Here is a 109,336-nt window from a genome sequence, read left to right as displayed (position 1 = left end):
CATGATTTCGGCGACGTCGGCGAGCGACCGAGCAGGATTTTCCCACATGTGCCACGCCCCGAAGGGGCCCGCTGAGTCTACTTTGTAAAGGGCGCAGGCCGGTGCGCGGCGGCAGGAGGTCAGGCGTCCGCCGCCGTACAAGGAGGCCGGTGAGTCCGCAGGGCGGTGAGCAGCTCCGCGAAGGCGGCGGACCCCGGGGTGACCGGCGCGAAATGCCCGACTCCCGGAAGCTCGTGAAGCTCTGCCCCGGACGCGGCGCTGTAGGCGCGGGACAGCTCGATCGTAACGTCCGGATCGATCGTCCCGTGCAGGACGGTCACCGGCACCGTGGCCGGCAGCAGCCGCGCCGGGTCCGCCTCCGGCAGCCGGGCACGAACCTGCTCCTCGCCGCCGAGCAGCTCGGCGACCGCGCCGTGGCTCAGTCCCAGCCGGTGCGCGCGGTCCAGGTCCGCGACCGGTGCCACGGCGACCACCGCGCGCACCGATCCCGCGCCGTCCCGCGCCCACCGGCTGCGGCTCGGCAGCCGGGCGCGGTGCGCTGCCCACAGGGCCAGGTGCCCGCCCGCCGAATGGCCCAGCAGCACGTGGTCGGCGCCCTCCCAGGCGGTGTCCGCCACCGTCGCCACGTCGTCGAAGGTGCCGGGCCACCCGCCGCCGTCGCCGACCCGGCGGTACTCGGCCAGCGCCACCGCCGTTCCGTGCCGCGCCAACGCGGCGGCCAGCGGGGACAGGTGGGCGCGGTCGAACGCCGCCCGCCAGAACCCGCCGTGCAGCGCCGTGACCCGCGCGGCGGCGGCGCCGTCCGGCAGGTAGAAGTCCACCACCTGCGCCGGATGCGGCCCGTACCGGACGGTCCGGTCGGGGGGTTCGGGCGGCAGTGCCAGCAGGGCGGTCTCCTCGGCCGCAGCCGCTGACGGCGTCATCGCGTCACCTCGCCTCTCGCTCCGCGCAGGACCTCGATCATCTCCTGGACGCGCCCCGGGACGAAGCAGCCGCCCGGACGGCTCGGCGCCGCGAGGTCCGATCGCCGGCCCGTCAGGCGCGCATGTTGGCGCCGCCGTCGATGGCCCACACCTGGCCGTTGATCCATTCGGCGTCGTCGGACAGCAGGAAGGCCACGACCGCGGCCAGGTCGCCGGGGCGGCCCAGCCGGGTGGTGGGTACGTGCTCCAGGAACATCTTCTGGAGCTGGACGTCGTTCTGCGCCTCCTGGGTCTCGCCCATGACCAGGCCGGGCATCACGCCGTTGCAGCGCACGCCCTTGGGGCCGAAGCGCCCGGCGATGTGACGGGTGAGCGCGTTGACCGCCGACTTCGACGCCCCGTAGGCGGGGCGCTTGCGGTCGCTGGCGCTGACCGCGGCGCCGGAGGAGCAGTTGACGATGGGGCCGCCGCCGTTGTCCAGCAGGTGCGGCAGGACGGCGCGGGCCGTACGGACATAGCCCAGGACGTTGACGTCCAGAGTGCGTTCCCACACGTCCAGGTCGGTGTCGAGCAGGGACTTGTCGCGCCCGAGGGTGCCGGGCGACAGGTCCGCGCCGACGTTGAACAGGCCGTGCACGGTGCCGAACTCCTCGACGGTCTTTTCGGCCATCGCGTTGACGGAGTCCTCGTCGGCGAGGTCGAAGTGCACCGCGATGGCCGAACCGCCGGCCTCGGTGATCTTGGCGGTGGTGGCCTGCGCGCCGGCGAGGTTGATGTCGCCGACGACGACCTTGGCGCCTTCCTCCGCGAGCCTGATCGCGGTTGCCGCGCCGATGCCGGTCGCCCCGCCGGCCACGATGATCGCCTTCTCCTTCAAGCCACGCATTGTCCGCTCCGATCGATTCGCGATGTGGGCCGGTGGCACGGATCGACGGACGCCTGCCATCCGGTCAGTCAAAACGTACACATGTGTACGTTTCTCTCAGTCGCTAAACGTACAATCATGTACGGTTCGTGGCAAGTTAGGGTTGGACCGTGCATGAAGGTGGGTGTCAGTGACACGGAAGGACGCCGTCCGCAACCGGGACCGGCTGCTCGCGGCGGCCCGGCGGATGTTCGCCGAACACGGCCACGACGTCGCACTGGAGGAGATCGCGCGGGCCGCCGGGGTGAGCCGCACCACGATCTACCGCAACTTCGCCACCCGCGAGGAGCTCGCGGCCACGGTCTTCGCCGACAACGTCGCCCAGATCGAGCACCATGCCGCCGGACTGCGCGACGAACCCGACGGCGCGGTCAAGCTGTTCGACTTCGTCCTGGACATGCAGCTGGACAACCGCGGCCTGGCCCAGGTCCTGTCCAGCACCGACCTGCAATGGTTCATCGATCATGCCCGCCGCATCGCGGCCTGCTTCGAGCCTCTCCTCGATGCCGGCCGCGCGGCCGGCATCGTCCATCCCGTCGTCGACGTCGACGACCTGATGCTCGCCATCTCCATGGGGGAGAGCGCCGTCACCGCCGACGACGCCGCCCGGCGCGACAACCGTCACAAGCGTGTACGGGAGATGCTGCACCGCGCCCTTTTCACCTTCCGATGAACAGGGCCGTCACGGCCGGCAGAGGGTTACGGGCACACCGGCTGATGGTTCCCTGATGGGTAGCCGGCCTCCAGCCACGTGCACATCCGCCAGTTCAGCTGCCACAGCCGCGGCCGGTCGGTCGTGTAGAGGGCGTACGTCTCGGCGAAGAACTCCTTGTTGGACGTCTCCCCGTACGTGGTGAACGGCTTGAAGCCGACCTGGGCGGCGTACCGGGCGAACCGGAGCAGGATGAGACCCGGCTCGGCCAGCGCGTGAATGAGCGTGTCGCGGGTCAGCAGCACCCCGGTGAGCTGTGTGACCTTGCCGTCGACGGAGACCGCGGCGTCCAGCCGCTGGGCTGCGGCCAGCACGGGCTGCGCCGCGGCAGTGGCCGCTCTCCTGGCCTCCGCGTACGTCTTCAGCAGCTGTTGCGTTTGGGAATCCGGCGGGATGTCCGTTCTGAACGCCTGCCAGCAGGCGTGCGCCGCGGTGGCGAAGGCGTCGTTGGCCTCGGTGTACTTGCTGTAGGCGATGGTCCACTCGTTGAACGCGGTGGCGCCGGCGCCGGTGGTCACCAGAGAGCGCAGTCGTCCGTCGAGCGAGGTGTAGGCGGCTCGCGGCTTGCCGTCGGAGAGCTCCAGCAGCTCCCGGCGGGCCCGCTCGTGGGGGCACAGGGTGACCACGTGGCCGAGCTCGTGCAGCATGGTCGCGTCGCCACCGGAGCCGCTGTCGCCCGGCCCGCCGCACGCCATCCGCGTCATGGTTGCGAAGATGACGTCGTAGTGGTGCACGTGCGGCGTCGGTTCGGCGATCAGGGCGTCGAAGGCGCCGCCGTCGCCGGTGTGGGTGGCGGCGCCGTGGTAGCGGTCCGCCGTGTCGCCCGACGCGGAGTCGCGGATCAGCGAGACCGCCTTCAGCGCCTCGACGTCGCGTGCCGGGACGCGGTCGTAGACGGAGGCGAGCCGGCCGAGCTCCTCGACGCTCCATTTGCGTTCGGGACGTGCATCGGTCACCGGCCGGTCGCCCACTCCGGCGAGTCCGAACCTGGTCTTGAGCGCGCCTTTCCGCTGCTCCACGGAGTTCGCTCCGGCGAGCCAGGCGGGCAGCGGCCGGTCGGCTCCGTCGCCCAGCCGCTCGGCGCGCACGCACCCGTCTGGGCCGGTGATCAGCTCGTAGCGGGCGAACCCGCGGGGCACGGGGATCGTCACCGGCCAGACGGCGCCCCTCAGGTCGAGGGGCTTGCCCGCGGACTCCATTCCGGCGGCTTGCATGATGGCGTACTCGACGGCGTCGCGCTCGTGGGCGGGCACGAAGGTGAGGTCGGTCGTATACCCCTCGTCCCGGATGAGGCGGGCCGTGCCCTCGTACGTGCCGGGCAGCACATACTCGGGCGGCGCGAACCGGTAGAGCTTGAGATCCGGCCCGTTGTCGCCATCGAGCAGCACGTGGACCGCGCGGCGCAGAAGCACCGGGAACGGGTCCTTCCCGTGCAGGTCGGCGTCGGTGAGCGCGCGCAACCCGAGGGTCGCCTCGCGCGGGGGCCGGATGGTGACGAAGCAGCGGCGAAGCCCGGCGAGTATGCGGTCGCGGCGCGGCTCGTCCTTGAGGCCCATCGCGGGCCATCTCGCGATCAACGCGCGCAGGTACTTGCCGAAGGCGTCCTCCCAGGCGGTCCCCAGTTCGTCGGCGCCCATCCTGCCGAAGAGCGCACCGGCGAGCTGCGCCGACGTGACCGGGCTCAGCTCCGGCCACAGGCAGAGGAACTCGGCGAAGGCGACGGCGTCCTTGTCCTTGTCGTAGGCCGTGCACCCGCGGTCGAGAATCCCGGCGAGGGTCTTGAGCTGCTTCAGCCGGGTGGGCTGGTCAGTGGTGGCGTCGGTCTTCTCGACCTCTTGCAGGGCGGCGAGTGCCTGGCGCGAAACGGACGTGGGCTGCATGGACGGTCCCCCCTCGCTTGGAACGCTCCCACGACGGTAACCGCTCACCTTCCGATCCCCCAGGCACTGACCGGATGTGGACACGCCGGCGGCGCGACGCGACCGGCCGGCTCAGATGCCCATCATCGCGAGGCGGCGGGAAGGGCGGTGCCGCCGCCAGGCGACGACCAGGAAGGCGATCAGCCCGAAAACGGGCAGGGCGCAAAGGGTCCAGCTCAACGCCAGCGGGGGGCCGGGCTGCTCGAGGACGGTGACGTTGCCGAGAGTGCCCGTTCCCTCCCCCTTCGGACCGTTGACGGTGAAGGTGAGGCTCCACTGCCCGGCCGTGGGCAACGACCGGATGTCCAGGCCCCAGACGGACCGTTCGCGCGGGTGGCGGGACAGCGGGCTCACCTTGCGCATGCCCGGCTTCATACCCGGGCCGGTCATGCTGAGGGTGCCGGATTTGCCGCTCAGCCCTCCGTCGGGGGCGAAGGTGAAGTCCAGCGACTGCATGGCCCGCAGCGGCCACGTCGAGAAGCCCACGGTCAGGCCGTACGGGCCGGCCTGCACCCGCTCGGTGTGCACGACCTCGACCGGCGCGTACGCCTGCTCGGGCTCGGCGGGCGCGTACGCCTGTGCGGACGGCGCCGAGAGCAGGACCGCGGCGCCCGTCACGCACCCGGCGAGGAACATTCGTAGACGCATCGGATCAGCGGCCTTCCTGGTCGGCGGCGGCGGTGTTGAGGTGCAGCAGGACGGCGAAGCGGGCGGCGAGGTAGCCGGCCAGGGCACCGAACGCCAGCCCGAGGATCACGTCGGTCAGCACCGCGGTCGCGGACGTGACAGGCCGGTCCATCGGCCCTCCTGCCGCCCCGCCGCGGAGCAGCGACGTCTGCAGGAGCATGGACAGGCTCACCACCGCGCCCGCGGCGGCGCCGATGAGCTGGGGCAGCCGGCGGACCGGCCAACCGCGCCCGCGCCCCAGCCGGAGCAGCACCTCGATCACCAGGGCCGCCGCGAGCATGAACATCGGTATGCCGGCGGCGAGCTCAGGGGGGACGTCCCTGAGGTTGTCCCGCAGGGGCAGCCCCACGTAGCCCGCGTAGACCCTCGCGGCCCACGGCGAGAACCACCAGAGGAAGAGCTGCATGACGCCGAGGACGGCCGCGATGGACAGGGCCACCCGCCGCTGGCGCAGGGTGATCGCTCCCATGAGGACGAAGCAGACGGTGAAGAAGACGGTGCCCGCGAGCTCGGGGTCGATGGGCAGGCCCAGCCCGTTGAAGGCGTTGGTGGTGACGGGGGTGAACGTCATCAGCACGGGGATGCTGACGACCAGCCCGGCCCGTCCCCAGCGCCGTGCGCGGGCGGCGGCGAAGACGATGACGCTGCCGACCATGGTCAGGCTGATGGAGATGAACAGGGCGACGTGCGGCGGTGAGTTCAGCACGGCGTCGAAGCCGTACAGGGAGTGCCACCACAGGTCCAGCAGCCCGTACAGCAGGAACAGCGCGCCGCCGGTCCCGGCGACAAGGTATCCCAGGGGCGCGGTGAAGGTGCCGCCGAGGACTCGGATCGGGCTGCCGCCGGCGGTGGGGTCGGCGGGACGTCCGGCCCGCTGGGCGAAGGTGGCGCGCAGCACCATCACCAGGGCGGCGATGCCGGCGATGGCGCTGCCGGAGTACAGGATCAGGTGGGGGAGGGTGAAGAAGGTGTCCGGGCCGACGTCGACGTGCCATTGCACGTCCCAGCCGACGCCGATCAGCGACAGCAGGGTGCCGGCCAGCACGGCGTACGCGCCGGCCGCGTCGGTCGAGCGGGGCCGTGCCGGGGGGCCGGGCGGGCGGCCGGTCAGCGCAGCGGGAACGGGGTCCATCGGGCGTGCCTTTCTGGGGTGTGATCAGCGGGGGACGGTGAGCGGGAAGACGAGCCGGTCGCGGCGGCCGTCGCCGTCGATGGCGACCAGGAGCTCCCAGCGGCCGGGCATCATCAGCGGGAGGCCCGCCACGTGGTAGCGGTCGTCCGAGGTCGGTACGGCGGTGAAGCCGGGTACCGCGTGGCCCGCGGTGGGCAGCACCGCGGAGACCGTGACGTCCGGCGGCGACGTGCCGGTCGCCGCACGGTCGCGCGGCACGAGCCGGACGTCGACCGCGGTGGTGCCGGTCACGGGCGCGGAGATCGTGAGGATCACCACCTCGTGGGCGGTGCCGCCCGTGAGCGTCACGGAGCCGTGCGGGGCGGAGCCGGACGCGGGCTGTGTCGTGCCCGACCACGGCGCCCACATGGCATGGACCGACAGCGCGGTGAGCAGGGTCGCCACCAGGATCACCGCGGCGACCAGGGATCGACGGCTCACGGGTTCCTCTCCGAGGCGCCGGTGACCTGGAGCAGGTACGGGACGGTCAGGATGGTGTTGTCGCGCTCGGCCTGGATCCAGATCCGGTAGTGGCCGGCGGCCGGGAAGGTGTAGACGAAGGAGACGTCGGGGCCGTAGGCGGCGACGGTCTCGTCGGCGGTGCTGTCGCCGTTGACGGAGTTCAGACCGCTCATCGAACCCGTGTGGGCCATGCCCTCCATGCCGGACATGTCGTGGGTGCCGTCCGGCAGCGCGCCCATGGAGTGGGCGTGGGCCCACACCTGGGCGCCCTGCGTCGCCGTCCCCACCGCCGCCTCAGGCGAGAGCGGACCGACGACGACCAGGTGCCCGACCATGCCGAGCCACGGCTGCAGGGTCGCCGTCTCTCCCACGCGGGCGGTGAGCACGGAGGCCTTGCCCGCCACCAGCGACGACGCCGTCAGCCGCACGTCGACGCCGGCCACGGTCCGCACACCGGTCCCCGCCTCCGCCGGCGCGTCACCGGACGTGGTCCGCGCGCCGGTTCCCGCCTGTGCCGGAGCGTCGCCGGACGTGGTCCGCGCGCCGGAGCCGGGCGCCGCGTCGATGCCGGTGGCGGAGCGGAGCTGCTGGACGCCGCCACCCCGGCGGGCGAACTCGGCGGAGACCGCGTAATGACCGGCCTCCGGCAGGGCCAGCGGGACCTCGAACTCCCCGGCACCGGTCCTTATGGGGTGCAGGTGCCACAGCCGGCCCGAGGGGCCGATGACCAGCAGGTGCAGCAGCGCCCCGTCGTGGACGACGACGTCGTCCAGAGGCAGGCCGGTGGACGCGTCGGACAGGGCCAGCCGCAGCTCGGCGACCTCGCCCGCGCGGTCCGTGGACGACGACAGCAGCAGCGTGGCCGGCGGGCGCGAGTAGTCGCCGGTCTGCCGCCCGACGTAGGCGTACGGATCGTTGACGCCGTCGACCGTGGCGTCGACCTGCTCACCTTGGGACGGAGGCAGCGGCAGCCCGGACGACAGGAGCGCGCCGGTGACGGCCACCGTCAGACAGGCGACCAGCCCGCCCGCCGGCACCAGCGTCCACCAGCCGCGGCGCACGCGTACGGCGACCAGGACGGTGACGAGAACCAGAACCCCGGCGCCGCTGAAGCCCACGTAGGCCGCGGTCTCCGCCGGTGAGGTGGTCTGCTTCGGCACGACGAAGGGAATCTTCGCGGTCCGCCGCCCGTCGCCGAGCGCCAGCTCCCACGGGCCGACCTGGGTGACGTTCAGCACCGCGGAGAAGGTCCCCGGCCGGCTGCCCAAGGTGATCACGGCGGTGTCGACGGTGGTGCCCGACGCCGACGCGGCGGGCGTGGAGGTGGAGACCCCGGTGGGTACCACCGCCAGCGTGAGCCGGCCGGCGGCCGTGCCCGTACGGGTGATCACGTCCACGTGCAGAGGTCCTGGCACACCGGTGATCCGGCGCAGGACGACGGTCAGCTCCCGGTCGCCGAGCGTCTGCGCGACATGCACGTCGCCGCCGGCGGTGGAGTCCGCCTCGGCCGCGGGGCCCAGGACGAACAGCAGAGCCACGGCGCTCAGCAGGACGGCGAGTCCGGCACCGGTGCGGCGTCGGGGAGAAGGAGCCGTCCTGTCGTGCTCCGGCGTCGTACGAGCGGCGGTGTCGTTCATCGTGCGGGCAGCCTAGGGAGGGCCGCCCGCCGCTGTCGTCACGGCGCCAGGGGACGCGGGTCCCCCGAGCGGGGGACTCGGCCACGGCCGTGAGCAGGCATCATGGTACGTCATGGCCGCCCGCCCAGATGACGCGGCCGCTGGAGCGAAGGACGGAAGGGGCGCCGGTGCCCGACCGGGAAGAACGTGACGGGCGCGGAGCCGGGCCCGGCCGCGTCCGCGACGTCAGCGGGTCGCTGAGGCGCCAGGCGATCGCGATCGCCGCGGTCACCCTGGTGATCGACTGCCTCTCCTTCGCCCTCTACACCAGCTCCTTCTCCTATCCGGCGGGCCTGCGCTGGGCCATGCTGGGGGCGATCGTCGTGGTGGACGCCGGCCTGGCCAGCACACCGCGCCTGTCGGGAGTGGTGGCCGTCGCCCAGGTGGCCGTCACGGTGTCGGGCGCGGTGCTGCACCCCGGGTCCGGCCCGCTGCCGTTGCTGAACAGCGTGGGCCTGCTGATCTCCGCGTACCGGGCCGGCGCCTGGCTGGGCCGGTGGCCGGCGGCGGTGTCCCTGCTCTGTCTGGCGGCGGGGATCGTCGCGAGACGGGTCCTCGGCGGGCCGCCCGTCAGGCCGGAGCGGATCCTGCTCGACGCCGTGGCCGACGCGCTGCTGCCCTGGCTCGTCGGGCGGTACACCACCGCGCGGCGCGCGCACATCGCCGAACTGGAACAGCGCTCCGAGCGGGAACAGGCCGAGGCGCGGGAGGCCCTGACCGCGGCGATCGCGGAAGAGCGCAGCAGCATCGCCCGGGACCTGCACGACGTGATCTCCCACCACGTGAGCGCCATCGGCGTCCACGCCGGCGTAGCCCGGTTACGGGCCTCGACGGGGCCGGCCGCCCCGGACCTGACGAACTCGCTGACCGCCGTGGAGACCTCCAGCCGGGCGGCCATGCTCGACCTGCGGCGCCTGCTGGACGTCCTGCACGGCAACCCGTCGGGGGAGGACAGCCAGCCCGGCCTGGACAACCTCCCAGAGCTGCTCGACGCCGTCCGCGCCGTCGGCCTGCGGGCGCGGGTGACCGTCCACGGCAGCTCGTCCCCGCTGCCGGAGTCCCTGGACATCGCCGTGTACCGGGTGGTGCAGGAGATGCTCACCAACGCCCTGCGGCACGGCGCCGGGGGCGTCGCGGAGGTCGAGTTGCGTTACGACCGATCCAGCCTCACCGTGACCGCCTCCAATCCGCTCGCCGCGGAGACCCGTGCCCGGCCGGACTCACCGCATCGCGGGCTGCAGGGGATCCGCAGCCGTGCCACCATGTTCAACGGCTCCACCAGTTACGGGCCCGCCCCCGACGGCCGAGCCTGGATCACCACCGTGACCTTCCCCCTGGACCCCTCATGACCTTGCGCGTTCTGATCGCCGACGACCACGCCATGTTCCGCTCCGGTCTGCGCGCGGTCCTGGACACCCAGCCCGACCTCGCCTGCGTGGGGGAGGCGTCGGACGGGCAGAGCGCGCTGAGCGAGGTGCTGCGTTTGCGTCCCGACGTCGCGATCATCGACATCCGCATGCCCCGGCTCGACGGCCTGCGCGCCACGGAGACGATCCTCGCCGACCCGGCCAACACCACCAAGGTGATCCTGCTGACCACCTATGACCACGACACGTACGTGCACCGCGCCCTGCGGGCGGGGGCCAGCGGGTTCCTGCTGAAGAGCCTGCCGCCGGAGGAGCTGATCGCGGCCGTCCGGGTGGCCGCCCGCGGCGACGCCCTCATCGATCCCTCGGTGACCCGGCGCCTCAGCGCCCGCCTGGCCGACGGGATCGCCCCGCCCGCCACCCCGGCCGGCCTGGATCTCCTCACCACGCGGGAACGGGAGGTGCTGCTGTTGCTGGCCGGAGCACACAGCAACGCCGAGATCGCCGATCGTCTCGGCATCGGTGACGAGACCGTCAAGACCCACGTCTCGCGCATCCTGACCAAGCTGAATCTGCGGGACCGCGTCCAGGCGGTCTCCTACGCCCACCTTCACGGCCTCATCAGGCCGGCCCGGTAGGGGCGCCCGTCATTTGTGCGGGCGCGCGGATCGGGCTTCGGCCTGGGGGGTCTGCTGGGCCAGGATGCCGGTCGCGCGGTCCAGGAGATCGCAGAACGCGGCGTGCTCGGCGGGTGTGAAGGCGTCGGTGAGGGCGCGTTCGAGCACGATCACCTCCTGGTAGGCGCGGTCGAGCACCTCCTGGCCCTGGTCGGTCAGCGAGGTGACGAGGACCTTGGCGTGCAGGGGCGAGGTCTCGCGGGCGACGAGCCGCTTGTTCTGCAGGCCGGTCAGGACGGAGGCCATGGTCTGCTGGGTGACTCCGCAGGCGCGGGCCAGTTGCGCGCCGGACATGCCCCCTTCTCGCGACAGCGTGAGGAGCACGGTGTACTGCGTCATGGTGAGGCCGTAGCCGCGCAGGACCGCCTCGTGGTGGGTCATCAGCGCCTGCTCGGTGCGCCGGATGCGCGTGCACAGGTACTCCTCGGCCGGGATCTCACTCACGACGTCCTCCATATTCACAGCTTCCTGAGTTGACTCAGGTAGCTGATACTCGTATGGTCTCGGTATCAGGATACTGATTCAACTCAGGGAGCAGTGACTATGAAGGCCGTTGTCCTCGACGCCGATGACCAGTTCCGCCTCGCCGACCTGGAGGCGCCCACCCCGGGCGCCGGCGAGGTCGCGATCGGTGTGCAGTACGCCGGGATCCAGTGGGGTGACGTGCTGGTCCGCGACGGGCACTTCCCGACGCCACGGCCTTTCGTGCCCGGGTTCGAGGCGGCCGGGCGCGTCGTCGCGGTCGGCGAGGGCGTCGACGAGAGCCGCATCGGCCGGCAGGTGATCGCGCTGACCGGCGCCGGCGCCTACGCCGAGGTGGTGACGGCGCCCGCCGCGCTCACCTTCGACACCGACGGCGTGGACCCGCGCCTGGCCGCCGGGTTCGGCTGGGTCACCCCCACCGCGTACGATCTGGTCAACACCGTCACCCGGGTGCGGCCCGGCGAGAGCGTCCTCATCCACGCGGCGGCCGGTGGCGTCGGCAGCCTGGCCGTCCAGTTCGCCAGGGCCGCCGGCGCCGGACGGATCGCGGGCGTCGTCGGCGACGCCGACCAGGCCGACTACGCCGCCAAGTTCGGCTACGACCTGCTGGTCTCGCGCGCGGAGTTCCCCGACGCCCTGGCCGCCGAGTCGTTCGACGTGATCCTGGACCCGATCGGCGGGCCGACGCGCCTGGCCAGCCTGCAGCGTGTCGCGCCGCACGGCCGCCTGGCGATCTACGGCAACATCGCCACCTTCGAGCCCGTCGAGCTCAACGCCAACGACCTGCTGATGAGCGGCATCTCCGTACTGACCTACAACAGCAACCTGCTCAGCCAGACCCACCCCGACCGCCTGGCGGACAGCGCCCGGCAGGCCCTGCGGATGATGGCGTCCGGGCAGGTCGCCCCGGACATCACCGCCGAATACGAGATGGCCGATCTCGGCAAGGCCATCGACCGCCTGGCCAACGGCGGAACGCACGGCAAGAGCATCGTCCGCATCTCTTGATCGCGATCGAGAAACGTCTGGCATTTCTCCTTGCAGAAATGAATTATCCCCGAAGTCATAGCGGGGTGTGAATCCCCAGCTTTAGGGATGCCGGGCCTTTCTTGCGGCCTTTTGTCGTGGAGCTGTCAGGAAGTCAAAAGCCTTCAAGAAAAGGCCTCCATGCCGCAAGGAGTATGACGATGTCGAAGTTGTACGCGTCATGGCAGCACGGGTTCACGGCGGTGGCCGAGAACCCGGGCACGAGCGCACTGCGTCAGGGATTCGGCGTAACCTTCTCGCTTCCGGCGAACGGCGGCGACTGGATCCACCTGGCCATCCCCACCCCGGTCATCGTCGAAGACCGTCGGGCCACCCTGGACAGGGTGATGATCCTCTTCCACGCCCGGGAGACCAGCGCGCTCCTCGCGGTGCACGTGTGGGACGGCCCGGACCGCATCATGGTCAAGGAGGGCCTCCGGATCGGAGGTGAGCACGCGCACGGCCTGAGCGCGAACAACACCTTTCCCGTAGGCCACGACGGCATCGGCTGGGGGTGCGGGATCTCGCTGTTCTTCACCGCCGGTCAGAACGACAGCCACGTCTACATCGCCGGTTTCGGCGGGGACTTCTCGCACAACATCTGACCGGACCCGAGCTCCTCGGCGGGATCACCCCCCGCCGAGGAGCACCTCTTCATAGCGTCGCCGGCGCGCGCAGAGCCTTATTCGTGGGGCAGCAGATAACGCCACGAGAATGCAATGTGCTCGCCGGTCGACCTGCGATAGACGTGCCAGGATCCGTCACCTGGTATCAACCGGGCGATCGTGTGCGCCTTGTTGCCCTTGTAGTCCTTGTTTCCCGAGCCCGACTGCGTCTCGGGTGGCAGGGGGACGCCCTCCGGCAAGGGTTTGGCGGGTGTCGCGGGAACCGTGACGTGCTCGCTGGACAGTCGTACCCGGTCGGTGGAGTAGTTCCCGCCCTGTGTGGTCACGCGGTCGGCCAGGCGGGCGAGGCGGTCGCGGGCGGTGACGAGCGCGGCGTCGTAGCCGGCTGCGGCATGTTCCAGCGATGGCACGTGCACCTCGCGCATCCCGCTGCCGCTGTCGACGCCGAGGACCGTGGTGGGCACGTCATAGATCCTCGGCGATCCCGGTCGGGGCGAGGCGGTGGCGGGTTGCCCTGCCAGGTCATGATTGAGGGCTTCGACCAGGGTTTTGACCTCGGCAGGTGGAAGGCGCAGCTCGTGCGCGGCGTCGGCGATGGCCCGGCCGTCGGCGTAGACCGCCAGCATCGGAGGGCGCACGGCTGCGAGGCCGGGGGCCTTCAAACCACCCACCCGCAGCCATTCGGCGACAAGGCGCTGCGCGGGTCCGGCTGAGGCCGGCTCGGGGACTGGCCGGCCAGTCTGCTCCAGCCTCGGCACTGTCCCGGTGCTGCTACACGCCGCAAGCATCAACACGAGGGCGACGACCCAACTCCACCTCATGTCCCTAAAACGATCAGCTTCGCCGCGCGGTTCAGACGTGGTGTCACGACGCCGTACCGGTCGCATTGCGTCCGTTACGCCAGCGTCGTCCCGTTGGGGAGTCGATGCCGACGATCCGGCACGCCTCCTTTTCGATCAAGGGAAAGGACGGCGGCCGGTGGATCACGTCCCGGCGTGCCGGCTCGGCGGCACCGTGAACGCGGACGACCCGGTCCGGCCGCCGGGGAACGGATCAGGCGGTCGCCTCGCCGGTGGAAGGACGGCGCGGATCGCCGGCCCGCAGGAGTTTGCCGAGGTCGAAGGTGACCCTGACGCGGGTGATGCGACCGTTCTCGATGTGCAGCCAGCTGGCCACGGGGAACGGTTCGGCGGCATCGCGGGGGTGCAGGTCGAACCACGTCATGACGTCGTCGCCGTCGACCCACCGCTTGAGGAGGACGAGCTTGCCGGTGATGGCGAAGATCCGGCCCAGAGAGGCCCGGTACTGCGCGGCGCCGTCGATCCGGCCCAGGGGCCCGTTGACGCGGACGTCGGGTGCGAGCACGTCGTCCAGCCGGGACGGCTCGTTGGCCTGCCAGGCGTCGAAGTAGGCGTCGGCGACGGCCACGGTCGTGTTCATGGTGTGCCTGTCCTTGCTGCGAAGAGGGCGGCATGGCCGCCGGTCGGCTCGCTTCCGGTGCTGGTCATGAACGGGGCCTTCAGGCGGCGACCCGCTGCGGGGCGCGAAGCGGCGCGAGGGCTTTGCTCCACGCGATGACCTGGTCGAGCATGGTGTCGAAGGCCGGAAGGTTGTAGTCGCCCGGCTTGAAGTGCCGATAGTCCTCGAACTCGGTCGCGAACGACAGGACGACCTGAGCGCGGACGTCGGCCATCATCAGCTCCCCGGCCATCACCCGCAGGTGCTCCACCGCGCGGACCCCGCCATGGGCGCCGTACGAGATGAACCCGATGGCCTTGTTGTTCCATTCGGCGAACAGATAGTCCATCGCGTTCTTCAGCACGCCGGTGGTGCTGTGGTTGTACTCCGGGGTGATGACGACGAACCCGTCGAAGGAGGCCACCTTCTCGGCCCAGAGGCGGGTGTGCTCGTTCTGGTACTGCCCGAGCGACGGCGGCATCCCCTCATCGAGGTGCGGCAGCGGGAAGTCGCGCAGGTCGACGAGCTCGAACTCGGCGTCCTCACGCTTGGAGGCCAGCTCGAACGCCCAGTGCGCCACCTGCTCACCGTTGCGGTTCGGACGGGTGCTTCCCAGGATCATGCCGATGCGGGTCATGGTTTGCCTCTCCTGACAACTCGAAGGGCGGCCCTTGGCCACCAATGTTCATGAAGCGTACTGTACGTGGCATTAACTATATGCGCCGTGTACGATAGCGCTGTGACCGAAACGGGGCAAGTTGGCAGAGGCGACGGCGCTGGGGAATGGCCGACCTCGCACTACTGCTTCGAGGTGGAGAAGGCGGCGCTGACCGGGCTCATGGACCGGGCCGAGCGGCGCGGGCTCGCGCGGCGATCATCGGCGCGCGCCCTGCAGGTGCCCCGACCGGCGAAGACCACCGAACGGCACCCGCCCTTCACGCCGAGGTGAGGGCGGAGCCCGGCCGTCTCACCGAGCCACTCGCCGACGACGATCGCGAGCACTTCCGGGGCGACGATGGCCGGGATCATCGCCGACATCGCCTCCGCCCGCGCGGTTCAGGTGCGCCCCGCTTGAGAATCGCATCCAGTGAAGAGCTGAACGGCCCTCCCGTTCCAACGCTTCCTGAACTTCGGTGGCGAACGGGATGTCCGCCTTCCGGACGCCGGCCGGGGTCGTCCCGCGCCGAAACCGGGCGGGACGACCCCGGCTGACCGGAGCTCAAAGGGAGAAGAAGTCGCGTAGCGCGGTGGTGAGGCGGCCGATGTCGTTCCGGTCGTTGTAGGGAGCCAGGCCGACGCGCAGCCCGCCCTCGTCGCCGAGCCCCATCCAGCGGGACGCTTCGATCGCGTAATAGTTGCTGACCGTCGTGTTGATCTTCCGATCGGCGAGGAAGTCGCGTACGGCGGTGGCCGGGTGTCCCTCGAAGGTGAGCAGCAGCGTGGGGGTACGGCTGGCGGCGCGCGAGTGCGAGATCACCTGCGGCAGGCCGTCCAGCTCCGCCTCCACGCTCTCGCGCAGGCCGTCCTCGTACCTCTCGACGGCGGCCATGGACGCGAGCAGCCGCTCACGCCGGGAACCGGTGCCGGGCAGGATGCCGGCGAGGAAGTCGACGGCCGCGGTCGTCCCGGCGAGCAGTTCGTACGGCAGCGTGCCGAGCTCGAATCGCTCCGGCACCACGTCGGTGGCCGGGAGCAGCTTGTCCGGCCGCAGCGACTCGAGCGTCTCGGGCGCGGCGGCCACCACACCGAGGTGCGGGCCGAGGAACTTGTACGGCGAGCAGGCATAGAAGTCGGCGCCGAGCGCGGCCACGTCGACCGGAACGTGCGCGCTGTAGTGCACGCCGTCGACGTAGAGAAGAGCGCCGCGGGCGTGCGCGAGCCGGGAGATCTCGGCGACCGGCGGGCGGGTGCCGATCAGGTTGGAGGCGGCGGTGATCGCGACCAGCCGGGTGCGGTCCGACAGCACCGCCTCGACCGCGTCGAGGGTGACCTCTCCCGACTTGGGCTCGAAGTCGATCCAGCGCACCGTGGCGCCCGCCGATTCGGCGGCGATCACCCACGGCCGGATGTTGGAGTCGTGGTCCAGCCGCGACACGACGATCTCGTCGCCCGGCCGCCAGTCCTTGGCCAGGGTACGCGCGAAGTCGAAGGTCAGCTGGGTCATGCTGCGGCCGAACACGATGCCGCGCGGGTCGCCGCCGACGAAGTCGGCCATCGCCGCGCGGGCGGCGAGCGTCACCTCGTCGGCGAACCTCTCGGCCTCGGTGACCAGGCCGCGGTTGGCGATGGCGGCGGTGAGCGTGCCGTGTACGGCGTCGGCGACGGCAGTGGGCGTCTGCGAGCCGCCGGGACCGTCGAAGTGCGCCGCCCCCTGAGTCAGGGCGGGGAAGTGCGCGCGAAGGGCCTGAACGTCCGCGGCCTGAAGGGTGTGGGTCATGTCGGGTTCATTTCTGGATGGAGGAGCGGGGAGATCAGCGGAGGGTGTCGGCGCCGGCCTGGAAGAAGTAGGCCACGGTCTGGGCGCCCGGATCGACCACGCCGACGGCGCGTTCGCCGACGTAGCTGGCCCGGCCCCGGCGGGCACGGATCGCGGCGGTCGCTTCGGCGCCGGCGGCGGCGGCCCGTGCGGCCGCGGTCAGTAGGTCGTCCAGCGAGGCGTCGCCGGCCTCGGCGAGCGCGTCGCGGGCCGGCTGCAGGGCGTCGACCAGCGTCTTGTCCCCGGGCTCTGCCGACCCGACCCGCTGGATGGCGGCCAGCCCACCCGCCACGCGGTCGGCGAGCGAGCGGCCCGCCTCGGAAAGGTGGAGGAAGAGCAGCCCGAACAGCGGGCCGCTGGTGCCGCCGATCTCGTCCAGGAACCCCTCGGCGAGGGCGCGGAATTCGGCCTCCCCGCTTCCCTGGGCGGTCCGCTCGGCGTGCTTGCGGTAGAGTGCCACCCCGGCAGCGATGTTGGTGCCGAAGTCGCCGTCGCCGGCGGCCTGGTCAAGGGCGTTCAGCGCGGCCTCCTGCTCGGCCACGCGGGCGGCGAAGGCCAGGATCCAGCGGCGTGAGTGCGCACCGTCGATCACCGCGGTCATCGGGATCATCCTTTCGGTCGATGAAGTGGATTCGTCAGCGGGTTTCTGATGATTCACGCGGGGCCGGCCGCGGCGTCCCACAGCGCGGTGGTGCGCTCGTCCAGCTCCGCGAGCGTGAGGGAGAAGCCCGACATGTCCAGGGCGGTGACGTACGGCCCCACCAGGTTGCGGCTCACGGTGTGCCCGAGGTCCGCCAGGTGCCCGGCGACCAGGCCGAAGATGCCGAAGAGTTCGAGCTCGGTGGTGGCGCCGAGCCCGTTGACGAACAGCAGCAGCGGCGCGCCCGGCGCCGGCCTGACCGCGTTGATCAACTCGCCCGTCATCCGTGCGAGCAGGTCGGTGAGCTGGGGGGCGCCGATGGTCTCGCCCGACCGCTCGCCGTGGATGCCGACGCCGTACTCCAGCTCGCCGTCGGCCAGTTCGGCGTGCACGGTGCCGGTCCGCACCCCGGTGTGGAACCGGTTGGCGACCGCGACGCTGCGGGTGCGGTCCAGGAACGCCCGGCCGAGCGAGCGCAGCTCCTCAAGGCCGGCGCCCTGGTCGGCGGCCGCGCCGAGGATCTTCTCGACCAGTACGGTGGCGCCGGTGCCGCGCCGGCCGAGCAGGATCTCCGGGTCGTCGGTGGCCAGGTCGTCGTCCACCACCAGCTCGGCGCAGGCGATGCCGTCCATGGCGAGGCGCTCGCGGGCGATGCCGAAGTTGATGATGTCGCCGGTGTAGTTCTTCACGATGTGCAGCACACCGGCCTCCTTGGCCGCCGCGCGTGACGCTTCGTAGATCTGCCGGTTGTGCGGCGAGGCGAAGATCTCACCGGGGACGGCGGCGTCCAGCAGGCCGCGGCCGACCAGACCGCCGTGCATCGGCTCGTGGCCGGAGCCGCCGCCGGAGACCAGGCCGACCCGGCGTCTCCGGTCCGGGTCGATGGCGAGCAGGTAGCGCGGGTCCGTGCTCAGCCGTACCGTGCCGGCCCGGGCGGCGGCCAGGCCCCGCAGGCCGTCTGGCACCAGATCGTCGGCCGAACGCATGAAGTAGGGGGCCATCGCAGCTCCGTTCATCTTGAAAGGCAACTGGCATTCCACATGCCACGTGCCAGATGCTAGATTCTCAGCCCGGTGGTCGTCCACCCTCCCCTCATCCACCCCCGAGTGCCCAGGAAGAGGCCACTCATGAAGTCAGTGAACCTGCGCGGCATCATCTCCACGGTCGTCACCCCCTTCGACGACAACGACCAGGTCGACTACGACCTCCTGCGTTCCGACGTCCGGTACCTGCTCGACTCCGGTGTGCACGGCATCTGCGCGTGCGGCAGCACCGGTGAGGGGCAGACGTTGTCGGCCGAGGAGAGCGCGGAGATCTGCCGGGTCGTCGTCGACGAGGTGGCCGGCGCCGTGCCGGTGGTCGGCGGCATCATCCGCAACTCCACCGCCGAGGTGCTCACCTACGCGCGTGCGCTCAAGGCGGCCGGCGTCGACGCGCTGCAGATCACCCCGGTGCACTACGTCTTCGCGCCGTCCGACGACCAGACCGTCGACTACTACCGCACCATCGGCACCGAGATCGGACTGCCGATCGTCGTCTACAACGTGGTGCCGTGGGCGCTGGTCCGCACGCCGGTGCTGCGCCGGCTGATCGAGATCCCCGAGGTCGTGGCGATCAAGCAATCGGGCGGCGACATGCACCTGCTCGCCGACATCCTGGCGTTCTACCGTGACGACATCACCGTGCTGGCCGCGCTCGACGACCTGCACTATCCGGCGTTCGCGCTGGGCGCGCACGGAGCGCTGGCCGCAATCCCCACCGTCACGCCCAAGCTCAGCGTCGAGCTGTGGGACGCGGTGCAGGCCGGCGACCACAAGCGGGCCCGCGAGCTGCACGAGGCCATCCTGCGGGTGTGGCGTGAGCTCGACGGCCCCGACCTGCCCGAGCGGCTGAAGGCGGCGCTGAACCTGCAGGGCCGCAAGGTCGGCAGGCCGCGGCACCCGTTCACCCCCGCCGCACCGGAGACCGTCGAGCGGATCAGGACGGTCCTGGACGCGGCCGGACTCCTGACTTGAAATCTGGCATGCCAGAAGGGAGGATGCGGCAATGGCCGCTGTCAAGCCCCCCAAGGCGCTAAAAGAGCCCAAGACCGTCCGCTTCTTGACCGGCGGCGCCTCCGCGGGCGGGATCGTGGTCGACAAGCTGCCGGACCAGCTCTATCTGGTGCTGCAGCAGCGCATCGTGCACGGCGAGATGCGGCCTGGCGAGCGGATCGACATCCAGGCGCTGATCGACGAGTTCGGCATCTCCAAGACTCCCGTGCGCGACGCGCTCAACCGCCTCGAGTACGACGGCCTGGTCCGCAGCAAGCAGCGCTCCGGCACCTATGTGGTCACCCCGACCATCGATGACGTGACGGAGTTCTGTCAGCTGCGCAAGGCCGTGGAATGGATCTGCACCGGGCTCGCCACCGAGACGATGCCCGAGTCGGTGCTGCGCGATCTGCGCGATGAGATCGTCGAGGCCGAGAAGGCCACCAGGAAGGGCGACCTGCAGCCCTTCCTGGACAGCGACTTCCGGCTGCACCGCACGATCATCGCGTGGGCCGGCAACGAGCGGCTGATGCGCGTCCGGCTGTCCGTGGAGCCTTTCCTGAAGTGGATCCAGGTGCTCGGCGCCACCGGCATCGACCGGGCGGCGCTGTCCACCAAGCGGCACCTGGAGATCATCGACGCGATGCTCGACCGCGACGCCGAGGCCGCCAGCGCGTATGCGGCCCTGCACGTCGACGAGGTCGAGACCGCGACCAAGGAAGACCTTCCCAAGGTCCTCGGCGCGCGCTGACCGTCGCCCGTCGATCACGGCCGGGTCGGGGCTTCCGGCCGGCCGCTCTGCCTGCCTGCGCGAATACGTCCGGAGCCGTGGTGCTCCCGCTCGTGCGGAAAACCGCATTCCCTCCCTGGACATGCGTCGCCGGCCGGGTCTAGCATCTGGCCCTAAATATCTGGCATGCCAGATACGCATACCCCTCTCCCCATCCCTCGCCCCCTACGCCCGGAGACCCAGATGAAGAAAACCTGGCAGTTCGCCACTCTGGCCGCCGCGGCCTGTCTCGGCCTGTCCGCGTGCAGCGGTGGTACCGCAGGCGCCGGTGCGAGTTCGCAGGTGGGCGCCGAGAGCGGCCCGCAGGACGTGACCGCGCCGATCGTCAAGGCCGTCACCAAGGACGACAAGCTCGCCGGGCAGGTCGCCGGCCTGCAGGGCAAGCCGATCGTGGTCGGGGCCAACCTGCAGACCCCGCCGAACGGCTTCCTCGCCGCGGACGCCCGCACGCCGATCGGCTTCGAGATCGACCTGATCACCGCGATCAACAAGAAGCTGGGCCTGGAGACCCAGGTCCAGAACCTGCCGTTCGACACACTGATCACCAGCCTGCAGAGCAAGCGGGTCAGCATGACCATCTCGTCGATGAACGACAACGCGACCCGGCAGGAGAAGATCGACTTCGTCGACTACTTCAACTCCGGCATCACGCTGATGGTCAAGAAGGGCAACCCGTCGGGCATCAAGAGCCCCGAGGATCTGTGCGGCAAGAAGGCCAGCACCGCCCCTGGCTCCTCGCAGGAGGAGTGGATGGAGAAGGTCGGCCCGACGATGTGCCAGGCCAAGGGCAAGCCGCCGATCCAGATCGTCACCAGCAACCTGGACCAGCAGCGGCTCAACGACCTGAAGTCCGGGCGCAACGACACCGAGGTCAACGACCTCCCGTACGTGAGCTACGCGACCACGAACGCCGGCAAGGGCCAGGACTTCGAGGCCGTCCCCGGCAAGCCGATCCTCGCCACGCCGTACGGCATCGGCTTCCACAAGGAGACGCCCGAGCTGCGTGACGCGGTCCGCGACGCGTTGCAGGGACTGATCGACGACGGCACCTACGGCAAGATCCTCAAGGCCTGGAACGTTTCGAACGGGGCGATCGTGAAGACGGTCGTCAACGGCGGGAAGTAACCCCATGTCCACACAAACCACCGCCCGCCTCGGCGCCGCCGGCCCGGACATGCGCAAGCGCAGCCACCCGCTGCGCTGGGTGGCCGGAGTCCTGATCGTCGCCGTGGTCGCCGGGATCGTCTACGCCATGGCCCAGGCGAAGATCATCTGGCCGGACGTCGCGAACTACATCGTCTCGCCTAACATGCTCCAGGCGGTCTGGAAGACGGTGCTGCTCGCGGTGGTCTCCCAGGTCATCGCGGTCGTGCTGGGTGTGATCGTGGCCGTGTTGCGCATCTCGGCGAATCCGGTGGCGAGGAACGCGGCCTGGGTCTACATCTGGCTGTTCCGCGGCGTGCCGGTGCTGCTGCAGATCCTCATCTGGTACAACCTGTCGATGGTCGTGGACCGGATCACGATCCCCAGCCCGTTCGGCGGCGTGCTCTTCACCAGCACCACGAACGATCTGATGACGCCCTTCATGGCGGCGCTGCTCGGCCTGGCGCTGAACGAGTCGGCCTACATGGCGGAGATCATCCGCAGCGGCATCAAGAGCGTCGACCACGGCCAGATCGAGGCGGCCGGCGCGCTCGGCATGTCACCGGCCCGCACCATGTGCAAGGTCGTACTGCCCCAGGCGATGCGGGTCATCATCCCGCCGACCGGCAACGACTTCATCAACATGCTGAAGACCACGTCGCTCGCCTCGGTCATCACCTACGAGGAGCTGCTGCGGGCCGCGCAGAACATCTCCAGCCGAAACCTCCAGGTCATGGAGACGCTGTTCGCCGCGGGCTTCTGGTACATGGTCGTGGTCAGCGTCACCAGCGTCGGCCAGTATTACCTGGAGCGGGCGTACGACGTGTCGGCGCCGGGCGCGAGGTCGGCGCGCGCCTCGATCCTGCGCACGATCCTGCGGCCCCCGATGAAGAGGTCCAAGGCATGAGCAGCGAACCGATCATCAAGGCCGTCGGCGTGCGCAAGTCGTTCGGCCCGCTCGAAGTCCTGTCCGGCATCGACCTGGAGGTGAGCCGCGGCGAGGTGGTGTGCCTGCTGGGGGCCTCCGGCGCCGGCAAGAGCACATTCCTGCGCGCGATCAACCGGCTGGAGACCATCGACGACGGCCAGATCTGGGTGGAGGACCAGCTCATCGGGTACGAGCCGCGCGGCGGCCACTTCCGGGAGATGACCCCCAAGCAGGTCGCCAGGCAGCGCGTGCCGATCGGCATGGTGTTCCAGCGGTTCAACCTGTTCGCTCACCTGACCGTCATGCAGAACATCATCGAGGCGCCGCGCGGCGTGCTCGGCCGCCCGAAGGCCGAGGCGAGGCAGCGTGCCGCCGAGCTGCTCAACAGCGTCGGCCTGTCCGACAAGGCGGGCCACTACCCGGCGCAGCTGTCCGGCGGGCAGCAGCAGCGGGTGGCGATCGCCCGCGCGCTGGCCATGGACCCCAAGGTGATGCTGTTCGACGAGCCGACCTCGGCGCTGGACCCCGAACTGGTCGGCGAGGTGCTCAAGGTGATGACCGACCTCGCCAGGGGCGGCATGACCATGGTCGTCGTGACCCACGAGATGGGGTTCGCCCGCCAGGCGGCCGACAGGGTCGTGTTCATGCACCAGGGGACCATCGTCGAGTCGGCTCCGCCGGAGGAGTTCTTCGACCATCCCCGGCACGAGCGCACCAAGCAGTTCCTCCGCAGCATCCACTGACCGCCGTACGCGGTCCTCCAGGAAAGAGCCAAGCATGCGCGCTGCCCCCGCCGTCGCAGGCATGAAGCACAACGGCATCCGTACGATCATGGATCTGGCGATGTCCGGCAACCGCCCCGACCTGATCCGGCTGGAGATCGGCGAGCCCGGCTTCCCGACGCCCGCGCACGTGGTGCGCGCGGCCGACGAGGCCGCGGCGGCGGGGCGGACCAAGTACACGGCCAACGCCGGGATCCCCGAGCTGCGGGCGGCGCTCAGCGACAAGATCAAGCGGGTCAACGGGTTCGACGCCCGGCCCGAGGACATCGTGGTCACGGCCGGCGGGGTGCAGGCGCTGTTCGCCACGCTCACCGCGCTGGTCGAGCCGGGCGACGACGTCCTGATCCCGGACCCGGCCTGGCCCAACTACATCGCGTTCGGGAAGATCCTCGGTGCCTCGACCACGGCGTACTCGCTGGCGCCCGAGACCGGATTCATGCCCGACCTCGCCGAGCTGGAACGGCTCGTGACGCCGCGCACCAAGGTGCTCATGCTGAACTCGCCGTCCAACCCCGTGGGGTCGGTGTTCCCCGCTGAGGTCCTGGCCGAGCTGATCGCCTTCGCCGAGCGGAACGACCTGTGGATCGTCTCCGACGAGTGCTACGACCAGGTCGTGTTCGACGACACCTTCGCCTCCACGGCCGCCGTCGGCGGCGCGGACCGGACGATCTCGGTGTTCACGTTCTCCAAGACGTACGCGATGACCGGTTGGCGCATCGGCTACCTGGCGGCGCCGCCGTCGCTCGCGGAGGTCATCACGCGGCTGCAGGAGCCGATGGTCTCCTGCATCAGCACGCCGGGCCAGTACGCGGCACTGGCGGCGCTCACCGGGCCGCAGGACGAGCAGCGTGCGATGGTCGAGACCTATCGGTCCAACCGCGACCTCGCCGTCGCGGAGTTCGCCGCCCACGGCTTCGACGTCTACCAGCCGCAGGGAGCCTTCTACCTGTGGATGCGTACCGGCAACCGGGAGCTCGACGGCATGGAGATCGCCAAGCGGCTGATCACCGACCACGGCGTCGCGGTCGGCCCCGGGCCCGCCTTCGGTGAGCGTTCGGGGGAGTACATCCGTCTGTCGCTCGCGGCCTCCGCCGGCGACCTGCGCGAAGGCATCCGCCGCATCTGCGCCAGCGGCCTGCTCCAGCCCACCCGCACCTGAGACCGCGTCGGCGGCCGGGCGTCGTCCCTCAGACGCTTTCCCCCAGGCGCGGCAGCCGCGTCGGCCGGTGGGCACCACGGCGGCGGCGCTCGTGGCCATAGCCCGTTGCCGTGCCCGGAAGGCGCGGGATGAGGTCAGCAGGTGCCCTGAAGGGGCGACGTGCCGCACGTTGTGATGATCGCGGCCAACGTGCTGCGGAGATGTTCGCGGTCGTCGGGTGCGAGCTGCGAGGTGAGCTGACCCAGCTCCGAGCTCACCTCTGAATGGAAGGCGATCGCCGCCTGGCGGCCGGTGTCGGTCAGCGTCACCTGCACCGCGCGCCGGTCACCGGGTACGGATGATCGCTGCGCGAGGCCGCGGCGCTCGGCACGGTTCATGAGACCGGTGAGGGCGGCCTTCTCCACGCCGAAGTAACGGGCGAGCTCGGCCATGCCTCTGGGGCCGTCGAGCAGGACGCACAGGAGCTTGGCCTGGACGGGCGTCAGATCGTGGCGCTCGGAGATGCGTCCGTAGACGCCCTGCACCAGGCTGGTGAGCTGGACCAGCCCGGTGGCGACGTCAATGTCCGCGCCGTCGAAGCCGGTGTGCCGTCCATCGGGCGCGCATCCCTGCCCAACTGCCGCCGTCATGGCCGCGATCGCTTGCGCCGTCTCATCCACCCCACTACGGTACAGTACGCATATAGTTAATGAAGCATACAGTGTGCGGCATGAACTATTGTGGCGGTGTGCCGATCGTCGCGTGAGAAGGAAGGCCCGAGGTGTCTTTCAGCGAAGAAGAGATCGCCTATCTGCGGTCCCAGCGGCTGGGCCGGATCGCCACCGTCTCGGGCGACGGCCAGCCGGACGTGGTGCCGGTGGGGTTCGAGTTCGACGGGACGTACGTGTACGTGGGCGGGATCGACCCGGACAGGACCCGGAAGTTCCGCAACGTGCGGGACGGGAACACCAAGATCGCGATCGTCGTCGACGACCTGCCGTCGGCCGATCCGTGGACGCCGCGCTACCTGCGGATCTACGGCGACGCCGAACTCGTCGAACGGCAGGGCCGGTTCGGGCCCGCGTCCTACATGCGGATCACCCCCACGGTGTCGTGGAGCTTCAACCTGGAAGGGCTGCCGTTCAGCCACGACCGCGAGGTCCACGTCCAGCGCACCGTCCACCAGACCGAACCCGGCCAGGACACCTAGCCAGGCCATTCCCGCCGGGCCGGGTCGGCCCTGCCCGTGGCAGTGTCGCGAGCGGGCCGCGTGGCATGAGCGATCGCGTTCTCCGGTGCTCCGTGTGCGTCCGTCACCGGATCGCCGGGCGTCGTGCTGCTCGGCGAGCCGGTGGCTGCGGGATCATCACACGTCTGTGATGCGGATCCCCGCGTGCGCGCCATAGCGTCGGTTGATCGCGATCAGGTTGGCCGTCAGCGCCTCCACCTGGTGGGCGTTGCGCAACCGCCCGCCGTACACGCCGCGCATGCCCGGCACCGCGTCGGCCAGGGCGCGTACGAGGTCGGTGGCCTCGCGATCGTCGCCGAGCACGAGCACGTCGGTGTGCAGCTCGGGAGTCGACAGCTCGGCGAGCCGCACGGCCGACACGTGGTGGAAGGCGGCCGTCACCCGGGACCTCGGCAGCAGCTTCGCCGCCTGCTGCGCGGCACTGCCGTCCTCGACGGGGAGCGCGAACGGGCCCTGCTTGTCGAAGCCGAGCGGGTTCACGCAGTCGATGACGATCTTGCCGGCGAGCTCGTCCCGAAGAGAGGTCAGCAGCTCGCCGTGGCCCTCCCACGGCACCGCGACGAGCACGAGGTCCGCGGTGGCGGCCGTGCCCTGGTTGTCCATGCCGGTCACGCCGTCGCCCAGCTCGGCGGCGGCCGCCACGGCACGCTCAACGCTCCGCGAGCCGATGATCACCTTGATGCCGGCCTTCGCCCAGCGCAGCGCGAGACCCTTCCCCTGCGGGCCGGTGCCCCCGAGCACGCCCACCTTCAGGCCTGTCACGTCGGTCATCGTTTCCTCCTGTAGTGAACTGGTCATCTCGCTCATCCGCCGCAGCTCGCCGACCGTGCCCGCCGGGGTGCGCAGGTACTTCGCGCCGAACGTCAAGGTCGCGTTCAGGCCCGACAGGCCATGCTCATCGACGGACTCCACGCCGGTGTCGGCCGGCGCCGCCGGGATCCGCTCGTCCTCGCAGACCACGAGAACCCGCCGCAGCCCGCCGGCCTGGGCGGCCGCCGTCACGGTGTGCAGCGGCGGTGCCAGTACGAGACCGGCGCTGCCGTCCCCGGCTCGACGCGACGTCCGGCGAACGGTCGGCTCGCCGCCCCTTGTGATCGCGCGGTCATGTCGTCGTCGGTGAAAAAGCTCATGGATCTCCCCGGCAAGCGGCACTGTGCGAATATAGTTAATGACATGTACTGTATGCGTCGATAACGATGGTAGCCGCGAGGTGCCGTCCTCGGTACAGGGCCGGCCGTTGCCCGGCTGGCGGTCACCGTTCCTTCGAACACGAGCACACCCATGGAGGAAGTCACATGAGTTTCGATACGCGTTCCGGGACCCGCGGCGCTCGTCAGCCCTCGTCGGGGTGGGCGTTCCGCTGGTTCAACAAGATGATGGCCAAGCGGATCCGCCGTAAGGGCGGCGGAAAGTTCCAGGGCTTCAACGCCCTGGTCCTGACGACCGTCGGTGCCAAGAGCGGGCTGGAGCGGACGAATCCGGTCGGCTGGTTCCCCGGCAAGGACGGCAGCTGGCTGATCGTCGCGTCGGCGGCCGGGGCGGCCGGGAACCCGGCGTGGTACTACAACCTCGCCGCTCATCCCGACAAGGTCCAGATCGAGTTCGACGGCCGCAAGATGGCCGTGGTCGCCGAGCAGCTGCATGGGGTGGAGCGGGCGGACGCCTGGCAGCGGATCATCGCTGCCGCGCCCCGTTTCGGCCAGTACCAGGTGAAGACCGACCGGGAGCTGCCGATCATCCGCCTGGTGCCCCGATCCGGCCAAGACGCTGTGTGAATGGTCTGATCAGGCAGCCCGCGACGGAAGGCGCTGTCGTCCGGCTCGCGGCACGATGGTGCCCGGCCGTACGCCCCGGGTCGTACACCGCCGGGCCGTACCGCCCAGCCGTACGCCGCCGGACCGTACCGCCCAACTGTACGCCGCCAGGCCGTACCGCTCAGCCGTACGCCTCCGGGCTGCTCGGGCCGGAGCCGCCGTCCGCAACCGGACGCTCCAGCCCGGGCGTTTCACCGGCTGACCAACCTGCCTGGATGGCGCGCGTCGGTCAGCGCCCGTCGCGTTCGGTGAGCCGGTCGCAGGGAGGGTTCGGTTCGTCCGGGGCGCAGCTGATCAGGAGTTGAGTGTTGTGCGCAACGTGGTCGCGGATCAGCACGGCGTCGAGGGCGGCGGCGGCGGTGAGGGCGGCGGCGGCGGTGAGAACGGCGGCGGCGAGGGCGCGGTGTTCGGCGGGCAGGTCGCGGTCGGGTTTGTCGCCGACGGGCACCGACCATCGAAGGCACGGCTCGGCCTCGCAGCACCAGCGACTCGATCCTCGCGTGCGCCCGGGTGAGATCGGCACCGCCGTCGTTCCCGCGTCCGAGGACCTGGCCACGTTGATGAGCGGCGCGCACAAGGCAGGATGAGCGCGTCACTCCGGCAACGTGACGGCGGAAACTCTCAAACCGCTCTCTCGGCCTGCGTCGTCACGGGCCGTCCACCCGCGAATCGGTAGCTCTCCCGCACAAGGTCCCACACCACGGCGAGTTCTTCGCCGTCCTTCGGCCCGTAGACCATGACCCAGGTTTCGAAGCCCATCCCCAGCGCGACAACCGGATGGGACTCGGCCCACCCCGCTGCCCTGGCCTCCGCGGCGCGCTGCGGCGGCAGGGCGAGGTGGAGGCTGCCGCTGCCGTCGCCATGCAGGTGGGCGAACTCGGTGCCCACCATGAACGCCATGCGCGGACCCGTGGCGAGCGCGGGATCCAGGTGCAGCGCCCGCGATCTCGGGTCCGAAACGCCGCTTCGGCCGGCCCGTACCCCGGGCAGGCTGGTCATCAGTCGCCACAGTTCGTCCTGCAGCGGCTGGGGTGCGGGCTGGTCGAGCTGGATGTGCGGCGTGGCCGGCGTGGTACGGGGACGTGGCCCCAGACGTTGAGGTATCTTCACGGACCTCACGTTAGTATCGCAAAGATACTAGTTACCAAGTGGAAACCAGGTGGAAGTGAAACAGCTGACATCCGACCCATGCCCGTTCGGACCGGTTGTGGACCTGGTCTTCGCCCGATGGACGTCACACGTGCTCTGGGTTCTGGCGCAGCAGGGCCGGCTTCGGTTCACCGAGCTGCGTACGCACCTGCCCGGGATCACGCCCAAAGTGCTCACCGAACGGCTCCGCAGGCTGGAGCGTGACGGCTTCGTGGTGCGGAGTTACCACGCGGAGATGCCTCCACGGGTCGAATACGAGATCACCGACCTCGCGCGGACCCTCATCCCAGCGTTCCGCGTGCTCGCCGACTGGTCGGACAACCACCTCGGCGAGGTGCACGCCGCCCAGCGCCGCTTCGACAACCAGCAGTAGCCGCCCTCGCGCCCGATGGGTGGAGCGGGGATGGGGTTGGTGCTCGATCTCGGCGGAGATGGTGTCCAGCAGGGCGGCGGTGATCTCGCTGAGCGCGTCAGGCGTGGCCTGCCCGTAGTTTCGGCGCACCACGACCGGAGGGTCCGGAGTGCACCGGCGGCAGTTCCCGGTGTTTAACGATCGTCCGGCCGGAAAACGAGTCGAGAGCCCGTGTACCTTCCCATCCCCGGCCCGCGGGCTCGGAGAGCGATGAACTTCGAGCTGCGCTGCCCCATCAGCCCCGACCTGGGCTACATCCGCGACCTGGTGCGCATCCACGGCGAGCACCACGGACTGACCGGCGAGCAGTCGGACGACCTGGCGTTGGCGGTCAACGAGGCCGTCACCAACGTCCTCGACCACGGCGGCCGGGCCGGCCTGATCACCGCGCGCGGCCACGACCACGGCGTCGTCGTGGAGATCCTCGACACCGGCGGCCGGCTGACCCTGGAGCAGCTGGCCGCCGCCACGGTGGATCCGACCGGCTCGCGCGGGTTCGGCCTGTGGGTGATCCAGCGCCTGTGCGACGAGGTCACCCTGGAGCACACCGGCCTGGGCTCGCTGCTGAGCCTGCACTTCCGCGTCCGTCCCGCCGACGTGATCCCGCTCGGGCTCCGTGACGGGCTCCGTGACGGGCGCGGACGCGGCATCCAAGACGGCCGATCCGCCGTCCACACGGCCTGAAGCAATTTACCTTCTAAACAGGTAGGAAATATTGACTTATTGAAGATCGCGGCATAGCGTCGTGGGCATGAGCCGGGGATTCCTCCTGACCAGGCGCTCCCACGTGGATTTCGGCCACGTCACCAGCGCGCAGTGTCGTTGATCACAGACCTGTGCCGCGCCGAGTACCAGGGCCGCCGCCCGGCCCGTCCCGACACCTGAACCTCGGAGGACCTGTGTCCGTCTCCACGCAGCCGCGGGCGTACGCGAGCCCGGTCGACCACGTCCGGTACGGCCACTACGGTCCCGGCCGCCTGCACCTCTCGCCGGACTGGAACCGCCCGATCTACCCCTTCCAGGGGCGGATCACCGCCGACGGCTCCAGCGGGTTCCGCGCCGAGCCCGGCCGCTATCACCTGTACGTCGCCTGGGTCTGCCCCTACGCCCACCGCGCCGCGATCGTCCGCAAGCTCAAGGGGCTGGAGGACGTCGTCTCCCTGTCGTACGTCGACGACGAGCGCGACGGCCGGGGCTGGGCGTTCAGGGAGCGCCGGGGCCCCGACCCGATCAACGGCTTCACCCTGCTGGAGCAGGCCTACGAGGCGACCGAGAAGGGGTACGGCGGCCACATCTCGGTCCCCGTGCTGTGGGACCGGCGGACCGGCACGATCGTCAGCAACAACTTCCCCGACATCACGATCGACCTGGCCACCCGGTTCGAGCGGTGGGCCGGCAGCTCGGCCGACCTCTATCCGGACGCGCTGCGCCCGGAGATCAACAAGCTGAACGGGTGGATCTACCACGACGTCAACACCGGCGTCTCCCGCGTGGCCCGCGCCACCAAGGAGGACGACCGCGAGCAGGAGCGCCACCGGGTGGTCGCGGCGCTGGAACGGCTGGACGAGCGCCTGGCCGAGCGGCGTTTCCTGGCCGGGGACACGATCACCGAGGCGGACGTGCGGCTGTGGGTGACGCTGGCCAGGTTCGACGCCGAGTACAACCGGGGGCACCTCATCAGCGAGCGGGAGCTGAGCGACTTCGAGCACCTGTGGCCGTATGCCCGCGACCTCTACCGGCACCCGGCCTTCCGGGAGACGACCGAAGGGCTGCCCGCCACCTGGGACGCCCCGCACGGGCGGGGCTGACAACGCACCCGGAGCCGGCCCGTCCGGCGCCCCCGCTGGGTCGCGTGACCCCGCGCTGATCAGAAGAGAAAGAGCATGAGCACCCTACGCGAGTACCTGTCACACAAGCGCACCGCCCTGCTGGCCCGCCGGGAGGCGCCCGCCGCCGGACCGGTCCCGCTGCACGCCACCGTCACCGCGGAGGGCCGCAGCGGGATCCGGCGCATCAGGATCAGGGACTTCCAGATCATCAGCGACAGCGGCCCCGACTTCGCCGGCTACGACCTCGGCCCCACCTCGCCCGAGCTCCAGGCCGGCGTGCTCGGCAGCTGCGTCACCCACATCTTCCTCATCAAGGCGGCCGAGCTGGCGGTGCCGATCGACTCGCTCGACGTGGACGTACGCGCCGAATACGACCCCCGGGCCCAGCAGCCGGACGACAGCGGCGTCCCGGTCTACCCGCACAACTTCCGCTACGAGGTGCTGATCGACTCGCCCGCCACCGACGAGGAGCTGGCCAGGCTGCACGCCGAGGTGGAGCGGGTGTGCCCGATACTCAACCTGATCCGCAACCCGCAGCCGGTCAGCGGAACGGTGGTCCGGACCCGGGCGGGAGCGCCGCTGGTCTGACGATCGCCCTAATCCCCGGGCCGCCAGCCGAGCTCGGGGCCGAGCCCGGTGGCGAGGTCGGTGAGGATCTGCACGTAGTCCTCATGATCGAAGGTGAACGGCAGCGCGAACGCGACCTCGTCGATCTCCCGGAAGGCGGCATGGTCGTGGAGCCGCTCGGCGATCTCCGCGGAGCTGCCGACGAGGTCCGGCGCGAACATCAGCCGCGCCGGTCCCTGGGGGGTGGCGGTCCGGGGCAGGCGCTGGTCGGCGTACTCCTGGTACTTGGCCCGCTGCTGTGCCGAGGCCGTGTCGGTGGGGATGACGACCAGGCCCTGCGAGACGCGGGCGCGGTCGCCGGCGGGGTGGTGCGCGCGGAACTCCCGTACGTGGGAGAGCTGGATCTCGGCGAAGTCCTCGGACTTCTCCGCCTTCACGACGCTGCTGGTCAGGAAGTTCATGGCGTGCTCGCCGGCCCACCGCGCCGAGCTCAGGCTGCCGCCGCCGTACCACATGCGCTCGCCGAGGCCGGGGGAGTGGGGCTGGACCCGGTCGGAGAAGACCTCGAAACCCTCGGTCCCCTGGAAGCCGGTGGCCGGCTCGCCCCGTACGAAGTCCAGCAGCCGTCGCACGCGTTCGTAGCTGAAGTCCTCGAGGTCGCCGGTGCCGGGGTAGAGCGCGTCCTTGACCTGGTCGTAGTGGAAGGGCGGGCCGACGCTGACGCCCGGATTGAGGCGTCCCCCGGACAGGACGTCCACTGTGGCCAGGTCTTCGGCGAGGCGCAGCGGGTTCTCCCAGCCCAGGGGGATGACCGCGGTGCCCAGCTCGATGCGGCTGGTGCGCTGGGAGGCCGCCGCCAGGACGGTGAGCGGGGAGGAGATGCCGTACTGCAGATGGCGGTGGCGCACCCACGCGCTGTCGAAACCCAGCTGCTCGCCGAGTGCGATGATCTCGAGCGTCGACTCGTGGCCCCGGCGCGGGTCGGCCTCGTCGAACAGCCCGATCGTCAAGAAGCCCAGCTTACGCAGCGGCATGGACGTCCCTTCCTAATCCAGCATTCCATCCCAAGATAGCGGGGAATGGCCGGACACCGGTCCGCGCCTACTGGCAAACAACCATTTGCTCTCAGGTCTCCAGACCGGTGAGCACCCCGTCGGTGAGGACCTCGGCGATCTGCTCGGCGGTGAGCTCGCCGGTCGGGGAGAACCACTCCGTGGCAGAGTTGAGCATGCCGATGATGGCCAGCACCGTCACCCGCGCGCTCTTGACCGCCCTGAACTCGCCCGCCTCGATGCCCTCGTCGATGATCTGCGAGAAGAGGGCCTCGTACCGGCGGCGCAGCTTGACGACGCGGCGCCTGCCGGTGGAGGAGAGGTAGGTCCATTGGTGGAAGGCGACGCGGGTCTGCTGCAGGGAGTCGGCGAGCACGGCCAGGTGCGCGTTGATCGCGCCGCGCAGGCGCTCCGGCGCGGTCTGGTCCGACTCCACCACCGGCTCGATCGCGTCCAGGTAACGCTGGATGCCGTTCTCCACGATGCGCTGGAGCAGGTCCTCTTTCTTGCTGATGTGGACGTAGAGGCTGCCCGGCAGGAGCCCGACGGCGTCGCTGATGTCCCGCATGCCCACCACCGGGTAGGTCTTCTCGCCGAAGAGCTTGATCGCCGCCTCTTCGATGAGCTCCGGCGACACAGGCCCGCTTCTCTTGGCCTGTCTTTCCTTCCGCGTCGTCAACCGTCCTCCCATGTTCGGTTAACAACTGATTGTACGGCTCCCACGTGTCAGCGGTTGAACCGCGCCCGCCTGCGTTCGAGGAAGGCGTCGACGCCCTCGGCCAGATCGGGGCCGTCGTGCAGGGCGGAGACCGCCCAGTAGCTGTTGCTCATCGAGGTGGCGAGGTCGACCTGCCAGGTCGAGCGCAGGGCGTGCTTGGTGGCCTCCAGCGCCCGCCACGGTTTGGCCGCGATGCGGGCTCCCAGCTCCACGGCGGCGGGGATCAGCTCCTCCGGCTCGACGACCCGGTTGACCAGGCCGATCTCCAGAGCTCGCCGCGCGTCGATGAGCTCGCCGGTCAGGGCCAGCTCGGCGGCCAGGCCGGAGCCGACGAGCCGGGGGAGGAACCACGACCCGCCGTTTCCCGGAGGCAGGCCCAGGTTGATGTACGTCTCGCCGAGCTTGGCCGCCGTGGAGCAGATCCGGATGTCGCAGGCGAGCGCGAAGTCCAGGCCGCCCGCGGTGGCGCCCCCGTTGATGGCGGCGATGGCCGGCAGCCTGGACGCGACGAGGCGCTGGGTCATCGGGAACAGCACGCGCGCGTTATAGGGCTCCCGGGTGACCGGGAAGACCTCGTCCAGGTACGCGCGCATGGCCTTGAGGTCGGCCCCGGCGGAGAACTGCCGCCCCGCTCCGGTGATCACCAGGCAGCGGACCGCCGTGTCGCCTTCGAGGTCGGTGAGGGCGGTGAGCAGGTCCGCGGCCATCTCCGGGACGACCCCGTTGCCCCGGTCCGGCCGGTTCAGGGTCAGCAGGGCGACCCCGTCGGCCGCCCGCTCGTAATAGAGCGTCTCCAGCTCGGTGGCCGCCAACTCATCCCGCCTTCACGAGGATGCTGGCGACGCACGCCGCGTACGCGCCCGCGAGCCAGCCGCCCGCGTTGACGGCCATGCCGACCCGGGCGCCCGTGACCTGCCTGCGCCCGGCCCGGCCGGTGAGCTGGTCGTAGATCTCCACCAGCTGCGCGCAGCCGGTGGCGCCGATCGGGTGGCCCCGGCTCATCAGCCCGCCGCTCACGTTGACGGGCAGCCGGCCGCCGAGCGCGGTGGCGCCGGACCGTACGAGCAGGTGCCCCTCGCCCGGGGCGCACAGCCCGATCTCGGCGTACTGGAGGATCTCGGCGGGCGCCGCCGCGTCGTGCAGTTCGAGCACGTCGAGGTCGTCGATCCCCAGGCCCGCGTCCTCGAACGCGGCGGCCGCGGCCGTCGCGACCGGCTGGGAGCCCTGGCCGCGCCCGGCGGCCAGGCGCGTCGCCCGGATCTCGCACCCGCCGATGCCGGAGCGGCGGGCGTAGTCCTCCGAGCACAGCACCAGCGCGGCGGCGCCATCGGTGGTGGGCGAGCACATGGGCAGGGTCAGCGGGTCGACGACCATCCGGCCGTGCAGGACCTCCTCGATCGTCTGCGGCGTCCGGTACTGGGCGAGCGGGTTGAGGGCGGCGTGCCCGCGGTTCTTCACCGCGACGGCCGCGAAGTCCTCGATGACGGCGTCGTACTCGGCGAGATAGCGCCTGGCCTCCTCCGCGTAGACGTTCACGAACACCGAGTTCGAGGCCGGTTTGTCCGGTTCGGGGCGGGAGGACGCGTCGACGTCGGTGGCTCCCCGCAACGCATCGAACGTCCGGGACTTGTCCTCGTGCGACAGCTTCTCGACCCCGATGACGATCGCGAGGTCGCACCGGCCCGCCAGCACCGCCTCGAACGCCAGGGCCGCGGCCGAGCTGCTGGAGGCGCAGGCGTTCTCCACGTTCACCAGCGGCACGCCGGCCAGACCCGTGGACTGCAACGCGACCTGGCCGCGGATCATCTCCTGCCCGGACACCAGCCCGGCCGCGGCGTTGGCCAGGAACACCCGTTGCACCTCGGACGCGGTCACACCGGCGTCCTTGAGCGCCAGCTCCGTGACGGCCTCGACCATCATCCGCTCGCTGCGCCGTACGTCCCGCCCGAAGGGGATCATGCCGACGCCGGCGATCAGCACTTTGCTCACCGGTGCACCGCCGCGAACCACGGCACCGGCCGCCGGGCGATCTCGTCCTGGGACGCCGGCCGGAAGCGCACCCGCGCGTCGCAGCCGTAGGCGCCCCATCCGCCGTCCTCGTCCGGCCACAGCCGGCCCAGCACCTGCACGCCCTCGGCGAGCTTGACGACCCCGAGCGCGTACGGGGTCTCCGACTCGAAGCCGGCCGGCGCCCCGAACCGGGTCACCGCGAAGCTGTGCAGCACTCCCGTGCCGGACGCCCGCACCCATCCGAGATCGGCCTCATAGCAGAAGGGGCAGCGATGGCGTGGGTACATGTTGTCGCGACCGCAGCCGTTGCAGTGCTGAATGACCAGCTCACCGCGGCCGAGCGCGTCATAGTAGGGACGGGTGAGCGGCTCCATGCCCGGATCGCTCATCGTGTCACCCCTTTCAGCAGGAGCACCTGGCTGTCCATGTAGGTCCCGCCCGAGCCGCCGCAGACCGCCCGCTCCGCGCCGGCCACCTGCCGCTCCGGCCCCGCCCTGCCCAGTAGCTGGCGAACGGCCTCGGCCAGCAACGCCGTGCCGCCGCCGACACCGGTGTGGCCCGCGGAGAGCAGGCCGCCGTTGGTGTTGACGGGCAGCCGGCCGCCGGGGGAGTGGTCGCCCGCGGCGAACGTCCTGGCCGCCTCGCCGGGCTTGGCCAGCCCGAGGCCCTCCATCGCGATGGTGAGCACGGCGGGATAGGAGTCGTACACCTCGGCGAGGTCGGCGTCGTCCGGCCCCCAGCCCGCCTGCTCGTACGCCTCCGCCGCGGCCTTCGGCCAGCCGAGCACGGCGAGGTCGCGCTCCTGGCCGATGCTGTAGTGGGACACGCAGCCGCCGGATCCGGCGATGCGCACCCACCGGTCGTGCGAGCGCCGCGCCAGGGCGGCGCTCGTCAGCACGAAGCCGACCGCGCCGTCGGCCAGCATCGGGCACTCCAGCGCGTGCAGCGGATCGGAGACCATCTTGGACGCGAGGACCTGCTCGACCGTCAGCGGCCTGTCCCTGTACATCGCGTTCGGGTTGAGCCTGGCCCACTTGCGCAGCGCGACGCACACCGACGCCATCTGGGCGGCGGTGGAGCCGCTCGCGGCCAGGTAGCGGTTGGTGATGAGCGCGCCGACCGCGTTGAACGACAGCCCGGACGGCTTCTCCCACTCGCGGGGGATGCCGTTCGCGGTGAGCATGTCGATCATCTCGTTGACCGGCGCCGAGCCCCATTTCTCCGCCTGGAGGACCAGGATGTTGCGGGCGTGCCCGCTCGCGATCAGCCCGGCGGCGGTGCGCATCGTGTTGTCGCTCGTCGACCCGCCCGAATGGATCATGTAGCTCGCCTTGGCGCGGCCGCTCAGCCCCAGCTCTTCGACCACGCGGGAGAACACCAGGTCGGCCTGGTCGGCCGGGGAGTGCAGGCAGGGGATGAGCAGGATGGTGTCGATGTCGGCCATCGACACGCCCGCGTCCCGCACCGCCGCCACGGCGACGTCGACCAGCGAGCCCATGAACGGCCGGTCCGGGTAGCGGCCCGACGGCAGCTCGCCGACGCCGATGAACGCGGCCTCGTCAGCGTCACTCACCAGGATCTCCCTTTTCTGGGGGGCAGGGCTCTCCCAGGCCGGCCTCTCGCAGGCCGGGCTCTCCGGGGCCGGGCTCTCCGCGCCGCGCGAGCAGCACCATGCGGAAGCGCATGACCTCCTCGTCCTTCTGGTTCAGGACCGTGTAGTCGAGCCGGAGCACGCCGTACTTGGGCTTGCCGCCCTCGGCCGCGGCGACCTCGACCCGCACGCGGATGGTGTCGCCGGGGAACACCGGCGCCAGCGCTCGCATGTTCTGGCATTCGAGGAACGCCACGATCGCGTCTCCGAGGAACCCCGACAGGGCGACCTGGCCCACGGCCAGGCTGAAGGTGAGCGGGCCGTGGGCGATCCGGCCGCCGAAGCGGGTGCCGCGGCCGTACTCCTCGTCGACGTGGAGGGGGTAGTGATCCCCGGTGAGGCCGGCGAACGCGGAGATGTCCGAGATGTCGACCGTCCGGCCTGGGGAGAGGACGGTGTCGCCGACGGAGAAGTCCTCGAAGTGGCGCCGGAGCCGGTTGAAGGTGGCGGTCACAGGCTCAACGCCGCCAGTGCCTCGTGCGCCAGCCCGTACCCGAGCTGGTCGTGGATGAGCCGCTTGATCTCGCGGGTGAGCACCGCGCGCGCGTACCGGCGGGCCAGCTCGGGTTTCGCGGCGATGCCGGCGGCGAGTTCGCGGGCCCGGGCGAGCACCTGGCCGGCGGGGACGACCTCGTTCACCACGCCGTAGTCCAGGGCCTGCCGGGCGTTCAGCTCCTGGCCGGTCAGCAGGAAGTAGCGGCCGCGGGTCGAGCCCAGCACATGGGTCCAGGCGAGGTGGGCGCCGTCGCCGGGCACGATGCCGGACGGGAAGTGCGGGCCGTCCTTGAACCTGACCGTGTCCGCCGCGACGATGATGTCGGACAGGATCGCGATCTCGGGGTGGATCAGTGCGGGCCCGTTGATCGCGGCCACGACCGGCACCTCGATGTTCATCAGGTTCGTGAGCAGCCGCTGGCCCTCGAACATGATGTGCGCCCAGTCGGCGGCGGTGCCGAGGTTGAAGCTGGAGAAGTCGATCTCCGCGCAGAAGGCGTCGCCCGCGCCGGTCAGCAGCACGACCTTGTTCTCCGGGTCGCAGGCGATGTCGGTGAACGCGTACGCGAGCTCGTCGTGCGCCTGGCTGGTCCACACGAGACTGCCGCCGTCGGTGTGCACGGTTACCTGGAGAACGCCGTCCTCGCGTTCGAGACGGACGTTCTCATACCTCTTGGAGTACTCGTCGAGCGACGGATTGATCCTGGCCATTGGGGGCACCCTCCGCCAAAAACAAACAGTTGTTTCAGGACACGGTAACAGCAAGGACGGCGTTCGCCAACACCGCGGGGACGAACGGCGTGAACCGCCGGACGCGCAGCCGCCAGCCCTCCGGCGTGGGCGCGAACTCGTCGTCGTAGCGGCCGAAGGTCGCCAGCCGCAGGTCGGTGTCGCCCACGACCAGGGCGAGCGCGTACGCCTGCCCCACGGCGCCCGTCCCGGTCGCCACGATGAGGATGTTGCTGACGAGGTGCCGCATTCCGGGCGCACGCCCGGCCGTCGCCCGGACGAGCGCGGCGAGGCCGTCCCTGCCGGCGACGGGGGCGGCGCCCTCGCGCTCGAAGACGCCGTCCTCGGTGAACAGCGCCGCGAGCTCGTCGGCCCGGCCCTCGTCGAAGGCATGGGAGTACCGCGCGTAGAGGTCGGTGATCTCCTGCCGTTGTTCGCAGGTGAGCCGGGGCGTCGTCGATGTCATGTCCGCGCCTGTCTGGAAGCCGAGCGGAGGGCGAGCCGTCCGCGGAGGAAGTCGCGTGGCGCGTTGACGGCGAAGACCCCGGTCAGCAGGTCGCCCTCGGTGTAGTGGACGACGAACCTCCCGCTGTCGAAGTCGCCGGACACGACCGTCGCCGTCGCCGTCGGGGGAGCCTCGCCGGCGAACTGGAGCCGCAGGTCCGCCTGGTCGGACCAGAAGAACCCGTCCTCGCCTAGGTCGGGGGGCGGCACGCCGAGGAGCGCCGCGGCGACCTGGGCCGCGCCGTCGGACGCGGCGGTCCAGTGGCCCGCCGGGCGGCACCGTCCCGCCGCGTGCCGGCAGACGACGTCCCCCGCCCCGAAGACGTCCGCGGCCGAGGTGCGCCCGCTCCCGTCGCAGACCAGGCCGTGGTGGGTCTCGAGCCCGGCGCCGGCCAGCCAGGCGGTGTCGCGGACGACTCCGACGCCGACGACCACGACGTCCGCCTCGACGACCGTGCCGTCGTCGAGGAACAGGACCTGCGCGTCGGGCCGCTCCTCGCTCCTGCCGACCGTGGTGCCGCAGCGGAACTCCAGGCCGCGTTCGGCGTGCCGGCGTCGTAGCCAGTCCGCCGGCCCGGCGCCGATGATCGGCGCCATCGGCTGCGCGGCGGCCTCAACGACGGTGACGCGGCAGCCCCGCAGCCGGGCCGCGCAGGCCACCTCCAGGCCGATGAACCCGGCGCCGATCACGGCCACCCGCGCGCCGCCGGTGAGCGCGCCGGCCAGCCGCCGGGAGTCCGCGGCGGTCCGCAGGTAGTGCACCCTGCGGGATTCCGGCAGGCTCGGGAGCCGGCGCGGCCGGGCGCCGGTGGCGACGACCAGCCGGTCGTAGCCGATCTCGCCGCCGTCGGCGAGCGTCAGCGTCCGGGTACGCGGGTCCAGGCCGACGGCCGCGCGGCCGAGCACGAGCTCGATGTCCTGGCGGGCGTACTCGTCCGGGGCGGCCAGGCGGAGGTCATCGGCGCCGCGCGTGCCGAGCAGGTACTCCTTGGACAGCGGCGGCCGGTCGTAGGGTTCGGCGGACTCCTCGGACACGAGGGTGACGCGGCCGCGGTGGCCGAGGTCGCGCAGGGCCTGCGCGGTCCGGACCGCGGCGAGGCCACCCCCGGCGATGACGACGTGCGGGCCGCTCACGTGCGGATCGCTCACGTGTGGGCCGCTCACCTGCGAGCCGCTCACGTGTGGGCCGCTCACGTGTGGGCCGCCGGGGTGACCGCCACCGGGGCGCGGAGTTCGAGCACCGCGCGCTCGGCGAGCTGGAACTTCTGGACCCGCCCGGTGACCGTGGTCGGCAGTTCCTCCGCCTCGGCGAACAGGACCGAGGCCGGCACCTTGAAGCGCGCGAGCCGCTGCTTGCAGAAGGCGATGAGCTCCTCAGGGTCGGGTGGTTCCGCGGTCGCCGCGACGATCCACGCGCAGCCCACCTCGCCCATGCGCTCGTGCGGGATGCCCACCACGTGCGCGGCGAGCACGGCGGGGTGCTCGGCGAGCACCGCCTCGACCTCGCCCGGGATGACGAGCTCGCCGCCGCACCGGTAGGACTCCTTGCGGCGCCCGGTGAGCACCAGGTAGCCCCGCTCGTCGAACCGGCCGAGGTCGCCGGTGCGCAACCAGCCGTCGGCGGTGAACGCTGCGGCAGTCTCCTCCGGCATGTCGTAGTAGCCCTCGGTCACCAGCGGCCCCCGCACCACCAGCTCACCGATCTCGCCGAGGGGCAGCTCGGCACCGGTGTCCGGGTCGATGACGCGGTAGACGCCGAGCGCGCCGCCGAGGTCCGGCTCGCCGGCCACGCCGGCCGGCTTGACGCACCCGTTGGTCCCCAGCAGCCGGTCGAGCGGGTCGCCGGGCCGCGTGCACAGGGTGGACGCGGTCGTCTCGGTCTGCCCGTACGCGGTGAACAGCTCGTCGACGCCCAGCACGTCCAGCATCTCCTGCCACATGGCCGGGTGGTGGGCCGCGCCCGAGGAGAACATCGTGGTGAGCGAGCTCAGGTCGTAGCCGCCGGAGCGCGCCCTGTCCAGCACGACCGAGGTCATCGCGGGCACGCAGATCAGCTCGTCGATCCGGTGCGCCGACACGTCCCCGAGCATCCGGTCGGCGTCGAACACCGTATGGGGGCAGATCGCGCCCCCGACGAACAGCGCGGCGAGGGTGGCCTCGACGTAGCCGAAGACGTGGTAGATCGGCAGGGCGAACAGGATGCGCCGCCCGTCCTGGAAGGCACGGGTGTACGCGCTGGCGTACGCGGTCCGCAGGACGGCGTCGTGCCGCAGCAGCACCCCCTTGGCCTTCCCGGTCGTGCCGGAGGTGTAGAGCAGGTCGGAGTCGGCGTACGGGTCGGCGGCCGAGGTGCGCCGCAGCACCGCCTCGTCCGGCACGGACGCGCCCAGGGCGACGAGGTCCGCCAGGGAACTCCCGCGAGCGGGCGGGCCCTCCGTGCCCATGACGAAGACCGCCCGCAGCCGGGGCAGGTCCGCGCCGCCGCCGGCGAGCTCCCAGCCGGGCGCGATCCGGTCGAGCGCGTCGAGGTAGTCGAGGTCCCGGAACCGGTCCATCGTGATCAGCACGGTGGAGTCCGACTGGCTCAGCACGTAACGCAGCTCCTCGTGGCGCAGCAGGAAGTTGATCGACACCGACACCGCCCCGACGCGGGCCACCGCGTACTTGAGCGCGACGGCCTCCGGGAAGTTCGCCAGGTCGACGGCCACGTGGTCGCCGGGCTCCACGCCGGCCGCGATCAGCCCGGCGGCCAGCCGGATCGTCCGGTCCCGCAGCTCGGCGTACGTGTAGCCGCGCTCGCCGAGGATCGCGGGCCGGTCGGGGAACGCGGCCGCGGTCACGTCGAGCTGCTGGGCGGTCGTGCGCGGCACCCACACCGGATGCCGGGCCTCGAGCGCCTCTCGTCGTGCGGCGGGGGAAACGCTGCTCATCCCTGTCGCGCCGTCCTTTCCATCACCGTCGGTGCAACGAGTCGGCCGATCTCGGCCGCGGAGAGGCCGGCTTCGGCGAGGACCTCTTCGGTGTGCGCGCCCAGCGCCGGGGGCTGGCGCATCGCGCACCGGGCGTGCTCGTCGATGGGCAGCCGGATCTGCTTCAGCCCTGGTATCCGCCCGTCGAGGGCATCCCGGACGATGCCCCGCTCGGCGGTCACGGGGTGGGCCAGCGCGGCGGCGAGGTCGTTGACCGGCCCCGCCGGCACGCCCGCCGCCGTGATGAGCTCCAGCCAGTGCTCAGAACCCGCCGTGCGGAGCCGCCTTTCCACGATCTCGCCCAGCGCGGACCGGTTCGCGACGCGGTCCGCCACCGTGCGGAACCGGTCGTCGCTCACGAGGTGGCCGAGTTCGAGCGCGGCGCACAGCCGCGCGAACAACCGGTCGGTCGCGGCCGCGACCATGATCGACCCGTCGGCCGTGCGGAACGCCTCGTACGGCGCGGTGCTCGGCGCGGCGGAGCCCAGCCGGCCGGGGAACGCGCCGGTGGCCAGGTAACCCATGATCTGGTGGGACAGCAGGAAGAACCCGCTGTCCACCAGGCTCGCGCGCAGGTGCGCGGCGTGACCGTCGGCGCGCCGGGCGAGCGCGGCCTGGATCGAGACGGTGGCCCACAGCCCGGTCGAGATGTCCACGATCGAGGGTGCCGCTCTGGCCGGGCCCCCGCCCTCCTCGCCGGTCATCGCCATGATGCCGGTGAACGCCTGGATGAGGGCGTCGTAGCCGGGCCGGTCGTGACCGAGCGGACGCTCGCCGAAGGCGCTCACCGAACAGTGCACCACGCTCGGGCTCACCTGACGGAAGTGCTCGAACCCGAGCCCCAGCCGGTCCGCCACGCCCGGGCGGAAGGACTCCACGACGACGTCGACGTCGCGGGCCACGCGCAGCACCGCCGCACGGCCCTCCGGCGTCCGGAGGTCGAGGGCGACGCTGCGCTTGTTCCTGTTCATGGCGAGGAAGACCGTGCTCTCGCCGTCCCACCGGGGCGGAAGGTCCCTGGTGGCCTCGCCGGTGTACGGGCGCTCGACCTTGACCACGTCGGCGCCGAGGTCGCCGAGGATCATGCACGCCAGCGGGCCCGCGATGTTCTCGCTGAGATCCAGGACACGAAGGTCGTGGTAGGTGCGTTCAAGGGTCACGGTGCGGCTCCGGGACAGTGAGGTGACCGCCAGTGCTCGTGCCTCACCATAGACGATCGCGCTGTGAAAACAAACACTTGTTATGCGCGGAGGTCCGGGGCTAGCGTGGAGGCCACGGCCCGCGCGCCGCGGGCATGACCGCGTGAGACGACAGGCGAAGGGGCCGAGGATGGACTTCCGGTTCACCGAAGAACAGCAGTTGTGGAGCGATACGCTGCACACCTTCATGGAGCGCGAGGTAGGCCGGGAGTACATCCGCAAGCACGACGAGTCCCGCGAGTTCCCGGACGAGGCGTACCGGAAGATCGCCGACCGCGGCTGGCTCGGCCTGCTGATCCCCGAGGAGTACGGCGGTCTGGACGCCGACCCGGTCATGTACGCGATCTTCTGCGAGGCCATCGCGAAGTACAGCCTCGACTTCGCCGCGGCGGTGATGACCTCGATGTTCACCGCGACCAACATCGCCAACCACGGCACCGGGGAGCAGCGGGAGGCGTACCTGCCGGGGTTCCTGCAGGGCCGCACGAAGTTCAGCATCTCCATCACCGAGCCGGGCGCCGGGTCGGATGCCGCGGGCCTGCAGACGAAGGCGGTCCTGGACGGCGCCGAGTGGGTGCTCAACGGCAACAAGGTCTTCTGCTCCGGGGCCCACCTCCCGGACACGGTCATCACCGTGCTGGCCAGGACCGGCCCGGACAAGCACAAGGGCCTGAGCCTCATCCTGGTGCCGAACACGGCGCCGGGCGTGGACATCCGGAAGCTGAACACGATCGTCCGCCGCAGCCTGGGCACCACCGAGATCTTCCTGACCGACGTCCGCGTGCCGAGGGAGAACATCATCGGCGAGCCGGGCACCGGGTGGGCCTACATCGGCGAGCACCTGGAGTACGAGCGGCTGAGCCTGGCGGCGTCCTACGTCGGCAACGCGCGTACCGCGCTGGACGACACCATCCGGTACACCAAGGACCGGACCCAGTTCGGCCGGCCGCTGTCCTCCTTCCAGGTGCTCAAGCATCGGATGGCGGAGAACGAGTGCGAGGTCGAGGCGGCGCGGCTGCTGGTCTACAACGCGGCGACGAAGATGGCCCGCGGCGAGCGCGCGCTCAAGGAGGTGTCGATGGCGAAGGTGTTCGCCGCCGACACCGCGTTCAAGACCTCGTTCAACGGCATGCAGGCCCTGGGGGGATACGCCCAGCTGCCCGAGTACGACATGGAGCGCTATTTCCGCGAGGCCAAGCACGCCATGGTCGGCGGCGGCGCCAACGAGATCCAGCGCGGCATCATCGCCAAGGAGATGGGCCTGTAGCCGGGGCGGGTGCCACCCGCCCCGGCTACTCGGCGAACGTGATGGAGTCGGTCGGGCAGTCGTAGGCTGCCCGCCGCAACCCGTCCAGCTCGCCCGGCCCGACGTCGTCGCGCCTGAGCACGACGAGCCCCTCCTCGTCGAGGTCGAAGACCGGCGCCAGGGCGAGCACGCAGTTGCCGTACCCCTGACAGGTCGAGCGGTCCACCTTGATCGTGGTCATCGTGGCGCTCCCTCTCCGAGGCGTTTCGCGATCTCCTCGTGGAAGGAGGTCAGCCGGCTCTCTGCCGTGTTGAACATGTTCCGGGTGAAGCCCAGCGAGCCGATCACGGTGGCGAAGTCGTCGATGACCACGGAGTCCTCCGCGAGCACTTCGAGGAACTGGTCCCAGTCCCGCTGGTTGTGGCGCTCCCACTTCTCCGCCGGCATGCCGTCCGGCGGCGGGCCGACCACCTCGTACGCGCACAGCAGCGTCTCGCCGACCGAGACCGGCCACGCGCTCCACATCTGCAGGTGGGTGGGGAAGCAACTGAAGATCGTGTTGGGGAACGCCAGGTAGTGGCACAGGTGCGAGGCGCGGTGGTCGCCGTTGTGGAGCGCCTTGTCGGTGAACCCGCGGATCGGCACGGTCATCCAGGTGTGCGGCGGCGCGATCCGGAGAACGGCGTCCCGCCACATGACGAGCCCGGCGAGCGTGTCCCTGTGCGTGAAGGGCACGTGCCAGGTCTCGTTGAACGCGTCGACGACGACCTTCCAGTTGGCCTTGAGCAGCACGGACGTGCGGAATTTGGTGGTGAATCCGGCCAGCCCGTATCCGGCGAGCTCGTCGCCGATCTCGCCCAGGTACTCGCTCAGTGGTGGCACGTCATCGGAGAAGCAGAGCCAGATCCACCCGCCCCACTCCTCGTTCCGGACCGCGGGCGCGCGCAGGCCGTCCAGTTCGGCCGCGTCGAAACTGCCGCGCAGCGGCACGCTGCCGACCACGCCGTCCAGCCCGTACACGAAGCCGTGCCACGGGCAGGTGAAGCGGGCGTTGCCGCAGTTGCCCGAGCCGTTCACCAGCCGGGCGCCACGGTGCTGGCACACGTTGTGCCAGGAGCTGACCGTGCCGTCGGGGAGCCTGGTGATCACGACCGACTGCCCGAGCTGGTCCCAGACGACGTAGTCGCGCGGGCTGGCCACGTCCGACGAGGGATGCACGGGGAACCACGCGTGGTGGAAGATCTCGGTGAGCTCGCGCCGGTAGCGGTCGGGGTCGGTGTAGACGGACTTGCCGAGCAGGCTCGGCGGCAAGGGATACTGCTTCTCGGCTGGAGTCAGCTCGGTGCCCGATCTCGTCTGAGTCATAGGTGCCCACTCCTCCGTAACAAACAAGCATTTGTTTTAAGCTAGCTCTGGCCGTCCGGAGTGTCAATGAGCTCGTCGCGCAGCCGTCGCTTGAGCACCTTGCCGTAGGCGTTGCGGGGCAGCTCGTCCACCCACACGACCCGTTTGGGAACGCGGTAGCCGGCGAGCCTCCCGCGGCAGTCCGCGATGATCTCCTTCTCGTCGCGCGGAGTGCCGTCGGCGACGAGCACGGCGGTCACCGCCTCGCCCCAGACGCGGTGCGGCAGCCCGACGACGGCCGCCTCGCGCACGCCGGGCAGCGCGAGCAGGACCTCCTCGACCTCCCGCGCGTAGACGTTGGAGCCGCCGGTGACGATCATGTCCTTCTTGCGGTCCACCAGGAAGAGGTAGCCCTCTTCGTCCAGGTAGCCGACATCGCCGGTGTGCAGCCAGCCGTCCCGCAGCGCCGCGGCCGTGGCCTCGGGCCGGTTCCAGTAGCCCGCCATCGTCTGCGGGGCCCGGGCCAGGATCTCCCCGGGCTCGCCGGCGGGCAGCGGCGTGCCGTCGTCCGCGGCGACGCGGAGCTCGACGCCGGGCAGGACTCTGCCCGCCGAGCGCACCAGAGGCAGGCCGGGGTCGGTGAGCGCGCGGCGGTGGTCCTCCTGGTCGAGCACTGTGACGAACATGGGCGACTCCATCTGCGCGAACGACTGGACGACGCGCCCGCCGAACGCCGCGGTCGCCTCGCGCAACGTCAACGGGTCGATGGGGGAGCCCGCGTAGTACAGGCGGCGGAAGGCCGGCGGGGCCGTGAAACCGGCGGGCACGGCGTCCAGCAGCATCCTGATCATCGACGGGACGACGAACATCCCGGTGACGCCGTGCCCGCCGAGCAGCGCGGCGGTGCGGGCCGCGTCGAAGGAGCGGCACAGCAGGTTGTGGCCGCCGGTCGTCAGCGTCGGCAGGAAGAGGAAGCCCGCGCCGTGCGTCAGCGGCGCGACGTGCAGCGTCACCTCCCCGTCGGTGAACCCGAGCACCTCGATGGCCGTGTCGGCGACGCTGCGCCACGAGGCGTGCGTGAGCATGACCGCCTTCGGCGAGCCGGTCGTCCCCGACGTGTACATGAGGCTGGCGACCTCGCTCTCCTCGCCCGGCTCGGGCCCGGGAAGGGGGGCCGCGCCCGCCGCGAGATCGTTCGGCGAGGCGTCGGCGAGCAGGACCGTGAGGCCGTGGACCTCCCCGTCCCGGGGGAGCCGCGCGCCGAACTCGGACGTGGTGACGAGCACCCGCGACCCGGAGTCGGTCAGCATGTGCAGGTAGTCCTCCCGGGTGAGCCGGACGTTGAGCGGGACGACGATCAGTCCGGCCGCCAGCGCACCCAGGAAGACGTCGACGTACGCCTGGCTGTTGTGCAGGAGGATGGCCACGCGGTCGCCGCGCCGCAGGCCGAGCGCGCGCAGCGCGCCCCCGGTGGCCGCTGCCCTGGCCGCCACGGCCTCGTAGCTGAAGGTCTCGCCGGCGTGCGCCGCGTCGAGGTCGGTCACGCAGGCCCGGTCCGCGAAGAGCTCGGCTCCGGCCCAGAGGATCTGCGCCGCGGTGGTCGCGCTCGCATGCTTCATTGGCGCTCACTCCCGTCTCATATTGACACCCGCGAATGGACTATACAAACATTTGTTTGTGCACGAGATGGCGGAGCAGGCGTCCGACGGGTACGCGACGATCTTCCGGGAGGCGACGCGCCTGTTCGGCGAACGGGGCTACACCGGCACCTCCATGCGCGACATCGCCAAGGCCGTGGGGATGCTCCCGGGCAGCCTGTACGCGCACATCGTCAGCAAGGAGTCGTTGCTGTTCGCCATCATCGAGGGCGGCGTCGACCACTTCAACCAGGTGCTCGAAGAGGTGCGCGCGACCAGCGACGATCCCCGGGTCCTGCTGCGGGAGGCGATCAAGGCGCACGTCCGGGTCGTCGCGGAGAACCCCGAGCGGACGCTGATCGTGTTCCACCAGTGGCGCTTCCTGGGCGCCGAGAACCGGGCGCGCCTGCTGGACAAACGCGCCCGGTACGAGCGGTTCTTCACCGAGACGCTGCGGGACGGGGTTCGCGCCGGGGTCTTCGCCCCCGGCCTCGACCCGCGGATGGTCGTGTTCGGGCTGCTCGGGGCCCTCAACTGGACGCCGGAGTGGTTCTCGCCCCAGGGTCCCGCGACGGCGGACGAGATCGGCGAGAAGCTCGCGGACGCCCTGCTGAACGGGCCGCTGATCCGCGCCGACCCACAGGAGGATGGATGATCGACGACGGTGTCGTGGTGGACGCGGTGGTGCATCCGTACAACCTCGCGCCCGCCAACCAGGACCCGCTCGGCCGCGAGCAGCTGGAGTCGGTGTACGCCGCGCACCTGCTCGCCACCGGCGAGGAGCACCGGGACTTCCAGCTCAGCCGGGAGGAGTTCTTCTCGGACTTCCCGTACGAAGCCGTCGCGGAGGCGCTGTTCGTGGAGAGCCCGGTCGACCTGGCCGTCATCCACGCGCTGCCGAACCTCGGCTTCGCGAAGGGGCACGTGACCGACCCGGAGCGGGCCGCGGCGTTCCGCGACCGCCACCCGGACCGGTTCCGGCTGTACGCCACCGTCGACACCCCGGTGACCGACGCGGCGATCGCCCAGTTGGAGCGGCAGGTGCGCGAGTTCGGCGTGGACGGGCTGAAGCTCTACCCCGCGTTCTTCTACGGCGGCAGGGGAGAGGGCTGGCGGATCGACGGGCCCGACTTCGCCACCCCGTTGCTGGAGGCGGCGCGCGACCTCGGCGTCCGCCACGTGGCCGTGCACAAGGCGCTCTGGCTGCCGCCGGCGCCGCGCGGCGCGTTCGACGTGGACGACCTGGAGGCCGCGCCGGCGCGCTTTCCCGAGCTCACGTTCCAGATCGTGCATGCCGGTGCGGCGTTTCTGGACAGGACGGCGGAGCTGCTGGCCCGCCACCGCAACCTGTACGCCACGCTGGAGTCGGTGTTCGCCTACGCGGTGGTCCGCCCGGACGCGTTCGCCAAGATCCTCGCCACGCTCATCGGCGCGGCCGGCGCCGACCAGCTCCTGTACGCGAGCGGCGCCAACCTCAGCCACCCCGCGCCGCTGCTCGCCGCGTTCGACGGGTACGAGTTCCCCGAGCGCGTGCTGGCGGAGCACGGCATCGCGCAGCTGACCGCCGCCGACCGGAAGAAGATCCTCGGCGGCAACGCGTTGCGGCTGCTCGGGCTCGACGAGGACGAGGTACGCGGGCGGGCGGCGGCCGACGAGTTCGCCGCGCGGCGGGCGGCCGGACCCGGGCCGTGGAGCCGGCTCCGCGTCGCGAGCGGGCGGTGAGCGTCGTGGCGATGCCGTCGGAGGAGACGATCCGCGCCCGGTTGAGCGAGATCCCCGAGCCCTGCGGGGTTCTCATGCGCGTGCCGCTGGACATCTGCCGGATGGGGCTGGTGGACAAGGTCGAGTGCGCGGACGGCCGGGTCCGGGTCGAGCTCGTGCTGACGGATTCGTCGTGCGTGCACTTCACCGGCCTGCGCCGCTACATCGTCGACGTCCTGCGCGAGCTGCCCGGGGTCGAGGCCGTCGAGGTCGCGGCGTCCACGACTACCCTGTGGACTCCTGACCGGCTACAAACAAACAACTGATTGTTATAACGCGAGTGGCGTGGTGTCGGAAGCCACCGCTCTTGCCTGCGTAAGAGCAGGTCAACGCTCCATCGGAGCCTTCCGTGGACCCAAATCGCCCGCCCTCTATTGACACGACCATGGGCCTAGACAAACATTTGTTTCGAGCGTGTGACACCCGCCACACCCCCACGGAGGGCTTCTCGTGACCGCGACTCAACCACACTCGACCCGAGACCACTTCCACGACTTCGACCTCGACTCCCCGGAGTTCAACGACGACTTCGTCGAGGTCATCGACGATCTGGTGCAGCACTGCCCCGTCGCGAGGAGCAACGTCGGGCACGGCTACTACGTCGTCAACCGGCAGGAGGACGTCCGCACGGTCGGCCAGAACTGGGAGACCTTCAGCAGCGCCGAGGGCTTTCAGCCGAACCGTCCCGAGGGAATGCCGTTCATGTACCCCGAGGAGTCCGACCCGCCGTACCACAACCGGTGGCGCAGCGCCCTGAACGGCTACTTCAGCCCGCGTGCCGTGCGCTCCTACGAGGAGTCGATCCGCGAGCACACCAATCACCTGATCGACCAGTTCATCGAGCGTGGGGAGTGCGACTTCGTCGCGGACTTCGCCGCCACGCTGCCGGGCCGCGTCTTCTTCTCCAGCTACATGGGCGTGCCGCTCGACGACCTGCCGCCGCTGATCAAGGCGATCGACGAGGCGCTGTTCGGCCCGCTCGAAGGCCGCGCGCAGGGCTGGGGCACGGCGCTGGGCTACATCAACGCGTACCTGGAGCGCCGTCTGGGGGAGGAGCCGCGGGGCGACTTCGTCGACGCCGTGCTCAAGGGGGTGGAGCTCGACGGCGGTGAGCCGTGCCCGTGGCAGCACAAGGTCAGCGTCGTCACCGACCTCCTGGCCGGCGGCCTGGGTACGACCACCTACCTGCTCGCCGGCATGACCTACCACCTCGCCACGCACCCGGACGACCGGGCCCGCCTGGCCGCGGATCCGGCTCTGCACGAGCGGGCGATCGAGGAGTTCGTCCGGGTGTACGCGCCCGTCGTGGCCCTCGGGCGTACGGTCAGGGAGGAGGTCGAGGTCGGCGGGCACACCTTCAAGAAGGGCGACTGGGTGATGCTGAACTACGCCGCCGCCTGCCGGGACCCCCGGGCCTACGAGAACCCGAAGCAGGTGGACATCGACCGGGACCTCCCGGTGAACGCCGCGTTCGGGTTCGGCCCCCACCGCTGCATCGGCTCCCACCTGGCCCGGATCGAGGGCAAGGTCGTCATGCGGGAGCTCCTGCGGCGCGTCCCGGACTTCGCGCTGAAGCCGGGCGCCGAGATCACCTACACCACCGGTCTCACCCGCGCGATGAACAACCTCCCGCTGGTGTTCGGGCCCGGCCGCCGGGAGAGCGCGCTCTGATGAAGTACGCGGTTGACGGGTCGCTCTGCTCCGGGCACGGCCGCTGCTACCTGATCGCGCCGGAGGTCTACGAGTCCGACGACGACGGGTTCAACCTCCATCTCGACGAGCCCGTCGAGGTTCCCGCCGGCCGGGAGCCGGCCGCCGCCACCGGGGCCCGCGGCTGTCCTGAACGGGCCATCACCGTTCACGCCTGACCGCCGGGCACGCGGCGCACGCCGCCTGCAACGACAGAAAAGGGGCCGCCCCGAACGCGGCGGTCCGTGATCCAGCAAGGAGAGGCACAACATGGGCAAGCTCGATGGCAAGGTGGCCGTCATCACCGGCGCCGCGCAGGGCATGGGCGAGGCGCACGCGCGGCGGTTCGTCGCCGAGGGGGCGAAGGTCGTGCTGACCGACGTCAACGAGGAGCGCGGCCGGCTGATCGCCAAGGAGCTCGGGGACGACGCGCTGTTCATCCGGCACGACGTCACCTCGCCGGCCGAGTGGCAGGAAATGCTGCGGCAGGCCGAAAGCGCCTTCGGCACGGTGACGATCCTGGTGAACAACGCCGGGATCCTCGGCCCGATCTCCGGGACCGCCGAGCTCGACGAGGCCGAGTACCTCAAGGTGTGCGCGGTCAACCAGCACTCCCAGTTCTACGGCATGCGGACGGTCATCCCGTCGATGCGCAGGGCCGGCGGCGGCTCGATCGTCAACATCTCCTCCATCGCCGGCATCGTGTCCATCGTCGGCTCGCCGAACCTGGCCTACGTGGGCAGCAAGTTCGCCTCCCGGGGCATGACCAAGCACGTCGCCGTCGAATGCGGCCCCGACAACATCCGGGTCAACTCGGTGCATCCGGGTTACATCAAGACGCCGATGATGGTCGCGGCCACCGACGAGGACGGCGGCGGCATCACCGATCAGGTCCCGCTGCGGCGCATGGCCGACCCGGACGAGGTCTCCAGCCTGGTGCTGTTCCTCGCCTCCGACGACTCGTCGTACATCACCGGTCAGGAGCACGTCATCGACGGAGCGCTGACCGCACAGTAACGAGAAGACCTGGGGAAGGAGAACCTCGTGAGCGCCGCCGATTTAGCCCCGACCTCCGCAGGATCCGTCACACCGGATCAAATCGACCGTCGCAGCATGAGCCGCAACTCGCAGCTGCTCATCGCGTGGTGCGGCCCGGCCATGGTGGTCCTGTTCCTGATCGGGAGCGTCTGGCTGGCCAGATACTTCCCGCCCGCGATCCACCCGAGCGATTCCGCTCAGCAGGTCGCGCGGTATTACCAGGAGAACGCCACCGCCATTCGGGTCGGTCTCGTCTTCTCGTGCCTGGCGTACGCGCTGATGGGCGTCTGGGGGGTCTGCATGGCCGTCCAGACGCGCCGCAAGGAGGGGCTCTTCCCGGCGCTGACGTACGTCCAGCTGACCTGCATGGCGGCGGGCACCGCACAGATCGTCGTGAACTGCGGCCTGTGGGCGACCGCCGCCTTCCGGGCCGGCGAGGTGTCGCCGGAGATCACGCAGGCGTTCAACGACGCGGCGTACATCATCCTGCTCGGCACCTGGATGCCGTTCACGATCTGGGCCGTCGCGCTCGGGCTGAACATCCTGCTGGACAGGACCGACGCTCCGGTGTTCCCCCGGTGGACGGGCTACTTCAGCATCTGGGCCGGCGTGTGCTTCATCCCGGGCGGCACGGTCTGGTTCTTCAAGGAGGGACCGTTCGGCTGGACCGGGGTGGTGTGCCTGTGGGTGCCGTTCGTCGTCTTCGGGATCTGGGTGCTGTACTTCAGCTACCTGTCGATGCGGAACGTCCGCAGCGGCTTCGTCCACGAGCAAGAGCCGGCCGCCGATTCATGATCATGAAAGCCTGGCCGGCGGATCCGTTCGCCTCCAAGCCCCCGAGGGCGCCCCGGCGGCGCCTTCGGGAGCCCGGCCACGTACCGGGCGAGATCGGCATCTGGGTCTTCATCTTCGGAGACCTGCTCATCTTCGCGCTGTTCTTCGGGGTGTTCGTCCACGAGCGGTCGCGGAACGCCGCACTCTTCGAGCAGGCCCGTGAGCACATGAACCTGACATTCGGCGCGGCGAACACCTTCCTGCTCCTGACCGGCTCGTTGTTCGTCGCGCTGGGCCTGAACGCGTCGCGCCAGGGAGCTTCCGGCCGCGGCTCGCGACTGATCCTCATGACCTTGCTCTGCGGTGCCGGCTTCGTCGTCAACAAGTTCCTGGAGTACTCCGGCGAGCTCGGAGCCGGGCATACGCCGTCGACGAACAGCTTCTACATGTACTACTTCGTCTTCACCGGCATCCACCTGCTGCACCTGCTGCTCGGCATGGTCGCGTTGGCGATCATGTACTTGATCGCCCGCAAGCCCGCCCTGGGAACAAGGGATCTGCGCAACCTCGAGGCCGGAGCCTGCTACTGGCATCTCATCGACCTGCTGTGGATCGTGCTGTTCGCCCTGCTCTACCTGATGAGGTGACGAGATTGGCTTCGAGCGGCACGAACCGGGCGGTGGTCGCCTGGCTCGTCCTCATGGGCGCGACCGCGGTCTCCTGGTATCTCGGGGACGGTCACGGGGCCCGGCGGCTCGCCACCGTGGTCGTGCTCGCGGTCGCGTTCGCCAAGGTCTACCTCGTCGGACGGTACTTCATGGAGCTGGGACAGGCCCCTCGAACGCTACGCCTCCTGTTCGGCGGGTGGACGGTCGTGGTGTGCGCGGCCCTCGTGACGATGTTCGTCGTCGGCGGCGGCTGAAGCCGTCGCCGAGTCTCCGGAGGGCGTGAGCCGGGCGCGGCCGGCGATCAGCGCGAGCGTGGCGGCGGCCGCGTGCCGCACGGCCCTGTCCACGGCCTGCTCGCCGGTGCCGAACGCGCCCAGGTGCAGCAGCCCCGCGTGCCCGTGCGCGGTGGCGGCCACGGCCATCCCGAGCGACTCGGCGGCCACCGGGTCACCACCCGCCAGGGCCATCGACCCCGACTGGAACGCCTCCTTGACCGGCTGCGAGGCCCGCTCCATCTCGGGTGACCAGGAGCCGAACAGCACCTCGAACAGCGCCCGGTGCCGCGCGGCGAACCTCACGTATCCCCTGGCCACCGCCACCAGCCGATCCTCCGGCGCGCTGCCGCCGCGCTCCGCGGTCACTGCCGCCACCAGCAGCTCTCCCGCGCGTGCCCCCACCGCGAGCAGCAACTCGTCACGGTCGGCGAAATGCCGGTAGGGGGCGCTCACCGCGACGCCGAGCCGCCGGCTCGCCTCCGCCATCGAGAACGCCTGGACCCCCTGCTCGGCGATGAGCTCCAGCGCCGTGTCGATGAGCGCGGCCCGCAGGTCGCCGTGGTGGTAACTGCGTCGTCGCGTGGGTCGTTTGCTGGGTGGCACGAGATCAGGTTAGCGACAGCTCATCCAGCGTTCCGCGCTCCGCGTCCGTCAGCGCGAACCCCATGGCTCCCGCCGCCTCCGCCGCCTGCCGCGGCTTGGACGCGCCGGGGATGGCCACGACGGTGTCGCCATAGCGGGTGATCAGCCAGTTGAGCGCCACCTGGGAGATCGTGGCGCCGTGCCCGTCGCCGATCCGCCGCATGGCCTCGATCAGCGGCCGGGTGCGCGCGAGCCCCTGGGCGCTGAGCACGTTCCGGCTGAACAGGCGCCGCGCCGGCGGCGCGGACCTGGCCAGCGCGCGGTGGGCGAGCACCATCTGGCGGGCGGAGAAGTTGCTGACGCCGACCGCGCGGATCCGGCCCGACCGGACGAGCTGCGCCATGGCTTTGAGCTGGGCGGGGATGCTCGACAGGCTGCCCATGGGCATGTGAATCTGGTGCAGGCCGACTGGGTGACCGCGCAGGCGGGCCAGGCGCTCGCCGATGGTCCTGGTGATGCTGGCCGCGGTGCGCAGGTGCGGCGTCCATTTCGTCGCGACGGTGACCTGGCCGGGGGCGATGCCGCACTCGTCCAGCGCGGCGGCCAGGGCCTGCTCCGACTGCCCCCGGCCGTACATCTCGGCGGTGTCGAACCAGGTGACCCCGCCGTCGAGGGCGGCCCGCACGACCGAGGTGGCCGTCTCCTGGCCGATGGGATTGATGATCAGGCGCGTGTAGTTCGCCGTGCCCGCGAACTGCATGCAGCCCAAGCCGATGGGGCTGATCTCGATGTCGGTCCTGCCCAGCCTGCGCGCTTCCATCCCCGCTCCTCGATGTGATGGTCGTTCACATTGTGAAAAGCTATCACATTAGGGCGCGCTCGACGCGGGTTCAACCTTTCGGGCAGGGGGTGCCGCGGTCGTCCGCGCACGGCTGAGCCGGGCACCCGAGCGCGGTGAGTCTCGGGGTGCCCGGCGCTCGGCTGAGCCCTCAGCCGTCCTCGGGCTCGGCGGCGTCGCCCTTGCCCTCCTGCTCGTTCTGGTCGCCCGCCTGGCCCTTGCCCTCCTGGGCCTCGGCGCCGGCCTCCTGACCCTGGTCGTCGTTGCCGTCCTCAGCCTCGGCCTGCTCGCCGCCCTGGTCGTCGTTGCCGTCTTCGGCCTCGGCCTTCTGGCCCTGCTCGTCTTCCTTGGTGCCCTCGTTCGGCTCCGCGCTCTCCTGGGGGGCGGCGGTCTCGTTCGCGGGGGCCTGGACGGAGGCGGGGGCGGGGCTCTGGCCGGTGGCGGAGGCGAACGCGGCAGCTCCGCCGCCCGCCACGAGGACGGCCACGGCGGCCAGTCCGGGGATGATCACAGACTTACGCATTGAAAATATCTCCGATGCATTGACGTCGTACTGACCACGTCAGTCTGCGGAAACGTGGGACAGCGGCAGGTTCGGCCAGCCACAACGCGAGGTTAATCCTCATCCGAAACCCCGCCCCGCGTGGCGTAAAGGTTAGCGCCGCGCTAACCGAGTGATGAGCCGGCGTTATGAAATTTTTCCGTACCGTTCGTTCATGAGATCAGGCAGCAGAACGGCAGTCCCGGTGCCGGTCTCCGTCGCGTTCCTGGGCCTGGGGGTGGTCGTCGGCTTCGCCGCGCGCACGCCCGCGTGGACCGCGGCGGACACGAGCGTGAGCCAGGCGGTGCAATCGCTGCGCGGCCCGTGGCCGACCGCCGTGGCGCAGGTCCTGAACGTGGGGTTCGGCAACCTCGGGGGCACGATCCTGGCCGCCCTCCTCGTCGTGGGCGTCGCCGTGTCGGGACGGACCCGCGCCGCCGTCGGCGTGCTGCTGGTGATCGCCGCGGGGTGGGGCGTGAGCGCGCTGGTCAAGGTCATCGTCGCCCGCCCCCGGCCCCCGGAGGTCCACGCCCTGGTACGGGAGCTGGGTCCCAACAGCTTCCCCAGCGGTCACGTGTGCCTGACCCTGTCGATCATGATCGCCGTCGCGCTGCTGGCCAGGAAGACCAGGTGCTTCTGGTTCGTCGTGGCGGCGGGCGGCGTCCTGGTGGCGGGTCAGATGGCCGCGAGGGTCTATCTCGGGGCGCACTATCCCACCGACACGCTGGGCTCGCTCATCCTGGCCCCGGCCGCCATCCACCTCGTCCTCAACGCGCGAAGAGTCGGACTGTCCCTGCTGCACGCGGACAACCGCCGCAGGGCGCGCCGGGCCGGGCCGCGCGACACCCGGCAGGTGAAGATCCTGCTGCTGCACGCGCACGGCATGGGCGGTACGATCAGGACCGTCTTCAACCTCGCCGGCACGCTGGCGGCCCAGCACGACGTGGAGATCGTCAGCGTCACCAGGACCAGGGACAAGCCCTTCTTCGAGGTGCCGCCCGGCGTTCGCGTCACCTTCCTGCGCGACGGCCGCACGGACCGCCGGCCCCGCGGCGCCCTGTTCCGCAGCAGGCTCATCCCCCGGCAGGAGGCCGCCTACGACAAGTTCGACCTGCGTACCGACCTCGCCTTGCTGCGCTTCCTGCGCGGCCTGCGCACCGGCGTCCTGATCACCACCCGCCCCGGACTCAACCTGGCCGCCGCCCTGCTGGCCCCGCCCGGCGTGATCACGATCGGGCAGGAGCACACCGGCTTCGGCTCGCACCACCCCTCCGTCCGCGAAATGATCGCCCGCAGGTACGGCAGGCTCGACGCCCTCGTCACCCTGACCGAGGCCGACCTGAGCGCCTACCACGCCGCCCTGGGCCCCCGCGCGCCACGACACCTGCTGCGCATCCCCAACGCCACGCCGCCACTCACCGGCGGCCATGCTCCCCTGAACGCCAAGACCGTCATCGCGATCGGCCGCCTGACCAAGGTCAAAGGCTTCGACCTGCTGCTACGCGCCTGGCAACGCGCCGGCGCCACCCACCCCGGCTGGACGCTGCGCATCGTCGGCTCAGGACCCGAGCGCGCCCGCCTGCTCAAACTGGCCGGCGAACTCGACCTGGGCTGCTCGGTCGAGCTGCCCGGCCCCTCCCGCGACATCGGCGCCGAACTCGACGACGCCTCGATCTTCGTGCTCAGCTCCCGCCGCGAGGGGTTCCCGATGACCATCCTGGAGGCGCTGAGCAAGGGCGTGCCCGTGGTCGCCTTCGACTGCCCGCACGGCCCCGGCGAGATCATCACCCACGGCCACGACGGGCTCCTCGTCCCCCGGCGAGACGTCGACGCCCTGGCCGCGGCGATCGGGCTCCTCATCGACGACGAGGACGGGCGCCACACGATGGGCACGGCCGCGCTGCACACCGCCAAGCGGTACGACCCGGGGCTCGTCGGCCGCCGCTGGACCGAGCTGCTGGCCGAGCTTGAGGCAGCACCGCCAGGTACGCCCACGCCGCTCGCGATCCGCCCGGTGCGCCCCTCAAGGGCGGGTTAGCGGGGCGTTTACCTTGCGTCTGCCACTCTGGAGGGGTGACAGCGCAGGGCGTGCCGCTGCGGCGGCGGGTGCTGGTGGTGATCGTGAGCGTGACCGCCCTGGCCGTCGCGCTCTTCCTGGTGCCGCTGGCGGTCGCGGTGAGCCTGCTCTTCCACGACCAGACCGTGGCGGCCCTGCAACGCGACGCCGCCTGGGTCGCCGCCGCCGTGCCCGACGAGCCGCGGACGCCGTTGAAGCTGCCGACGGGCCTGCCGGGCGAGCTGGCCGTCGGCGGCTACAGCGTGGCCGGCGCCCGGCTGTTCGGCGACGGCCCCGCGCACTCCGGCCTGGCCGTCTCCAGCAAGGACGGGCGCGTCCACGACGCGGTCGAGGGCGGTTTCCTGGCCGTGTCCGCGCCGGTTCCCTCCGACGAGGGCACCGCCCTGGTCATCCGGGTGGCGACGCCGAACTCGGAGGTCGACGAGCGCGTCCACAAGGCGTGGCTGCTCCTGGGCGGGCTCGCGGTGACCGTGATCGCGCTGGCCGCGGGCGCGGCCGTGCGCCAGTCGGCCAGGCTCGCCGCGCCGCTCGAGCGGCTCACCACCGCGGCGCAGGCCCTCGGCGGGGGCGACTTCAGCGTCCGCGCCTCCCCTTCAGGGCTGCGCGAGGCCGACCAGGCCGGGCAGGCCCTGGAGACGACCGCCCGCCGCCTCGGGGCCGTGCTGTCCCGCGAGCGGGCCTTTAGCGCCGACGTCTCCCACCAGCTCCGCACCGGCCTGACCGGCCTGCTGCTCGGCCTGGAATCCGCCCTGTCCCGCCCCGGCGCGGACCTGACTCCGGCGGTCCGGGCGGCGCTGGCCAGGGGCGAGCGGCTGCAGGAGGTGATCGACGATCTCGTACGGCTCAGCCGCGACAGCCGCGTGCCGGCCGAGCACCTCGACGTCGGCGCACTGATGGAGGAGATCCGGCAGGAGTGGCACGGCCCGCTGGCCGAGCAGGGCCGCCGCCTGACCATCACCGTGGAGCCGGAGCTGCCGCCGGCGACGGCCCAGCCCGCGGCCGTCCGGCAGATCCTGCGCGTGCTCATCGACAACGCGGTACGTCACGGTCAGGGGGAGGTCGCGGTCACGGTCTCCGACGTGGGCCCCGGGCTGGCCATCGAGGTGGGCGATCACGGGACGGGCGTGGCCGAGGGCGTCGACCCGTTCGTCAGGTCCAGCGGCGACAGCCACGGCATCGGCCTCGCCCTGGCCCGCTCGCTGGCCGAGGCCGAAGGCGGCAGGCTGGTGCTCAGCCGGGCCGGACCACCGCTGTTCAGCCTGCTGCTGCCAGGCCACGAAGAGTAGACGGGATCACCCGCTCACCCCGTCCACGTCGGGCAGCCCCAGATCCAGCATGCGCCCGATGGTACGGGCTGCGCCGTCCCCGCTCCGCCGCCCCACACCGACCCCTTCACGGCCCCGGATCCGGCATGCCCTCGCCACGTGCAAGGTGCCCGGCCACTACGAGGCCGTCCAGCCGGCCCGCGGGACGAAGCGTCGGCCTGAGGATCACGACTCCGATAGGTTCGGACATATGGTCACTGCTCCTCCTCAACCCCCTCACGCCGCGCGGACGACGCCTTCCAGACTCGCCTGGCTGGACGCGTTGCGCGGCGTAGGAGCGCTCGCGGTCGTGGGGGAGCATCTGACGACCTGGGCCATGCCCTGGTTACGCCCCACCGCGTTCAACCTGGGCATATACGGCGTCCTGGTCTTCTTCCTGGTCAGCGGATACATCATCCCCACCTCGCTCGAACGGCACGGCGATGTGCGGGCCTTCTGGATCGGCCGCGTCTTCCGCCTCTATCCGCTCTATCTCGCGGCCATCGGCCTGACGCTGGCCCTGTCATGGTGGATCCCCGTTCGCCAGGAGGTGCCCAGGGACGCGTCCTCGGTGGCCGCGCACGCCACGATGCTGATGGACGCGGTGGGCGTGGCCGGCGTGCTGAACACCATGTGGACGCTCTCGTACGAGATGGTCTTCTACCTGCTGGTCGTCGCGCTGTTCGTGACCGGGGTGCGCGACCGTCGCGGGCTGCTCCCGGTCGTGCTCGCGCTGATCGCCCTGGTCGCGGGCGTCGGGCTGTCCGGCGCGCCGGTGTCGGGCGCGTGGCCGGTCTGGCTGTCGTTCGCCGCGTTCGTCGTCGGCTTGACCTGCGTGATCTCGGGACGTGCGCGGACGGTCGCGGCCTGCGCCCTGGGCGTGATGGCGCTGGCCCTGGTGCTGTCGAGCAGTCGCGTCCCGTGGTTCGGCGCGGCGATTCTCGCCGTCATGTTCGCCGGCACGGCGATTCGCAGGTGGGAGCGGGGCGAGGGGCCGCTCTGGCCGGTGCTCGCCGCCGCCGTGCTGGTGGCCTCGATTCCGCTCTGGGCGGTCAACGCCGGCTGGTGGTGGGTGCAGCCGGACGTGTGGAGCCTGACCATCGTCCTGGCGGGTGCCACCTTCGCGGCCGCCATGGCCTGGCGCGGCCGCCGGGTGCCCGCCCTCCTGGTCTGGCTGGGCACGATCAGCTACTCCCTCTACCTGGTACACCTGCCGATCCTGCTCGTCATCATGCAACTGGTGGGGGAGATGCGCTGGTCGCCCCTGCCCGCGCAGCTCGGCATCGGCGCGGTCTTCCTCGTGGTGCTGCTGCCGGGCAGCTGGCTCAGCCACCGGTATCTCGAACTGCCCCTGCAGCGCGTCGGACGCCGGCTGGCCGGGCGGCGCTCCGGTGCGGTCGGCGGACGGACAGATCTCGCTAAGTGTTAAATGCACCAAATGGGAACTAAAGGCAGCTTTGCCTGCGTTATCGATCTATAAGCGGTACCGGGAGCGAAGAACGGAGTGGCTGGACCTGTGGAGGAGTGCAGTACCGGGCCGGGCATCGGCCCGGCGCACCGTCCCCATCAGGCACGCCCCCGCGGTAGCGGCTCACCCGCAGTCGATCTGGCGCGGCTGTCGCGCGATCTCAGGCTGAGCACGCTCCGACCACCCGCGTACTCGCCGCCACCCCCACCGGCCAGTCGGCCCGATCATCTCAAGGAGTCCTCCTCTCATGGACGGCTATTGGTTTCAGCTCGCCCTTGTCGTGGTGTTGGTCATCCTCAACGCCATCTTCGCCGGGAGCGAGCTGGCGCTGATCTCGCTACGTGAAGGGCAACTGCGCCGGCTGGAGAAGCAGAGCTCGGGCGGACGGATGCTGGTCCGTCTGGCCCGCGATCCCAACCAGTTCCTCGCCACGATCCAGCTGGTCATCACCCTGTCCGGATTCCTGGCCTCCGCCACCGCCGCCGTCACCTTGTCGGAGCCGCTGGTGCCGCTGCTCGGTTTTCTCGGGGGCGCCGCCGGCCCCGTGGCCATCGTGCTCGTGACCATCGTGCTCACCTTCCTCACCCTGGTCTTCGGCGAGCTCGCGCCCAAGCGCGTGGCCATGCAGCGCGCCGAGACGTGGGCGCTGCTGGTGGCCCGGCCGCTGAGCTTCGTCGCCACCGCGTCCCGCCCCGTCGTGTGGGCGCTGGCCAAATCCACCGACCTGGCCGTACGGCTCATGGGCGGGGATCCTGACCTGCACCGGGAGGAGATCAGCCCCGAGGAGGTCCGCGACCTGGTCGCCAGCCACCGCGGTTTCACCCCGGAACAGCGGCTGATCATCTCCGGCGCCGTCGAGATCAGCGAACGCGTGCTCCGCGAGGTGCTCGTCTCCCGCCGTGACGTCTACACCCTGGACGCCGACAGCTCCGTCGAGCAGGCCCGCCGGTCGCTGGCCGCCTCCGGCCACTCCCGCGCCCCCGTGATCCGCAACAACACCCTGGACGACGTCATGGGCATCGCCAACCTGCGCGACCTGCTCACCGACGAGAGCGCCGTCACCGCCGCCGACGTGGCACGCCCGCCCCTGCTGCTCCCCGACAGCCTGCCCGTCGCCGACGCGCTGCGCCGCTTCAAGGCGGAACGCCAGCAGTTCGCCCTCGTCATCGACGAGCACGGCGTGGTCGACGGCATCGTCACCCTGGAGGATCTGCTCGAGGAGGTCGTCGGCGAGATCTATGACGAGACCGACCGCGACGTCATCGACATCCGGCCGGAAGCCGACGGCAGCATGGTGGTCCCCGGCAGCTTCCCCATCCACGATCTGCCCGACCTCGACGTCCACCTCGAAAGCCGTCCTGACGGCGACTACACCACCGTCGCCGGCCTCGTCCTGGCCCTGCTCGGCCACGTACCCACCGCGCCGGGGGAGCACGTCACGGCGGGTGACTGGCAACTTCGGATCGCCGCCGTCGACCGCCACGCGATCACCCAGGTCCGCATCCACCCCGTCTCGGTGAGCACCACGCCGGACCAGTGAACGAGGGCGCGGCGCCTGCCGTACGGGCCCGGGGTCGCTTCCGCGCCCGGGTGTCAGCTTTCTGCGAGCACGATCACGCTGTCGCGGGCCTCCAGCGCTAGATCCGTCCCCTTGGGCGGGTTGAGGGTCACGCCGTAGGTCGGCGCCTCGTGGCTGTGGCCGTGGAGCCGGTAGCCGATCGCGGTCTCCCCGCGCCGGCGAGCCGATTCCACGACGGTGGCGAAGTTCACCGTCACGCCCGGGGGCACGTAGGAGGAGGCGGGCTTGAGGTAGATCTCCGAGCCGTCCGGGTCGAAGAGCGTGGCGAAGACGCCGTGCAGGTGGCGGTTCTCGCTGAGCTGCGTCAGCAGCAGGCTGATCAGCCTGCTGCTGACGATGAAGTCGTCGGCCTTGGTGACCTGGGCGACCTCGCGGTTCTGGTCGTCGTTCATCTCGGTGACGATGGAGAACGGGTCGCCGAGGCGTTCTTCGATGTCGCGGAGATGCAGGAGGGTGACCAGGGTCCGGTCGTCGGCGTGGCCAGGCTCGACGTCGTCGTTGGACAGCACCACGATGTGCTGGTACGTGCCGAGGTCCAGCCGCTCCAGGGACGCCCGGCTGGTGGGCCGGCAGGGTTTGTGGCCGACGGACAGGTTGGCGCGGGCCGTCTTGATCGCTTCGTCCGGCCGCCCCGGTGCCGCGATGTCGACGACCGAGCCCGGCTCGACGAGCCGGTCGAGCAGGTCGATGACCTTGGTGCCGCGCGCGTTCCAGCCGATCAGGAGCGTGCGATCGGGTTCGGCCAGCCGGCCGGCCTTCGCGACGATGGCGTCTTCGACGATGCGCGGGCGCTCGTCGGCGGGACGGATCAGCAGGTCGTCCTCGGCCAGCACGATCAGCTGGTCACCCGCCTCGATCCGGGTGTGCATGTCCGGGTTGACCAGCGTGCGGCTGTCAGCTGTGCGCAGCCCGATGGGGACGCCGAGCTCGTACGCGTGCAGGGCCTGGCCGAAGGTGGCTCCGGTCAGGGCGGGCTCGGCGCGCATGTACAGCTCGTTGCCCGCGAAGTCGAGCAGGTCGGTGCAGACGGTCGACAGGCCGGCCTGCCGGTGCGACTGCACCACCAGCCGGACGGCGATGTCGTCGGCGTCGATGACGAGTGCGGACTCGCCGCCCGCCAGCTTGGCCGCGGCCAGGTTCTCGCTGTCCTGGACCGCCGCGACCACGTGGGGGCGCCGGGGTTTCCACGCCCTGTTGTTCAGGAGCAGCAGCGTCTTCATGACGTCGATGTCGGCGTCGGCGCCGGGGCGCGGCAGCACGATGATCGACTTGGCGGTGTCGGGGCTCACCAGCTCCAGATCCCCACGATGGAGCGGGTTCCCCGAACGGCAGATGACGCGGGTCTTGCCCGTTTCGGCGAGCCGGGCGCGGATCTGCTCCTCCATGTCGACCTTGTCCCGGTCGGCGAGTACGACCAGGCAGGGCCGCCGCTCGCTCTGGTTGGCCTTGACCAGCTCGTCGATCACCGTGAACACCTGGTCCGACCAGCCGAGCACGATCGTGTGACCGCGCTCGATCAGGCGGGAGCGTCCCTTGCGGAGCTTGGCGATCTGCTTTTCCAGGCCGGTGGTCAGGATGCCGATGAGCGAGCTCACGATGAAGATGCCGCCGATCGTGACCGTCAGCATCAGGCCGAGGAACAGCACGCTGCCCGTGTCGCCGCCCATCGTGCCCGGGTCCAGGGTGCGCAGCAGGCTCATCCAGGCCACGCCCGCCCAGCCGCCGTTCTGCTCGGTGTCGGTGTCGGTCAGCAGCACCACCAAAACGGTGACGAGGGCGATCAGCACGGCCGAGGTCAGCGCCAGCCAGCCGATCAACGCGGGCGTGCCGCGATCCATCGTCCTGTCGAACCAGTACCGCAGCCGATCCCTCAGCCTCATTCGCCCCTGCCATCGCCCGCCGTTGCCGTCCGCGCAAGCCTAGCGACGCGCTGTGACTTCCTCCGCGTTATCGCATAAGTGGTACGGCTTCGGCCGGGCGGCGGCGCTTGGCCCCGTGGACGGCCTTGATACATTGTTCGCGCAGGTCAGGAGGTAGTAGATGTTCACTGGCGAAATGAGCCCGTCGCACTGGTTGATCGTCGCGGTGGTGGCGCTCCTGCTGTTCGGGTCGAAGAAGATGCCTGACGCGGCTCGCTCGCTCGGGCGTTCCCTGCGGATCCTGAAGGCCGAGATGTCCAAGGTGGGCGACGACGAGGCGGGCGGCGGCGCCGTGTCCGCGCCGCCGCCGGAGGAACGGCCCGTCGGCTAGGGTCCCTTCTTCGCGGTCACGCATGACGAGTTCAGCGTGTCCAGCCGGCCGGATTGCTGGGTGCGCTGACGTGGCGTGCCCGTGGGGGTCGCCGTGCTCCCGGCCGTACTCGCCGGGGAAGGGGAGGCGGCCTCGGCACGGACCGTCTTGCCCGAGCCGCGGGAGCGCGCGATGGCGGTCCTGACCGCCTTACGGATGCGCGGGTAATCCGGGTAGGCCGGGTTGTAGGCGGGCGGAACGAAGTTCAGCTTGGACACCCGGGCGTCCTTGACCTGCTGGGCCAGCGGCACCAGGTCCTGCAGCAGGTCGCGCGGGATGTCGGTGCGGAAGGTCTCCTTGGCCGCCTTGGCCAGGGCGTTGAACTTCAGCAGCACGTTGCCCGGGTTGAGCTGGGTGAGCATGGCGTTCATCACGCACTGCTGGCGGCGCATCCGGGTGTTGTTGTCGGCGCCCGCGCAGGTGCTGCCGGGATGGTCGCGGGCCCGGCCGTACCAGAGGGCCTGGGTGCCGTCGAGGTTGCGGGTGCCGGCCTTGACCACGCCGCCGTCGGAGCGGCCCACGCCGTAGCAGATGTCCTGCTCGACGTGGATGGTGACGCCGCCGAGGGCGTCGATCAGGCGCGCCACGCCCCACATGTTGACGAGCATGTAGTAGTCGACCTTGAGGCCGAGGATCTGGCCGAGCGCGCCCTTGACCGCGTCCGGGGCGCGGGTGGGGGAGTGGCCGGTGACCTCGGGGTGCGTGTCGGCATAGGCCCAGATGCCGTTGATGAGGTCGGCGGAGCCGCGGCCCTGGCCCGGCGGCAGCCAGAAGTTCTTCGGCGGCGGGAACCGCTTGGCCAGTGCGGAACCCGGCGGGAACGGCACGTTCTCCATCTCCCGCGGCAACGCGAAGACCGTCGAGTCGCCCGTGCGGACATTGATGCTGACCACGTTGATGCTGTCGGTACGGATGCTCACCCCCTTGCGTGAGCTCGCGCCGTCGCCGCCCAGCAGTGCGATGTTGAGCCGATCGCGTCCCTGCCACGGGTCCTCGTGGTTGATCGACTGTGTCGGCGAGGACTTGAAGACCTCGCCGAGCGCGTCGTCAGAGGTGTGGGCGGTCGAGGCGACCAGTCCGAAGGGCAGCGCCACGGCCACCGCCAGCAGTCCCGCGACCGCGCCCGTACCGATCTGGCTCCAGCGGTCGAGCCTGCCGGGGCGCAGCACGATGTAGGAGCTGATCACGACCGCGGCCCACGCCAGCCCGGCCACCACGCACCCGCCGATGATCACGCCCAGCCAGGTGGGGTCGATGAGCAGACCGGCCAGTTCCTTGCCGTTGATCAGCGCGATCACCGCGCCGATCAGTACCACCCCGAAGATCCCCACCATGATCAGGCCGGTGCGCCTGCGCCCGGCGCGCAAATGCGCGGCACCCGGTACGAAGATTGACGCGAGCGTCCAGCCGATCACGGATGGAGCAGTCCACCTGCGCATCCGCCCTCCCCCTGGGCAACATCTGCCCCCATTGCGCAAGGAATGTAGCAAATCGGGTGGGTGAAGGTCCTGACAAAGATCGAAGTGACCCCTTTGTCGGGCGATCTCGCGAGCTCCGCCGTGCCAACCGGTCGATGTCGGCGTCAGGCGCGATCAAGGGGTGACGCGGGTGAGATCGGCTGGGCGCTCACCGCTGTCAACTCGGCGGGGCGTCGTAGACCAGGGTGTATCGCCAGAACAGGCGACGCCGGATCCGGGCACTGGGCAACTCCTGGGCGGCCGCGTCCCGGATGTCGGCCAGGGTTTCCCGCGGCGCGGCGGTGGGTGCCGTCATGTGCAAGGGCAGCTCGTCGGCGCGGCCCGGATGCTTGACCAGCCCCATGATCGGGTTGGCGCCCACCGCCAGCAGAGAGGTGAGCAGATCGGCGGGCCCGGCCTCCCGGTAGCAGCCGACGACCACGAGACGCCCGCCCGGAGCAAGACAGCCGCGCAGTTCACGCAGGGTGTTCACCAGCGGGAGATGGTGCAGGACGGCGACGAGGGCGATGGCGTCCCAGCGCCGCTGCGGGTCGCGCCCGGCGAAGTCGGTTCGGACGACGGTGACCGCCGGGTCGTCGGTGAAGCGCTCCTGCGCGGCGCGGGCGGTCGCGGCGTCGGGTTCGAACCCGGTGACGGTGGTGGCGCCGCGGCGGAGCAGGGCGGCGAGGTTGCCCGTGCCGCACCCGACGTCCAGGACGTGACGGGCTCCGGACCCGGCCACCTGGCGGGCGACCCAGCGGCCGTAGTGGTCGTTGTGGCTCCACGGGTGCTGCCGGTTGAAACGGTCGATATGAGACAGGAGCGCCATGCCGATCACCTTAACGATCAGCTCGCACGTCCGTCGCCCCGTGCCGGATCGCAAAGACGGCAGCCGCCGAACTACATGTATATCCGGTAGGAAATGTTGACTTTATGCGGATGTGCTCGTAGCTTCGTGGTCATGAGCCAGGCCGCGAACCTGACCCGGCGCCCGCACGTGGACCACGGCCACGTCGCCAGCGCGCAATGTCGCTGATCACGAAATCTCATCGTCAATCCCCCCTTCCTCCCAGCGAGGAGTGACTCCGTGATCAAAATTGGAGGCGGCTCATGACGTTGCCCGAAGTGCAGGTGCCGCCCCACCAGGAGGCGGGGCGGCCGCCGGAGGTGGTGACGGCCCGTCGTCCCCTGGGGTGGCCGGCCGCCGCCTGCGTGCTCGTCGTGCTGGCGATGGTCGTCAACGCCCTGTTGACCAACCCGGCCTGGGAATGGGACGTCGTCGGGCAGTACCTGTTCGCGCCGTCGGTGGTGCGCTCGGTGCTGCTCACGCTGGAGCTGACCGCGCTGGGCATCGTGCTCGGGTTCGCGCTGGGCACGGTGCTGGCGCTGATGCGGCTCTCCCGGAACCGGCTGCTGTCGTCGGTGGCCTGGGGATACGTGTGGCTGTTCCGGTCGGTGCCGCTCATCCTGCAACTGCTGTTCTGGTACAACCTGGCGCTGCTGTATCCGCGGCTGTCGGTGGGGGTGCCGTTCGGGCCCGCGTTCTTCGACTTCGGCACCATGGACCTGATCGGGCCGCTGACCGCGGCGGTGCTCGGGCTGGCGCTGCACCAGGCCGCGTACGCCGCCGAGATCGTCCGCGGCGGCCTGCTGTCGGTGGACCACGGGCAGCGTGAGGCGGCGGCCGCTCTGGGGCTGCCGCCGGCCCGGCGGCTGTTCCGGATCATCCTGCCGCAGGCCATGCGGACCATCGTGCCCAACGCGGGCAACGAGATCATCGGCCTGGTCAAAGGGACGTCGGTGGTCTACATCATGGCGCTGCCCGAGCTGTTCTACCAGGTGCAGGTGATCTACAACCGCAACGGCAGGGTCATGGCGCTGCTGCTGGTCGCGGCCATCTGGTACCTCGCCCTGACCACTGTTCTGTCGATCGCGCAGCACTACGTGGAGCGGTACTACGGCAGGGGGCGGGCATGAGCCGGCGAACCGGCGAACCCGGCCGCCTCCGAGGTCCCGGTGAAGGAGGGGGCGGGAGTCCCATGGTGGAGCTGCGCGGCGTGCACAAGAGCTTCGGCTCCCTGCACGTGCTGCGCGGCGTGGACCTGGACGTCCGCCGGGGGCACGTCCTGGTGATCGTGGGCCCGTCGGGGTCGGGGAAGTCGACCCTCCTTCGTACGATCAACCACCTGGAGAAGGTGGACCGCGGCTCGGTCCGGGTGGACGGGCACCTGCTCGGCTACCGCCAGAGCGGCGACCGCCTGTACGAGCTGCCCGAACGCGAGGTGTTGCGGCAGCGCACCCAGATCGGGTTCGTCTTCCAGGCGTTCAACCTGTTCCCGCACCTCACCGTCAAGCAGAACCTCATGGAGGCGCCGCTGTCGGCCCAGCGCCGGCCGCGCGCCGAGGTCGAGCCGCTGGCCGAAGCCCTGCTGGCCCGGGTGGGCCTGGCGGACAAGGCCGACGCCTACCCCCGCACGCTCTCCGGCGGCCAGCAGCAGCGCGTCGCCATCGCCAGGGCGCTCGCGCTGGAGCCCAAGCTGCTGCTGTTCGACGAGCCGACCTCCGCGCTGGACCCCGAGCTGGTGGGCGAGGTGCTGGACGTCATCAAAGACCTCGCCCGGGGCGGCACCACGATGATCGTGGTCACCCACGAGATCGGGTTCGCCCGCGAGGTCGCCGACACCGTGGCCTTCATGGACGCCGGGCGCATCGTCGAGCTCGGATCGCCCGCCCAGTTCCTGGACGCCCCCGCCCACGAACGCACCCGAGCCTTCCTCGGCAAGGTTCTCTGACTCCCTAAGGACACAAAGACATGCGCGCTTCGCTCGCGCGGGCCTTCGCCGTGCCCGCGCTGCTCCTGCTGACCGCCGCCTGCGGTGCCGAGCCCTCCGTCACCGCCCCGTCGGCCACCACGGCGCCCGTGGTGGCGGGCAAGAAGATCAACCTCAGCCCGGACCAGAACCGGGTGCGCACCGAGAAGGTGGACTCCATCGCGGCGCAGGTCCCGAAGGGCATCGCCGCCGACGGCAAGCTCGCCGTCGGCTTCAGCGGCCAGGGCGCGGCGCCGCTGACGTTCCGCGCCGACGACGACACCACGCTGATCGGCGTGGAGACCGACATCGCCCAGCTCGTGGCCGACGTGCTCGGCCTGGAGGTTTCCCCGCAGATCAGCTCGTGGGAGAACCTCTTCCTCGCCACCAAGTCCGGCAAGGACGAGGTGGTCTTCAACAACGTCACGGTCACCGAGGAGCGAAAGGACACCTACGACTTCGCGACGTACCGGATCGACCAGCTCGGCTGGCAGGTCCCCGACGACAGCCCGATCAGGAAGATCGAGAAGCCCGCCGACATCGCCGGGCTGCGCGTCTCGGTCGGCTCGGGCACGAACCAGGAGAAGATCCTGCTCGACTGGGACAAGCAGAACAAGGCCGCCGGGCTGAAGCCCGTCGAGATCCTCTACTACGAGAAGTACGGCGACGTGCTGCTGGGGCTCAAGTCCGGCCGCGTCCAGGCGTACTTCGGCCCGAACCCGACCATCGCCTACAACATCGCCGTCAGCGGCGGGTCCAGGATCGCCGGCACCTTCTCCGGCGCCGGACCGGACCTGAAGGGCCTCATCGCGGCCATGACCAAGAAGGACAACGGCCTGGTCAAGCCGCTCAACGAGGCGCTCAACACAGTGATCGGGAACGGCAGGTACAAGGAGGTCCTCGAACGATGGGGGCTGGCCAACGAGGCGATCCCCGAGTCGCAGATCAACCCGCCCGGACTGCCGCGGCGGGAGTCGTGAGACGAGCTCACCGCGCAGGTCGGACCCGGCCACCGCGCCACCGCCGGCCGCCGGGCCGCCCGCCTTCGTCAAGGATCTGCGACTTCGCACGTGAAAGGACATGCCGTATGCCTGTTTCCGCCCTCCTGAGACCCGCACTCGCCGTGCTTCTGGCCGCCGCCCTGACCGGCTGCGGCGGAGGCGGCGAGCAGCCGAGATCCGCGGCGGCGCTCGCCGCCGACGCGCCGCTGCCGACCTCCGTCCCCAAGGGCACCAAGCTGATCGTCGGAGACCCGCCCACCAAGGTCGCGCTGCAGCTGTCCGGTGAGATCGACAAGTTCTCGTTCGACATCGAGTGGGCCAACATCAGCGGCGGCCCGCAGACCAGCGAGGCGTTCCGGGCCGACGCGCTGGACGTCGGCGCGGTCGCGGAGATCCCGGCCATCCACGCCACCTGGACCGGACTGCCCGTGAAGATCGTCGCCTCGAAGTTCCGCAAGGATCCGCTGCGGCACCCGACGTACGAGCTCGGCGTCGCACCGGGCGTGAGCGTGAAGACCCTCGCCGACCTGCGCGGCAAGAAGATCGCCTACAGTCCGGGTCAGGCGCAGGGCGCGCTCGTGCTCAAGGTGCTCAAGCAGGCCGGGCTGACGAAGGGCGACGTCACCCTGGTCGAGCTGCCGAGCACCGGCGACGTCTACCCCAACGCACTGGCCTCCAAGCAGGTGGACGTGGCCCCGATCGGCGGCGTCAACATCAGGCGCTACACCGCCAAGTTCGGCAAGGACGGCGCCACGACCATCCGCCACGGGCTGCGCGACGACCCGGGCCACCTGTACGTGCGGACGGTCACCCTCCAGGACCCCGCCAAGGCCGCCGCGATCCGCGAGTACGTCGCCGCCTGGGCCCGCGCGACGCGCTGGGTCTATGAACACCCCGAGGAGTGGATCGCCGGCTACTACGTCAAGGACCAGGGCCTCAGCGCCGCCGACGGCCGCTACCTGGCCGAGCTGGCGGGCGAGCCGGACCTCCCCGCCGACTGGTCCGAGGCCATCGCCCGGCACCAGGAGACCATCGACATCCTGGCCGCGGAGACCGGCAACCCGGTGCTGAAGGCCCAGGACCTGTACGACCTGCGCTTCCAGGCGGTCGGCGCGGACGCGCTCAAGGACGGTGCCTGATGACGCTCGTCGCCTCCCGCCCGGCCGTGGGCGCCCCCGCGCGCAGGCGCCGCCGCCTGCGGCCCGGCTCGCGGATCAGGTTCGGCTTCCTGGCGGGCCCGCTCCTGCTGCTCGTGCTCTGGGCGGCCGCCTCGGCGACCGGCCTGCTCGACCCCCGGTTCCTGTCCGCGCCCTGGACCGTGGTCACCACCGCAGCCGACCTGACCGAGTCCGGCCGCCTGCAGTCCAACCTGCTGGCCTCCGTCCGGCGCGTGGCGCTGGGGCTGGCCTTCGGCGTGCCGCTCGGCACCCTGCTCGCGCTGGTCGCCGGGCTGAGCCGCTGGGGCGAGGCGCTGATCGACGGGCCGATCCAGATCAAACGGGCGATCCCGGCGCTCGCGCTGATGCCGCTGCTGATCCTGTGGCTGGGCATCGGCGAGGGGATGAAGGTGACCGTCATCGCCCTCGGCGTGCTCGTGCCGATCTACATTCACACGCACAACGGGCTCCGCGGCATCGACGCCCGCTACGTCGAGCTCGCCGAGACCGTCGGCCTCGGCCGCGGCGCGTTCATCAGGAAGGTGGTCCTGCCGGGGGCGCTGCCGGGGTTTCTGCTCGGCATGCGCTTCGCGGTCACCACGGCCTGGCTGTACCTGGTCGTGGCCGAGCTCATCAACTCCACCACCGGCATCGGCTACATGATGGACCTGGCCCGCACGTACGGGCAGACCGACGTGATCCTCGTCGGCATCGTCCTGTACGGCCTGCTCGGCCTCTTCTCCGACGCCGGCGTGCGACTCGTGGAGAGGAGGGCGCTGTCGTGGCGACGGACGCTGGCGGGCTGATCCGCGTGAAGGGCCTGACCCGCGTGTACGGTGATCGCGCGGTCCTGGACGGCCTGGACCTGGAGCTCGCACCGGGGGAGTTCGTGGCCCTGCTCGGGCAGAGCGGGTCCGGCAAGAGCACGTTGCTGCGGGCCCTGGCGGGGGTGGACGGAGACGCCGCAGGGGAGGGTCTCGTCGAGGTGCCCGCGCAGGTGTCGATGGTGTTCCAGGACGCCAGGCTGCTGCCCTGGCAGCGGGTACTCGACAACGTGATCCTCGGTCTCGACGGCGCCGTCGAGCGAGGCAGGGAGAGCCTGGCGGAGGTGGGCCTGGCCGGGCGGGAACGCGCCTGGCCCAACGAGCTGTCCGGCGGCGAGCAGCAGCGCGTGGCGCTGGCGCGATCCCTCGTCCGCGAGCCCCGGCTGCTGCTCGCCGACGAGCCGTTCGGCGCGCTCGACGCCCTGACCAGGCTCAAGATGCACGGCCTGCTGCGCCGCCTGTACGAGGAACACCGGCCCGCCGTGCTGCTGGTCACCCACGACGTGGACGAGGCCATCGCGCTGGCCGACCGCGTCCTCGTGCTCGACCACGGCAGGATCGCGGCCGAGCAGCGGCTGGACGACGGCCGGGGCACCGCCGAGATCCGATCCGAGCTGCTGCGGGCGCTCGGCGTCACGGAGGGATATTCCGGTAAAGTCAGTAGGAAAAGTTGATAATGGTGCCGCCGGACCGTACATTACCGGCATGAACGAGGACCGCAACGAGGCCGTCCGCACGGACCTCCCGGGGGATACGCACTGGTACGACCTCCCGGACGACGAGGCCGAGCCCGAGCCCGAGCAGGAGACGCGGCCCTCCCCGCCGCGGCGGTCGTTGTGGCGGCGATGGTCATCATGAGCGGTGGCACGGATGCCGCCCGGAACGTTCAAAGGAAGGTCATCGTTCGTGCCCGGTTCCGTGCCGTCGCCTAGGCTCGCGATCATGTCGACCTACGAGAACGCCGCCCTCCTCCCCGACCCCGACCGCGCCGTGGTCGCGGTCGAGCCGCCGGCCGCCGGGGAAGGACACTGGGCCGGCGCGCCCAGCGCGGTGGCCGCGGACGGGGCGATCTATCTCGCCTACCGGCTGCGCCGGCCGGTCGGGCAGGGCCGCGGGTACGCCGTCGTGGTCGCCCGCTCGGCGGACGGCGAGCGCTTCGAGACGCTGACCACCGTCACCCGCGAGCAGATGAACGCCGAGTCGCTGGAGCGGCCCACGCTGCTCCGCCTGCCGGACGGCCGCTGGCGGCTGTACCTGAGCTGCGCCACCGCCGGCACCAAGCACTGGCGGGTGGAGGTGCTCGAGGCGGCCGACCCGGCGGCGTTCGACGCGCGCTCGCGCGTCACCGTCCTGCCGGGCGATCCGAAGACGGGAGTGAAGGACACGGTCATCGTCCGGCGCGACGGCGTGTGGCACCTGTGGGCCTCCTGCCATCCGCTGGCCGACCCCGACGAGGCCGACCAGATGGTCACCGACTACGCCACCAGCGCCGACGGCCTGGAGTGGACCTGGCACGGCACCGCGCTGAGCGGCCGGCCCGGGCTGTGGGACGCTCGCGGCGTCCGGGTCAGCGCGGTGCGTTTCGACGGCGACCGATTGGTGGCGTTCTACGACGGGCGGGCGAGCGCGGCGGAGAACTACGAGGAGCGCACCGGCCTCGCCACCGGCACGGACCCGGCCGCGCTGACCCCGCTGGGCGAGGCGCCCGCGGCGCAGTCGCCGCATCGCGGCCGGGGCCTGCGCTACCTGGAGTTCGTGGACCTGCCCGGCGGCGGGGTCCGGCTGTACTACGAGTACACCCGCCCGGACGGCGCCCACGAACTGCGTACCGAACTGCGGTGATCAGGACCGGCGGCCGTTGCGCGACTGCCGCTGCCCCGGCGGCCGGGCGCCGACCAGGCCGCCGGAGCGCTCGCGGGGGCGCAGCCAGTCGCTGAAGTCCTCGCCGGTGACGCGCTGGAGCAGATGGATGTCTTCGGCGAAGTAGGGGATGAGCCGCTGCCGCTGCTCCCAGGACAGGGGGCGGCGGGCCGGGCCGCGGCGCTGGAGCAGGGCCTCGACCGGCCCGGTCAGGACGGCGGGCAGGCGCCTGCGCAGCGACGCCAGCGTGAGATGCCGGACCCCGGCGGCCGGGTGCGCCGTCACGTTCTCCCGGGGGACCTCGGTGAGCATCCCTTGGCGCACGCCCAGGAACGCGCAGATCCGATCCAGTGTGGCGGCGGGCCGGTCGACGATGTCCCGGTAACGGAAGATCAGCACCTGGTCGCGGGGGAACAGGCCGAACAGGTGCTCCAGCTGCTCGCCGTACCGGCCCAGCCCGACGTAGTGCCAGAAGTGCCCCCACCCGTCGGCGACGCGCCGCTGCTCGGCCTCGCACGCGCGCACCAGGTCGCCGATCGGCTCCAGCCCGGCCGACCACAAGTGCGTCCAGTTGGAATGGGCCCGCTCGACCGGGTCGCGTAACGTCACGATGAGCCTGACGCCGGGGATCGCGGCGTGGATGCGCCGTTGAGCGGCCAGGTCGTAGAGATAGAACGGCGTGGACTCCCCGGTCAGGGCGCCCGGGGGCGCCCCGGCGAACAGCGCCTCGTAGTCCGCGCGCCGCCAGATGTGCTCCTGATAGGTCGCGGCGTCGCCGGGGCCGCCTCCGCCTGGTGGCGGGCCGTCGGTCAGGAAGAACTTCGGCTCTTTGATCCTGGACAGATGGAGCTCCGGATGCCGCTGCAGCGCGCTGTGCAGGGCCGTCGTCCCCGCTTTGGGCACACCGGCGATCAGGAAATCAGGCAGGGACACCGTGTTCCTCCCGGGGGTTGTGAAGGTGTCCCTATTTTCCTACCAGAAGTATGGGATATTCAAGCGCGCAGCAGCGGCAGGAGCTGGTCGCCCTGGCGCTTGATCTCCGGCAGGTAGGGGGTGTCGGACAGGACGAAGTGGGTGACGCCGAGGGCCTGGTAGTTGCGCAGCGACTTGGCCACGTCCTCGGCCGAGCCGACCAGCCAGGTGGTGCCCGCGCCGCCGCCCCCGAACTTGCCGGGCGCGGTGTAGAGGTTGTCGTCGAGCACCTCTCCCCGCGCGGCCAGGTCGAGCAGCCGCTGCTGGCCGACGGCGGCGTGCCGGTTCGGGTCGCGCCTGATGGCGCCTTTCGCCATCTCCTCGACCTTTGCCTCGGCGTCGGCCCAGGCCTGTTCGGTGGTGTCCCGCACCAGAGTGGTGATCCGCAGCCCGAACTCCAGCGGCGGGTGCTCGCGTCCGAGCTTCTCGCCGAGGTGCTTGAGCCGCTCGATCCGCGCGGCGACGCCGTCGAGCGGCTCGCCCCAGAAGAGCTGGACGTCGGCCTCGGTGGCGGCCACCTGCTCGGCGGCCTCGGAGGCGCCGCCGAAGTAGAGCCGGGGGTGCCGGCGTCCGCCCCGGACGACCGTGCGCGGCACCACGGTGGAGTCGGTGACGCTGAAGTGCTCGCCGTGGTAGGTGACGTTCTCCTCGGTCCACAGTCTGCGCACGATCTGGATGAACTCCCTGGTGCGGGCGTAGCGGTGCGCCTGGTCGCCTTCGCTGTCGCCGTACGCCGCCAGGTTGTCCTTGCCCGACACGATGTTGATCAGCACCCGGCCGCCGGTGAGGTGGTCCAGGGTGGCGGCGGCGGAGGCGAAGTTGGCCGGATGCCAGTAGCCGGGCCGGGCCGCGATCAGCGGCTGGAACGTCGTCGTCCGCGCGGCCAGCGCGGCGGCGACCGTGAAGGTGTCGGGCCGTCCCCATCCGGTGCCGACCAGCGCCCCGCTCCAGCCGTGGTCCTCAAGGGTCTTGGCGTGGGCGCTGAGGGTTTCCAGGCTGTTGTGGTCCTCGACGACGTCGTCGCCACGGTGCCCGGGCTGCACCTGGTTCGGGATGTACCAGAGGAACTGAAGGCTCATCGGTGGATCTTCCTGTTCTGCTCGGCGGGCGGTGTGACTCGGATCACGTAAAAACCTAGTCTTCATGTAGGTAAAGTGTAGATTGTGTTCAGGTTGCTTCGATACTCCAGGCGCGAAATTGACTTCGCTTTCTTCGCCGGCGCGCTGTGTCAGCGCTGATCGGCTGTCGCACCCGTCCGCATGTGAGTGCCCGTCAAGCAACGAGGAAAGTTCATGTCAGACCTTCGCAGTTCGATCGAGCGTGCCGCGCCCAGGCGCAAGAGGTGGCCCTGGGTCGCCGGCGCCGTCGCCGTCCTCCTCATCACCGGGACCGGTTTCGCCCTCACCCGTGGCGACGACTCCCGTGCCGAAGCCGCCGGCGGTAGCGGGACACCCGTACGCGGCGGCACCCTGCAGTTCGCGCTGATCGACTACCAGCGCAGCCCGGACCCGCAATGGGGCACCAACTACGCCGAATCCCTCATCGGCAACAACATCACCGACAAGCTGACCTGGCAGGACCCGAAGACCGGTCAGATCACGCCGTGGCTGGCGCAGTCGTGGGAGTACAACAAGGACCTGACCGAGTTCACCTTCCACCTGCGCAAGGACGTCACGTTCAGCGACGGCAGCCCGTTCGACGCCGAGGCGGTCAAGGCCAACTTCGACCAGTACGTGCACGGCGACGAGAAGCTGGGCATCATCCCCAACGGCGCCGCCCTCCTGTCCGGCTACATCGACACGCGGACCCCCGACCCGTACACCGCCGTCGTCCGCTTCAAGCAGCCGCTCGCGAGCTTCCTGCAGGCGTCGTCGTTCACCGCCAACGCGCAGCCCGGCTTCCTGTCGCTCTCGACGCTGAAGCTCAGCGCGCAGGAGCGGACGGACCCCAAGAAGGTGATCGGCACCGGCCCGTTCGTGTACGAGTCGTGGGAGCCGCAGGTCAAGACCGTCCTGGTCAAGCGCAAGGGCTACAGCTGGGCGCCGCCGGCGCTCAGGCACCAGGGCGAGGCGTACCTGGACAAGGTCGTGTTCAACACGATCCCGGAGGCCAGCGTCCGCACCGGCTCGCTGACGTCCGGCGCGATCGACGCCACGCTGGACGTGGGCACGACGGACGAGAAGTCGCTGGCCGGCCAGGGCTTCACGATCATCCACCGGGGCGTCTCCGGCACCGCCATCCTGTTCAACTTCAACTCCCAGCTGTTCCCGACCGACGACCTCGCGGTGCGCAGGGCGATCCAGCTCGGCTGGGATCGTGCGGCGATCAGGAAGACGGTGCTCACCGACTCCTACTCCGTCGCGACCTCCGTCCTGGCACCGTCGGTTCCCGGATACGCGGACTACAGCGGCTCGGTCCTGAAGTACGACCCCGAGAAGGCCGCGCAACTCCTCGAAGCGGCCGGCTGGAAGCGGGGCCCCGACGGGATCCGGGTCAAGGACGGCAAGAAGCTCGTGGTCAAGCTGCTCGGCATCAGCAACCTGGTGGTGAACAAGCCGGCCTACGAGTCGATCCAGCAGGACCTGACGAAGATCGGCATCGACCTGCAGCTCACGGTCGTCCCGATCCCCGACTACACGGCCGCCCTGGCCAAGGCGAAGACCGACTGGAACGTCACCGCGTCCAACCGCTCGCGCAACGACCCGGCGGTCCTCAACCTCCAGTACAACCCGCAGCTCGGCAACGTCACCTACCTCGCGAAGGAGTCCACCGGGATCGACGTGGACGAGGTCGCCCAGACCGTGGGCAAGCTGGATCTCACGCTCGACCCCGCCGCGCGCACGCGGTACGCCAAGGCGGCGCAGGACCTCCTGCTCGACAAGTACGCGCTGGTGAACCCGGTCTACGACCCGTCACAGGTGATCGCCCACGCGCCCTACGTGCACGGGATCATCTTCGACGCCCAGTCCCGCAACCACTTCGTGGACGCGTGGAAGAGCAACGGGAAGTGACGTCGTGCCGCGCTACCTCGCGCTGAAGGCCGGCCGGGCCCTGTTCGTGGTCTGGGCCGCGTTCACCCTGACCTTCGTCCTGCTGTTCGTGCTGCCGGCCGACCCGGTGGACCTGCTCTTCGACCCCGCCGAGATCAACAGCATCCCGCCGGAGGTCCGCGAGCAGGTGGCGGCGGGCTACGGCTTCGACAAGCCGGTGATCCTGCAGTACTTCGACCGGCTGGGACACGCGCTGACCGGAGACTTCGGCAACTCGGTGCAGTCGGGGCGGTCGGTCGCCGCCACGATCCTCGACGCGCTGCCGAGCACTCTCGTCCTCGCGTCCGGCGCCCTCGTGCTGGCGCTGGCCATCGCCTTCGTGATCGCGCTCGTCACGACCTCGACCCGCCGTGAATGGGTGCGCCACCTGGTCGAGGCGCTGCCTTCGGGCGCGGTCTCGGTCCCGGTCTTCCTGTCCGGCATCCTGGTGCTGCAGGTCTTCTCGTTCCGGCTGGGCTGGTTCCCGGCCTTCGGCGACAGCGGTCCGAAGAGCGTCGTCCTGCCGCTCGTCACGCTGGCCATCCCGGTGTCGGGCCCGATCGCGCAGCTCCTCGTCCGCAGCTTCGCGACCGAGTTCCGCTCCGGCTACGTCACGACCAGCCGCGCGAAGGGCGCCACGCGCGGCGGCATCATCGTCCGCGACGTCTTCCGCAACGCCGGCCTGCCGGCGCTCACCATCGCCGGCGTCACGTTCGGCAACCTGATCGCGGGGTCGGTCATCACCGAGACCGTCTTCGCCCGCAAGGGCATCGGCCGGCTGACGCAGTCCGCGATCAACACGCTGGACGTCCCGCTGGTGCAGGGGATCGTCGTGCTCACCGCGGCCGGCTTCGCGTTGATCAACCTGATCGTCGACCTGATCTACCCGCTGCTGGACCCGCGGCTGCGGGCCACCCTCGCCACCGCGTGAACGGAGGATCGTGATGACCGTCGAACTCGGCGCGGGCGGGTGGCCCGGCCTCGGCCGCCCGCTCGTCCAGCGCCTCGGTGAGCTCGCTCGGCAGCCGATCCTCGTGCTCTCGTGGATCGTGGTGCTGGTCGTGATCGGCTGGGCCGTCGCCCCCGGCCTTTTCACCTCGTACGGCCCCTACGACGGCGACACCGCCGCGAGCTTCGCGCCGCCGAGCGCGGAGCACTGGTTCGGCACCGACCGGCTGGGCCGGGACCTGTTCGCCCGCAGCGTGTACGGCGCGCACACGACCTTGACCGCGACCCTGCTGGCCGTCCTCATCGCCTTCGGCGTCGGCACGGCCGCCGGGCTCGTCGCCGGCTTCGCCGGAGGGGCCGTGGACACCGCCATCATGCGGGTGGTCGACGTGTTCCTGGCGATCCCCAGCCTGCTGCTCGCGATGGTGGTGGTCTCGGTCCTGGGGTACTCCACGCAGAACATCGCCCTGGCGGTCGGCATCTCCTCCATCGCGTCGTTCGCGCGGGTGATGAGGGCCCAGGTGCTCGCGGTCGTGACCCAGGACTACGTCAAGGCGGCGTACGGCCTCGGCGTCGGCCGGCTGGGCGTGATGGTCCGCCACGTCGTGCCCAACTCGCTCAGCTCGGTGATCGCGCTGGCGGCGCTCGAGGTCGGAACGGCCGTGCTCGCCGTCGCCTCGCTCGGCTTCCTCGGCTACGGAGCACCGCCGCCGCAGCCGGAGTGGGGCCTGCTGGTGGCCGAGGGCCGTGACTACGTCGCGGTCCACCCCTGGGCCTCGATCATGCCCGGCGTGGCGCTCGCGATCGTCGTCATCGCCACTCACCGCATCAGCACCTCGTACCGGAAGGAGCACCGCCGATGACCGGCCCGTCCAAGGACCCGCTGCTGCGGATCACCGGCCTCGCGATCGACTATCGGACGGGGCGCCGCCAGTGGACGCCCGCCGTCCGCGGCACGAGCCTCCAGGTGGAGCCCGGCGAGTTCGTCTCGCTCGTCGGGGAGTCCGGCTCGGGCAAGACCACCCTGATCCAGGGCGCGCTCGGCCTGCTCCCGGGCTCCGCCCGGATCCGGGCCGGCTCGATCGCCTACTCCGGCGTCGACGTCACCGGCTGGAACGACCAGCGGATGGCGCTGGTACGGGGCAACTACATGGGCTTCATCCCCCAGGACCCCAACACCTCGCTCAACCCGGTCAGGAAGATCGGACGGCAGGTGATCGAGGCGGTCCGGTTCAACGAGGCCGAGCGGGGCGATGCGGCGCGGCACCGGGAATCGGCGCTGGAGAGCCTGCGCACAGCAGGTCTCAAGGACGCCGAACGGGTGTTCCACCAGTACCCCCACGAGCTCAGCGGCGGCATGAAGCAGCGGGCCCTCATCGCGATCGCGCTGGCGGGCAAGCCGAAGATCATCGTGGCCGACGAGCCCACGAGCGCGCTCGACGTCACCGTCCAGAAGGTCATCCTCGACCACCTGGTGCGGCTGCGCGAGGAGCTCGGCATCGGCATCCTCCTGGTCACCCATGACCTCGGCGTCGCGCTCGACCGCTCCGACCGGATCCTGGTCATGCGGGACGGCGTGATCGTGGAGGAGGGCCCCGTACGCCAGGTCCTGGAGCACGCGACCGACGACTACACCCGCCGGCTGCTCGACGCGGCCCCCGCACGGCACTCCGGCCGGCTGGAACCGACGCGGGGCACACGGCCGGGCACGCGGCCGGATAAACGGCCGGGCACGCAGCCGGACACGCAGCCGGGCCCCGCCGCGGCGCCGGTCGCGCTGGAGGCACGCGCGCTCACCAAGACCTACCACCTGCGGGGCCGGGGCCGGCGGCGTGAGCTGCGCGCGCTGGACGGCGCCGACCTGGTCGTCCGCAAGGGCACCACGCACGCGATCGTGGGCGAGTCCGGCGCGGGCAAATCGACGCTGGCGAGCATCCTGGCCCGCTTCACCCCCGCCGACAGCGGCACGGTGCACCTCGGCGACCTCGAACTGACCGGCCTGCGCCGCAGGCGACTGCGGGAGCTCCGCCGGGACCTGCAGTTCGTGTTCCAGAACCCGTTCACCTCGCTCGACCCGCGCTTCACGGTCGGCAGGATCATCGCCGAGCCGCTGCGCGCCTTCGGCCTGGCCGCCGGCCGGGCGCGAGTGGTGGAGCTGCTGGAGGCGGTGGCGCTGGACGAGAGCTACCTGGACCGGCTCCCGAGCCGGCTCTCCGGCGGCCAGCGGCAGCGGGTCGCCATCGCGCGGGCGCTCGCGCTCAACCCCGGGATCCTGGTGCTCGACGAGGCGGTGAGCGCCCTCGACGTGTCGGTCCAGGCCCAGATCCTGCAACTGCTGGTCGATCTGCAGGCCGGGCTCGGGCTCAGCTACGTGTTCGTGACCCACGACCTCGGCGTCGTACGCCTGATCGCCGACGACGTCACGGTGATGAAGGACGGCGCCGTGGTCGAGACCGGCCCGGTCGAGCAGGTGTTCCGCGCGCCGAGGCACGAGTACACCCGGCAACTGCTGGAGGCGATCCCGGGAGCCCGGCTCGCCGCCGCCGGCGCACGCTAAGGAGAGTTCGTGACACGCCGACTGCACCTCAACGTCAACATCCTCAACGCCGGCGTCTTCGGCGGCTCGTGGCGGTTCCCGGACACCGACCCCACCGCGAGCTACACGATCGAGCACTACACCTCGATCGCGAAGAAGGCCGAGGAGGCCAAGCTCGACGCGGTCTTCCTGGCGGACGGCCCGTCGCTCGACCCGAACATCAGGCACCGCACCGCCAACAACCTGGAGCCCACGACGGTGCTGGCGCGGATCGCCGCCCAGACCGAGCGGATCGGCCTGATCGGGACGCTGTCGTCGTCCTACAACGACCCGGTCGAGCTGGCGCGCCGGCTCGGCGACCTCGACCACATCAGCGGTGGCCGCGTCGGCTGGAACGTGGTGACCACCGCCGGTCCGGCGGCGGCGCGCAACTTCGGGCGCATCGCCGAACCCGAGCACGCGCTGCGCTACCGTCGCGCCGCCGAGTTCACCGAGCAGGTGGTCGCCGCCTGGGCCGCCCGGACCGAGCTCGTCTCCCCTCAGGGCCGGCCGGTCGTGGTCCAGGCCGGCGGCTCCAGCGACGGCCGCCGGCTCGCCTCGCGGGTCGGTGAGGTGATCTTCTCCGCCGACCAGGATCTCGACCACGCCCGCGCGTTCCGGGCCGAGATCCGGGGCGGCGCGGCCGAGTTCGGGCGCCGCGCCGAGGAGATCGTGGTCCTCCCCGGGCTGTCCACCGTCGTGGGCAGCACCGAGGCCGAGGCCAGGGCCCGGCGTGAGCTGCTGGACGAGATACTCCCCGACGCCTACGCCCGCAGCCGGCTCGCCGCTCAGCTCGGGATCTCCCTCGACGGGCTGTCGGACGACGAACCGATCCCGGCCGGCCTCCTCGTCGATCCCGACGAGGCGGGCGGCTCGCAGACCTTCTACCGGGTCGTCAAGGCGATCATCGACAGGGAGCGGCCGACGCTCGGCCGGCTGCTGAAGAAGCTCTCCGGCGGCGGCGGTCACCGGATCGTCGTGGGGACGCCGGAGCAGATCGCCGACGACATCGAGCGGTGGTTCCGCGTGGGGGCGGCGGACGGCTTCAACGTGATGCCCGACGTCCTGCCGTCCGGTTTCCACGACTTCGCCGACCACGTGGTTCCCGAGCTGCGGCGCCGCGGCCTGTTCCGGACCGAGTACGAGGGGACGACCCTGCGCGGCCACCTCGGGCTCGGACTCCCCGCGGTGCCGTCCGGGAGCCGCCCGCCCGCCCGGCGACCTGTCCCTCGATCGGAAGTGATCTCCTCATGAGTACAGTCATCCAGCTCGCCCTCGCGGTGGGGGAGCCGAGCGGCCGGCCGGCGCCGGTGCCGCTCGCCGACGCCGTCGTCATCGCGGCGGTGGCCGAAGAGGCCGGGGTCGCGGCGATCCGGCTCGTCGACGGCGGGGGGCTCGACCCGACCGTGGTGGCCGCCTACCTGGCCGGCCTCCACGGCGGCGTCGGCTACATCGCCGAGGTGCCGACGACCCACAACGCGCCGTACAACCTCGCCCGCCGCGTGCTCTCCCTCGACCGGGCCACCGGCGGCCGGGCGGGCGTCGCGCTGCGGGCGGGCGGGGGCGACGAGGTGAGCGAGGCGGGCGTCGCGCTGCGGGCGGGCGGGGGCGACGAGGCGACCGCGCCGGACCGCGACGCGAGCGACCCCGCCCGGCGCTGGACGGAGTACGCCCACGTGCTGACCCGGCTGTGGGAGTCGTTCCCGCGCGCGGCGCTGGTCGGCGACCAGGAGGCCGGCATCGTCGTGAAGGACGCGCTCATCGAGCCGATCGGCCATGAGGGCGCCTTCTACCGTGTCGCCGGCCCGCTGGACGGGCCGTCGTCGGTGCAGGGACGCCCGGTGCTCGTCGCCGACCTGGGCGCCCTCGGCGTGGCGGCGGTCGCGGAGTCCGCGGACGTCGTCGTTGCGGATCGGGAGCAGGTCGCCGGTGCGGACGCCGCGCTGGGGGAGGCGCTGCGGCGAGCCGGCCGTTCCCGGGCGGACGTCGCGCTGCTCGGCCGGGTCGAGGTCGGGTTCGACGGCCCGCCCGCCGTTGACGAGCTTCGCGCCTGGGCCGGGGAGCACCGGCTGAACGGCTTCGAGCTCGTGCCCACGGGCGGCGCCGCGGCGGTGGTCACCGCGCTGCGGGCGCTGGTGCCGCGGCCGGCGGCCCCGCCGCCCACCCTGCGGGCCGCGCTGGGCCTGCCCGAGCTCGTGGCGGTGCCGGCGTGATCGGCACCGAGGACACCGCCGTGGCCTACAGCGTCGAGGGCATCCGCGCCGCCGTCTCCCCGATCCTGCGCGGCCTGCGCGAGGGCGCCCGTACTCGCGAGCTCGCCCGCGAGTACGCGTTCGACGACGTCCGGGCGCTCGCCGAGCAGCGGATCACGCTCATCGGCGTCGCCGAGGAGGACGGCGGCGCCGGCGGCACGCCGCGGGACGTGATCGACCTGGTCATCGCCATCGCCCGGGCCGACTCCAACGTGGCCCAGGCGCTGCGCGGCAGCTTCCTCACCGCCAACCAGGTGGCGAGCCGGCCCGACCTGCCCAACCGCACGTCGACCCTGCGGCGGTTGCGCGCCGGCGACCTCTTCGCCGGCACCGCCAACGAGCGCACCGGCGGCGCCAACGGGTCCGTCAGCACCACCATCCGGCGTGACGGAGACGGGTACGTCATCGACGGCGAGAAGTACTACTCGACGGGCGCGCTGTACGCCTCGTGGTTCTCGGGCCTGGCCAAGGACGAGGACGGCACCGTGCTGAGCTTCACGGTGCCCGTCGATCGCGAGGGCGTGGAGCGGCTCGACGACTTCGACGCGGTCGGCCAGAGGTTGACCGCCAGCGGCACCACCCGGCTGAAGAACGTGCGCGCCCACGGGCACGAGGTCGTGGCCCGCGACAACGCCCGGCTGGACAACCCGTGGCAGGGCGCGTTCGCGCAGCTCTACCTGGCGGCGGTCGAGGCCGGCATCGCCGCCGCGGCGCTCGACGACGCGATCTGGTTCGTCCGCGAGCGGGCCCGGCCCATCAAGCACAGCTCGGCGGGCAAGAGCGCGGAGGACCCGTACGTGCGCGAGACCGTGGGCGACATCGGCGCCCGGGCCCTGGCCGCCCGGTCGGCGGTGCTGCTCGCCGCCGAAGCGGTGCAGGGCGTACGCGGCCTCACCGGTCAGCGGGCACGTGCCGCCGGCGCGGAGGCGGCGGTCACCGTGGCGCAGACCGGCGTGATCGCCATCGAGTCCGCGCTGCGGGCCGCCGAGCTGCTCTTCGACGTGGCGGGAGGCTCGATCACCAACCGCGAGCTGGGCCTCGACCGGCACTGGCGCAACGCCCGCACGGTCGCCAACCACAACCCCAGGCAGTGGAAGGCGGCGGTGGCGGGTGCGTATCACCTGACCGGCGAGGACCCGCCGACCACCGGCCTCTTCTAGAAAGGAACCCGATGACCATCACGGCCAACCGAACCCTGGGCCGCACCGGCGTCCTGGTCAGCCCGCTCACCCTGGGCAGCATGAACTTCGGCCGATGGCAGGAGGAGCACGAGAGCATCAGGATCATCCACACCGCTCTCGACGCCGGCATCACCACCGTCGACACCGCCGACGTCTACGCCCAGGGCGGGTCGGAGGAGATCGTCGGCAAGGCGATCAAGGGGCGTCGCGACGACGTGTTCCTGGCCACCAAGTTCCACGGGCAGGTCGGGGACAACCCCCGCAACGCCGGCAACTCGCGCCGCTGGGTCAGCCGCGCCGTGGAGGACAGCCTGCGCCGGCTCGGCACCGACCACCTCGACCTCTACCAGGCGCACCGGCCGGACCCGCACACCGACCTGCTGGAGACGCTGCACACGCTCAACGACCTGATCCGGCAGGGCAAGATCCGCTACTACGGCACCTCGGCCTTCCCGGCCCACCAGCTCGTCGAGGCGCACTGGCTGGCCGACAGGCACGGGCTCATCGCCCCGCACACCGAGCAGCCGCCGTACTCCCTCCTCGTCCGCAGCGCCGAACGGGAGGTCTTCCCCGTCGCGCGGAAGTACGGCCTCGGCGTCATCGGCTACGGCCCGCTGGCCGCCGGCTGGCTGTCCGGGAAGTACCGCATCGGCGGCGAGCAGCCGGAGTCGGCGCGCGCCGACCTCATCCCCGGCCGGTTCGACATCGCCCACCGGCGCAACCGGCGCAAACTGGCCGCCGCGGACGCGCTCGCCCGCCTCGCGGAGGACAACGGCCTGACGCTGGTCGAGCTGGCCGTGGCGTTCGCGCTCAACCACCCGGCGGTCAGCAGCGTGATCATCGGCCCGCGCACGCTCGAACACCTGGAGAGCTACCTCAAGGCGGCCACCGTCGAGCTCGGCGAGGACGTCCTCGACCGGATCGACGAGATCGTCGACCCCGGCACCCACTTCCTCGAACGCGACACCGGCCGCGACACCCCGTCCCTCCAGCCCGCCGCGCTCCGCAGGGAGAACCGCTCATGAGCCACGAGACCTACGTCGCGGCCGGGGACCGCTACGAGAAGCTGGAGTACCGGCGCGCCGGGAACTCCGGTCTCGACCTGCCGGCCATCTCCTTCGGCCTGTGGCAGAACTTCGGCACCGTCCACCCGTACGAGACCCAGCGCCAGATCCTGCTGCACGCCTTCGACCTGGGCATCACCCACTTCGACAACGCCGACCGGTACGGCCCGCCGCACCGCGCCGCGCAGCAGTCCTTCGGGCAGGTGCTCAAGCGGGACCTGGCCCCGTACCGGGACGAGCTGATCCTGTCGACCAAGGCCGGCAACCCCATCGGCCCCAGCCCCTACCTCAAGGGGGGCTCGCGCAAGTCGCTGCTCGCCTCGCTGGAGCGCAGCCTGCGTGACCTGGGCACCGACTACGTCGACATCTTCTACAGCCACAGCCCCGACCTGTCCACGCCGCTGGAGGAGACCGTCGGCGCCCTGGTCAGCGCCGTGCGGCAGGGCAAGGCGCTGTACGCGGGCATCTCCAACTATGCCCCGGCACGGGCGCACGAGGCGGCCGAGCTGCTGCGCCGGGCGGGGGTGCCGCTGCTGATCCACCAGCCCCGGTACTCGATCTTCGACCGCCGGCCGGAGCTCAACGGCCTGCTCAAGCTGGCCGCCGAGGACGGGTTCGGCCTGATCGTCTACTCGCCGCTGGCGCAGGGGCTGCTCACGGGCAAGTACCTCGACGGCATCCCCACGGGTGCGCGGGCGGGCAACAGCGTCTTCCTCTCGCCCGACGTCATCGACGACACCTACCGGCACCGGGCCACCGCGCTCAACCGGATCGCCGAGCGGCGCGGCCAGTCGCTGGCGCAACTGGCGCTGCAGTGGGTGCTGCGGCAACCGCAGGTGACCTCGGCACTCATCGGAGCCAGCTCGACGACGCAGCTCGACCACAACGTCAAGGCGCTCGACTTCCCGCCGCTGACCGAGGAGGAGCTGGCGCTGATCGACGAACACGGTGTGCACGGAACCGGGGTGAGGCTCTGATGGCCGCTCCGATCGGGGCCGGCGTCGAGGACGGCCGGCCCTTCCGCCTGGGCTTCCTGCTGCACCTCGACGGCGACCTGCCGCCGGCCCGGGCCTACCGGGAGGCGATCGACCTGTTCGTGGCCGCGGAGGAGCTGGGCTACGACTCCGGATGGGTCATCCACCGGCACTTCCGGCAGGGAAACGAACACGTCTCCGCGCCGCTGGTCGTGCTCGCCGCGATCGCCCAGCACACCACCCGGATCCGGCTGGGCACCGGCGTGCTGGTGCTTCCGCTGGAGGATCCGCTCAAGATCGCCGAGGACGCCGCGACGCTCGACGAGCTCAGCGGCGGCCGGCTCGAGCTCGGGGTGGGGTCGGGCCCCTTCCCGGGGGCATGGGAGGCGTTCGGGAAGGACCTGGCCGACAGGCACCGGCTCTTCGACGCCTCGGTGGCGCGGCTGCACGAGGTGCTGGAGGGCGTGGCGCTCAACAGCCTCGGCGAGGTGCTCCACCCGCCCGGTGCGGGAGTGCGGCAGCGGCTGTGGCAGGCCACCACCGGAGACCCGGCACTGGCCCACTCGGCCGCGGCCGCCGCCGCCCGGGCGGGTGACGGGCTGCAGCTCTCCCGCGCCACCGGCTGGCGCGGCAGCACCGTGCGCGAGGCCCAGGAGCGGCAGGCCGAGTGGATCGCGGCCTATCGCGGGGCGGGACGCGAGCTCGGAGGGCAGCCTCGGATACAGGTCTCCCGCGCCGTCTATCCCCACCCCGACCGCGCGGAGGCGATCCGGCTGGTCACGCCCGGCGCGCGCCGCTGGCAGGGCTGGCTGTCCGCCAAACGCGACGTCGCGGGCCTCAGCGTCGAGGAGTACCTGGAGGCCGACCGGGCGCTGCTCGGCCCGCCGGAGGCGCTGGCCGCCGAGCTGGCCGCCGATCCGGCGTTGCGGCACATCACCGACCTGCTGGTGAGCTTCGTCCCCGGCGTGCCCGAGTTCGACGAGCACGTCCGGCTGCTGGCCGCCGGCGCGCAGGAGCTGGCGCCCCTGCTCGGCTGGCGTCCCGCGCCGCCTCCGGCCGTCGTGTCGAGCGCGTCGGCCGCTCCCGCCGGGACGAACGTATGACCATCGCCCCGGAGCTCGCGGCCGAGCGGCCCGGCCGGCTCGCGCTGGCGGGCGATGCGCCCGGCGATCGCGTGCGGTGGCTCGCCCCAGGCGGACCACGCAGCCTGGGGCGGTGCCGCCATCAGTCCGAGGGCGGCTGGGGCCGGGGCGGAGCCCAGAAGCGCTCGTAGTTGCCGACGGTCGACAACGAGCGCGGCTCGGCCCGGTCGAGGTACAGGACGCCGTTCAGGTGGTCGGTCTCGTGCTGGGCGATCCGCGCCGGCCAGCCGGACAGCTCCACGTCGTACGCGCGCCCGCCGCCGTCGAGAGCCGCCAGCCGGACCCGCGCGTGGCGCGGGACGACGGCGGTCAGCCCCTCGATGCTCAGGCACCCCTCGTAGAAGGCGTGGTATCGGGACCCGAGGGGGGTGACGACGGGGTTGACGAGTTCGAGCGGCGGCTGGGGCGCGCGCTCCCGCTCCGCGGCGATCTCCGGCGGCACGTCGGCGGGGTCCTCGATGACGGCCAGTGCCAGCGGGATGCCGACCTGCGGGGCGGCCAGCCCCACCCCGACGCCCGGCAGGTGCTTGAACATCTCGTCGAGCAGCTCGCGCAGCAGGCTGTCGGGGAGCTGGCCGTCGTACGGCTCGGCCGTGCGGCGCAGCACGGGGTCGCCGGCCTGGGTGACGGACCAGGGCCGAGGCGCCGCCAGCAGGGCGTGCACGCGCTCGACCAGCTGCTCGTCGCCGCTCACCGCGCGCGTCCCGCCGCGTCCGGGCGCGGGCCGTACTGGTACTTCATGCGTAAGGTGTCCTTTCGGTGGTAGCCGAGCAGGCTATTGAAGCCCGGCGCGGACGGAGGTGATGCGCTGGGTGTTGAAGCCGAGCCAGTGCATCCGGCCAACGTAGCGCGCGTGCTCGACCTTGAGACAGCGGTCCATGATCACGGTCACGCCGCCGTCCTCGGCGATGCGGGCGCCCTCCTCGTTGATCACGCCGAACTGGCACCAGAGGGCGCCGGCCTTGATCGCCACGGCCTCCCGCGCGATCGCGGGCAGCGCGTCCGGCGCGCGGAAGACGTTCACGAGGTCCACCGGTACGGGCACGTCGAGCAGGCTCGGGTAGCTGGTCTCGCCGAGGATCTCCGGCTCGCGGGGGTTCACGGGGATCACCTGGTAGCCGTGCCGCTTGAGGTAGTAGCCGACGAAGTAGCTGGCCCGCAGCTCGTTGTTCGACAGGCCCACGATCGCGATCGTCCTGGTGGTGTGGAGCACGCGCTGGATGGTCAGCGCGTCCTGGTATCGGCCGAGATCGGTCATGCCGTGCTCACCTTCTTTCCCGCTGTCGTGGCGGCGCGGGCGAAACCCTGCTCCAGATCCCAGATCAGGTCCTCGACGGACTCGGTGCCGACCGAAAGCCGCACCGTCCCCGGCCCGACGCCGGCCGCGCGCAGCTCGTCGTCGCCCAGTTGGCGGTGCGTCGTGCTGGCCGGGTGGATGACCAGGCTCTTGGCGTCGCCGACGTTCGCCAGGTGCGACCAGAGCGTCAGGCCGCCGATGAAGCCCTGACCGCCGGTTCGGCCGCCGGCGCAGTCGAAGGAGAACACCGCGCCGGCGCCGCGCGGAAGATACTTCTCCACCAGCGGCCGGTACCTGCTGTCCGGCAGGCCGGGGTAGGTCACGCCGGAGGCCAGTTCGTGCGACTGCAGGTAGGTCGCGACCGCCCGCGCGTTCTCGACGTGGCGGTCCATCCGCAGCGACAGCGTCTCCAGCCCCTGCAGGAACAGGAAGGCGTTGAACGGTGAGAGCGCCGCGCCGAGGTCGCGCAGGGTCTCGGCCCGCAGTTTCATCAGGTAGCCGTAGGTGCCGAACGTCTCGTGGAAGCGCAGGCCGTGGTAGGCCGGCGACGGATCCGCGACCACCGGGAAGCGCCCGTTGGACCAGTCGAACGTGCCGGCCTCGACGACGACGCCGCCGATGCTCGTGCCGTGGCCGCCGATGAACTTGGTCGCCGAGTGGATCACGATGTCGGCGCCCCACTCGATCGGCCGGCACAGGTACGGCGTCGCGAAGGTGTTGTCCACGATCAGCGGCAGTCCGTGCTCGTGGGCGACGGCCGCCACGGTCTCGATGTCCAGCACGTTCCCGGCGGGGTTGCCGATCGTCTCGCCGAAGAACGCCTTCGTGTTCGCCCGCACGGCCTGGCGCCACGCGTCCGGGTCGTCGGGATCGACCCAGGTCAGCTCCACGCTCATCTTGCGCAGCAGGTGCTTGAGCTGGTTCACCGTCCCGCCGTACAGCGCCGAGGACGAGACGACGTGGTCGCCGGGCTCCAGCAGCGTGAAGAGCGCGGCCGCCTGCGCGGCGATCCCGCTGGCGAAGGCCACCGCGCCGCTGCCGCCTTCGAGGTTGGCCACGCGCTCCTCGAACACCGCCACGGTGGGGTTCATGATGCGCGAGTAGGTGTTCCCGTACTCCTGCAGGTTGAAGTACGCCGCCGCGGATTCCGGATCTTCGAAGACGTAGCTGGTCGTCTGGAAGATCGGCACCGCGCGGGCACCCGTGTTCGGGTCCGGCCGTTGCCCGGCGTGCAGCTGCCGGGTCTCGAATCCGAACTCGCGGGCTTCTTCGGCACGGGGGAGCTCGTCGGTCACAAGGGCCTCTTCCTCGCCGTCACCCGGCCGCGCCCCGGGACAGGAACCGGCGGATGATGGGCGTCTGTCGCGCTTCTTCGAGCAGGAAGCAGTCATGGCCGTACGGCGCCTCGATCACCTCGAACTCGACGGGCTTGCCGAGGGCGCGCAGCGCCTGCTCGATCTCCGCCGACGCCGTCGGCGGGTACAGCCAGTCGGAGCTGAAGGCGAGCAGCAGCGTCCGCGCCGCGACGCCTTCGAGCGCCCGCGCGAGAGATCCGCCGCCGTGCTGCCGCGCGAGATCGAAATACGTCAGCGCGCGCGAGGTGTAGAGGTAGGTGTTGGCGTCGAAGCGCTTGACGAACGAGTCGGCCTGGTGGCGCAGGTAGCTCTCCACCTCGAACTCCGGCTCGGTGATCGTGTAGCGGACGTCGTCGGCGAACTGCAGCCGCCGGCCGAACTTCTCGTCGAGCGCCGGCGCGGACAGGTAGGTGATGTGGCCGACCATCCGCGCCACGCCCATGCCGGCGTCGGGCGCGCGGCCCGTGCCGTAGTAGCGGCCGCCCTGCCAGGCCGGGTCGCGCAGGATCGAGTCACGCGCGATCGCGTTCCAGGCCACCCCCTGCGGGTGGAGGGCGTGCGTGCTGGCGATCACCACGACGGCGTCGACCTGGCCGGGAAACAGGACCGCCCATTCGAGCGCCTGCATGCCGCCGAGCGAGCCCCCGGCCACCACCGCGAGCCGCTCGATGCCCAGGGCGTCCAGGAACGCGCGCTGGGTCCGTACCATGTCCGCGACCGTGATCACGGGGAAGTCCGGTCCGTACGGTTGGCCCGTCGCCGGGTCGACGGACGACGGCCCCGTCGTCCCCCGGCAGCCGCCGAGCAGATTCGTCGCGACGACGAAGAAACGGTCGGTGTCGAACGCCTTGCCGGGGCCGATCATCCCGTCCCACCAGCCGAGCGCCTTGCCGCTCGCGCCGTCGCGGTCCTCGGCGCCGAACCCGTCGCGTGTGCTCGCCCCGGACGGCGTCTTCGCCAGGCCCGCCGCATGGGCGTCGCCGCTGAGCGCGTGACACACCAGGATGACGTTGTCGCGCCGGGGGGAGAGGGCGCCGTAGGTCTCGTACGCCACGCGGACCGGATGCAGCTCCCGGCCGCAGTCGAGCCGTACCGGATGCGGCAGGTCGAGGTACTGCGTCTCCACGGCACCGACCGTGCCGGCCGCGAGCGTCGGGGCTGGCTGCGACATGGGGACTATGGTAACCGCCACGGTCGGTATATGGTTCAAATACCTACCGGGAATATGGGAAGTGGCCGAAGGGGCGGGACATGACGACGGTCGCCAACGGAGTGAACGTGCAGGCGCTGCTGGACGCGCGCGAGGTGCTGAAGGGCGCGCCCGAGGCCGCGCAGTTCGTCTGGCGGGCATCTTCCAGATGGCAGAACGGCGTCCACAGCACCACGACGGTCAAGGAGTTCTTCGGTCTCGGGCAGGAGCAGAGTCACCGGACCGAGGCGGTGTTCGACGCCGACCACCCGGAGGTCTTCGCGGCGGAGGACAACGGCATCACCCCGATCGAGTATCTCCTCGTCGGTCTGGCGAGCTGCCTGACGGCCGGCGTGGCCTCCGTCGCGCAGAACCGCGGCATCCAGCTGCGCTCGGTCGAGGCGACGCTCGAAGGCACGCATGACATCCGCGGGATCCTCGGCGTCGACGGCGACGTCCGTAACGGCTTCAACGACATCAAGGTGACGTTCGACATCGACGCGGACGCCTCGAAGCAGGACATCGAGGCCCTGGTGGCGCAGTCCCAGAAGCGTTCGGCCGTGTTCGACGCCCTCACGAACCCGACGAACGTCACCGTCGAAGTCGCCTGAGGGGCCGGGCATCGAGCGCGTCACAACCGTCGTCATCGGAGCGGGGCACGCGGGCCTCGCGGCGAGCCACTTCCTCGGCGAACGGTCGATCGATCACCTCGTGATCGAGCGCGGCGAGGTGGCGAACTCATGGCGGCGCGAACGGTGGGACTCCTTCCGGCTGCTCACCCCGAACTGGCAGAGCCGCCTTCCGGGCCTTCGCTACGAGGGCCCGGATCCCGACGGCTATATGACCATGGGAGAGGTGACGGAGCTCATCGAGCGCTTCGCCGCGCTCTCGCGGGCTCCCGTCCGTACCGGCACGAATGTCACGTCCGTACGGCGCACCGACGACGGGTATCACGTGACGACCAGCGACGGCGAGATCCGCTGCCGGACGGTGGTCATCGCGAGCGGCGCCTGCAACCGGCCGACGGTGCCGCCGTTCAGCGACGCGGTGCCGTCGGGCGTCGAGCAGCTGACGCCGTTCGACTACCGCGAACCCGGCCGGCTCCCCGAAGGGGGCGTGCTCGTCGTGGGAGCGTCGGCGACCGGCGTGCAGCTGGCGGCCGAGCTGCGGCGGTCGGGCCGGCCGGTGACCCTCTCGGTGGGGGAGCACGTGCGGCTGCCCCGCACCTATCGCGGACGCGACGTGCTGTGGTGGATGGACGCCTCAGGCGTGTGGGACCAGCGCTACGACGAGGTCGACGATCTCGCGCGGGCCCGGCGGCTGCCCTCGCCGCAGCTCGTCGGGACGCCCGAGCGCACGACACTCGATCTCAACGCGCTCACCTCGATGGGCGTCGAACTGGTCGGTCGCTGGGCGGCCGTACGCGACGGCCGCGCGCTGTTCTCCGGCGGGCTGCGCAACGTGTTCTCCCTCGCGGATCTCAAGATGGAGCGCCTGCTGGGCACGTTCGACGAGTGGGCCGGGACGCACGGCCGCGACGCCGAGGCCGGCCCTCCCGAGCGTTTCGCGCCGACCCGGGTGCCCGAGTCGGCGCGGTGGCAACTCGACCTGCGTGGCGGCGAGATCCGCGCGATCGTGTGGGCGACGGGTTTCCGGCCTGACTACGGCTGGCTCGACGTGCCCGTGGTCGACGAGAAGGGCCGGCTGCGCCACGACGGCGGCGTGGTCGGCAGCCCGGGGCTGTACGCGCTGGGGCTGCCCGTGCTGCGGCGGCGCAGGTCCACGTTCATCCACGGCATCGAGGCCGACGCGCGCGAGGTGATCGACCACCTCGCCCGGCACCTGGCCGTCCGCCGGTGACCCCCGGCCACGCGCCACGACTCAGGACGACGGGCCGAGCACGAGTGTGGGGGGGACGTAATGCTCTCCCGGGGTGCGTTCCTCGGCGAGAACGTTCGCGGCGGCGAGTTGTCCCATGGTGCTGAGCTCAAGGTCAATTGTCGTCAGCCGCCGCACCCCCTGATCGATGATGATTCCCTCCCAGTTGTCGACTCCGACAACCGCCAGGTCCTGAGGCACGCGTATCCCCTTGGCCTCACAGACATTGAGCACGCCGCGGGCGATATGGTCATTTCCGCAGAACACCGCGTCGACCTTCGCGCCGGAATCGAGCAATTCCCGCATCGCCCTTTCTCCCGACCCTTCGGCCCAGGAGCCATAAAGAGTCGGCGCGGCGGGGCGAAGCCCGGCCTCCGCCAGCGCGGTGAGCATGCCGCGCTCGCGCAGGCGCACGGCGATGCTCGCCGGATCGCCGGTGAGGTGGGCGATACGCGTGCGCCCGCGTTCGATCAAATGGCGGGTGGCGAGAGCTCCAGCGCCTTCGTTGTCGGGCAGGTAGACGACGTCTTCCGGGTGGTCGGAGGCCGCGAAGGCATACGTCACCGGCACGGTGAAATGGTGCGTGATCGACGGTGACCGGCGCTCGTGCCCGTCGCCGATGACGAGAAGTCCGTCAATTTTACGGGCCTGGAACTGGCGAATGCTTTCGGTTATCTCGCGATGGACGAGAATGTCTTCGTCGAAAACCAGGGAGGCTTGCTGGAGCCTTCCGAGTTGCAGGACCGCGCCGATGACCACCGGCCCGGAAAACGTACTCGCCGCGCGGTGGGTGAGCACGCCGATCGTACGGCTGCGGCCCAGCGCGAAGGAACGCGCGAGCGCATTCGGCCTGAAGTCGAGGCGCTCGGCGACGGCGAGCACCCGCGCACGCGTCGCCTCGGAAATCCGGTCCGTTCCGTTGAGCACTTTCGAGGCGGTCGAGAGTGAAACCCCTGCAATCGCAGCCACATCACTCAGCCGAACACTGCCCTTGCGATTGGACGGCACTGGGCGATTGTACCGGGCGCGCGAATGACCCGCTCCGGCCGAGATCGCGTGCGCATCAGCGTGCTCAGCCGTCCCTCCGGCCCAGGTGACGAGCCGCGCCCCGGGCTCGGAGACGGCGACGCACCGATGCGTCGTCCGGAAAGTGAGCCTTGACAGCGACCTTGGCCGCCGCCCACACTTCGCCTAATGCGAAACCGGTTTCGCAACGCCACTGATAACGCCACTGATGCCGTCACCCAGCGAGGAGAGCGAGCATGTCCCCTGGCCCCGTCCCCGCACGCCGATCGACAGGAAGTCCATTACGCAGCCGGATGCGCCGAAGGGTCGTCTCCGGGCTCGTCGCGATCGCCGTGGCCGTGACGGCGCTGGTCGCACCGACGTCACCCGCCCAGGCCGCACCGGGTGACGTCGTACTGGGAGACTTCGAGAACGGCGTCACCCCCTGGTTCACGGCGAGCGGCGGCGGCACGAGCGTGTCGCTGACCGTGACCTCGGACGCGCCCGCGAGCGGCAGCGGCGCCGCCCGGCTCGCGGTGAACGCGCCCAGCGGGACCGCGGAGCTGGTGCGCGGCGTCCCCTCGATCGATGTCCGCTCGCTGAGCTTCGCCCTGCGCAGCACCCAGCTGAAGGGCGTCGTCGTCCGGATGACCGACAGCACCGGGCAGGCGCACCAGCAGACTCTCCCGCTCATCCCCGGATCGGGGTGGCAGAACGTCACCGTGAGTAACTTCGCCCCGGCCGGCGCGGCGGAGTACATCCACTGGGGCGGCGCGAACGACGGCGTCTGGCACGGCCCGCTCAAGAACCTGTCGCTCCTGGTCGACGCGTTCCGCCTCGTCAACGGCCCGGCCGCGACGATCGACGTCGACGACGTGACCGTGCAGGGCCCGGCGCCCGACCTCGCGATCGTTCCGGCGACGACCGGTAACGCGTTCACCGCCGGGGACGAGGTGTCGTTCGGCGTCCACACCGCGGCGAAGTCCTTGGAGTGGACCGTACGCGACGTCGACGGCGCCGTGGTGGCCTCCGGCGCGCGGGACACCTCGGAGCTGGGGGGCGCGCTGAAGCTCGGCAAGCTGCCCACCGGCTGGTACTCGGTCGATCTCGTGGCCGTGCAGCCGGACGGCCGCCGCGTCGCGGGCGGCACCGACGTGTCGGTGCTCCCCGCCTCCGACGCGCGCGAGGAACGCATCGGCGTCGCGACGCACTACGGGCAGGCGTGGTCCATCGACACGATCCCGCTCATCGCGGACGCGGGAGTCGGCTTCGCCCGAGATGAGGCCTATTGGGCCCAGGCGGAGAAGGTCAAGGGCACGATCGACTTCCCCGCGAAGGTGGACGCCTACACCGCCGCGCTGTCGAAGAGCGGCCTCAAGTTCTTCGACATCCTCGCGTACGGCAACAGCCTCTACCACGAAGGCGAGGCGCCGGCCACGCAGGCCGGGCGTGACGCGTTCGCGAACTACGCCGACGTCTCGGTCGCCACGTTCGGGACGGACGACACCTTCTACGAGGTGTGGAACGAGTGGAACCTGCGCGACCGGACCGGGCCCGCCGGCGCGACCGCGGAGAACTACGCGGCGCTGCTGGCCACGACCGCCAAGCGCGTCCGCGCGGCCCATCCCGGCGTGAAGCTCGCCGGCCCGGCGCTGGCCCCGATGGATGACTGGTCGGGCTGGGTGGACGACTTCATCGCCGCCGGCGGCCTCGACGACCTCGACGCGTTCACCACGCACCCCTACGACTTCGGCGCGGAGCCGGAGGCGTTCATGAACCACGTCGGCGTGATCCGGGCGAAACTCGACGCCGCCGGGCACCGCGACATGCCGATCTGGCTCAGCGAGCACGGATGGCACACCTCCGACACGCCGCTCGGAGCCGACGAGAAGGCGCAGGCCCGCAACCTCTCACGTGCGCAGCTGCTGGCCCTCGGCAAGGGGATCGGCCGCTACACCGTCTACGACTTCAAGGACGACGGCACCGACCCGAAGAACCCCGAGCACCGCTTCGGGATGATCCGGAACGAGAACGACCCCCGCGGCGCGTACACCCCGAAGCCGGCGTTCGTCGCGCAGGGCATCCTGACCCGCCAGACCGGCGACCGCGAGGTCCGGCAGGTGCTGTCCCTCGGCAGCGGCCGGTACGGCGTGGAGTTCGGCGCCCGCGCCGGCGAGCCCGCCGCGACCCGCATGCAGGCCCTGTGGGCGCTGAAGCCGGAGACCTGGAGCATCGGGGCGACGGGCGAGGTCACGGTGACCGACCTCTACGGCGCCCAGGCGACGCTGCGGCCGGACGCCGACGGCCGGGTCCACGTCGCCGTCGGCAAGGACCCGGTGTACGTCACCGGAGAACTGGCGGAGGTACGCGCGCAGTCGCCGTACTCGCTCACGGTCGACAAGGCCGTCGAGGGCCTCGCGCCCGCGGCGAAGTGGACGGTCACCGCAGGGAACCGGGCGCTGGACGTGTCCCTGCGCACCGACGCCGGCACGACGCCGGCGCAGGTGCCGGCGGGCGAGACCCGGTCCGTGGCCGTCCCGCTGCCGGCGGCGGGCGTGGGCACGCGTACCTGGACCGCCGGGGTCCGCGAGGGCGATCGCACGGTCGGGCTTCTCACGGCGACCGCCGAGGTGGCGCCCCGGCTCGGGCTCACCGGCACGCACGCGCTCAACGCCGCCGGCGCCGGCCTGTTGCGGCTCACCCTCGTGAACCACGGCGCGGAACCGGTCAAACTGGACGGGATCGACTGGACCGTGGGCTCGTCGAGCGGTCGAGCCCTGCCCGGCACGAGCGTCGCCGGCGACGGCAGCGTCTCCGTCGACGTACCTCTGACCGAGCTCGGCGCCTGGTCCGCCACGGCCGTCGGCGACGCGACCGCCACCGCGCGCGGGACCCTCGTCGACGCGGACCCGGTCGATGTGCCGTTCCGCCCCGTGCAGGTGGACGGCAAGGTCGACGCGGCCGTGTCCGTCCTTCCCGCCCAGACGCTCGGCGCGGCCGAGCAGGTCATCACCGGCTGGGCGGGTGACGAGGACCTCAGCGGCCGCCTCTGGCTCACCCACGACACCGGACGCCTGTACCTGACCGCCGTGATCACCGACAACGTGCACGCCCAGCCCGCGCGGGCCACGAACATCTGGCAGGGCGACAGCGTGCAACTCGGCGTGACGCCAGGATGGCCCGGCGAAGGCGGCGCACCGGTCAGCGAGATCGGCACGGCCCTGACCGGCGCCGGTCCGGTGGATCTCGCGCGCTGGTTGCCGGTGAACGCCACGACCGAGGGACTCGCGTCGGCGGTCACGCGTGACGAAGCCGCGAAGACGACCACGTACGAGCTGTCCGTCCCGTTCGGCGTGATCGGAGTGAACCCCGCCGACCGGATCGTCTCGGCGACCGTCGCCGTCAACGAGAACGACGGCGCCGTCCGGCGCGGATGGAGCACGTGGGGCAAGGGCGTGGCGGAGTCGAAGGACCCTGCGAAGTTCCGGCCGCTGCGCCTGCTGGCAGCCACCCCGGGCAAGGTCAGGGTGACGGCCACGGCGCTGTCATCCTGTCCGTCCTCGCCGCCGCGCCTCACCGTCATGGCGATGAACCTGGAAAAGGAGACGCTCGACCTCCGCTTCGTCACGCCGCTCGGCGAAAGGGCGAATATGCGAGTCGCTCCGGGCCGCGCGGTGCTGCACACCTTCTCCGGTTCGGGCAAAAAACTCGACGGCGGAACCGCGGTGATTTCCGCGTCGTATCTGGACGGCGGCGGAAACTTCGTCTACCAGGACCGCGAGCTGGACTACAAGGCGGTCACGTGCCGCAGGTGAACACCCTGACCGAACAGGCGCTGCACCGCCGACCGGGTTCCACGGTGAATTCGGAGTAACACGACAATTGACACCCTCTGCGATCTTGTGGTCTTCTACGAAAGCGGTTTCGCACATGGATCTGCTCGGCGCTCTTAGGACTGCTCTTGACTGAATCCGCCAAGCCCGCGCGCGTGCTGGTCACCGGTGCCGACGGCACCATCGGCCGGCCCGTTGTGCAGGCGCTGCTGACCGCGGGCATGTCTGTGACGGCACTCTCGGCCGCATGGTCGGCGCCGTCGCCGGCCGACCGGGTGTTCACCGGTGACGCCGCGGACGAGACCCTCGTACGGCGGGCGCTCGAAGACGTGGACGCCGTCGTGCACCTGGCCGCGATACCGCACCCCGGCCTGGGCACGGCGCGCGAGGTCTTCGTGGGCAACACCTCGGCCACCTTCACCGTGCTGGACGCCGCCGGCGAGCTCGGCGTCCGCCGCGCGGTCATCGCGAGCTCGATCAACGCGTTCGGCGTGCCCCTCAACCGGCACGATCTCACCCCCGCCTACTACCCGCTCGACGAATTGTCGCCGGTCGCGCACGACGATGCCTACTCCCTGTCCAAGTGGGTCGACGAGCAGACCGGGGCCTGGGCGTACAGCCGCTGGGGCATCACGGTCATCGCGCTGCGATTCCCTCTCGTGCGAGACCTTCCCGAGCTGCGGGCGAGCGCCGCGCGCCTCAGCCGCAACCCGGTCGAGCAGGCACGTCTAGCCCGGGAAGGATGGGCGTATCTGGCGATGGCGGACGCGGTGGACGCGGTGCTGCGCGGGCTGACGCGGCCGGTCTCCGGGATGCACACCTTGCTGCTGGCCGCCGAGGACACCATCGTGGGGGAGCCGACCGACCTCCTGCTCGACCGCTTCGCGCCGGCGAGCGAACGCCGCCGGGACTTCCCCGGCCGCACCGCCCCGATCGACACCTCCGCCGCCCGCCGCGTCCTCGGCTGGACTCCCCGGCACCGGCTCGGCGACCCGGGCGGCCCGATCAACGCGACCTACCTGGAGACGCCGGCATGAGCGACAACACCACCGCGTTCGCACAGCCGTGGGAGGCGCCCGACGATGTGCGCATCACGGGCGTCCGGGCGATCGCCACCGCCCCCGAAGGCATCCCGCTGCTCGTGGTGAAGGTGACCACCAGCGACGACGGCCTTTACGGGCTCGGCTGTGCCACGTACACGCAGCGGTGGCGTGCGGTGGCCTCGTACGTCGAGGATCATCTCGCCAGGCTCGTCATCGGGCGCTATCCGGGTGACATCGAAGACCTGGTGCGTCTGGCCCGCTTCTCCGGCTACTGGCGGGAAGGGCCGGTCGGCAACAACGCGATCTCCGGGCTCGACCAGGCATTGTGGGACATCGCCGGCAAGCGAGCCGGCAGACCCGTTCACGAGCTGCTGGGCGGCAAGGTGCGCGCCGCCGCCGACACGTACCTGCACGCGGGCGGGGCGTCGATCGCGGAGACCCTCGACCAGGCCGAACGCCTCCGCGAGGCCGGGCTGCGGCATATCCGGCTCCAGGTCGGCCAGTCGGGCCGCGGCACCTACGGCGCTCCTCCGACGGCTGAGATCTCCGACGGGACCGCGCCGTACCCGGGCGGCTGGCGCCTGCCGGAGTACCTGCAGCGGACGCCGGAGCTGTTCGCCGCCGCCCGTGAGCGCTTCGGCGACGACATCGAGCTGCTCCACGACGTACACTCCCGCCTGACCCCGAAGCAGGCGATCGTGCTCGCCCGCGCGCTGGAGCCGTACCGGCTCTTCTTCCTTGAGGACGTCGTCGCCCCCGAGCACTGGGACCGCCTGCCGGAGGTGCGCGCCGCCTCGCCCGTGCCGATCGCGGTCGGTGAGCTGACGACGTCGGTGGCGGATGCCGCGCGCCTGGTCCTGGGCGGCGGCGTGGACTTCATCCGCTCACATGTGTCGGACATCGGCGGGCTGACCGCCGCGCGCAAGATCGCGGCGGCGGCCGAGCTCGTGGGCGTCCGCACGGCCTGGCACGGTCCCGGCGACACCTCGCCGGTCGGCGCCGCCGCCAACGTCGCGCTCGACGTGACGAGTCCGGCGTTCGGCATCCAGGAAGGGCACCTGTACGGCGAGGCTGTGCACGAGGTGTTCCCGGGAACGTTGCGCATCGAGAGCGGCTGGCTCCGCCCGAACGAACGTCCGGGCTGGGGGATCGATCTCGACGAATCCGCCGCCGCCCGCCACCCCGCGGGGCTGTCGGGGCATGATGCCTGGGCTGCCCGCGTCCGAGGACTGGACGGAGGGCTCATCGCCCCCTGACCGCTGCCTTACGACAACACCAGCACCGAAGTACTGAGGAGATCCATGCCCCCCACCAGTGTCCGAACGTTGGCTGCCGCCCTCAGTGCCAGTGCTGCAGCGCTCGCTCTCACGTCGGGCTGTGCCGCCGAGAGCCCGTCGCAGCCCGGCTCCGTGTCCATCACCGTCGCCGGCCAGCCCACCCAGGAGAACCCCGATCTGCTCAAGGCGTTCCAACGTAAGATCTCCGACTTCACCCAGGCCAACCCCGGCATCAAGGTCACCGGGGACGAATCCACATTCGACGTGAACACCTTCCAGGCGCTGGTCGCCGGAGGAAAGCTCCCCACGGTGTTCTACGTGCCGTTCACCGAGATGCAGGGGATCATCGCCCGGCAACAGTCCGCCGACCTCACCGGCTACGTGGGCGCCGACTCCGCGGTGAAGCGGATCAACCCATCGATCCTGAAGGTCGCCACCGGCCCGGACAGCCGGGTCTTCGGCGTTCCCATCAACGCTTACAGCATGGGGCTGCTGTACAACCGCGCCCTGTTCACCAAGGCCGGTCTCGACCCCGACGCGCCGCCGAAGACCTGGGACGAGGTGCGGGCCGCCGCGAAGACCATCCACGCCAAGACCGGCGTGCAGGGCTTCGGCGCCATGACCAAGGACAACACCGGCGGCTGGGCGCTCACGACCATGAGCTACTCCTACGGCAGCAAGATCCAGTCGGATGACGGTAAGCAGGCCAACCTCAACAACGCCGCCACCCGCGGCGCGCTCGAGCTCTACCGCTCACTGCGCTGGGACGACGACACCTTCGGGTCCAACTTCCTCGTCGGGTACAAGGACATCACGAATGCCCTGGCCGGCGGCAAGGTCGGCATGATCGTGCAGGGCGCGGACACCTACACCCCGGTCGTCCAGTCCCTCGGGATGAAGCCGGACGACTTCGGCCTCGCCCCGCTGCCGCAGGCGCCCGGCGGTCTCGGCACTCTGGGCGGCGGGAACGTGGCCATCGTCAACCCGCGGGCCTCGGCGGAGGAGATCAAGGCCGCGCTCAAGTGGATCGACTTCGCGGAGTTCAACAAGTACAACAACGAGCAGGCCGCGGTCACGGGCGCCAAGGCCGCCGCCGCCGACAAGCTGCCGGTGGGCGCCCCGGTGCTCCCGCTCTTCGACCAGGCCACCACCGACCGGTATCTGACGTGGGTGAAGGATTACGTCAACGTGCCGCGCGAGCACTTCACGGCCTACTTCGACTCGGCCAAGACCCTGCCGCTCGTGCCCGAACCCGCGGCGAAGGCGCAGGAGACCTACGGAATCCTCGACACCGTCGTGCAGGCGGTGCTGACGCGACGGGACGCCGACATCCCCGCCCTGCTCGATGACGCTCAGAAGAAGGTCCAGGCCGCAATTGACGCGGGCTGAACCGTCGCTTCCCGTCGCGCCGGTCACCTTCTCCGGCGCGACGGGGCCGACAACGGAGAAAGGCGCTTCCGAAACGATGACGGACGCAATCATCACCCCTGAGCCAGGGCGTTCGCGCCGGGTCGCGCGCTGGGTCCGCCGCGGCGGGATCTCGACATTGATCTTCTTCATTCCGCTTCTCGTGTCATTCGGGCTGTTCTCGTGGTGGCCGATCCTGCGCTCCCTGCTGCTCAGCCTGCAGCGGACGAACTTCCTCACCTCCGAGTGGGTCGGGCTCGACAACTTCGCCCGCGTCCTGCAGGACCCTCTCCTGCTGACCGCGGTTTCGAACACGCTGTGGTTCTCGGTGCTGGCCTTCTTCATCGGGTTCCCGGTCCCGGTGCTCCTGGCGGTGTTCATCGCCGAGTTGCGGCGCGCGCGGAAGATCGCATCCGTCCTCGTCTACCTGCCGGTGATCTTCCCTCCGGTCGTCGCCGTGCTGCTGTGGAAGGCGTTCTTCGACCCCAGCCCGCAGGGGGTGTTCAACTCCGTTCTGGGCTGGTTCGGCCTGGGCCCCATCGCCTGGTTGAACGACGGCGACCTGGCCATGCCGTCGATCGTGCTGCAGGCGACGTGGGCGTCGTTCGGCACCGCGACGATCATCTATCTGGCGACGCTGATGAGCATCCAGACCGAGTTGTACGACGCGGCCGAGGCCGACGGAGCAGGGGTGATGCGCCGGTTCTGGCACATCACGCTTCCCCAGATGCGCACGGTCCTGCTCGTGATGCTGCTGCTCCAGGTGATCGGGACGTTCCAGGTCTTCACCGAGCCGTACATCATGACGAACGGCGGCCCGGAGAACCGGACCGTCACGGTTCTGCTGCTCATCTACCGTTACGCATTCATCTCGGGCGACTACGGCCGGGCCACCGCCCTGAGCATCCTGCTCGCGCTCGTCCTCTCGGCCCTATCCGCCGTGTATCTCTCGGCGACCAGACGCTGGAGCACGTCATGACCACCGGAACCATCAAGGGGGCCGCCCGGCGGGCCGACGCCGAGCCGTCCGAGCGCGGCATCCTCTCCTTCCTCGACCGCCGCAGGCCCTCCGTCCGCGCCGCGACCGGGGTGATCGGCGCGCTCGTCCTCGCCGGCCTGGTGATCCTCTGCGCGGGCCCGCTCTTCTGGCTCTTCAAAGCCGCCACGTCGACCACCGCCGAGACGCTGTCGGCGCCGTTCTCCTTCTGGCCCAGCGGCATCCACTGGGACTCGTTCGTCCAGGTGTGGACGCGTGTCGACTTCGGCCGGTACTTCTGGAACACGCTCGCGCTCATGGCCGGGTCGCTGTTCCTGGGGCTGCTGGTCGCGACGACCGGCGGCTACGGGCTGGCCGTTCTCAAGCCGAAATACGCCAAGGCCGTGTTCGCGGCGCTCCTGGCCACCCTGTTCATTCCCGGCGTGATCTCCCTTGTCGCGCTCTACCTGACCGTCATCGACCTCCCGGTCGTTCACGTCAGCCTGCTGGGCTCGATGTGGGCGGTATGGCTGCCGTCCTCGGCCAACGCCGTCAACGTGCTGCTCATGCAGCGATTCTTCGCCAACATTCCCAGTGAGCTCTTCAACGCGGCCCGCATCGACGGAGCAGGACCCTTCAGGATGTTCTTCTCCATCGTCCTGCCGATGTCGCGCCCGATCATCGGCGTCGTCAGCCTCCTCACGCTCGTGGCCTCCTACAAAGAGTTCCTCTGGCCGCTGCTGGTCCTGCCGAACCCGCAGGACCAGCCGATCTCGGTCGCGCTGCCGAGGCTGCAGAGCACCATCGACTTCTCGCAGTTCATGGCCGCGCTCTTCATCTCGGTCATCATCCCCGTCGGTCTCTTTCTCATCCTCCAGCGCCAGTTCCTGCAGGCGGCGGGCAACGCCGGCGCGCTCAAGGGCTGAGCTCACGCCGACGCCTCGTTCGCACCGGAAGGACACCGATGCCCCATTTCGACCTGCCCATCGACCAGCTCCGCACGTTCCGGCCAGAGGTCCGGGTCCCCGCCGACTTCGACGCCTTCTGGCGGCAGACGCTCGCCGACGCCAGGAAGGCGGGCGGAGAGGCCCGCTTCACCCCGGCCGAGACGCCGCTCGTCGGGTGCGACGTCCTCGACGTGCGTTTCCCCGGATTCGCCGGCGACCCGATCGCCGGCTGGCTGCTCCTGCCGCCCGGAGCCGGGCCCCACCCCGCCGTCGTGCAGTTCCTGGGTTACGGGGCAGGCCGCGGGCTGCCGCACGAGTACCTTCCGTGGGTCGCCGCCGGATACGCGTGCTTCGTGATGGACTCGCGCGGCCAGGGCTCCACGTGGGGAGTCGGCGGGGACACTCCGGACCCGCACGGGTCCGGACCCGCCGCGAACGGTGTCATGACCCGCGGCATCGAGGACCCCGGGACGTACTACTACCGGCGGCTGTTCACGGACGCCGTCCGCGCGGTCGACGCGGTGCGCCGGCACCCGTCCGTCGACGCCGCCCGCGTGGCGGTGTCCGGCGGCAGCCAGGGCGGCGGCATCGCGCTCGCCGCCGCGGGCCTGTCGGAGGATCTCATGGCCGTCTTCGTCGACGTGCCGTTCCTGTGCCATTTCGAGCGCGCCGTCGGGTTGACCGACCGCGAGCCGTACGCGGAGATCGCGCGCTATCTCGCCGTGCACCGCGAGAGCGTCGAGCGGGTCTTCGACACGCTCTCCTATTTCGACGGCGTGAACCTGGCGGCTCTGGCGACCACTCCCGCCCTGTTCTCCGTCGCGCTCATGGACCAGACCTGCCCCCCATCGACGGTTTTCGCCGCGTTCAACGCTTACGGGGGCCCCAAGGAGATCACTGTGTACTCGTTCAACGGCCATGAAGGCGGGGCCGCCGGCCAATGGCCGCGGCAGGCCGCCCTCCTGACGAGAGCGGCACGGGTGTGAGCGCGCGCTTCGGGGTCAACTACCTGCCGCGGGAGAACTGGTGGTACGCCTGGGCGGAGGACGACGACACCTTCGCCGAAGACCTCCACCAGATCGCCTCGCTCGGGTTCGACCATGTCCGCGTGCAGTGCCTGTGGCCGCTCTTCCAGCCCAGCCCGTCGTGGGTGTCGCCGCGGGCGCTCCGCCGCCTCGTCCACCTGCTCGATCGCGCGGCGGAGAACAGGCTGGACGTCTGCGTGACCGTGCTGGACGGCTGGCTGAGCGGCTTCGACTTCCGGCCCACCTGGTTGCAGGACGTCGATCCGTTCACCGACGCCGGAGCCGTCGACGCCGCGGAGCTGCTCGTCGGCGCCGTCTCGCGGGCGGTCGAAGGCCACCCGGCGCTGTGGTGCGTCGACGTCGCGAACGAACCCAACGTACTCATGAGGCACCTCAAGGCAGGTGAAGGCGAGGCCTGGGCCGCGCGGATGCTCCGCGCCGCGCGTGCGGCCTGCGTGCCGGTCACCGTGGGGGTCGACCATGTGCCGTGGATGAGCGACGACGCTCCGATCGGCCGGGCGTTCCTGGCCGGCGCGTGCGATCTCATCCCGGTGCACGCGTGGCCGTACTTCACCGGCGCCCTGGCCAGGGTCGGGGAAGAGCGCGCCTGGGCCATTCCCGACTATCTCGCGCAGGTCGCCCGCGCGACTCCCGGCGCCGCGGGCAAGCCGGTGTGGATCCAGGAGGTGGGGGTCTCGCCGCTCTGGCTCGCGGACCTGGCGGTCGAGGACTTCGCCGAGCGGATGCTGCGGCGGGCCGCCGCGATCCCCGGACTCGGCGCCGTGACCTGGTGGGCGTCCCACGACATCAGCCGCCGCTTCGCCGGTTTCGACGAACTCGAGTACGGCCTGGGCCTCATAGACGCCGAAGGGCGGACGAAACCGATCGGGGCGCGGGTGTCCGAGGTGGTCGCGGAACTGCGTGAGCGGGCGCCTGCGGAGCCGGCGAGCGTTCTGCCGATCGTCCTGCCTGCCGGACGGGCACCTGACATCGCCTTCGCCGAAGACTGGTTCGCGCGCATGGGGCCGACCGCCGGACCCGCCATCGTCCATGAACTCGAAAGGAACGCGTCATGACCGAGCGTGCGCTTCATACCCACCTGCTGGTCGTCGGGGGAGGGCTCGGGGGCGTCGCCGCCGCCCTGACCGCGGCCCGCCTCGGTGTCCGGGTGGTGCTCGCCGAGCGGTCGGACTGGCTCGGCGGCCAGCTGACCACGCAGGCGGTCCCGCCCGACGAGCACCGGTGGATCGAGACCGAGCTCGGATCGGCCTCGTACAGGGAGCTCCGCGAGACCGTCCGCGCTCACTATCGCCGGCTCTATCCGCTTGCGCCGAACGCGGCCGGGGACCCGCGGCTGAATCCGGGCCGAGGCAACGTCTCCGCGCTGTGCCATGAACCGAGGGTGAGCGCTCTGGCGATCGAGGAGCTGCTGTCTGCGCACCTCGCCTCGGGAGCGATCACCGTGCTGCGCGAACACGACGTGGTGAACGTGGACCGTCGTGATCGGCAGATCGCGAGCGTACGGCTGCGCGGCCGGGATGGCGGCACCGTGGAGGTCACCGCCCGCCTCGTGGCCGACGCGACCGAAGAAGGCGATCTCCTTGAGCTGGCCGGCCTGCACTACACGTTCGGGGCGGAGCCACACGACGAGACCGGCGAGCTGCACGCGCCGCCGGAGCCGGATCCACGAGACCAGCAGGCGATCACCTGGTGTGTGGCGCTCGAATATCGCGAAGGCGAAAACCACACCATCGACCGGCCCGCCGGCTACGAACACTGGCGCGACACCGTCGACCCACGATGGCCCGGCCCGCAGCTGTCCTGGAAGGACATCGTGCCCGACACGGGGGAGGTGCGGTGGCGGCCGCTGTTCGCCCACTCGCCCGAGCACGCGGTCCACACGGCCGCCGACGACCTGTGGCACTACCGCCGGATCCTGTCGCGGCAGAACCTCGACCCGAGCTTTCCCGGTGGCGAGATCACGCTGGTGAACTGGCCGCAGATCGACTATTGGGAGCGCCCGCTGCTCGGCGTGAGCCCGCAGGAGCGCGAGCAGGCGCTGGCGGAGGCGCGATCCCTGACGCGCAGCTTCGTCCACTGGATGCAGACCGAGGCCCCTCGCCATGACGGCGGCACCGGCTATCCCGAGCTGCGTCCCAGGGGCGATGTCATGGGCACCTCGGACGGCCTGGCGAAGGAGGCGTACATTCGCGAATCACGCCGGATCCACCCCCTGTTCCGGGTGACCGAGGCGCACATCGGGGTCGAGATGCGGGGGCCCGGCGCGGGAAGCGCCCTTTTCGACGACAGCGTCGGCATCGGCCACTACCGCATCGATCTGCACCCCAGCACGGCTGGAAGAGGCTACGTCGACATCGACTGCTTCCCGTTCCAGATCCCGCTCGGAGCTCTCATCCCGGTGGACGTCGACAACCTCGTCGCCGCGAACAAGAACATCGGCACCACCCATATCGCCAACGGCGCGTACCGGTTGCATCCGGTCGAATGGTCGATCGGCGAGGCGGTCGGCGCGCTGGCGGCCCAGGTCGCCGAGACGGCGCAGACCCCGGCGCGACTGCGGGCCGACCCGGCGAGCCTGCGCCGCCTGCAGCGACGTTTGCGGGATGACCTCGGTGTCACCCTCGAGTGGCCCGACGACATCCGCACCGGTCGATCCTGACGGGAACGAGCCGACATCAGCCCGCTTCCTGGGGACTCCAGGCGATGATCTGGCCTCTCTCGATGATGCGGTTCCGCAGCTGCTCGAGATCGATGTCCTGAACGGCGACCTGATTCCGGATCGACAACGTCGCCGCGACGGCAGCCGATTCGGCGAGAACGCAGAAGACCGGTTCCATGCGGGTGGCCGCATACGCGATGTGCGTCGCCGACAGGCACACGGGCACGAGCAGATTTCCGCAGTCGCTCTTGTGCGGCGTGATGGCACGGTAGGGAACGGGATACGGCCGGCCCGTTCCCATGTGCCCACCGATGAACATGTCCCCCTCGGTCGCCACCCCGAGCCGCCGCGTCGCGGGATCGCGATGAGCGATGCGCCGAGCGGGATATACGTCCACGCCGAAGAGGGCGAGTCCGATGGCGTCGGAAGGATCGGTCTGGTTCAGCACATCCGAGTGCGTGAGGGTGTATCGGCCCTTGAGCCGCCGGGCCACCCGTACATAGAGCTGGTGCGGCCACCCGTCGGTCTCCGGGAAGACGCCGGCGTCCAAGCCGTACGCGGCCGTCTCCCGCCGGAACTCCTCGGGCACCTCCGGATGGGTCGAGAGGAAGTGATGCAGGCCGCGGAGATAGTCGATGTGGTGACGCCAGATCCGCGATCGGACGGTCCAGTCGCCGTCCTGGTAGTCGTGGCTCACGCCGACGGGCGCATTCGTGACAAGAGAGGTTCGCTGGTAGTTGTATTCACCTGAGTTGAGCCAGCCGGGAAATATGTCGCGGAGCCTGTCCAACTGGTCGCCGGTGGTCTCGCTCACGGACTTGATGTGCTCGACGTACCGGCGGACCAGCTCGAATTCGCCGGGCGAGTAGTCCTCCGGCGCGGTGATCTCAACCTTGTGCCGCGTGTCCGCCGTCAGATAGAAGCGGAAATTGTATGCCTGGGTGTAACCGTCCGCCGAGCCGATCGGCAATCCGTGATCCTCGTCGATGAGCGGGATGAGCCCGCTGGTGCTGTCGCCCGGTACGACATAGGGGTCGACCGGTGTCCAGTTCGTGACTTGACCGACGCCGGCCGGTGTCTCGCCGAACGCGTGGCGCGATTCGCGTCCGGTCCGATAAGGAACCCCGGCGAGAGCCATCAGGTCGCCTTCATAAGAGGCATCGACAAAAATCGACGCCGAGATGCCGCAGGGCTCTCCCGATTCGGCGGTCGCTGGGGGAACCCCCCATTTGTCCGGCGGCGCGGCCCCAACCTGGATGGCGTCGATGAGCTCGCCGTTTCGCGTCACGGAAAGGAGTCGGTGCTCGAAAACGACCGTGACGCCGGCATCGGCGACCCACTGGTGGAAGCCGCGCGCGATGTCCTGGGGATGGTCTCCGAAACGGAAGATCACCTCGTTCGTCAGACCGCCCACCGCCTCGGGAAGGGGGCGGTCCTGCAGCGGTTTGATTCCCGCGCTGAGCATTCCGCCCAGCCGGCGACCTGGCTCGACGAGTATTACGGACGCGCCCTCCTGATGTGCCGTGATGGCGGCGACACAGCCTGCGGGCGTTCCCCCGTACACACAGATATCGGCACTCAGTTCCATCTATTCCGTCCCGTCGAAGCGTCGATTCTTATCGTTACCGGTTGCGACAGCGTGCGGAATAACCGTTTTCGTCGAGGCCATGCACATTCTTTACGGGAGACCACAGGATGTCTGTAGCTTGTCCGAGTCTTGATGGCTACGTGCTGGCGCCCCGGCGCCCCAGGTTCAGCCTCGGTTCCGACAGGTACGAGGGCTGGTGCATGCTGCTGCCGAGAAACGGGGCGTTCTCCTACGAAGTCGAGGACGTGGCGGCGTCTGGACCTGTGGGTGCGGCGGGGCTTCGTGGCGAAGCGCGTTTCGGCGATGTGGTCATCAGCCCACCCGGGAGCACCCTACGGCGACAGATGCACGCGCCGACGTCGTTCTTCTTCGCGCGATTCCTGACCGTTCTGGAGCCGCCGATCGGCTGCAGCCGACTACGTGACATCGACCGGCTCTACGCCAACCTCTCACTTCTCGAATCCATGCAATCCGCTTCGCAAGAAGGTCGTCAGAGGATGGATGCCGAGATGGTCGCGGCCCATGTCGTCAACGACGTACTCATAGCCATACATTGGGAACGGATGCGCGAAGGCATGCGTGAGGATGCCTTGGTGCGTAAGGCCGTCGCCTTCATCCTGGACAACTTCACCTCGCCGGATTTTTCACTCGGTGACCTGGCGAGAACGCTGGGCGCCAGCCCTTCCCTGCTCTCGCGGCGCTTCCGCGACGTTCGAGGCGTTACCCCGGTCCAATACCTTCGCGGCGTCAGGTTGCGGAAAGCGCGGGAGTTGTTGACCGGGACCGACTGTACCCTGCAGAACATCGCCGAACAGTGCGGATATCGCAGCGCGTTCTATCTCAGCCGAGTCTTCAAGGCCGGCACCGGTCAGTCGCCTTCTGAATACCGCGCGGCACCGGCCGCTGCCATCCTGCGATCAGAGTGACCAGTCGCCCGCCCGTTGCTCCTTCAGCAGGGTGACCGGCGGCGGCAGGGGGCTGGTGGTGGCGGGTGCCAGACCTTCGAGCATGAGTGCCAGGTAGCGGCGCCAGCCGTCGGTGGCGGGGTCCATGGTCCACAGGGTGCTGGTCAGCATGGCCATGATGCGGGG

At 70.7% G+C, this 109,336-nt stretch carries 110 protein-coding genes; 62 read left to right on the top strand and 48 right to left on the bottom strand.

The window, feature by feature from the left end:
- Nucleotides 1-119: 119 nt before the first annotated feature.
- Complete coding sequence (locus tag ABZS69_RS53405; protein WP_355388691.1) at nt 120-923, bottom strand: alpha/beta hydrolase; 804 nt, start codon at nt 921-923, stop codon at nt 120-122.
- A 112-nt stretch (nt 924-1,035) separates the two neighbouring features.
- On the bottom strand, nt 1,036-1,809 hold the full coding sequence (locus ABZS69_RS53400; protein ID WP_355388689.1) for an SDR family oxidoreductase: 774 nt from the start codon (nt 1,807-1,809) through the stop codon (nt 1,036-1,038).
- Nucleotides 1,810-1,978: 169 nt separating this feature from the next.
- Here ABZS69_RS53400 and ABZS69_RS53395 point away from each other — a divergent pair, with 169 nt between their 5' ends.
- Entirely contained in the window at nt 1,979-2,521 is a 543-nt protein-coding gene (locus ABZS69_RS53395) for a helix-turn-helix domain-containing protein (RefSeq protein ID WP_355388687.1), read from the top strand.
- 26 nt (nt 2,522-2,547) lie between these two features.
- On the opposite strand, the gene ABZS69_RS53390 is transcribed toward ABZS69_RS53395, so the two are convergent.
- From ABZS69_RS53390 to ABZS69_RS53370, 5 genes are all read right to left on the bottom strand, one after another.
- Nucleotides 2,548-4,440 (bottom strand): hypothetical protein, encoded by a 1,893-nt coding sequence (locus tag ABZS69_RS53390; RefSeq protein ID WP_355388685.1) that lies wholly within the window; start codon nt 4,438-4,440, stop codon nt 2,548-2,550.
- A gap of 111 nt (nt 4,441-4,551) precedes the next feature.
- Complete coding sequence (locus ABZS69_RS53385; protein WP_355388683.1) at nt 4,552-5,127, bottom strand: hypothetical protein; 576 nt, start codon at nt 5,125-5,127, stop codon at nt 4,552-4,554.
- Between the two features lie 4 nt (nt 5,128-5,131).
- Nucleotides 5,132-6,298 (bottom strand): hypothetical protein, encoded by a 1,167-nt coding sequence (locus ABZS69_RS53380; RefSeq protein ID WP_355388681.1) that lies wholly within the window; start codon nt 6,296-6,298, stop codon nt 5,132-5,134.
- A gap of 24 nt (nt 6,299-6,322) precedes the next feature.
- Nucleotides 6,323-6,778, bottom strand: coding sequence for a hypothetical protein (locus tag ABZS69_RS53375; protein ID WP_355388679.1), 456 nt, complete (start codon nt 6,776-6,778; stop codon nt 6,323-6,325).
- Nucleotides 6,775-8,436, bottom strand: a complete 1,662-nt coding sequence (locus ABZS69_RS53370; RefSeq protein ID WP_355388677.1) for a hypothetical protein — start codon at nt 8,434-8,436, stop codon at nt 6,775-6,777. The genes ABZS69_RS53375 and ABZS69_RS53370 overlap by 4 nt, the downstream gene beginning before the upstream one ends.
- Before the next feature lie 167 nt (nt 8,437-8,603).
- Here ABZS69_RS53370 and ABZS69_RS53365 point away from each other — a divergent pair, with 167 nt between their 5' ends.
- Together ABZS69_RS53365 and ABZS69_RS53360 are read left to right on the top strand one after the other, a co-directional pair.
- Nucleotides 8,604-9,824, top strand: coding sequence for a histidine kinase (locus ABZS69_RS53365; RefSeq protein ID WP_355388676.1), 1,221 nt, complete (start codon nt 8,604-8,606; stop codon nt 9,822-9,824).
- Nucleotides 9,821-10,480 carry a response regulator transcription factor gene (locus tag ABZS69_RS53360; RefSeq protein ID WP_355388674.1) on the top strand — a complete coding sequence of 220 codons (660 nt, stop codon included), beginning with the start codon at nt 9,821-9,823 and terminating at the stop codon, nt 10,478-10,480. The genes ABZS69_RS53365 and ABZS69_RS53360 overlap by 4 nt, the downstream gene beginning before the upstream one ends.
- A 9-nt stretch (nt 10,481-10,489) precedes the next feature.
- Here ABZS69_RS53360 and ABZS69_RS53355 read toward each other — a convergent pair whose 3' ends face one another.
- Nucleotides 10,490-10,963 carry a MarR family transcriptional regulator gene (locus ABZS69_RS53355; RefSeq protein ID WP_355388672.1) on the bottom strand — a complete coding sequence of 158 codons (474 nt, stop codon included), beginning with the start codon at nt 10,961-10,963 and terminating at the stop codon, nt 10,490-10,492.
- 99 nt (nt 10,964-11,062) lie between these two features.
- On the opposite strand from ABZS69_RS53355, the gene ABZS69_RS53350 reads away from it, so the two are divergent.
- Nucleotides 11,063-12,010, top strand: coding sequence for a zinc-binding dehydrogenase (locus tag ABZS69_RS53350; RefSeq protein WP_355388670.1), 948 nt, complete (start codon nt 11,063-11,065; stop codon nt 12,008-12,010).
- Nucleotides 12,011-12,189: 179 nt separating this feature from the next.
- Entirely contained in the window at nt 12,190-12,633 is a 444-nt protein-coding gene (locus tag ABZS69_RS53345) for a hypothetical protein (protein ID WP_355388668.1), read from the top strand.
- 77 nt (nt 12,634-12,710) lie between these two features.
- Here ABZS69_RS53345 and ABZS69_RS53340 read toward each other — a convergent pair whose 3' ends face one another.
- The 7 genes from ABZS69_RS53340 to ABZS69_RS53310 all read right to left on the bottom strand — a co-directional run bounded on the left by ABZS69_RS53340 (nt 12,711) and on the right by ABZS69_RS53310 (nt 18,229).
- Nucleotides 12,711-13,292, bottom strand: a complete 582-nt coding sequence (locus ABZS69_RS53340; protein ID WP_355388666.1) for a hypothetical protein — start codon at nt 13,290-13,292, stop codon at nt 12,711-12,713.
- 415 nt (nt 13,293-13,707) lie between these two features.
- Nucleotides 13,708-14,094 (bottom strand): nuclear transport factor 2 family protein, encoded by a 387-nt coding sequence (locus tag ABZS69_RS53335; protein WP_355388664.1) that lies wholly within the window; start codon nt 14,092-14,094, stop codon nt 13,708-13,710.
- A gap of 79 nt (nt 14,095-14,173) precedes the next feature.
- Nucleotides 14,174-14,749, bottom strand: coding sequence for an NAD(P)H-dependent oxidoreductase (locus ABZS69_RS53330; protein ID WP_355388662.1), 576 nt, complete (start codon nt 14,747-14,749; stop codon nt 14,174-14,176).
- Nucleotides 14,750-14,910: 161 nt separating this feature from the next.
- Nucleotides 14,911-15,150, bottom strand: a complete 240-nt coding sequence (locus ABZS69_RS53325; protein ID WP_355388660.1) for a hypothetical protein — start codon at nt 15,148-15,150, stop codon at nt 14,911-14,913.
- Nucleotides 15,151-15,331: 181 nt separating this feature from the next.
- Complete coding sequence (locus ABZS69_RS53320; protein WP_355388658.1) at nt 15,332-16,549, bottom strand: cysteine desulfurase-like protein; 1,218 nt, start codon at nt 16,547-16,549, stop codon at nt 15,332-15,334.
- Nucleotides 16,550-16,583: 34 nt separating this feature from the next.
- Nucleotides 16,584-17,189: a dihydroxyacetone kinase subunit DhaL gene (dhaL, locus tag ABZS69_RS53315; protein WP_355388656.1), complete on the bottom strand. Its 606-nt coding sequence runs from the start codon at nt 17,187-17,189 to the stop codon at nt 16,584-16,586.
- Nucleotides 17,190-17,242: 53 nt separating this feature from the next.
- Nucleotides 17,243-18,229 (bottom strand): dihydroxyacetone kinase subunit DhaK, encoded by a 987-nt coding sequence (locus ABZS69_RS53310; RefSeq protein WP_355388654.1) that lies wholly within the window; start codon nt 18,227-18,229, stop codon nt 17,243-17,245.
- A gap of 126 nt (nt 18,230-18,355) precedes the next feature.
- Here ABZS69_RS53310 and ABZS69_RS53305 point away from each other — a divergent pair, with 126 nt between their 5' ends.
- The 6 genes from ABZS69_RS53305 to ABZS69_RS53280 all read left to right on the top strand — a co-directional run bounded on the left by ABZS69_RS53305 (nt 18,356) and on the right by ABZS69_RS53280 (nt 24,063).
- Complete coding sequence (locus ABZS69_RS53305; RefSeq protein WP_355388652.1) at nt 18,356-19,243, top strand: dihydrodipicolinate synthase family protein; 888 nt, start codon at nt 18,356-18,358, stop codon at nt 19,241-19,243.
- A 31-nt stretch (nt 19,244-19,274) separates the two neighbouring features.
- Nucleotides 19,275-20,012 (top strand): GntR family transcriptional regulator, encoded by a 738-nt coding sequence (locus ABZS69_RS53300; protein ID WP_355388650.1) that lies wholly within the window; start codon nt 19,275-19,277, stop codon nt 20,010-20,012.
- 222 nt (nt 20,013-20,234) lie between these two features.
- Nucleotides 20,235-21,176, top strand: a complete 942-nt coding sequence (locus ABZS69_RS53295) for an ABC transporter substrate-binding protein (protein WP_355388648.1) — start codon at nt 20,235-20,237, stop codon at nt 21,174-21,176.
- A gap of 4 nt (nt 21,177-21,180) precedes the next feature.
- Nucleotides 21,181-22,101 carry an amino acid ABC transporter permease gene (locus ABZS69_RS53290; protein WP_355388646.1) on the top strand — a complete coding sequence of 307 codons (921 nt, stop codon included), beginning with the start codon at nt 21,181-21,183 and terminating at the stop codon, nt 22,099-22,101.
- Nucleotides 22,098-22,865, top strand: coding sequence for an amino acid ABC transporter ATP-binding protein (locus ABZS69_RS53285; protein WP_355388644.1), 768 nt, complete (start codon nt 22,098-22,100; stop codon nt 22,863-22,865). Before ABZS69_RS53290 ends, ABZS69_RS53285 begins: the two co-directional genes overlap by 4 nt.
- Nucleotides 22,866-22,899: 34 nt before the next feature.
- Complete coding sequence (locus ABZS69_RS53280) at nt 22,900-24,063, top strand: aminotransferase class I/II-fold pyridoxal phosphate-dependent enzyme (RefSeq protein WP_355388642.1); 1,164 nt, start codon at nt 22,900-22,902, stop codon at nt 24,061-24,063.
- Between the two features lie 134 nt (nt 24,064-24,197).
- Here the strand turns inward: ABZS69_RS53280 and ABZS69_RS53275 are convergent, their stop codons facing one another.
- Nucleotides 24,198-24,722, bottom strand: coding sequence for a MarR family transcriptional regulator (locus tag ABZS69_RS53275; protein ID WP_355388640.1), 525 nt, complete (start codon nt 24,720-24,722; stop codon nt 24,198-24,200).
- 101 nt (nt 24,723-24,823) lie between these two features.
- Between ABZS69_RS53275 and ABZS69_RS53270 the strand changes: the two genes are divergently transcribed.
- A complete protein-coding gene (locus tag ABZS69_RS53270) occupies nt 24,824-25,252 on the top strand; it encodes a PPOX class F420-dependent oxidoreductase (protein ID WP_355388638.1) in 429 nt (142 codons plus the stop codon).
- Nucleotides 25,253-25,408: 156 nt separating this feature from the next.
- Here the strand turns inward: ABZS69_RS53270 and npdG are convergent, their stop codons facing one another.
- A complete protein-coding gene (gene npdG / locus ABZS69_RS53265) occupies nt 25,409-26,062 on the bottom strand; it encodes an NADPH-dependent F420 reductase (RefSeq protein WP_355388697.1) in 654 nt (217 codons plus the stop codon).
- Between the two features lie 524 nt (nt 26,063-26,586).
- Between npdG and ABZS69_RS53260 the strand changes: the two genes are divergently transcribed.
- Nucleotides 26,587-27,066 carry a nitroreductase/quinone reductase family protein gene (locus ABZS69_RS53260; RefSeq protein WP_355388636.1) on the top strand — a complete coding sequence of 160 codons (480 nt, stop codon included), beginning with the start codon at nt 26,587-26,589 and terminating at the stop codon, nt 27,064-27,066.
- A 268-nt stretch (nt 27,067-27,334) separates the two neighbouring features.
- Here the strand turns inward: ABZS69_RS53260 and ABZS69_RS53255 are convergent, their stop codons facing one another.
- The gene (locus ABZS69_RS53255) at nt 27,335-27,553 is read right to left on the bottom strand and encodes a hypothetical protein (RefSeq protein WP_355388634.1); all 219 of its coding nucleotides are present in this window, start codon (nt 27,551-27,553) and stop codon (nt 27,335-27,337) included.
- A gap of 173 nt (nt 27,554-27,726) precedes the next feature.
- Nucleotides 27,727-28,215 carry a luciferase family protein gene (locus ABZS69_RS53250; RefSeq protein ID WP_355388632.1) on the bottom strand — a complete coding sequence of 163 codons (489 nt, stop codon included), beginning with the start codon at nt 28,213-28,215 and terminating at the stop codon, nt 27,727-27,729.
- A gap of 49 nt (nt 28,216-28,264) precedes the next feature.
- On the opposite strand from ABZS69_RS53250, the gene ABZS69_RS53245 reads away from it, so the two are divergent.
- The 4 genes from ABZS69_RS53245 to ABZS69_RS53230 all read left to right on the top strand — a co-directional run bounded on the left by ABZS69_RS53245 (nt 28,265) and on the right by ABZS69_RS53230 (nt 31,083).
- Complete coding sequence (locus ABZS69_RS53245; protein WP_355388630.1) at nt 28,265-28,627, top strand: helix-turn-helix domain-containing protein; 363 nt, start codon at nt 28,265-28,267, stop codon at nt 28,625-28,627.
- Nucleotides 28,628-28,876: 249 nt separating this feature from the next.
- Nucleotides 28,877-29,350 carry an ATP-binding protein gene (locus tag ABZS69_RS53240; RefSeq protein ID WP_355388628.1) on the top strand — a complete coding sequence of 158 codons (474 nt, stop codon included), beginning with the start codon at nt 28,877-28,879 and terminating at the stop codon, nt 29,348-29,350.
- A 215-nt stretch (nt 29,351-29,565) separates the two neighbouring features.
- Nucleotides 29,566-30,474, top strand: coding sequence for a glutathione S-transferase C-terminal domain-containing protein (locus ABZS69_RS53235; protein WP_355388626.1), 909 nt, complete (start codon nt 29,566-29,568; stop codon nt 30,472-30,474).
- A 75-nt stretch (nt 30,475-30,549) separates the two neighbouring features.
- On the top strand, nt 30,550-31,083 hold the full coding sequence (locus tag ABZS69_RS53230) for an OsmC family protein (protein ID WP_355388624.1): 534 nt from the start codon (nt 30,550-30,552) through the stop codon (nt 31,081-31,083).
- Between the two features lie 8 nt (nt 31,084-31,091).
- Here ABZS69_RS53230 and ABZS69_RS53225 read toward each other — a convergent pair whose 3' ends face one another.
- From ABZS69_RS53225 to ABZS69_RS53170, 12 genes are all read right to left on the bottom strand, one after another.
- Nucleotides 31,092-32,096, bottom strand: a complete 1,005-nt coding sequence (locus ABZS69_RS53225) for an LLM class flavin-dependent oxidoreductase (RefSeq protein WP_355388622.1) — start codon at nt 32,094-32,096, stop codon at nt 31,092-31,094.
- 91 nt (nt 32,097-32,187) lie between these two features.
- On the bottom strand, nt 32,188-32,751 hold the full coding sequence (locus ABZS69_RS53220; protein WP_355388620.1) for a TetR/AcrR family transcriptional regulator: 564 nt from the start codon (nt 32,749-32,751) through the stop codon (nt 32,188-32,190).
- 89 nt (nt 32,752-32,840) lie between these two features.
- Complete coding sequence (locus tag ABZS69_RS53215; RefSeq protein WP_355388618.1) at nt 32,841-33,644, bottom strand: enoyl-CoA hydratase-related protein; 804 nt, start codon at nt 33,642-33,644, stop codon at nt 32,841-32,843.
- 1 nt (nt 33,645) lies between these two features.
- Nucleotides 33,646-34,821, bottom strand: coding sequence for a thiolase family protein (locus ABZS69_RS53210; protein ID WP_355388616.1), 1,176 nt, complete (start codon nt 34,819-34,821; stop codon nt 33,646-33,648).
- The gene (locus ABZS69_RS53205; protein ID WP_355388614.1) at nt 34,818-35,231 is read right to left on the bottom strand and encodes an OB-fold domain-containing protein; all 414 of its coding nucleotides are present in this window, start codon (nt 35,229-35,231) and stop codon (nt 34,818-34,820) included. Before ABZS69_RS53205 ends, ABZS69_RS53210 begins: the two co-directional genes overlap by 4 nt.
- Entirely contained in the window at nt 35,228-36,415 is a 1,188-nt protein-coding gene (locus ABZS69_RS53200) for a thiolase family protein (RefSeq protein ID WP_355388612.1), read from the bottom strand. Before ABZS69_RS53200 ends, ABZS69_RS53205 begins: the two co-directional genes overlap by 4 nt.
- The gene (locus ABZS69_RS53195; protein ID WP_355388610.1) at nt 36,408-36,947 is read right to left on the bottom strand and encodes a MaoC/PaaZ C-terminal domain-containing protein; all 540 of its coding nucleotides are present in this window, start codon (nt 36,945-36,947) and stop codon (nt 36,408-36,410) included. Before ABZS69_RS53195 ends, ABZS69_RS53200 begins: the two co-directional genes overlap by 8 nt.
- Nucleotides 36,944-37,699 (bottom strand): enoyl-CoA hydratase/isomerase family protein, encoded by a 756-nt coding sequence (locus ABZS69_RS53190; protein WP_355388608.1) that lies wholly within the window; start codon nt 37,697-37,699, stop codon nt 36,944-36,946. The genes ABZS69_RS53195 and ABZS69_RS53190 overlap by 4 nt, the downstream gene beginning before the upstream one ends.
- 34 nt (nt 37,700-37,733) lie before the next feature.
- Nucleotides 37,734-38,183 (bottom strand): nuclear transport factor 2 family protein, encoded by a 450-nt coding sequence (locus ABZS69_RS53185; protein WP_355388606.1) that lies wholly within the window; start codon nt 38,181-38,183, stop codon nt 37,734-37,736.
- Nucleotides 38,180-39,370, bottom strand: coding sequence for an FAD-dependent oxidoreductase (locus ABZS69_RS53180; protein ID WP_355388604.1), 1,191 nt, complete (start codon nt 39,368-39,370; stop codon nt 38,180-38,182). The genes ABZS69_RS53185 and ABZS69_RS53180 overlap by 4 nt, the downstream gene beginning before the upstream one ends.
- Before the next feature lie 41 nt (nt 39,371-39,411).
- Nucleotides 39,412-41,151 (bottom strand): AMP-binding protein, encoded by a 1,740-nt coding sequence (locus ABZS69_RS53175; protein ID WP_355388602.1) that lies wholly within the window; start codon nt 41,149-41,151, stop codon nt 39,412-39,414.
- A complete protein-coding gene (locus tag ABZS69_RS53170; RefSeq protein WP_355388600.1) occupies nt 41,148-42,350 on the bottom strand; it encodes a CoA transferase in 1,203 nt (400 codons plus the stop codon). Before ABZS69_RS53170 ends, ABZS69_RS53175 begins: the two co-directional genes overlap by 4 nt.
- Nucleotides 42,351-42,519: 169 nt before the next feature.
- Between ABZS69_RS53170 and ABZS69_RS53165 the strand changes: the two genes are divergently transcribed.
- Entirely contained in the window at nt 42,520-43,656 is a 1,137-nt protein-coding gene (locus ABZS69_RS53165) for an acyl-CoA dehydrogenase family protein (RefSeq protein ID WP_355388598.1), read from the top strand.
- Between the two features lie 25 nt (nt 43,657-43,681).
- Here the strand turns inward: ABZS69_RS53165 and ABZS69_RS53160 are convergent, their stop codons facing one another.
- From ABZS69_RS53160 to ABZS69_RS53150, 3 genes are read right to left on the bottom strand one after another with little or no spacing between them, the layout of a single operon-like run.
- A complete protein-coding gene (locus tag ABZS69_RS53160) occupies nt 43,682-43,876 on the bottom strand; it encodes a ferredoxin (protein ID WP_355388596.1) in 195 nt (64 codons plus the stop codon).
- Nucleotides 43,873-45,000 (bottom strand): aromatic ring-hydroxylating dioxygenase subunit alpha, encoded by a 1,128-nt coding sequence (locus ABZS69_RS53155; RefSeq protein ID WP_355388594.1) that lies wholly within the window; start codon nt 44,998-45,000, stop codon nt 43,873-43,875. Before ABZS69_RS53155 ends, ABZS69_RS53160 begins: the two co-directional genes overlap by 4 nt.
- Before the next feature lie 41 nt (nt 45,001-45,041).
- The gene (locus ABZS69_RS53150; RefSeq protein ID WP_355388592.1) at nt 45,042-46,598 is read right to left on the bottom strand and encodes an AMP-binding protein; all 1,557 of its coding nucleotides are present in this window, start codon (nt 46,596-46,598) and stop codon (nt 45,042-45,044) included.
- Between the two features lie 67 nt (nt 46,599-46,665).
- Between ABZS69_RS53150 and ABZS69_RS53145 the strand changes: the two genes are divergently transcribed.
- The 9 genes from ABZS69_RS53145 to ABZS69_RS53105 all read left to right on the top strand — a co-directional run bounded on the left by ABZS69_RS53145 (nt 46,666) and on the right by ABZS69_RS53105 (nt 52,800).
- Nucleotides 46,666-47,271, top strand: coding sequence for a TetR/AcrR family transcriptional regulator (locus ABZS69_RS53145; protein WP_355388695.1), 606 nt, complete (start codon nt 46,666-46,668; stop codon nt 47,269-47,271).
- Nucleotides 47,268-48,338 (top strand): amidohydrolase family protein, encoded by a 1,071-nt coding sequence (locus tag ABZS69_RS53140; RefSeq protein ID WP_355388590.1) that lies wholly within the window; start codon nt 47,268-47,270, stop codon nt 48,336-48,338. Before ABZS69_RS53145 ends, ABZS69_RS53140 begins: the two co-directional genes overlap by 4 nt.
- Nucleotides 48,335-48,643: an iron-sulfur cluster assembly protein gene (locus ABZS69_RS53135; protein WP_355388588.1), complete on the top strand. Its 309-nt coding sequence runs from the start codon at nt 48,335-48,337 to the stop codon at nt 48,641-48,643. Before ABZS69_RS53140 ends, ABZS69_RS53135 begins: the two co-directional genes overlap by 4 nt.
- Nucleotides 48,644-48,827: 184 nt before the next feature.
- Nucleotides 48,828-50,048 (top strand): cytochrome P450, encoded by a 1,221-nt coding sequence (locus ABZS69_RS53130; RefSeq protein WP_355388586.1) that lies wholly within the window; start codon nt 48,828-48,830, stop codon nt 50,046-50,048.
- The gene (locus ABZS69_RS53125; RefSeq protein WP_355388584.1) at nt 50,048-50,245 is read left to right on the top strand and encodes a ferredoxin; all 198 of its coding nucleotides are present in this window, start codon (nt 50,048-50,050) and stop codon (nt 50,243-50,245) included. Before ABZS69_RS53130 ends, ABZS69_RS53125 begins: the two co-directional genes overlap by 1 nt.
- Before the next feature lie 91 nt (nt 50,246-50,336).
- Entirely contained in the window at nt 50,337-51,083 is a 747-nt protein-coding gene (locus tag ABZS69_RS53120) for a glucose 1-dehydrogenase (protein WP_355388582.1), read from the top strand.
- Between the two features lie 96 nt (nt 51,084-51,179).
- A complete protein-coding gene (locus ABZS69_RS53115) occupies nt 51,180-51,899 on the top strand; it encodes a hypothetical protein (protein ID WP_355388580.1) in 720 nt (239 codons plus the stop codon).
- 2 nt (nt 51,900-51,901) lie between these two features.
- Nucleotides 51,902-52,525, top strand: coding sequence for a cytochrome c oxidase subunit 3 (locus tag ABZS69_RS53110; RefSeq protein WP_355388578.1), 624 nt, complete (start codon nt 51,902-51,904; stop codon nt 52,523-52,525).
- The gene (locus ABZS69_RS53105; protein ID WP_355388576.1) at nt 52,522-52,800 is read left to right on the top strand and encodes a cytochrome C oxidase subunit IV family protein; all 279 of its coding nucleotides are present in this window, start codon (nt 52,522-52,524) and stop codon (nt 52,798-52,800) included. Before ABZS69_RS53110 ends, ABZS69_RS53105 begins: the two co-directional genes overlap by 4 nt.
- Here the strand turns inward: ABZS69_RS53105 and ABZS69_RS53100 are convergent.
- From ABZS69_RS53100 to ABZS69_RS53090, 3 genes are all read right to left on the bottom strand, one after another.
- Nucleotides 52,723-53,424 carry a TetR/AcrR family transcriptional regulator gene (locus ABZS69_RS53100; protein ID WP_355388574.1) on the bottom strand — a complete coding sequence of 234 codons (702 nt, stop codon included), beginning with the start codon at nt 53,422-53,424 and terminating at the stop codon, nt 52,723-52,725. The genes ABZS69_RS53105 and ABZS69_RS53100 overlap by 78 nt on opposite strands.
- A 4-nt stretch (nt 53,425-53,428) precedes the next feature.
- Entirely contained in the window at nt 53,429-54,223 is a 795-nt protein-coding gene (locus ABZS69_RS53095) for an aldo/keto reductase (RefSeq protein WP_355388572.1), read from the bottom strand.
- Nucleotides 54,224-54,392: 169 nt separating this feature from the next.
- A complete protein-coding gene (locus ABZS69_RS53090) occupies nt 54,393-54,764 on the bottom strand; it encodes a hypothetical protein (protein WP_355388571.1) in 372 nt (123 codons plus the stop codon).
- 193 nt (nt 54,765-54,957) lie between these two features.
- Between ABZS69_RS53090 and ABZS69_RS53085 the strand changes: the two genes are divergently transcribed.
- The 4 genes from ABZS69_RS53085 to ABZS69_RS53070 all read left to right on the top strand — a co-directional run bounded on the left by ABZS69_RS53085 (nt 54,958) and on the right by ABZS69_RS53070 (nt 61,171).
- Entirely contained in the window at nt 54,958-56,820 is a 1,863-nt protein-coding gene (locus ABZS69_RS53085; protein ID WP_355388569.1) for a glycosyltransferase, read from the top strand.
- Nucleotides 56,821-56,855: 35 nt separating this feature from the next.
- Complete coding sequence (locus ABZS69_RS53080; RefSeq protein WP_355388567.1) at nt 56,856-58,145, top strand: HAMP domain-containing sensor histidine kinase; 1,290 nt, start codon at nt 56,856-56,858, stop codon at nt 58,143-58,145.
- Between the two features lie 229 nt (nt 58,146-58,374).
- A complete protein-coding gene (locus ABZS69_RS53075) occupies nt 58,375-59,592 on the top strand; it encodes an acyltransferase (protein ID WP_355388566.1) in 1,218 nt (405 codons plus the stop codon).
- Between the two features lie 286 nt (nt 59,593-59,878).
- Nucleotides 59,879-61,171, top strand: a complete 1,293-nt coding sequence (locus ABZS69_RS53070) for a hemolysin family protein (RefSeq protein ID WP_355388564.1) — start codon at nt 59,879-59,881, stop codon at nt 61,169-61,171.
- A gap of 53 nt (nt 61,172-61,224) precedes the next feature.
- Here ABZS69_RS53070 and ABZS69_RS53065 read toward each other — a convergent pair whose 3' ends face one another.
- Nucleotides 61,225-63,090 (bottom strand): potassium transporter TrkA, encoded by a 1,866-nt coding sequence (locus ABZS69_RS53065; protein WP_355388562.1) that lies wholly within the window; start codon nt 63,088-63,090, stop codon nt 61,225-61,227.
- A gap of 160 nt (nt 63,091-63,250) precedes the next feature.
- On the opposite strand from ABZS69_RS53065, the gene tatA reads away from it, so the two are divergent.
- Nucleotides 63,251-63,460: a Sec-independent protein translocase subunit TatA gene (tatA, locus tag ABZS69_RS53060; RefSeq protein WP_355388560.1), complete on the top strand. Its 210-nt coding sequence runs from the start codon at nt 63,251-63,253 to the stop codon at nt 63,458-63,460.
- On the opposite strand, the gene ABZS69_RS53055 is transcribed toward tatA, so the two are convergent.
- Nucleotides 63,457-64,938 (bottom strand): LCP family protein, encoded by a 1,482-nt coding sequence (locus ABZS69_RS53055; RefSeq protein ID WP_355388558.1) that lies wholly within the window; start codon nt 64,936-64,938, stop codon nt 63,457-63,459. The genes tatA and ABZS69_RS53055 overlap by 4 nt on opposite strands.
- 196 nt (nt 64,939-65,134) lie before the next feature.
- Nucleotides 65,135-65,785 (bottom strand): class I SAM-dependent methyltransferase, encoded by a 651-nt coding sequence (locus tag ABZS69_RS53050; protein ID WP_355388556.1) that lies wholly within the window; start codon nt 65,783-65,785, stop codon nt 65,135-65,137.
- 281 nt (nt 65,786-66,066) lie between these two features.
- Here ABZS69_RS53050 and ABZS69_RS53045 point away from each other — a divergent pair, with 281 nt between their 5' ends.
- From ABZS69_RS53045 to ABZS69_RS53010, 8 genes are all read left to right on the top strand, one after another.
- Nucleotides 66,067-66,933, top strand: coding sequence for an amino acid ABC transporter permease (locus ABZS69_RS53045; protein WP_355388554.1), 867 nt, complete (start codon nt 66,067-66,069; stop codon nt 66,931-66,933).
- A 62-nt stretch (nt 66,934-66,995) separates the two neighbouring features.
- Nucleotides 66,996-67,748 carry an amino acid ABC transporter ATP-binding protein gene (locus ABZS69_RS53040; protein ID WP_355388552.1) on the top strand — a complete coding sequence of 251 codons (753 nt, stop codon included), beginning with the start codon at nt 66,996-66,998 and terminating at the stop codon, nt 67,746-67,748.
- A 20-nt stretch (nt 67,749-67,768) separates the two neighbouring features.
- On the top strand, nt 67,769-68,746 hold the full coding sequence (locus ABZS69_RS53035) for an ABC transporter substrate-binding protein (RefSeq protein WP_355388550.1): 978 nt from the start codon (nt 67,769-67,771) through the stop codon (nt 68,744-68,746).
- 107 nt (nt 68,747-68,853) lie between these two features.
- Entirely contained in the window at nt 68,854-69,906 is a 1,053-nt protein-coding gene (locus tag ABZS69_RS53030) for an ABC transporter substrate-binding protein (protein WP_355388548.1), read from the top strand.
- Complete coding sequence (locus ABZS69_RS53025) at nt 69,906-70,730, top strand: ABC transporter permease (protein WP_355388546.1); 825 nt, start codon at nt 69,906-69,908, stop codon at nt 70,728-70,730. Before ABZS69_RS53030 ends, ABZS69_RS53025 begins: the two co-directional genes overlap by 1 nt.
- The gene (locus ABZS69_RS53020; protein WP_355388544.1) at nt 70,706-71,422 is read left to right on the top strand and encodes an ABC transporter ATP-binding protein; all 717 of its coding nucleotides are present in this window, start codon (nt 70,706-70,708) and stop codon (nt 71,420-71,422) included. The genes ABZS69_RS53025 and ABZS69_RS53020 overlap by 25 nt, the downstream gene beginning before the upstream one ends.
- Nucleotides 71,423-71,453: 31 nt before the next feature.
- On the top strand, nt 71,454-71,606 hold the full coding sequence (locus ABZS69_RS53015) for a hypothetical protein (protein ID WP_355388542.1): 153 nt from the start codon (nt 71,454-71,456) through the stop codon (nt 71,604-71,606).
- Between the two features lie 84 nt (nt 71,607-71,690).
- Nucleotides 71,691-72,590: a hypothetical protein gene (locus tag ABZS69_RS53010; RefSeq protein WP_355388540.1), complete on the top strand. Its 900-nt coding sequence runs from the start codon at nt 71,691-71,693 to the stop codon at nt 72,588-72,590.
- Here ABZS69_RS53010 and ABZS69_RS53005 read toward each other — a convergent pair whose 3' ends face one another.
- Together ABZS69_RS53005 and ABZS69_RS53000 are read right to left on the bottom strand one after the other, a co-directional pair.
- Nucleotides 72,591-73,541 carry a sulfotransferase gene (locus ABZS69_RS53005; RefSeq protein WP_355388538.1) on the bottom strand — a complete coding sequence of 317 codons (951 nt, stop codon included), beginning with the start codon at nt 73,539-73,541 and terminating at the stop codon, nt 72,591-72,593.
- Nucleotides 73,542-73,600: 59 nt separating this feature from the next.
- Complete coding sequence (locus ABZS69_RS53000; RefSeq protein ID WP_355388536.1) at nt 73,601-74,659, bottom strand: LLM class flavin-dependent oxidoreductase; 1,059 nt, start codon at nt 74,657-74,659, stop codon at nt 73,601-73,603.
- Between the two features lie 213 nt (nt 74,660-74,872).
- Here ABZS69_RS53000 and ABZS69_RS52995 point away from each other — a divergent pair, with 213 nt between their 5' ends.
- Genes ABZS69_RS52995 through ABZS69_RS52950 form a run of 10 tightly spaced genes read left to right on the top strand, consistent with a single transcriptional unit; the run spans nt 74,873 to nt 86,706 of the window.
- A complete protein-coding gene (locus tag ABZS69_RS52995) occupies nt 74,873-76,591 on the top strand; it encodes an ABC transporter substrate-binding protein (protein ID WP_355388534.1) in 1,719 nt (572 codons plus the stop codon).
- 4 nt (nt 76,592-76,595) lie between these two features.
- Complete coding sequence (locus tag ABZS69_RS52990; protein WP_355388532.1) at nt 76,596-77,540, top strand: ABC transporter permease; 945 nt, start codon at nt 76,596-76,598, stop codon at nt 77,538-77,540.
- A gap of 13 nt (nt 77,541-77,553) precedes the next feature.
- The gene (locus ABZS69_RS52985) at nt 77,554-78,420 is read left to right on the top strand and encodes an ABC transporter permease (RefSeq protein WP_355388530.1); all 867 of its coding nucleotides are present in this window, start codon (nt 77,554-77,556) and stop codon (nt 78,418-78,420) included.
- Complete coding sequence (locus tag ABZS69_RS52980; protein ID WP_355388528.1) at nt 78,417-80,114, top strand: ABC transporter ATP-binding protein; 1,698 nt, start codon at nt 78,417-78,419, stop codon at nt 80,112-80,114. Before ABZS69_RS52985 ends, ABZS69_RS52980 begins: the two co-directional genes overlap by 4 nt.
- Nucleotides 80,115-80,123: 9 nt before the next feature.
- Complete coding sequence (locus tag ABZS69_RS52975) at nt 80,124-81,386, top strand: LLM class flavin-dependent oxidoreductase (RefSeq protein ID WP_355388526.1); 1,263 nt, start codon at nt 80,124-80,126, stop codon at nt 81,384-81,386.
- The gene (locus ABZS69_RS52970) at nt 81,383-82,345 is read left to right on the top strand and encodes an LLM class flavin-dependent oxidoreductase (protein ID WP_355388524.1); all 963 of its coding nucleotides are present in this window, start codon (nt 81,383-81,385) and stop codon (nt 82,343-82,345) included. Before ABZS69_RS52975 ends, ABZS69_RS52970 begins: the two co-directional genes overlap by 4 nt.
- Complete coding sequence (locus ABZS69_RS52965) at nt 82,342-83,544, top strand: acyl-CoA dehydrogenase family protein (RefSeq protein ID WP_355388522.1); 1,203 nt, start codon at nt 82,342-82,344, stop codon at nt 83,542-83,544. Before ABZS69_RS52970 ends, ABZS69_RS52965 begins: the two co-directional genes overlap by 4 nt.
- A gap of 11 nt (nt 83,545-83,555) precedes the next feature.
- Nucleotides 83,556-84,590 carry an aldo/keto reductase gene (locus tag ABZS69_RS52960; protein WP_355388520.1) on the top strand — a complete coding sequence of 345 codons (1,035 nt, stop codon included), beginning with the start codon at nt 83,556-83,558 and terminating at the stop codon, nt 84,588-84,590.
- Nucleotides 84,587-85,606, top strand: coding sequence for an aldo/keto reductase (locus tag ABZS69_RS52955; protein ID WP_355388518.1), 1,020 nt, complete (start codon nt 84,587-84,589; stop codon nt 85,604-85,606). The genes ABZS69_RS52960 and ABZS69_RS52955 overlap by 4 nt, the downstream gene beginning before the upstream one ends.
- The gene (locus tag ABZS69_RS52950; RefSeq protein WP_355388516.1) at nt 85,606-86,706 is read left to right on the top strand and encodes an LLM class flavin-dependent oxidoreductase; all 1,101 of its coding nucleotides are present in this window, start codon (nt 85,606-85,608) and stop codon (nt 86,704-86,706) included. Before ABZS69_RS52955 ends, ABZS69_RS52950 begins: the two co-directional genes overlap by 1 nt.
- Nucleotides 86,707-86,827: 121 nt before the next feature.
- On the opposite strand, the gene ABZS69_RS52945 is transcribed toward ABZS69_RS52950, so the two are convergent.
- The 4 genes from ABZS69_RS52945 to ABZS69_RS52930 all read right to left on the bottom strand — a co-directional run bounded on the left by ABZS69_RS52945 (nt 86,828) and on the right by ABZS69_RS52930 (nt 90,568).
- Nucleotides 86,828-87,439, bottom strand: coding sequence for a peptide deformylase (locus ABZS69_RS52945; RefSeq protein WP_355388514.1), 612 nt, complete (start codon nt 87,437-87,439; stop codon nt 86,828-86,830).
- 81 nt (nt 87,440-87,520) lie between these two features.
- Nucleotides 87,521-88,003, bottom strand: a complete 483-nt coding sequence (locus tag ABZS69_RS52940) for a CoA-binding protein (protein ID WP_355388512.1) — start codon at nt 88,001-88,003, stop codon at nt 87,521-87,523.
- A complete protein-coding gene (locus ABZS69_RS52935; protein ID WP_355388510.1) occupies nt 88,000-89,337 on the bottom strand; it encodes an O-acetylhomoserine aminocarboxypropyltransferase/cysteine synthase family protein in 1,338 nt (445 codons plus the stop codon). The genes ABZS69_RS52940 and ABZS69_RS52935 overlap by 4 nt, the downstream gene beginning before the upstream one ends.
- Nucleotides 89,338-89,356: 19 nt before the next feature.
- A complete protein-coding gene (locus tag ABZS69_RS52930; RefSeq protein ID WP_355388508.1) occupies nt 89,357-90,568 on the bottom strand; it encodes a homoserine O-acetyltransferase in 1,212 nt (403 codons plus the stop codon).
- Between the two features lie 80 nt (nt 90,569-90,648).
- Here ABZS69_RS52930 and ABZS69_RS52925 point away from each other — a divergent pair, with 80 nt between their 5' ends.
- The gene (locus tag ABZS69_RS52925) at nt 90,649-91,197 is read left to right on the top strand and encodes an OsmC family protein (protein WP_355388506.1); all 549 of its coding nucleotides are present in this window, start codon (nt 90,649-90,651) and stop codon (nt 91,195-91,197) included.
- 10 nt (nt 91,198-91,207) lie between these two features.
- Entirely contained in the window at nt 91,208-92,446 is a 1,239-nt protein-coding gene (locus ABZS69_RS52920) for an NAD(P)-binding domain-containing protein (protein WP_355388693.1), read from the top strand.
- A gap of 21 nt (nt 92,447-92,467) precedes the next feature.
- Here ABZS69_RS52920 and ABZS69_RS52915 read toward each other — a convergent pair whose 3' ends face one another.
- Nucleotides 92,468-93,472 carry a LacI family DNA-binding transcriptional regulator gene (locus ABZS69_RS52915; protein WP_355388504.1) on the bottom strand — a complete coding sequence of 335 codons (1,005 nt, stop codon included), beginning with the start codon at nt 93,470-93,472 and terminating at the stop codon, nt 92,468-92,470.
- 311 nt (nt 93,473-93,783) lie between these two features.
- On the opposite strand from ABZS69_RS52915, the gene ABZS69_RS52910 reads away from it, so the two are divergent.
- The 9 genes from ABZS69_RS52910 to ABZS69_RS52870 all read left to right on the top strand — a co-directional run bounded on the left by ABZS69_RS52910 (nt 93,784) and on the right by ABZS69_RS52870 (nt 106,657).
- Nucleotides 93,784-97,284, top strand: coding sequence for a sugar-binding protein (locus ABZS69_RS52910; protein ID WP_355388502.1), 3,501 nt, complete (start codon nt 93,784-93,786; stop codon nt 97,282-97,284).
- Between the two features lie 146 nt (nt 97,285-97,430).
- The gene (locus ABZS69_RS52905) at nt 97,431-98,339 is read left to right on the top strand and encodes an NAD(P)-dependent oxidoreductase (RefSeq protein ID WP_355388500.1); all 909 of its coding nucleotides are present in this window, start codon (nt 97,431-97,433) and stop codon (nt 98,337-98,339) included.
- Nucleotides 98,336-99,601 carry an enolase C-terminal domain-like protein gene (locus tag ABZS69_RS52900; RefSeq protein WP_355388498.1) on the top strand — a complete coding sequence of 422 codons (1,266 nt, stop codon included), beginning with the start codon at nt 98,336-98,338 and terminating at the stop codon, nt 99,599-99,601. The genes ABZS69_RS52905 and ABZS69_RS52900 overlap by 4 nt, the downstream gene beginning before the upstream one ends.
- A gap of 153 nt (nt 99,602-99,754) precedes the next feature.
- Complete coding sequence (locus tag ABZS69_RS52895; protein ID WP_355388496.1) at nt 99,755-101,011, top strand: extracellular solute-binding protein; 1,257 nt, start codon at nt 99,755-99,757, stop codon at nt 101,009-101,011.
- Between the two features lie 181 nt (nt 101,012-101,192).
- The gene (locus ABZS69_RS52890; protein WP_355388494.1) at nt 101,193-102,008 is read left to right on the top strand and encodes a sugar ABC transporter permease; all 816 of its coding nucleotides are present in this window, start codon (nt 101,193-101,195) and stop codon (nt 102,006-102,008) included.
- Nucleotides 102,005-102,931, top strand: a complete 927-nt coding sequence (locus tag ABZS69_RS52885; protein ID WP_355388492.1) for a carbohydrate ABC transporter permease — start codon at nt 102,005-102,007, stop codon at nt 102,929-102,931. Before ABZS69_RS52890 ends, ABZS69_RS52885 begins: the two co-directional genes overlap by 4 nt.
- Before the next feature lie 38 nt (nt 102,932-102,969).
- Nucleotides 102,970-103,938 carry an acetylxylan esterase gene (locus ABZS69_RS52880; protein WP_355388490.1) on the top strand — a complete coding sequence of 323 codons (969 nt, stop codon included), beginning with the start codon at nt 102,970-102,972 and terminating at the stop codon, nt 103,936-103,938.
- Entirely contained in the window at nt 103,935-105,053 is a 1,119-nt protein-coding gene (locus ABZS69_RS52875) for a hypothetical protein (protein ID WP_355388488.1), read from the top strand. The genes ABZS69_RS52880 and ABZS69_RS52875 overlap by 4 nt, the downstream gene beginning before the upstream one ends.
- A complete protein-coding gene (locus ABZS69_RS52870; protein WP_355388487.1) occupies nt 105,050-106,657 on the top strand; it encodes an FAD-dependent oxidoreductase in 1,608 nt (535 codons plus the stop codon). Before ABZS69_RS52875 ends, ABZS69_RS52870 begins: the two co-directional genes overlap by 4 nt.
- A 16-nt stretch (nt 106,658-106,673) precedes the next feature.
- On the opposite strand, the gene ABZS69_RS52865 is transcribed toward ABZS69_RS52870, so the two are convergent.
- The gene (locus ABZS69_RS52865) at nt 106,674-108,245 is read right to left on the bottom strand and encodes an FAD-dependent oxidoreductase (RefSeq protein ID WP_355388485.1); all 1,572 of its coding nucleotides are present in this window, start codon (nt 108,243-108,245) and stop codon (nt 106,674-106,676) included.
- 200 nt (nt 108,246-108,445) lie between these two features.
- On the opposite strand from ABZS69_RS52865, the gene ABZS69_RS52860 reads away from it, so the two are divergent.
- Nucleotides 108,446-109,171, top strand: a complete 726-nt coding sequence (locus tag ABZS69_RS52860) for an AraC family transcriptional regulator (protein WP_355388483.1) — start codon at nt 108,446-108,448, stop codon at nt 109,169-109,171.
- Nucleotides 109,172-109,336 lie beyond the last annotated feature (165 nt).

It is taken from the genome of Nonomuraea sp. NPDC005650, from assembly GCF_040605375.1.
In the GTDB taxonomy this organism is placed as follows: Bacteria; Actinomycetota; Actinomycetes; order Streptosporangiales; family Streptosporangiaceae; genus Nonomuraea.
Note: the sequence above shows the minus strand (reverse complement) of the source record. Positions and strands in the feature narration are given on the sequence as shown.

What these genes read in the sequence shown, in the direction of transcription:
- ABZS69_RS53360 (WP_355388674.1), top strand. Translation starts at nt 9,821, where the DNA reads ATGACCTTGCGCGTTCTGATCGCCGACGACCACGCCATGTTCCGCTCC.
- ABZS69_RS52870 (WP_355388487.1), top strand. Translation starts at nt 105,050, where the DNA reads ATGACCGAGCGTGCGCTTCATACCCACCTGCTGGTCGTCGGGGGAGGG.
- ABZS69_RS53030 (WP_355388548.1), top strand. Translation starts at nt 68,854, where the DNA reads ATGCCTGTTTCCGCCCTCCTGAGACCCGCACTCGCCGTGCTTCTGGCC.
- ABZS69_RS53400 (WP_355388689.1), bottom strand. Translation starts at nt 1,809, where the DNA reads ATGCGTGGCTTGAAGGAGAAGGCGATCATCGTGGCCGGCGGGGCGACC.
- ABZS69_RS53335 (WP_355388664.1), bottom strand. Translation starts at nt 14,094, where the DNA reads ATGAACACGACCGTGGCCGTCGCCGACGCCTACTTCGACGCCTGGCAG.
- ABZS69_RS53120 (WP_355388582.1), top strand. Translation starts at nt 50,337, where the DNA reads ATGGGCAAGCTCGATGGCAAGGTGGCCGTCATCACCGGCGCCGCGCAG.
- ABZS69_RS53145 (WP_355388695.1), top strand. Translation starts at nt 46,666, where the DNA reads ATGGCGGAGCAGGCGTCCGACGGGTACGCGACGATCTTCCGGGAGGCG.
- ABZS69_RS53290 (WP_355388646.1), top strand. Translation starts at nt 21,181, where the DNA reads ATGTCCACACAAACCACCGCCCGCCTCGGCGCCGCCGGCCCGGACATG.
- ABZS69_RS53370 (WP_355388677.1), bottom strand. Translation starts at nt 8,436, where the DNA reads ATGAACGACACCGCCGCTCGTACGACGCCGGAGCACGACAGGACGGCT.
- ABZS69_RS53055 (WP_355388558.1), bottom strand. Translation starts at nt 64,938, where the DNA reads ATGCGCAGGTGGACTGCTCCATCCGTGATCGGCTGGACGCTCGCGTCA.
- ABZS69_RS53280 (WP_355388642.1), top strand. Translation starts at nt 22,900, where the DNA reads ATGCGCGCTGCCCCCGCCGTCGCAGGCATGAAGCACAACGGCATCCGT.
- ABZS69_RS53225 (WP_355388622.1), bottom strand. Translation starts at nt 32,096, where the DNA reads ATGCCGCTGCGTAAGCTGGGCTTCTTGACGATCGGGCTGTTCGACGAG.
- ABZS69_RS53205 (WP_355388614.1), bottom strand. Translation starts at nt 35,231, where the DNA reads ATGAGCGATCCGGGCATGGAGCCGCTCACCCGTCCCTACTATGACGCG.
- ABZS69_RS53310 (WP_355388654.1), bottom strand. Translation starts at nt 18,229, where the DNA reads ATGGCCCCCTACTTCATGCGTTCGGCCGACGATCTGGTGCCAGACGGC.
- ABZS69_RS52960 (WP_355388520.1), top strand. Translation starts at nt 83,556, where the DNA reads ATGACCATCACGGCCAACCGAACCCTGGGCCGCACCGGCGTCCTGGTC.
- ABZS69_RS52985 (WP_355388530.1), top strand. Translation starts at nt 77,554, where the DNA reads ATGACCGTCGAACTCGGCGCGGGCGGGTGGCCCGGCCTCGGCCGCCCG.
- ABZS69_RS52910 (WP_355388502.1), top strand. Translation starts at nt 93,784, where the DNA reads ATGCGCCGAAGGGTCGTCTCCGGGCTCGTCGCGATCGCCGTGGCCGTG.
- ABZS69_RS53240 (WP_355388628.1), top strand. Translation starts at nt 28,877, where the DNA reads ATGAACTTCGAGCTGCGCTGCCCCATCAGCCCCGACCTGGGCTACATC.
- ABZS69_RS53025 (WP_355388546.1), top strand. Translation starts at nt 69,906, where the DNA reads ATGACGCTCGTCGCCTCCCGCCCGGCCGTGGGCGCCCCCGCGCGCAGG.
- ABZS69_RS52970 (WP_355388524.1), top strand. Translation starts at nt 81,383, where the DNA reads ATGAGTACAGTCATCCAGCTCGCCCTCGCGGTGGGGGAGCCGAGCGGC.
- ABZS69_RS52995 (WP_355388534.1), top strand. Translation starts at nt 74,873, where the DNA reads ATGTCAGACCTTCGCAGTTCGATCGAGCGTGCCGCGCCCAGGCGCAAG.
- ABZS69_RS53050 (WP_355388556.1), bottom strand. Translation starts at nt 65,785, where the DNA reads ATGGCGCTCCTGTCTCATATCGACCGTTTCAACCGGCAGCACCCGTGG.
- ABZS69_RS53350 (WP_355388670.1), top strand. Translation starts at nt 11,063, where the DNA reads ATGAAGGCCGTTGTCCTCGACGCCGATGACCAGTTCCGCCTCGCCGAC.
- tatA (WP_355388560.1), top strand. Translation starts at nt 63,251, where the DNA reads ATGTTCACTGGCGAAATGAGCCCGTCGCACTGGTTGATCGTCGCGGTG.
- ABZS69_RS53125 (WP_355388584.1), top strand. Translation starts at nt 50,048, where the DNA reads ATGAAGTACGCGGTTGACGGGTCGCTCTGCTCCGGGCACGGCCGCTGC.
- ABZS69_RS53190 (WP_355388608.1), bottom strand. Translation starts at nt 37,699, where the DNA reads ATGGCCAGGATCAATCCGTCGCTCGACGAGTACTCCAAGAGGTATGAG.
- ABZS69_RS52865 (WP_355388485.1), bottom strand. Translation starts at nt 108,245, where the DNA reads ATGGAACTGAGTGCCGATATCTGTGTGTACGGGGGAACGCCCGCAGGC.
- ABZS69_RS52860 (WP_355388483.1), top strand. Translation starts at nt 108,446, where the DNA reads ATGCTGCTGCCGAGAAACGGGGCGTTCTCCTACGAAGTCGAGGACGTG.
- ABZS69_RS53045 (WP_355388554.1), top strand. Translation starts at nt 66,067, where the DNA reads ATGACGTTGCCCGAAGTGCAGGTGCCGCCCCACCAGGAGGCGGGGCGG.
- ABZS69_RS53160 (WP_355388596.1), bottom strand. Translation starts at nt 43,876, where the DNA reads ATGACCACGATCAAGGTGGACCGCTCGACCTGTCAGGGGTACGGCAAC.
- ABZS69_RS53095 (WP_355388572.1), bottom strand. Translation starts at nt 54,223, where the DNA reads ATGGAAGCGCGCAGGCTGGGCAGGACCGACATCGAGATCAGCCCCATC.
- ABZS69_RS52900 (WP_355388498.1), top strand. Translation starts at nt 98,336, where the DNA reads ATGAGCGACAACACCACCGCGTTCGCACAGCCGTGGGAGGCGCCCGAC.
- ABZS69_RS53110 (WP_355388578.1), top strand. Translation starts at nt 51,902, where the DNA reads ATGAAAGCCTGGCCGGCGGATCCGTTCGCCTCCAAGCCCCCGAGGGCG.
- ABZS69_RS53015 (WP_355388542.1), top strand. Translation starts at nt 71,454, where the DNA reads ATGAACGAGGACCGCAACGAGGCCGTCCGCACGGACCTCCCGGGGGAT.
- ABZS69_RS53090 (WP_355388571.1), bottom strand. Translation starts at nt 54,764, where the DNA reads ATGCGTAAGTCTGTGATCATCCCCGGACTGGCCGCCGTGGCCGTCCTC.
- ABZS69_RS53330 (WP_355388662.1), bottom strand. Translation starts at nt 14,749, where the DNA reads ATGACCCGCATCGGCATGATCCTGGGAAGCACCCGTCCGAACCGCAAC.
- dhaL (WP_355388656.1), bottom strand. Translation starts at nt 17,189, where the DNA reads ATGACCGCGGTGATCGACGGTGCGCACTCACGCCGCTGGATCCTGGCC.
- ABZS69_RS53230 (WP_355388624.1), top strand. Translation starts at nt 30,550, where the DNA reads ATGAGCACCCTACGCGAGTACCTGTCACACAAGCGCACCGCCCTGCTG.
- ABZS69_RS53065 (WP_355388562.1), bottom strand. Translation starts at nt 63,090, where the DNA reads ATGAGGCTGAGGGATCGGCTGCGGTACTGGTTCGACAGGACGATGGAT.
- ABZS69_RS53085 (WP_355388569.1), top strand. Translation starts at nt 54,958, where the DNA reads ATGAGATCAGGCAGCAGAACGGCAGTCCCGGTGCCGGTCTCCGTCGCG.
- ABZS69_RS53040 (WP_355388552.1), top strand. Translation starts at nt 66,996, where the DNA reads ATGGTGGAGCTGCGCGGCGTGCACAAGAGCTTCGGCTCCCTGCACGTG.
- ABZS69_RS52950 (WP_355388516.1), top strand. Translation starts at nt 85,606, where the DNA reads ATGGCCGCTCCGATCGGGGCCGGCGTCGAGGACGGCCGGCCCTTCCGC.
- ABZS69_RS52940 (WP_355388512.1), bottom strand. Translation starts at nt 88,003, where the DNA reads ATGACCGATCTCGGCCGATACCAGGACGCGCTGACCATCCAGCGCGTG.
- ABZS69_RS53405 (WP_355388691.1), bottom strand. Translation starts at nt 923, where the DNA reads ATGACGCCGTCAGCGGCTGCGGCCGAGGAGACCGCCCTGCTGGCACTG.
- ABZS69_RS53325 (WP_355388660.1), bottom strand. Translation starts at nt 15,150, where the DNA reads ATGTCGGCGATGATCCCGGCCATCGTCGCCCCGGAAGTGCTCGCGATC.
- ABZS69_RS53010 (WP_355388540.1), top strand. Translation starts at nt 71,691, where the DNA reads ATGTCGACCTACGAGAACGCCGCCCTCCTCCCCGACCCCGACCGCGCC.
- ABZS69_RS53150 (WP_355388592.1), bottom strand. Translation starts at nt 46,598, where the DNA reads ATGAAGCATGCGAGCGCGACCACCGCGGCGCAGATCCTCTGGGCCGGA.
- ABZS69_RS53385 (WP_355388683.1), bottom strand. Translation starts at nt 5,127, where the DNA reads ATGCGTCTACGAATGTTCCTCGCCGGGTGCGTGACGGGCGCCGCGGTC.
- ABZS69_RS53115 (WP_355388580.1), top strand. Translation starts at nt 51,180, where the DNA reads ATGAGCCGCAACTCGCAGCTGCTCATCGCGTGGTGCGGCCCGGCCATG.
- ABZS69_RS52925 (WP_355388506.1), top strand. Translation starts at nt 90,649, where the DNA reads ATGACGACGGTCGCCAACGGAGTGAACGTGCAGGCGCTGCTGGACGCG.
- ABZS69_RS53070 (WP_355388564.1), top strand. Translation starts at nt 59,879, where the DNA reads ATGGACGGCTATTGGTTTCAGCTCGCCCTTGTCGTGGTGTTGGTCATC.
- ABZS69_RS53305 (WP_355388652.1), top strand. Translation starts at nt 18,356, where the DNA reads ATGAAGTCAGTGAACCTGCGCGGCATCATCTCCACGGTCGTCACCCCC.
- npdG (WP_355388697.1), bottom strand. Translation starts at nt 26,062, where the DNA reads ATGACCGACGTGACAGGCCTGAAGGTGGGCGTGCTCGGGGGCACCGGC.
- ABZS69_RS53000 (WP_355388536.1), bottom strand. Translation starts at nt 74,659, where the DNA reads ATGAGCCTTCAGTTCCTCTGGTACATCCCGAACCAGGTGCAGCCCGGG.
- ABZS69_RS53300 (WP_355388650.1), top strand. Translation starts at nt 19,275, where the DNA reads ATGGCCGCTGTCAAGCCCCCCAAGGCGCTAAAAGAGCCCAAGACCGTC.
- ABZS69_RS53075 (WP_355388566.1), top strand. Translation starts at nt 58,375, where the DNA reads ATGGTCACTGCTCCTCCTCAACCCCCTCACGCCGCGCGGACGACGCCT.
- ABZS69_RS53295 (WP_355388648.1), top strand. Translation starts at nt 20,235, where the DNA reads ATGAAGAAAACCTGGCAGTTCGCCACTCTGGCCGCCGCGGCCTGTCTC.
- ABZS69_RS53165 (WP_355388598.1), top strand. Translation starts at nt 42,520, where the DNA reads ATGGACTTCCGGTTCACCGAAGAACAGCAGTTGTGGAGCGATACGCTG.
- ABZS69_RS52885 (WP_355388492.1), top strand. Translation starts at nt 102,005, where the DNA reads ATGACCACCGGAACCATCAAGGGGGCCGCCCGGCGGGCCGACGCCGAG.
- ABZS69_RS53285 (WP_355388644.1), top strand. Translation starts at nt 22,098, where the DNA reads ATGAGCAGCGAACCGATCATCAAGGCCGTCGGCGTGCGCAAGTCGTTC.
- ABZS69_RS53390 (WP_355388685.1), bottom strand. Translation starts at nt 4,440, where the DNA reads ATGCAGCCCACGTCCGTTTCGCGCCAGGCACTCGCCGCCCTGCAAGAG.
- ABZS69_RS53175 (WP_355388602.1), bottom strand. Translation starts at nt 41,151, where the DNA reads ATGAGCAGCGTTTCCCCCGCCGCACGACGAGAGGCGCTCGAGGCCCGG.
- ABZS69_RS53140 (WP_355388590.1), top strand. Translation starts at nt 47,268, where the DNA reads ATGATCGACGACGGTGTCGTGGTGGACGCGGTGGTGCATCCGTACAAC.
- ABZS69_RS52955 (WP_355388518.1), top strand. Translation starts at nt 84,587, where the DNA reads ATGAGCCACGAGACCTACGTCGCGGCCGGGGACCGCTACGAGAAGCTG.
- ABZS69_RS53345 (WP_355388668.1), top strand. Translation starts at nt 12,190, where the DNA reads ATGTCGAAGTTGTACGCGTCATGGCAGCACGGGTTCACGGCGGTGGCC.
- ABZS69_RS53320 (WP_355388658.1), bottom strand. Translation starts at nt 16,549, where the DNA reads ATGACCCACACCCTTCAGGCCGCGGACGTTCAGGCCCTTCGCGCGCAC.
- ABZS69_RS53380 (WP_355388681.1), bottom strand. Translation starts at nt 6,298, where the DNA reads ATGGACCCCGTTCCCGCTGCGCTGACCGGCCGCCCGCCCGGCCCCCCG.
- ABZS69_RS53185 (WP_355388606.1), bottom strand. Translation starts at nt 38,183, where the DNA reads ATGACATCGACGACGCCCCGGCTCACCTGCGAACAACGGCAGGAGATC.
- ABZS69_RS52980 (WP_355388528.1), top strand. Translation starts at nt 78,417, where the DNA reads ATGACCGGCCCGTCCAAGGACCCGCTGCTGCGGATCACCGGCCTCGCG.
- ABZS69_RS53035 (WP_355388550.1), top strand. Translation starts at nt 67,769, where the DNA reads ATGCGCGCTTCGCTCGCGCGGGCCTTCGCCGTGCCCGCGCTGCTCCTG.
- ABZS69_RS52880 (WP_355388490.1), top strand. Translation starts at nt 102,970, where the DNA reads ATGCCCCATTTCGACCTGCCCATCGACCAGCTCCGCACGTTCCGGCCA.
- ABZS69_RS52930 (WP_355388508.1), bottom strand. Translation starts at nt 90,568, where the DNA reads ATGTCGCAGCCAGCCCCGACGCTCGCGGCCGGCACGGTCGGTGCCGTG.
- ABZS69_RS53155 (WP_355388594.1), bottom strand. Translation starts at nt 45,000, where the DNA reads ATGACTCAGACGAGATCGGGCACCGAGCTGACTCCAGCCGAGAAGCAG.
- ABZS69_RS53260 (WP_355388636.1), top strand. Translation starts at nt 26,587, where the DNA reads ATGAGTTTCGATACGCGTTCCGGGACCCGCGGCGCTCGTCAGCCCTCG.